Origin of the sequence: Pseudolabrys taiwanensis (assembly GCF_003367395.1) — a bacterium.
Taxonomy (GTDB): Bacteria; Pseudomonadota; Alphaproteobacteria; order Rhizobiales; family Xanthobacteraceae; genus Pseudolabrys; species Pseudolabrys taiwanensis.
Genome location: NZ_CP031417.1, coordinates 5,130,442 through 5,244,001, shown reverse-complemented (window position 1 = coordinate 5,244,001; position 113,560 = coordinate 5,130,442). Strand labels below are relative to the sequence as shown.

The 113,560-nt window shown below is 64.9% G+C and carries 108 protein-coding genes and 1 tRNA gene (2 of these 109 running past the window's edge); 46 read left to right on the top strand and 63 right to left on the bottom strand.

The window, feature by feature from the left end:
- From mutL to DW352_RS24930, 10 genes are all read right to left on the bottom strand, one after another.
- Positions 1-1,204, bottom strand: partial view of a DNA mismatch repair endonuclease MutL gene (mutL, locus tag DW352_RS24975; RefSeq protein ID WP_115693871.1) — the 5' portion only. The gene continues 599 nt to the left of window position 1, outside the view; 1,204 of the gene's 1,803 nt are visible here — the first part of the coding sequence; the start codon lies at positions 1,202-1,204; its stop codon lies off the left edge, out of view.
- 230 nt (positions 1,205-1,434) lie between these two features.
- Positions 1,435-1,851: an alternative ribosome rescue aminoacyl-tRNA hydrolase ArfB gene (arfB, locus tag DW352_RS24970; protein ID WP_115693870.1), complete on the bottom strand. Its 417-nt coding sequence runs from the start codon at positions 1,849-1,851 to the stop codon at positions 1,435-1,437.
- 111 nt (positions 1,852-1,962) lie between these two features.
- Positions 1,963-2,256 (bottom strand): DUF1330 domain-containing protein, encoded by a 294-nt coding sequence (locus tag DW352_RS24965; RefSeq protein WP_115693869.1) that lies wholly within the window; start codon positions 2,254-2,256, stop codon positions 1,963-1,965.
- A 4-nt stretch (positions 2,257-2,260) separates the two neighbouring features.
- The gene (locus tag DW352_RS24960; protein ID WP_115693868.1) at positions 2,261-3,571 is read right to left on the bottom strand and encodes a glucose-6-phosphate isomerase; all 1,311 of its coding nucleotides are present in this window, start codon (positions 3,569-3,571) and stop codon (positions 2,261-2,263) included.
- Between the two features lie 140 nt (positions 3,572-3,711).
- Positions 3,712-5,043 (bottom strand): M16 family metallopeptidase, encoded by a 1,332-nt coding sequence (locus tag DW352_RS24955; protein WP_115693867.1) that lies wholly within the window; start codon positions 5,041-5,043, stop codon positions 3,712-3,714.
- Complete coding sequence (locus DW352_RS24950; protein ID WP_245434242.1) at positions 5,040-6,416, bottom strand: M16 family metallopeptidase; 1,377 nt, start codon at positions 6,414-6,416, stop codon at positions 5,040-5,042. Before DW352_RS24950 ends, DW352_RS24955 begins: the two co-directional genes overlap by 4 nt.
- A 103-nt stretch (positions 6,417-6,519) precedes the next feature.
- A complete protein-coding gene (locus DW352_RS24945) occupies positions 6,520-7,233 on the bottom strand; it encodes a hypothetical protein (RefSeq protein WP_115693865.1) in 714 nt (237 codons plus the stop codon).
- Between the two features lie 71 nt (positions 7,234-7,304).
- The gene (gene lspA / locus DW352_RS24940) at positions 7,305-7,823 is read right to left on the bottom strand and encodes a signal peptidase II (RefSeq protein WP_425374673.1); all 519 of its coding nucleotides are present in this window, start codon (positions 7,821-7,823) and stop codon (positions 7,305-7,307) included.
- A gap of 196 nt (positions 7,824-8,019) precedes the next feature.
- The gene (gene ileS, locus DW352_RS24935) at positions 8,020-11,070 is read right to left on the bottom strand and encodes an isoleucine--tRNA ligase (protein WP_115693864.1); all 3,051 of its coding nucleotides are present in this window, start codon (positions 11,068-11,070) and stop codon (positions 8,020-8,022) included.
- Between the two features lie 86 nt (positions 11,071-11,156).
- The gene (locus DW352_RS24930) at positions 11,157-12,149 is read right to left on the bottom strand and encodes a bifunctional riboflavin kinase/FAD synthetase (protein WP_115693863.1); all 993 of its coding nucleotides are present in this window, start codon (positions 12,147-12,149) and stop codon (positions 11,157-11,159) included.
- A 178-nt stretch (positions 12,150-12,327) separates the two neighbouring features.
- On the opposite strand from DW352_RS24930, the gene DW352_RS24925 reads away from it, so the two are divergent.
- Positions 12,328-12,729, top strand: coding sequence for a response regulator (locus DW352_RS24925; RefSeq protein WP_115693862.1), 402 nt, complete (start codon positions 12,328-12,330; stop codon positions 12,727-12,729).
- A gap of 72 nt (positions 12,730-12,801) precedes the next feature.
- On the opposite strand, the gene DW352_RS24920 is transcribed toward DW352_RS24925, so the two are convergent.
- Positions 12,802-13,665: a TIGR01459 family HAD-type hydrolase gene (locus tag DW352_RS24920; RefSeq protein ID WP_115693861.1), complete on the bottom strand. Its 864-nt coding sequence runs from the start codon at positions 13,663-13,665 to the stop codon at positions 12,802-12,804.
- Positions 13,666-13,836: 171 nt separating this feature from the next.
- Complete coding sequence (locus tag DW352_RS24915) at positions 13,837-15,174, bottom strand: EAL domain-containing protein (protein WP_115693860.1); 1,338 nt, start codon at positions 15,172-15,174, stop codon at positions 13,837-13,839.
- Between the two features lie 163 nt (positions 15,175-15,337).
- On the opposite strand from DW352_RS24915, the gene DW352_RS24910 reads away from it, so the two are divergent.
- Positions 15,338-16,861, top strand: coding sequence for a glycosyltransferase family 39 protein (locus DW352_RS24910; protein ID WP_162827188.1), 1,524 nt, complete (start codon positions 15,338-15,340; stop codon positions 16,859-16,861).
- A gap of 107 nt (positions 16,862-16,968) precedes the next feature.
- Here DW352_RS24910 and aptA read toward each other — a convergent pair whose 3' ends face one another.
- Positions 16,969-18,297, bottom strand: a complete 1,329-nt coding sequence (aptA, locus tag DW352_RS24905; RefSeq protein WP_115693858.1) for an omega-aminotransferase AptA — start codon at positions 18,295-18,297, stop codon at positions 16,969-16,971.
- A gap of 236 nt (positions 18,298-18,533) precedes the next feature.
- Between aptA and hisS the strand changes: the two genes are divergently transcribed.
- Positions 18,534-20,024 (top strand): histidine--tRNA ligase, encoded by a 1,491-nt coding sequence (hisS, locus tag DW352_RS24900; protein WP_115693857.1) that lies wholly within the window; start codon positions 18,534-18,536, stop codon positions 20,022-20,024.
- A 173-nt stretch (positions 20,025-20,197) separates the two neighbouring features.
- Entirely contained in the window at positions 20,198-20,377 is a 180-nt protein-coding gene (locus tag DW352_RS24895) for a hypothetical protein (RefSeq protein WP_115693856.1), read from the top strand.
- A gap of 3 nt (positions 20,378-20,380) precedes the next feature.
- Here DW352_RS24895 and DW352_RS24890 read toward each other — a convergent pair whose 3' ends face one another.
- The gene (locus DW352_RS24890; protein ID WP_115693855.1) at positions 20,381-20,845 is read right to left on the bottom strand and encodes a nuclear transport factor 2 family protein; all 465 of its coding nucleotides are present in this window, start codon (positions 20,843-20,845) and stop codon (positions 20,381-20,383) included.
- Positions 20,846-21,115: 270 nt separating this feature from the next.
- Here DW352_RS24890 and DW352_RS24885 point away from each other — a divergent pair, with 270 nt between their 5' ends.
- Positions 21,116-22,270: an ATP phosphoribosyltransferase regulatory subunit gene (locus DW352_RS24885; RefSeq protein ID WP_115693854.1), complete on the top strand. Its 1,155-nt coding sequence runs from the start codon at positions 21,116-21,118 to the stop codon at positions 22,268-22,270.
- On the top strand, positions 22,267-23,247 hold the full coding sequence (gene hisG / locus DW352_RS24880) for an ATP phosphoribosyltransferase (protein ID WP_115693853.1): 981 nt from the start codon (positions 22,267-22,269) through the stop codon (positions 23,245-23,247). The genes DW352_RS24885 and hisG overlap by 4 nt, the downstream gene beginning before the upstream one ends.
- Here the strand turns inward: hisG and DW352_RS24875 are convergent.
- Complete coding sequence (locus tag DW352_RS24875; protein WP_115693852.1) at positions 23,244-24,347, bottom strand: citrate synthase/methylcitrate synthase; 1,104 nt, start codon at positions 24,345-24,347, stop codon at positions 23,244-23,246. The genes hisG and DW352_RS24875 overlap by 4 nt on opposite strands.
- 87 nt (positions 24,348-24,434) lie before the next feature.
- On the opposite strand from DW352_RS24875, the gene DW352_RS24870 reads away from it, so the two are divergent.
- A complete protein-coding gene (locus DW352_RS24870; RefSeq protein WP_115694595.1) occupies positions 24,435-25,619 on the top strand; it encodes a citrate/2-methylcitrate synthase in 1,185 nt (394 codons plus the stop codon).
- A 9-nt stretch (positions 25,620-25,628) separates the two neighbouring features.
- On the opposite strand, the gene DW352_RS24865 is transcribed toward DW352_RS24870, so the two are convergent.
- Positions 25,629-26,102, bottom strand: coding sequence for a GtrA family protein (locus DW352_RS24865; RefSeq protein ID WP_115693851.1), 474 nt, complete (start codon positions 26,100-26,102; stop codon positions 25,629-25,631).
- A gap of 110 nt (positions 26,103-26,212) precedes the next feature.
- Between DW352_RS24865 and DW352_RS24860 the strand changes: the two genes are divergently transcribed.
- Genes DW352_RS24860 through DW352_RS24850 form a run of 3 tightly spaced genes read left to right on the top strand, consistent with a single transcriptional unit; the run spans position 26,213 to position 28,943 of the window.
- A complete protein-coding gene (locus tag DW352_RS24860; RefSeq protein ID WP_115693850.1) occupies positions 26,213-27,256 on the top strand; it encodes a glycosyltransferase family 2 protein in 1,044 nt (347 codons plus the stop codon).
- A gap of 46 nt (positions 27,257-27,302) precedes the next feature.
- The gene (locus DW352_RS24855; protein ID WP_115694594.1) at positions 27,303-28,121 is read left to right on the top strand and encodes a ChbG/HpnK family deacetylase; all 819 of its coding nucleotides are present in this window, start codon (positions 27,303-27,305) and stop codon (positions 28,119-28,121) included.
- Positions 28,122-28,157: 36 nt separating this feature from the next.
- Positions 28,158-28,943, top strand: a complete 786-nt coding sequence (locus DW352_RS24850) for a DUF2076 domain-containing protein (RefSeq protein ID WP_115693849.1) — start codon at positions 28,158-28,160, stop codon at positions 28,941-28,943.
- Positions 28,944-29,114: 171 nt separating this feature from the next.
- Here the strand turns inward: DW352_RS24850 and DW352_RS24845 are convergent, their stop codons facing one another.
- Positions 29,115-29,906 carry a L,D-transpeptidase gene (locus tag DW352_RS24845; RefSeq protein ID WP_115693848.1) on the bottom strand — a complete coding sequence of 264 codons (792 nt, stop codon included), beginning with the start codon at positions 29,904-29,906 and terminating at the stop codon, positions 29,115-29,117.
- 174 nt (positions 29,907-30,080) lie between these two features.
- On the opposite strand from DW352_RS24845, the gene DW352_RS24840 reads away from it, so the two are divergent.
- Entirely contained in the window at positions 30,081-30,632 is a 552-nt protein-coding gene (locus DW352_RS24840) for a protein phosphatase CheZ (protein ID WP_115693847.1), read from the top strand.
- On the opposite strand, the gene DW352_RS24835 is transcribed toward DW352_RS24840, so the two are convergent.
- A complete protein-coding gene (locus tag DW352_RS24835; RefSeq protein ID WP_115693846.1) occupies positions 30,629-31,819 on the bottom strand; it encodes an MFS transporter in 1,191 nt (396 codons plus the stop codon). The two genes, DW352_RS24840 and DW352_RS24835, sit on opposite strands and share 4 nt — an antisense overlap.
- A gap of 210 nt (positions 31,820-32,029) precedes the next feature.
- The gene (locus DW352_RS24830; protein WP_245434241.1) at positions 32,030-32,593 is read right to left on the bottom strand and encodes a hypothetical protein; all 564 of its coding nucleotides are present in this window, start codon (positions 32,591-32,593) and stop codon (positions 32,030-32,032) included.
- Between the two features lie 253 nt (positions 32,594-32,846).
- Here DW352_RS24830 and groES point away from each other — a divergent pair, with 253 nt between their 5' ends.
- The 3 genes from groES to DW352_RS24815 all read left to right on the top strand — a co-directional run bounded on the left by groES (position 32,847) and on the right by DW352_RS24815 (position 36,152).
- Positions 32,847-33,143, top strand: coding sequence for a co-chaperone GroES (gene groES / locus DW352_RS24825; protein WP_115693845.1), 297 nt, complete (start codon positions 32,847-32,849; stop codon positions 33,141-33,143).
- A 142-nt stretch (positions 33,144-33,285) separates the two neighbouring features.
- Positions 33,286-34,929, top strand: coding sequence for a chaperonin GroEL (gene groL, locus DW352_RS24820; RefSeq protein WP_115693844.1), 1,644 nt, complete (start codon positions 33,286-33,288; stop codon positions 34,927-34,929).
- Between the two features lie 218 nt (positions 34,930-35,147).
- Positions 35,148-36,152: a cation diffusion facilitator family transporter gene (locus DW352_RS24815; RefSeq protein ID WP_115693843.1), complete on the top strand. Its 1,005-nt coding sequence runs from the start codon at positions 35,148-35,150 to the stop codon at positions 36,150-36,152.
- Here the strand turns inward: DW352_RS24815 and DW352_RS24810 are convergent.
- From DW352_RS24810 to DW352_RS24790, 5 genes are all read right to left on the bottom strand, one after another.
- Positions 36,109-36,561 (bottom strand): META domain-containing protein, encoded by a 453-nt coding sequence (locus DW352_RS24810; protein ID WP_162827187.1) that lies wholly within the window; start codon positions 36,559-36,561, stop codon positions 36,109-36,111. The two genes, DW352_RS24815 and DW352_RS24810, sit on opposite strands and share 44 nt — an antisense overlap.
- A 232-nt stretch (positions 36,562-36,793) precedes the next feature.
- Positions 36,794-38,119, bottom strand: a complete 1,326-nt coding sequence (locus DW352_RS24805) for an amidase (protein ID WP_115693841.1) — start codon at positions 38,117-38,119, stop codon at positions 36,794-36,796.
- A gap of 58 nt (positions 38,120-38,177) precedes the next feature.
- Positions 38,178-39,926, bottom strand: a complete 1,749-nt coding sequence (locus DW352_RS24800) for a TRAP transporter large permease (RefSeq protein WP_115693840.1) — start codon at positions 39,924-39,926, stop codon at positions 38,178-38,180.
- Positions 39,923-40,591 carry a TRAP transporter small permease subunit gene (locus DW352_RS24795; protein ID WP_115693839.1) on the bottom strand — a complete coding sequence of 223 codons (669 nt, stop codon included), beginning with the start codon at positions 40,589-40,591 and terminating at the stop codon, positions 39,923-39,925. Before DW352_RS24795 ends, DW352_RS24800 begins: the two co-directional genes overlap by 4 nt.
- A gap of 162 nt (positions 40,592-40,753) precedes the next feature.
- A complete protein-coding gene (locus tag DW352_RS24790) occupies positions 40,754-41,893 on the bottom strand; it encodes a TRAP transporter substrate-binding protein (RefSeq protein WP_115693838.1) in 1,140 nt (379 codons plus the stop codon).
- 318 nt (positions 41,894-42,211) lie between these two features.
- On the opposite strand from DW352_RS24790, the gene DW352_RS24785 reads away from it, so the two are divergent.
- The gene (locus DW352_RS24785; RefSeq protein WP_115693837.1) at positions 42,212-43,957 is read left to right on the top strand and encodes an ABC transporter ATP-binding protein/permease; all 1,746 of its coding nucleotides are present in this window, start codon (positions 42,212-42,214) and stop codon (positions 43,955-43,957) included.
- A 163-nt stretch (positions 43,958-44,120) separates the two neighbouring features.
- On the opposite strand, the gene DW352_RS24780 is transcribed toward DW352_RS24785, so the two are convergent.
- The 5 genes from DW352_RS24780 to DW352_RS27005 all read right to left on the bottom strand — a co-directional run bounded on the left by DW352_RS24780 (position 44,121) and on the right by DW352_RS27005 (position 48,412).
- The gene (locus DW352_RS24780; protein ID WP_115693836.1) at positions 44,121-45,047 is read right to left on the bottom strand and encodes a TorF family putative porin; all 927 of its coding nucleotides are present in this window, start codon (positions 45,045-45,047) and stop codon (positions 44,121-44,123) included.
- A gap of 365 nt (positions 45,048-45,412) precedes the next feature.
- On the bottom strand, positions 45,413-46,486 hold the full coding sequence (locus tag DW352_RS24775) for a Rossmann-fold NAD(P)-binding domain-containing protein (RefSeq protein WP_115693835.1): 1,074 nt from the start codon (positions 46,484-46,486) through the stop codon (positions 45,413-45,415).
- A 246-nt stretch (positions 46,487-46,732) separates the two neighbouring features.
- On the bottom strand, positions 46,733-46,936 hold the full coding sequence (locus DW352_RS24770) for a hypothetical protein (protein ID WP_162827186.1): 204 nt from the start codon (positions 46,934-46,936) through the stop codon (positions 46,733-46,735).
- Positions 46,937-47,078: 142 nt separating this feature from the next.
- Complete coding sequence (corA, locus tag DW352_RS24765) at positions 47,079-48,050, bottom strand: magnesium/cobalt transporter CorA (protein ID WP_115694593.1); 972 nt, start codon at positions 48,048-48,050, stop codon at positions 47,079-47,081.
- A 188-nt stretch (positions 48,051-48,238) separates the two neighbouring features.
- Positions 48,239-48,412 (bottom strand): hypothetical protein, encoded by a 174-nt coding sequence (locus tag DW352_RS27005; protein ID WP_162827185.1) that lies wholly within the window; start codon positions 48,410-48,412, stop codon positions 48,239-48,241.
- Between the two features lie 378 nt (positions 48,413-48,790).
- Between DW352_RS27005 and DW352_RS24760 the strand changes: the two genes are divergently transcribed.
- Complete coding sequence (locus tag DW352_RS24760) at positions 48,791-49,459, top strand: L,D-transpeptidase (protein WP_115693833.1); 669 nt, start codon at positions 48,791-48,793, stop codon at positions 49,457-49,459.
- 100 nt (positions 49,460-49,559) lie between these two features.
- Here DW352_RS24760 and DW352_RS24755 read toward each other — a convergent pair whose 3' ends face one another.
- Entirely contained in the window at positions 49,560-50,465 is a 906-nt protein-coding gene (locus DW352_RS24755) for a LysR family transcriptional regulator (RefSeq protein WP_210209889.1), read from the bottom strand.
- Between the two features lie 185 nt (positions 50,466-50,650).
- Here DW352_RS24755 and DW352_RS24750 point away from each other — a divergent pair, with 185 nt between their 5' ends.
- From DW352_RS24750 to DW352_RS24740, 3 genes are read left to right on the top strand one after another with little or no spacing between them, the layout of a single operon-like run.
- Positions 50,651-51,529, top strand: a complete 879-nt coding sequence (locus DW352_RS24750; RefSeq protein WP_115693831.1) for a polysaccharide deacetylase family protein — start codon at positions 50,651-50,653, stop codon at positions 51,527-51,529.
- A 51-nt stretch (positions 51,530-51,580) separates the two neighbouring features.
- Positions 51,581-52,609: a Bug family tripartite tricarboxylate transporter substrate binding protein gene (locus DW352_RS24745; RefSeq protein WP_115693830.1), complete on the top strand. Its 1,029-nt coding sequence runs from the start codon at positions 51,581-51,583 to the stop codon at positions 52,607-52,609.
- Between the two features lie 46 nt (positions 52,610-52,655).
- Positions 52,656-53,435: an SDR family NAD(P)-dependent oxidoreductase gene (locus DW352_RS24740; protein ID WP_115693829.1), complete on the top strand. Its 780-nt coding sequence runs from the start codon at positions 52,656-52,658 to the stop codon at positions 53,433-53,435.
- Positions 53,436-53,483: 48 nt separating this feature from the next.
- On the opposite strand, the gene DW352_RS24735 is transcribed toward DW352_RS24740, so the two are convergent.
- From DW352_RS24735 to DW352_RS24725, 3 genes are all read right to left on the bottom strand, one after another.
- Positions 53,484-54,404, bottom strand: a complete 921-nt coding sequence (locus tag DW352_RS24735) for a metallophosphoesterase (RefSeq protein ID WP_115693828.1) — start codon at positions 54,402-54,404, stop codon at positions 53,484-53,486.
- A gap of 47 nt (positions 54,405-54,451) precedes the next feature.
- A complete protein-coding gene (locus tag DW352_RS24730; RefSeq protein ID WP_162827183.1) occupies positions 54,452-55,222 on the bottom strand; it encodes an extensin-like domain-containing protein in 771 nt (256 codons plus the stop codon).
- A gap of 117 nt (positions 55,223-55,339) precedes the next feature.
- Positions 55,340-56,026 (bottom strand): TIGR02466 family protein, encoded by a 687-nt coding sequence (locus DW352_RS24725; RefSeq protein WP_115693826.1) that lies wholly within the window; start codon positions 56,024-56,026, stop codon positions 55,340-55,342.
- A 178-nt stretch (positions 56,027-56,204) separates the two neighbouring features.
- Here DW352_RS24725 and DW352_RS24720 point away from each other — a divergent pair, with 178 nt between their 5' ends.
- Positions 56,205-57,797 carry a cache domain-containing sensor histidine kinase gene (locus DW352_RS24720; RefSeq protein WP_115693825.1) on the top strand — a complete coding sequence of 531 codons (1,593 nt, stop codon included), beginning with the start codon at positions 56,205-56,207 and terminating at the stop codon, positions 57,795-57,797.
- On the opposite strand, the gene DW352_RS24715 is transcribed toward DW352_RS24720, so the two are convergent.
- Entirely contained in the window at positions 57,790-58,494 is a 705-nt protein-coding gene (locus DW352_RS24715) for a response regulator (protein ID WP_115693824.1), read from the bottom strand. The two genes, DW352_RS24720 and DW352_RS24715, sit on opposite strands and share 8 nt — an antisense overlap.
- 147 nt (positions 58,495-58,641) lie before the next feature.
- Here DW352_RS24715 and DW352_RS24710 point away from each other — a divergent pair, with 147 nt between their 5' ends.
- From DW352_RS24710 to DW352_RS24695, 4 genes are all read left to right on the top strand, one after another.
- Positions 58,642-60,279, top strand: a complete 1,638-nt coding sequence (locus DW352_RS24710; protein WP_115693823.1) for a 3-(methylthio)propionyl-CoA ligase — start codon at positions 58,642-58,644, stop codon at positions 60,277-60,279.
- A gap of 348 nt (positions 60,280-60,627) precedes the next feature.
- Complete coding sequence (locus DW352_RS24705; RefSeq protein ID WP_245434240.1) at positions 60,628-61,065, top strand: FKBP-type peptidyl-prolyl cis-trans isomerase; 438 nt, start codon at positions 60,628-60,630, stop codon at positions 61,063-61,065.
- Between the two features lie 7 nt (positions 61,066-61,072).
- Positions 61,073-61,975: an ROK family protein gene (locus DW352_RS24700; RefSeq protein ID WP_115693821.1), complete on the top strand. Its 903-nt coding sequence runs from the start codon at positions 61,073-61,075 to the stop codon at positions 61,973-61,975.
- Positions 61,976-62,192: 217 nt separating this feature from the next.
- Complete coding sequence (locus tag DW352_RS24695; RefSeq protein WP_115693820.1) at positions 62,193-62,522, top strand: MmcQ/YjbR family DNA-binding protein; 330 nt, start codon at positions 62,193-62,195, stop codon at positions 62,520-62,522.
- A gap of 1 nt (position 62,523) precedes the next feature.
- Here the strand turns inward: DW352_RS24695 and DW352_RS24690 are convergent, their stop codons facing one another.
- Positions 62,524-63,447, bottom strand: coding sequence for a crotonase/enoyl-CoA hydratase family protein (locus DW352_RS24690; RefSeq protein ID WP_162827182.1), 924 nt, complete (start codon positions 63,445-63,447; stop codon positions 62,524-62,526).
- 466 nt (positions 63,448-63,913) lie between these two features.
- Here DW352_RS24690 and DW352_RS24685 point away from each other — a divergent pair, with 466 nt between their 5' ends.
- The 4 genes from DW352_RS24685 to DW352_RS24670 are packed head-to-tail and all read left to right on the top strand — an operon-like array spanning position 63,914 to position 69,544.
- On the top strand, positions 63,914-66,247 hold the full coding sequence (locus tag DW352_RS24685) for a putative bifunctional diguanylate cyclase/phosphodiesterase (RefSeq protein ID WP_162827181.1): 2,334 nt from the start codon (positions 63,914-63,916) through the stop codon (positions 66,245-66,247).
- A gap of 56 nt (positions 66,248-66,303) precedes the next feature.
- Entirely contained in the window at positions 66,304-67,563 is a 1,260-nt protein-coding gene (locus DW352_RS24680) for a DUF898 family protein (protein ID WP_115693817.1), read from the top strand.
- Positions 67,563-68,690 (top strand): M48 family metallopeptidase, encoded by a 1,128-nt coding sequence (locus DW352_RS24675; RefSeq protein WP_115693816.1) that lies wholly within the window; start codon positions 67,563-67,565, stop codon positions 68,688-68,690. Before DW352_RS24680 ends, DW352_RS24675 begins: the two co-directional genes overlap by 1 nt.
- A gap of 5 nt (positions 68,691-68,695) precedes the next feature.
- A complete protein-coding gene (locus tag DW352_RS24670) occupies positions 68,696-69,544 on the top strand; it encodes a DUF1499 domain-containing protein (RefSeq protein ID WP_115693815.1) in 849 nt (282 codons plus the stop codon).
- A 17-nt stretch (positions 69,545-69,561) separates the two neighbouring features.
- Here the strand turns inward: DW352_RS24670 and DW352_RS24665 are convergent, their stop codons facing one another.
- The 4 genes from DW352_RS24665 to DW352_RS24650 form a co-directional block, all read right to left on the bottom strand.
- Positions 69,562-70,476 (bottom strand): MBL fold metallo-hydrolase, encoded by a 915-nt coding sequence (locus tag DW352_RS24665; protein ID WP_115693814.1) that lies wholly within the window; start codon positions 70,474-70,476, stop codon positions 69,562-69,564.
- A gap of 201 nt (positions 70,477-70,677) precedes the next feature.
- Positions 70,678-71,013: a cupredoxin domain-containing protein gene (locus DW352_RS24660; RefSeq protein ID WP_162827180.1), complete on the bottom strand. Its 336-nt coding sequence runs from the start codon at positions 71,011-71,013 to the stop codon at positions 70,678-70,680.
- Between the two features lie 221 nt (positions 71,014-71,234).
- A complete protein-coding gene (gene araD, locus DW352_RS24655) occupies positions 71,235-72,962 on the bottom strand; it encodes an L-arabinonate dehydratase (protein WP_115693812.1) in 1,728 nt (575 codons plus the stop codon).
- A 146-nt stretch (positions 72,963-73,108) separates the two neighbouring features.
- Positions 73,109-74,086 (bottom strand): Bug family tripartite tricarboxylate transporter substrate binding protein, encoded by a 978-nt coding sequence (locus DW352_RS24650; protein WP_115693811.1) that lies wholly within the window; start codon positions 74,084-74,086, stop codon positions 73,109-73,111.
- 201 nt (positions 74,087-74,287) lie between these two features.
- Here DW352_RS24650 and DW352_RS24645 point away from each other — a divergent pair, with 201 nt between their 5' ends.
- Positions 74,288-75,208, top strand: coding sequence for an SPFH domain-containing protein (locus DW352_RS24645; protein ID WP_115693810.1), 921 nt, complete (start codon positions 74,288-74,290; stop codon positions 75,206-75,208).
- Entirely contained in the window at positions 75,205-75,663 is a 459-nt protein-coding gene (locus tag DW352_RS24640; protein WP_115693809.1) for an NfeD family protein, read from the top strand. Before DW352_RS24645 ends, DW352_RS24640 begins: the two co-directional genes overlap by 4 nt.
- Positions 75,664-75,721: 58 nt before the next feature.
- Here DW352_RS24640 and DW352_RS24635 read toward each other — a convergent pair.
- Positions 75,722-75,798 (bottom strand) — tRNA-Pro (locus DW352_RS24635).
- Between the two features lie 59 nt (positions 75,799-75,857).
- On the opposite strand from DW352_RS24635, the gene DW352_RS24630 reads away from it, so the two are divergent.
- Genes DW352_RS24630 through DW352_RS24620 form a run of 3 tightly spaced genes read left to right on the top strand, consistent with a single transcriptional unit; the run spans position 75,858 to position 78,728 of the window.
- Positions 75,858-76,832, top strand: coding sequence for an L-threonylcarbamoyladenylate synthase (locus DW352_RS24630; protein WP_115693808.1), 975 nt, complete (start codon positions 75,858-75,860; stop codon positions 76,830-76,832).
- Positions 76,833-76,863: 31 nt separating this feature from the next.
- Positions 76,864-78,288: an FAD-binding oxidoreductase gene (locus DW352_RS24625; RefSeq protein WP_115693807.1), complete on the top strand. Its 1,425-nt coding sequence runs from the start codon at positions 76,864-76,866 to the stop codon at positions 78,286-78,288.
- Entirely contained in the window at positions 78,285-78,728 is a 444-nt protein-coding gene (locus tag DW352_RS24620; protein WP_115693806.1) for a GNAT family acetyltransferase, read from the top strand. The genes DW352_RS24625 and DW352_RS24620 overlap by 4 nt, the downstream gene beginning before the upstream one ends.
- Before the next feature lie 3 nt (positions 78,729-78,731).
- On the opposite strand, the gene DW352_RS24615 is transcribed toward DW352_RS24620, so the two are convergent.
- The gene (locus DW352_RS24615) at positions 78,732-79,457 is read right to left on the bottom strand and encodes an SOS response-associated peptidase (RefSeq protein WP_245434239.1); all 726 of its coding nucleotides are present in this window, start codon (positions 79,455-79,457) and stop codon (positions 78,732-78,734) included.
- 186 nt (positions 79,458-79,643) lie between these two features.
- Here DW352_RS24615 and DW352_RS24610 point away from each other — a divergent pair, with 186 nt between their 5' ends.
- The 4 genes from DW352_RS24610 (at position 79,644) to DW352_RS24595 (ending at position 81,347) form a co-directional block, all read left to right on the top strand.
- Positions 79,644-80,075, top strand: coding sequence for a hypothetical protein (locus tag DW352_RS24610; protein ID WP_245434238.1), 432 nt, complete (start codon positions 79,644-79,646; stop codon positions 80,073-80,075).
- A gap of 1 nt (position 80,076) precedes the next feature.
- A complete protein-coding gene (locus tag DW352_RS24605) occupies positions 80,077-80,520 on the top strand; it encodes an NUDIX hydrolase (protein WP_115693804.1) in 444 nt (147 codons plus the stop codon).
- A 70-nt stretch (positions 80,521-80,590) separates the two neighbouring features.
- Positions 80,591-80,962 (top strand): TIGR02301 family protein, encoded by a 372-nt coding sequence (locus DW352_RS24600; RefSeq protein WP_115693803.1) that lies wholly within the window; start codon positions 80,591-80,593, stop codon positions 80,960-80,962.
- 118 nt (positions 80,963-81,080) lie between these two features.
- Entirely contained in the window at positions 81,081-81,347 is a 267-nt protein-coding gene (locus tag DW352_RS24595; protein ID WP_115693802.1) for a hypothetical protein, read from the top strand.
- A gap of 9 nt (positions 81,348-81,356) precedes the next feature.
- On the opposite strand, the gene DW352_RS24590 is transcribed toward DW352_RS24595, so the two are convergent.
- Complete coding sequence (locus tag DW352_RS24590) at positions 81,357-81,971, bottom strand: response regulator transcription factor (protein WP_162827178.1); 615 nt, start codon at positions 81,969-81,971, stop codon at positions 81,357-81,359.
- A 323-nt stretch (positions 81,972-82,294) separates the two neighbouring features.
- Positions 82,295-83,629, bottom strand: coding sequence for a dihydroorotase (locus tag DW352_RS24585; RefSeq protein ID WP_115693800.1), 1,335 nt, complete (start codon positions 83,627-83,629; stop codon positions 82,295-82,297).
- 100 nt (positions 83,630-83,729) lie between these two features.
- On the opposite strand from DW352_RS24585, the gene ygfZ reads away from it, so the two are divergent.
- The 6 genes from ygfZ (at position 83,730) to DW352_RS24555 (ending at position 89,653) form a co-directional block, all read left to right on the top strand.
- Positions 83,730-84,620, top strand: coding sequence for a CAF17-like 4Fe-4S cluster assembly/insertion protein YgfZ (gene ygfZ / locus DW352_RS24580; protein WP_115693799.1), 891 nt, complete (start codon positions 83,730-83,732; stop codon positions 84,618-84,620).
- On the top strand, positions 84,590-85,225 hold the full coding sequence (locus tag DW352_RS24575; protein WP_115693798.1) for a DNA-3-methyladenine glycosylase I: 636 nt from the start codon (positions 84,590-84,592) through the stop codon (positions 85,223-85,225). Before ygfZ ends, DW352_RS24575 begins: the two co-directional genes overlap by 31 nt.
- Complete coding sequence (locus DW352_RS24570) at positions 85,222-85,860, top strand: YfbR-like 5'-deoxynucleotidase (RefSeq protein WP_115693797.1); 639 nt, start codon at positions 85,222-85,224, stop codon at positions 85,858-85,860. The genes DW352_RS24575 and DW352_RS24570 overlap by 4 nt, the downstream gene beginning before the upstream one ends.
- Positions 85,861-85,903: 43 nt before the next feature.
- Positions 85,904-86,410, top strand: a complete 507-nt coding sequence (locus tag DW352_RS24565; protein ID WP_115693796.1) for a tyrosine phosphatase family protein — start codon at positions 85,904-85,906, stop codon at positions 86,408-86,410.
- 94 nt (positions 86,411-86,504) lie between these two features.
- A complete protein-coding gene (locus tag DW352_RS24560; RefSeq protein WP_115693795.1) occupies positions 86,505-89,174 on the top strand; it encodes a DUF2339 domain-containing protein in 2,670 nt (889 codons plus the stop codon).
- On the top strand, positions 89,171-89,653 hold the full coding sequence (locus DW352_RS24555; RefSeq protein ID WP_115693794.1) for a PaaI family thioesterase: 483 nt from the start codon (positions 89,171-89,173) through the stop codon (positions 89,651-89,653). Before DW352_RS24560 ends, DW352_RS24555 begins: the two co-directional genes overlap by 4 nt.
- Before the next feature lie 14 nt (positions 89,654-89,667).
- Here the strand turns inward: DW352_RS24555 and DW352_RS24550 are convergent, their stop codons facing one another.
- From DW352_RS24550 to DW352_RS24530, 5 genes are all read right to left on the bottom strand, one after another.
- Positions 89,668-90,831: a hypothetical protein gene (locus tag DW352_RS24550; RefSeq protein WP_115693793.1), complete on the bottom strand. Its 1,164-nt coding sequence runs from the start codon at positions 90,829-90,831 to the stop codon at positions 89,668-89,670.
- 144 nt (positions 90,832-90,975) lie between these two features.
- Entirely contained in the window at positions 90,976-91,449 is a 474-nt protein-coding gene (locus DW352_RS24545) for a hypothetical protein (RefSeq protein WP_162827177.1), read from the bottom strand.
- Positions 91,450-91,545: 96 nt separating this feature from the next.
- The gene (acuI, locus tag DW352_RS24540; protein WP_115693791.1) at positions 91,546-92,532 is read right to left on the bottom strand and encodes an acrylyl-CoA reductase (NADPH); all 987 of its coding nucleotides are present in this window, start codon (positions 92,530-92,532) and stop codon (positions 91,546-91,548) included.
- A 94-nt stretch (positions 92,533-92,626) separates the two neighbouring features.
- A complete protein-coding gene (locus tag DW352_RS24535) occupies positions 92,627-93,877 on the bottom strand; it encodes an MFS transporter (RefSeq protein WP_115693790.1) in 1,251 nt (416 codons plus the stop codon).
- 151 nt (positions 93,878-94,028) lie between these two features.
- Positions 94,029-95,369, bottom strand: a complete 1,341-nt coding sequence (locus DW352_RS24530; RefSeq protein ID WP_115693789.1) for a cell wall hydrolase — start codon at positions 95,367-95,369, stop codon at positions 94,029-94,031.
- A 208-nt stretch (positions 95,370-95,577) separates the two neighbouring features.
- On the opposite strand from DW352_RS24530, the gene DW352_RS27525 reads away from it, so the two are divergent.
- Positions 95,578-96,930, top strand: coding sequence for a PAS-domain containing protein (locus DW352_RS27525; RefSeq protein WP_115693788.1), 1,353 nt, complete (start codon positions 95,578-95,580; stop codon positions 96,928-96,930).
- A 112-nt stretch (positions 96,931-97,042) separates the two neighbouring features.
- Positions 97,043-97,609 carry a DUF305 domain-containing protein gene (locus DW352_RS24520; protein WP_115693787.1) on the top strand — a complete coding sequence of 189 codons (567 nt, stop codon included), beginning with the start codon at positions 97,043-97,045 and terminating at the stop codon, positions 97,607-97,609.
- A 65-nt stretch (positions 97,610-97,674) separates the two neighbouring features.
- Here the strand turns inward: DW352_RS24520 and ppdK are convergent, their stop codons facing one another.
- The 14 genes from ppdK to DW352_RS24445 all read right to left on the bottom strand — a co-directional run bounded on the left by ppdK (position 97,675) and on the right by DW352_RS24445 (position 112,098).
- Positions 97,675-100,479: a pyruvate, phosphate dikinase gene (gene ppdK / locus DW352_RS24515; protein WP_245434237.1), complete on the bottom strand. Its 2,805-nt coding sequence runs from the start codon at positions 100,477-100,479 to the stop codon at positions 97,675-97,677.
- Between the two features lie 82 nt (positions 100,480-100,561).
- Complete coding sequence (locus tag DW352_RS24510) at positions 100,562-100,705, bottom strand: DUF3096 domain-containing protein (RefSeq protein WP_115693785.1); 144 nt, start codon at positions 100,703-100,705, stop codon at positions 100,562-100,564.
- Positions 100,706-100,781: 76 nt separating this feature from the next.
- The gene (locus DW352_RS24505) at positions 100,782-101,402 is read right to left on the bottom strand and encodes a ParB-like protein (RefSeq protein WP_115693784.1); all 621 of its coding nucleotides are present in this window, start codon (positions 101,400-101,402) and stop codon (positions 100,782-100,784) included.
- Between the two features lie 2 nt (positions 101,403-101,404).
- Positions 101,405-101,872, bottom strand: coding sequence for an MgtC/SapB family protein (locus tag DW352_RS24500; protein WP_115693783.1), 468 nt, complete (start codon positions 101,870-101,872; stop codon positions 101,405-101,407).
- Positions 101,873-101,917: 45 nt separating this feature from the next.
- Entirely contained in the window at positions 101,918-104,071 is a 2,154-nt protein-coding gene (glyS, locus tag DW352_RS24495) for a glycine--tRNA ligase subunit beta (protein ID WP_115693782.1), read from the bottom strand.
- 71 nt (positions 104,072-104,142) lie between these two features.
- On the bottom strand, positions 104,143-106,128 hold the full coding sequence (locus DW352_RS24490; RefSeq protein WP_115693781.1) for a DUF2207 domain-containing protein: 1,986 nt from the start codon (positions 106,126-106,128) through the stop codon (positions 104,143-104,145).
- Positions 106,128-106,691: a LemA family protein gene (locus tag DW352_RS24485; RefSeq protein ID WP_115693780.1), complete on the bottom strand. Its 564-nt coding sequence runs from the start codon at positions 106,689-106,691 to the stop codon at positions 106,128-106,130. Before DW352_RS24485 ends, DW352_RS24490 begins: the two co-directional genes overlap by 1 nt.
- Before the next feature lie 36 nt (positions 106,692-106,727).
- Positions 106,728-107,177, bottom strand: coding sequence for an endonuclease domain-containing protein (locus DW352_RS24480; RefSeq protein ID WP_115693779.1), 450 nt, complete (start codon positions 107,175-107,177; stop codon positions 106,728-106,730).
- Between the two features lie 88 nt (positions 107,178-107,265).
- Positions 107,266-108,225: a glycine--tRNA ligase subunit alpha gene (locus DW352_RS24475; protein WP_115693778.1), complete on the bottom strand. Its 960-nt coding sequence runs from the start codon at positions 108,223-108,225 to the stop codon at positions 107,266-107,268.
- A 331-nt stretch (positions 108,226-108,556) separates the two neighbouring features.
- A complete protein-coding gene (locus DW352_RS24470) occupies positions 108,557-108,757 on the bottom strand; it encodes a hypothetical protein (protein ID WP_115693777.1) in 201 nt (66 codons plus the stop codon).
- A gap of 73 nt (positions 108,758-108,830) precedes the next feature.
- The gene (locus tag DW352_RS24465) at positions 108,831-109,712 is read right to left on the bottom strand and encodes a S49 family peptidase (RefSeq protein WP_115693776.1); all 882 of its coding nucleotides are present in this window, start codon (positions 109,710-109,712) and stop codon (positions 108,831-108,833) included.
- Positions 109,713-110,112: 400 nt separating this feature from the next.
- Positions 110,113-110,889, bottom strand: coding sequence for a tRNA1(Val) (adenine(37)-N6)-methyltransferase (locus DW352_RS24455; protein ID WP_115693774.1), 777 nt, complete (start codon positions 110,887-110,889; stop codon positions 110,113-110,115).
- Positions 110,879-111,109: a putative signal transducing protein gene (locus DW352_RS24450; protein WP_115694591.1), complete on the bottom strand. Its 231-nt coding sequence runs from the start codon at positions 111,107-111,109 to the stop codon at positions 110,879-110,881. The genes DW352_RS24455 and DW352_RS24450 overlap by 11 nt, the downstream gene beginning before the upstream one ends.
- Positions 111,109-112,098, bottom strand: a complete 990-nt coding sequence (locus tag DW352_RS24445; protein WP_115693773.1) for a glycosyltransferase family 2 protein — start codon at positions 112,096-112,098, stop codon at positions 111,109-111,111. Before DW352_RS24445 ends, DW352_RS24450 begins: the two co-directional genes overlap by 1 nt.
- Positions 112,099-112,214: 116 nt before the next feature.
- Between DW352_RS24445 and DW352_RS24440 the strand changes: the two genes are divergently transcribed.
- Positions 112,215-113,225, top strand: a complete 1,011-nt coding sequence (locus DW352_RS24440) for a polyprenyl synthetase family protein (protein WP_115693772.1) — start codon at positions 112,215-112,217, stop codon at positions 113,223-113,225.
- Positions 113,226-113,297: 72 nt separating this feature from the next.
- On the opposite strand, the gene DW352_RS24435 is transcribed toward DW352_RS24440, so the two are convergent.
- Positions 113,298-113,560 carry the 3' portion of a hypothetical protein gene (locus DW352_RS24435; protein ID WP_115693771.1) on the bottom strand. Its footprint extends 34 nt past the window's final position, so 263 of the gene's 297 nt are visible here — the last part of the coding sequence; the start codon falls outside the window, past its right edge; its stop codon occupies positions 113,298-113,300.

Genomic DNA, 113,560 nt, shown 5'->3' with positions numbered 1-113,560 from the left:
GCTCGAACTTGGCGACCGCCGTATCGGCAGACGGCGTGCCGACATCGAACGCAGCCTGTGCGACTTCGGCGAAGCCGAGCGCGGTGGCGCTGCGCCCCTGCACCATCGGCAGAGGCCGCGCCGGCGAACGCCGCCAGTCATAACCGCGTGACGGCGCCACGGCGGGACGGAACGTGGCGATGGTCGCACCGCCGCCGGTCGAGGCCGCGCGCTGGCCTTCGCGCGCCAATGCGTCCTTCAGCGCACGCACGATGAGGCCGCGCACCAGATTGCCGTCGCGAAAACGCACCTCGGTCTTGGCCGGATGCACGTTGACGTCGACCTCGCGCGCGTCGATCTCGACGAACAACGCCAGCAGCGGATAACGGTCGCGCGGCAGGTAATCGGCATAGGCGGCGCGCACCGCGCCGACCAGCACCTTGTCGCGCACCGGACGGCCGTTGACGAACAGATACTGGCCGAGCGAGTTGGCCCGCGACAATGTTGGCAGGCCGGCGAAGCCGGTGAGCCGCACGCCTTCGCGTTCGGCGGCGACAGCGATGGCATTGCCGCGGAAGTCCTGGCCGAGCACGTCGCCCAGCCGCGCCAACGGCTCTTGTTCCGGCGCCTGCCCCCAGGTCACCGGCGCGCGCTCCTCGCCGGCGAGCGTGAAGGCGACGTCGGGCCGGCTCATGGCCAGACGCCGCACGACCTCGCGCACCGCTTCCGCTTCGCTGCGGTCGGTCTTGAGGAATTTCAAACGCGCGGGCGTCGCGTAGAACAGGTCGCGCACTTCGATCGTCGTGCCCTGGGTCAAGGCCGCCGGCTTGATCTCCGACTTGTGGCCGGCGTCGACCGTGAGCGTCCACGCGTGCGGCTCGCTGCCGTGGCGCGTGGTGATGCTCAGCCGGGACACCGAGCCGATCGACGGCAAGGCTTCGCCACGGAAGCCCAAGGTGTGGATCGCCATGAGGTCGTCGCCATCGAGCTTGGACGTGGCGTGGCGCTCGACGGAGAGATCGAGATCGGTGCGCGTCATGCCGGCGCCGTCGTCGGTGACGCGGATCAGCCGCCGGCCGCCACCGTCGGTAAGCACGTCGATGCGCTTGGCGCCGGCGTCGAGCGCGTTCTCGACCAGTTCCTTGACGACGCTCGCCGGTCGCTCGACCACCTCGCCGGCGGCGATGCGGTTGACGACGGCTTCGGACAGTTGGCGGACGGGCATTAAAAAACAGGGCCTGATTCGAAGTTCTCCGGGACTCTACCGGCCGAACCGGGCCGCCGCGAGGCGGGGGTGGCCGCTGTGCCCGTTATCCTTTTCTTGTCGTCCCCGCGCAGGCGGGGACCCATAGCCCCTGCCCTATCGTGATGCTGCAGCGTATGGGTCCCGGGCCTCGCGGAGCCTGTCATCGGGCCGCGCTTCGCGCGGACCCGTTGGCTCGCCCGGGACGACAGTCAATCCCACCCGCCCTTGCGCATGGCCTTGACCTCGCTGCGGCGCTTTTTGCCCTCGACCCGCTTTTTCTTTTCGGACTTCGGCACCTTGGTCTCGCGGCGTACCGTCGGCCTGACCGCCGCCTGACGGATCATCTCGAACAGCCGCTCGCGCGCTTCGGCGCGATTGCGCGACTGGTCGCGGTGCTCCTGCGCCACGATGACGATGACGCCATCCTTGGTCAGCTTCGAGCCGGCGAGCTTCATCAGGCGGATGGCGACGTCATTCGGCAGCGACCGCGAACGTCGCGCATCGAAACGCAATTGCACCGCCGACGACACCTTGTTGACGTTCTGCCCGCCCGGGCCCGAGGCGCGAACGAACGACTCCTCAAGTTCGGAATCGTCGATGGAAATGGTGTCGGTGACGCGGTGCATGGTACGGCGAATGTACCTGTCATCGCCGGAATTGTCGCGGCGATCTCGCTGAGGGACGCGGCCTGCCCTCCTACGGGATGGCCGGGGCAAGCCCGGCCGTGACAAGGAAAGTCACACCCCTTCCACGAACACCAACGTCCGCTCCAGCGCTCCGGCGTTGCGGATATTCAGCGCCTGAGCATATTCGGGCGAGGCGTACCATTCTCGCGCCCGCGCCATGTCGGGAAACTCGACGACGATGAGCCGCCGGTCCGGATCGCGTGTGCCTTCGACGCATTCGGCGTCGCCGCCGCGCACGATATAACGGCCGCCATACTTTTCGATCGAGGCGGACGCCAAGGGGCGATAGCGCTCGATCAAGTCCTGATCGAGGAACTTCACGTCCGAGATGACGTAGGCCGACATGGGCTCAGCCCATCAGATACTTCTTGGCCAGAACCTTGCCTTCTTCGACCGCCGGCTGATCGAAGGCATCGATGCCCATCAGGTGCGCGGCGATGATGGTCTCAAGCATGAAGTGCATCATCAATTCGCCGAGCGATGCTTCGTCGAGCTTGGCGAGCGTAAAGGTCCGCACCGGGCAACCGTTCTTCGCCAACGTTTCCGCCGTGGCGCGGCCCTCCGCCCACACGAGATCGCCGATGGTCTTGCCGGCAAAGCCTGGCTCGCCGGCCAGCTTGGCAAGCTCGGCGTCCATACGCGGGCCCTGCCCTGCGCCGTTCACCAATACGACGTTGAACAGCTTGTCGCGCGGCCCACCGATGAAAAGCTGCACCTGGCTGTGCTGATCGACCGGACCGAGCGCGGCGAGCGGCGTCGTGCCTTTGCCCTGCTTGCCGAGGCTCTCGGCCCAGAGCTGCACGTACCAGTGCGTCAGCCGCTCGAGCCGGTCGGTATAAGCCATCAGCACGCTGATCGCCTTGCCCTTGCTCTCCGCGAGCGAAACGGCAAGCGCGGCGCCGACCGCGGCCGGCACGTCCGCCGGCTTTGCCTTGTTCAACACGGGCGACAACGCCGCCGATGCGCCGGCACGGATCGCGCCGATGTCGAGCCCGATCGCCGCCGCCGGTAGCAGCCCGACATTGGTGAGCGCCGAGTAACGCCCACCGACCTGCGGATCATGATCGAGAAACGCGACCTGATGCTTGGACAAGAGATCGCGCAGGCCGTTGCGCTTGCCATCCTTCACCGGCTCGCTGATGCCGAGGAAGCCGGCACGCGGATCGAGGCCCGCGTGCTTGACGGCGGACAAGGCGGCAATGGTCTGCATCAACGTCTCGGCAGTACCGCCGGACTTCGAGATCGCGACAAAGCGCGTGCTGGCGAGCGGCAGCTTGCCGAGCATGCTCTCGTAAGAATGTGCATCGAGATTGTCGATGAAGTGCAATCGCGGCGGCGCACGCAGCACGCCCACGCCCGGGACGGCATAGCCGGCAAGCTGCGCCAAGGTCTGGCCGCCGAGCGAGGAGCCGCCGGTCCCGAGAATGACGATGTCGCTCGCGCCGTCGGCGAGCTTGCCCGCCGCCTCCTTGATTTGCGCGAGATCGTCTTTCTTTTCCGGCAGCCGCAGAAGCGGCAATGTGCCCTCGCTGTAATGCTGCCGCAGACGGTCGAGCGCGCCTTCCGCGCGCGCCAGTGCCGCGGCGAGCGCGGCGTCGTCGATGCCCTGCGCGCCCACGTTCTTGGCGAGTGCACTGTCGATGGATTGGTTGATTGTCATGAACGAACCTTACGAGCCGACATCGGTCGCGCGAGCGGGACGAACCCTAATCACTAAAGGTTATGATTGTCACAAAACGCTCACGCCCCGGATACCAAATGCCCCGCTTTCGCGGGGCATGACGGTAAACAACGCTCACCCTACTCCGGGGTTCCGGTCGATGTGAGACCTTTCGGCCGGCCGGCCACGGTCACGAGCATGCCCCCGCCATACAGACGCTTCGCCACCCGCTTGGCATCCTCGATCGTGACCGCGTCGATCATGGCGCCGCGGCGCTCGATGTAATCGATGCCCAGCTTGTCGAGCTGGATCTGCGTCAGCTGCGCGGCGATCTTGCCCGAAGTGTCCAGCGACAGCGCGTAAGAGCCCTTCAGGAACGACTTCGCGGCCGCCAGTTCGTCCGCCGTCGGGCCTTCCTCGGCCATGCGCTTGGTTTCTTTCTCGATGATATCCAGCGCGTCGGCCGTGCGGTCCGCGCGCGTGGCCGTGCCACCCAGGATGACGGCCGCGCGCTTGAACCACACCAGGCTGTCGGAAACGCCGTAAGCAAGGCCACGCTTCTCGCGCACTTCGCGATACAGCCGCGAGGAGAAGCTGCCACCGCCGAGAATATGATTGACGATATAGCCCGCCATGAAGTCGGGATCGTTACGCTCGATGCCCGTTCCGCCGAAGGTGACCACCGCCTGGGGCACATCGAGATTGATGACGATGCGACGTCCGAGCCCACGCGGCGTCGCTTCCGGCACCGGCTTGAGGTCGTTCTTGGCCGGCAGGCCGCCGAAGGCGCGGTCGATCAGTTCGCCGGCGGCTTTGGCGTCGATATCGCCGACGATGGAGATCGTCAGCTCGTTGCGCGCGAAGGCGCGCTTCACGTAATCGCGCAGATCGTCGGCGGTGATGCGCGGCACGGTCTCGAGCGAACCCTTGGTTTCGCGGCCGTAAGGGTGATTGGGAAAGGCCGCGCTCCACCAGGCGCGGCTCGCGAGATCGTTCGGGTTCGTCGTCTCGCGGCGCAAGCCTGCCAGTTCCTGACCGCGCACGCGCTCGAGCGCGTCGGCGTCGAAGCGGGGCTTGGTCAGCGCCAGCCGCAACAGATCGAAGGCTTCGTCGCGGTGCTCGTTGAGCGTCCGCACAGAACCGAAGAAGTAATCGCGGCCGACGCGGAAGCTCATCTCGATCGCGCGCTGCTCGAGACGCTCGTGATACGCCTTGCTGTCGAGATCGCCCGCGCCTTCGTCCAGCATGTCGGCGACGAGATTGGCCGTGCCGGACTTCTCCGGCGTGTCCTGACTCGAGCCGCCGTGGAACGCATAGTTGAGCGCGACCAGCGGCGTCGCCTGTTCGCGCACCAGCCAGGCCTCGATGCCGCCCGGGCTGACGATCTTCTCGATCTTCATCGCCGAGGCGGCGGGAGCGCCGCCGACGAAGGCGACCAATGCGAGCGCGAGCGGAGCGATGAAACGGATCATGAGCGGCGCTCCGGCTGCGGGCTGGTGTCTTTGATCAGATAGCCGGTGACCGAGCGGCGCTTGTCGAGCCACTTGCGGGCGGCGTCCTGCACCTCTTGCGCCGAAACCGCGCGAATGCGCTCCGACCAGCCTTGGACGTCCTTGACGGTGCCGCCGGTCGTCAGCGCGCTGCCATACCAGCGCGCCATGGTCGCCTGATTGTCCTGCGCGTAGACGGCATCGGCGATGAGCCGCGTCTTCACGCGATCGAGTTCTTCGGCGGTCACGCCCTTGTCGATCACATCGGCGATCACCGCATCGATCGCACTCTCGAGCTGCGGCAATGTCACGCCCTCGCGCGGCGCGCCGTAAACGCCGAACTTCGACATGTCGAAGGCGGAGGAGTCATACCAGGCGCCGGCCGACACGGCGACGGACTTGTCCACGACCAGTGCGCGGTAGAGCCGGCTGTTGGAGCCACCGCCGAGAATGCTCGAGAGCACTTCGAGCGCCGGCGATTCGCCCGGCTTGGCCGTATGGAAGGAAGGCACCAGATAATCGCGCTGCAGCGTCGGCATCTCGACGCGCGGATCGGCGAGCGTGAGCGAGCGCACCGCGGCCGGCGGCGGCTCCTGCGGACGATTGCGCGGCGGAATGGCGCTGCGCGGCCCGACCTTGCCGTAAGTGTCTTCGGCCAGCTTCTTGGCCTCGGCCGGATCGACGTCGCCGGCGATCACCACTACGGCATTGTTCGGCCCATAGAAGCGCCGATAAAAACCGATGGCGTCGTCGCGGGTGAGCCCTTCCATTTCATGACGCCAGCCGATCACCGGCTTGCCATAAGGATGGTTGAGAAACAGCGCGGCCTCGATCTGCTCGGACAAGCGCGCGCGCGGATTGTTCTCCATGCGCTGGTTGCGCTCTTCGAGAATGACGTCGCGCTCCGGCAGCACCACCGCGTCGGTGAGCTGCAAACCGGTCATGCGATCGGCCTCGAACTCCATCACGGTCTTGAGCTGATCGCTCGGCACGCGCTGGAAGTAACCGGTGTAATCGTTGGAGGTGAAGGCGTTCTCCTGGCCGCCGATGCGGGCGACAACCTGAGAGAACTTGCCTGCCGGATTCTTGGCCGTGCCCTTGAACATCAAATGTTCGAGGAAGTGCGCGAGACCGGATTTGCCCGGCGTCTCGTCGGCGGCGCCGACCTTGTACCAGATCATGTGCGTCACGACCGGCGCGCGATGATCGGGGATGACGACCAGTTCGAGCCCGTTCGAAAGCGTGTAGTCGGCGACTTTGGGACCGCCGCTTTCGGCGGCGACGGCCGACGTGGCGAATGCGGCGCAGCCAAGCAAGGACAACGCCCGCACGACGAATTTTCGATTGAGTGGCACTGTTGGGACCTTTACGGCACTTGCGATGCGCGCCCCGCACCCGGCCATTCGCCGCACGACAGGCGAGCGACAGTCGGCGTGACCCACGAAGCCCGGCCGGCCGTTAGCGGGTCGGCTCGGAGTGAGTCGCGTAGTAATCGGTCGCCTTCGGTCCGGCGGCTTTGCCGGCGCCATAGGGCTGATCCGGCGATGGTGTCTGATAGCCCGGCGGCGGTTCGGTCAGCGAATTGCGCGTCGGCTCGCCGGTGAAGCGCACCGCCTTGTTGTCCTTGTCGGCGCCGAACATGCTGTTCCAGATACCGCCTTTGTAGCCGAGCTCGCTCGGCGACAATTGATTCTGGAAGTCGCCCTGCGCCGAACGATAGCTGTCGTAGCCACTGCCACTGCCGCTGGACCGGCTCCTGCCCGCCGCCGAACGGCCGGGCGTCAACTGATCCGCACGCAGCGGGTTCTGCTCCCGCTCACGCTCGTCACTGACGTTGCGGTTACGCTCGAGGCGCGCCGCTTCCTTGCGGCGCTCGACGTCGGGATCCTTCGGCCAGGCCGGGTTGGCGGTAACCGCGTCGGCCCGCTCGGGCGGCGGCAGGTCGCGTCCGGGCGGAATCACCAGCGGGGCGCGTTCCTGATAATTGATCGCCTCGCCGTCGCGCTTGAGGCCGAGGCCTTCCATCAGCCCGCGGAGGACCTTCTGGTCGATCGACGGCTCGTTGTCTTCGGCGCGGGCCGGCGCGGCGGTCAGGGCCACGGCGAGCGCAAAAGCGCAGGCGGCGGTCGCGGTCGCTTTCGTCAGCGGGCGTGTCGGGCGCATCGAGTTCATTCCGATCCTGGCCTAGAACAAGCTGAAATCCTTGAGGATTTCGGCGGACTACAACGGACTATTGCGGCGGATCAGGGCGCTTTTACGGCGCGGTCCCCTCGCAGGGATTCATACAGCAGCCCGATCACCCCGGCAACGATGGCGGCGTCGGCGAGGTTAAAAACGTACCAGTTAAACCGCCAGGTGCCGGCCGAAACGTGGAAAAACACGAAATCGAAGACCCAGCCATAGGCCAGGCGGTCGATGGCGTTGCCGATCGCCCCGCCGATGATGAGCCCGAGCGAGGCCGCGGTCAGCCGGTCGGTCACCCGGGCGAGCCAGACCCAGAGGGCGATCACGGCCGCGATCTTGAGGCCGAGCAAGGTCCATTGGCCGAGCGAACTGTCCGTCTGGAACAGGCCGTAGCTGATGCCGGTGTTGCGCACGAAGACAAAGTCGAAGAAAGGGCCGAGACGGATCGGAGTCCGGTTCGGTAGGTCGTAGACGAACATCAGATACAGCTTGGTGGCCTGATCGAGCACGCAGGCGGCGACCGCGATGGCAAGGCCGAAGCGGGTCATCGGGCCGGAGAGGTAGGAAGCGCGCGGCATCAGTTCACTCACCTCTTTGGTCGCGGCGATCACCTCTCCCGCGGTCATTGCCGGGCTTGACCCGGCAATCCATGTGGCAATGCCGGAGAGAAAGCGTCGGCACTGCCCTCACAGGCTGGAGACCATCATGGATGCCCGGGTCGAGCCCGGGCATGACGCGAAGCGGATGGCTATCGCCCCCATCAACTACGACACCCTACTCCGCCGCCTTGCGCATGGCGTCCCATTCGCGCAGCGCCTGAGCGTCGCGCGGCGAAACGTCCGGGTATTCCGGATCGGCGCCGATGGTGGTCAGGATCTTCCACGAACGCGCGCATTTAGTGCCTTCGGCGAGATTGGGCACCACCGCCACGCCGGACACGTCCGGCGCGCGGAAAGCGCCGTCAGGACCTTCGTCGCGCACGAGCGTCAGCGCCGAGGTAATGCACACCTCCGCCATGTCGACATCGGCGACGGCCTCGAACAATTCCTCGTTCGACACATGCACGATCGGATGCGCCTCCAGGGACGAACCGATGCGCTTTTGTGCGCGCTCGATCTCCAGCGCGCCGGTGATGACGCGGCGAACCGTGCGGACCTTGCGCCACTTCTCAGCGAGCTTGTCGTCGCGCCAGGCGGCCAGGACCTTCGGAAAATCTTCGAGATGCACCGACTTGGCGTCCGCACCATAACGCGACAGCCACGCCTCTTCCGCCGTGAAGCACAGCATCGGCGCGAGCCAGGTCACGGTGCAGCGGAACAGATAGTCGATGACCGTCAGGCTCGCCTTACGCGTCGTCGACGAATAAGGATCGCAATACAGCGCATCCTTGCGGATGTCGAAATAGAAGGCCGACAGATCCGAGGTCATGAAGGCCGACAAAGCGGCGAAAATCTTCTTGTAGTCGAAATCGGCGTAAGCCTGCCGCACCACTGCATCGAGCTCGACCAGACGATGGAGCATCAAGCGCTCGAGCTCGGGCATCTTCTCGGCGCTGACGCGCTCATCGTCCTTGAAATGCGCGAGCGAGCCCAGCATCCAGCGGATGGTGTTGCGCAGCTTGCGATAAGTGTCCGCCGTGGTCTTGAGGATCTCCGGCCCGATGCGCAGGTCGTCGGCATAGTCCGAGGCGCAAACCCACATGCGCAAAATGTCGGCGCCGGACTGCTTGATGACGTCCTGCGGCGCCACGACGTTGCCGAGCGACTTCGACATCTTGCGCCCGTTCTCGTCGAGCACGAAGCCGTGCGTCAGCACGACGTCGAAAGGCGCGCGGCCGCGCGTGCCGCAGCTCTCCAGCAGCGACGAGTGGAACCAGCCGCGATGCTGATCCGAGCCTTCCAGATACATCACGGTGTCATCGCCGCCATCGACCTTGCGCTTGATGCCGGCGAGCTGGGGGAAATGCAGCGCATCGTCGAGCACGAAGGCATGCGTCGAGCCTGAGTCGAACCAGACGTCGAGAATGTCGTCGACCTTCTTCCAGCCTTCGGCCGCTCGCTTGCCCAGGAAGCGCTCGGCGGCACCTTCCTTGTACCAGGCATCGGCGCCTTCGGCCTCGAAGGCTTCGACGATACGCACGTTCACGTCCGGATCTTGCAGGATATCGACCGAGCCGTCCGGCCTCTCCTTGATGAAGACCGCGATCGGCACGCCCCAGGCCCGCTGGCGCGAGATCACCCAGTCCGGGCGGCTCTCGATCATGCCGTTGATGCGGTTCTCGCCGGCAGCGGGCACCCAGCGCGTTTCGGCGATGGCGTCGAGCGCGCGTTCCCGCAAGGTGCGCTGATCGTTCCGCGCAATGCCCGGCGACGATGCCGCGCCGATGGACAGCGAAAACTGCTTGTCCATGGCGATGAACCACTGCGGCGTGTTGCGGAAGATGACCGGCTTCTTCGAGCGCCACGAGTGCGGATACTGATGCTTGAGGCGGCCGCGCGCGATGATCATGCCGGCTTCGATGAGCGCCTTGATCACCGCTTCGTTGGCGTCGCCCTTCTCGCCCTTGTCGTTGATGACACGCTTGCCGGTGAAGCCCGGCGCGGCATCGGTGAGCGCGCCATTCTCATCGACGGTATAGGGGATCGACGAATTGATGCCGCGGGCCTCGAGATTGGCGCGGTTGGCGATCCAGACGTCGAAGTCTTCACGACCGTGGCCGGGCGCGGTGTGCACAAAGCCGGTACCGGTGTCGTCGGTGACGTGATCGCCGGCGAGCAGCGGCACGGTGAAGTCGTAACCCTTGCCGGCGAAGGGATGCTTCAAAGTCAGTTCAGCGAGTACCTCGGCCGGGACATCGGCAACCTTGTCGTAGGCAGCGACGCGCGCCTGCTTAAACACCTCGCCCGCAAGATTTTCCGACAGGATGAACAGGTCGCCGAACTTCGCCCAATTGTCCGGTGCGGCATCGGTGACCTTGTAGAGGCCGTAAGCGATCTTCGGCGAGAACGAAACCGCGCGATTTCCTGGCAGCGTCCACGGCGTGGTGGTCCAGATGACGACCGATGCATGCGAGAGGTGCTCAGTCAGCGTCAGCCGGTCCGTGTGGGTGCCGGCATTGCGCGCAAGGACATCAGCGTCCTTGACCGGAAACTTCACCCACACCGTATCGCTGGTGTAATCCTCGTACTCGATCTCGGCTTCGGCCAGCGCGGTCTTCTCGACCACCGACCACATCACCGGCTTCGAGCCACGATAGAGCGTGCCGTTGGTCGCGAACTTCATCAGTTCGCGCGCGATCTGCGCCTCGGCCGGGAAGCTCATCGTTGTGTAAGGGTGCTGCCAATCGCCCTCGACGCCAAGACGCTTGAACTCGTCGCGCTGTACGTTGAGCCACTTCTCGGCATAGGCGCGGCATTCCTGACGGAATGCGACCATTGCCTCCGGATTGGAGAAGTTCGGCTTGCCCTTGTTCTTGGAGCGGTAGTTCTCTTCCTCGATCTTCCACTCGATCGGCAGACCGTGGCAGTCCCAACCGGGCACGTAGTTGGAGTCGTAGCCGAGCATCTGCTGGCTGCGCGTCACCACGTCCTTGAGGATTTTGTTCAGCGCGTGACCGATATGAATGTTGCCGTTGGCGTAAGGCGGCCCGTCGTGCAGGACGAACTTCTCGCGTCCCTTCGCGTTCTCGCGAAGCTGCTTGTACAGATCGGTGTCCTGCCAGCGCTTGAGGAGTTCGGGCTCCTTCTGCGGCAGGCCCGCGCGCATCGGAAAATCCGTCTGCGGCAGGAACAGGGTCTCGGAATAATCGCGCTCTGGTTTCGACATGGGACGGGCTTGTAGCAGGGTGATTTATGAGGCGAAAGGCCGGGGCTCTTTGCTGTCGCCCCGGGCGAGCGCGCGACAACGCAGGGTCAAATCATGCCCAGAATCGGAAACGCCCCGCCCGATCGCGCCAGCGCGTCTTTGGCGCGGGCCGCATCGTCGTCCATCTGGCGCTTGAGCGCGTCGATGGACGCGAACTTCTGCTCGGACCTGATCCAGCCGATGAAGGCGACGTCGACCCGCTTACCGTAGAGGTCGCCCGAGAAGTCGAACAGGAACACCTCCAGCAAGGGAGCCCCATTATCAAACATGGGACGCCGGCCGAAGCTGGCGACGCCGTCATAACGCGTGCCGTCGACGTCCATGCGCACGGCGTAAATGCCGTGCTTGAGGCCGCAGGCCGGATCGAGCCGGATATTGGCGGTGGGGAAACCGAGATCGCGGCCGCGCTTTTCGCCGTGGATCACCTCGCCGGCGATGAACCAGGGCGCGCCCAGAAGCTCGGCGGCCTCCACCACCTTGCCGTCGGTCAGCGCCGTCCGCACCGCGCCGGACGAGACCGGCCGCCCCTCGTCCTCGAGCGGCGGCACGATGTCCACGTCGAAGCCGAGCGTCGCCCCCTGGCCAGCGAGATAGGCCGGCGAGCCGGCGCGCTTGTGGCCGAAATGGAAGTCGAAACCGATGGCGGCGCCGCCGACACCCAGGCTCTCGACCAGGATTCGCTCGATGAAGTCCTGCGCCGACGTGGCAGCGAGCGCCGCATCGAAACGCATGATCACCGCGCCATCGAGCCCCGTGGTCGCCAGCAGCCGCAGCTTGTCGCGCTCGCTCGACAGGAGAAACAGTCCATCCTGCGGCCGGAAGAACTGACGCGGATGCGGCGTGAAGGTCAGGGCCGCCGCCTTGCGCCCGAGCGCGCGGGCGCGCGTGAGCGCCGCGCCGATCACCGCGCGATGGCCGCGGTGCACGCCGTCGAAATTGCCGATGGCCACGACCGCGCCGGCAAGCGCTCCGGCGTCGACGCCCTCGGCGCCGCCGTGCACGACGTGGAAAGCGTTTGGAGAGCGAGGGGGCTGCTTCATCAGAACTGGAACATCTTGCGGCGCGTGTTCAAAGCTTTCCCCACTATTTCGTCAAGCGGCCTGATCATGGGCAAGACGGTTAGCGTGAGGTTAACAAAGTTTCAAATTAACGGAGTATTCAGCGCCCGTTGTTACCGTCCGGCACCCTTTTGAGAGGACCCGCGCGCGGGCCGTTGCCATGGCTGTAGATCTGTCAATGCCGGTCCTGGTCGTGGACGACTACAACACCATGGTGCGGATCATCTGTAACCTGCTGCGGCAGTTGGGCTTCCAGAACATCGACGATGCCAGCGACGGCGCCTCGGCGCTGGAGAAGATGCGGGCGCGCAAATACGGCCTGGTGATCTCGGACTGGAACATGGAGCCGATGACCGGTTACGCGCTGCTCAAGGAAGTGCGCGCCGATCCGGCCCTGGCGGCGACGCCGTTCATCATGGTGACGGCCGAGTCGAAGACCGAGAACGTGATCGCGGCCAAGAAGGCCGGCGTGTCGAATTACATCGTCAAGCCGTTCAACGCCCAGACCCTGCGCAGCAAGATCGAAGCCGTGTTCCCGGATCTGCAGGTTCCGGCGGCTTGAGTTCACCTGGATTTTGAGCGCTGTCGTCCCCAATTCCGGGCCAGCGCGCTCGCCCGCCCGGGACGACCGAAATCACCACGCCAATTCGCGCATGACCGCTTTCGGCATGTCGCCGGCGGCGGCGAACACGGTCTTGAGGGCGCTCGTGTCGGGCTTGTCGCGGCCACCCACTTCCTCGGCATGGATGCCCGAGGTGACGAACAGGAAATCGATGCCGGCCGTGCGCGCGCCCTTCAGGTCCGTGCGCACGGAATCGCCGATCGCCAGCACGCGCTCAGGCGCCACCGTGCGGCCGGCCGCCTCCGCCGCCTTGGCAAGCGCCAAGTCGTAGATCGGCCGATACGGCTTGCCAGCGTAGAGCACCTCGCCGCCCATCGTCGCGTAGAGGTCGGCGATCGCGCCGGCGCAATAGACCAGCGTGTCGCCGCGCTCGACCACCACGTCCGGATTGCCGCAGATCATGAACGTCTTGCGCTTGAGCATCAGCTCGAGCCGCGCGCGGTAGTCGTCCGGCGTCTCTTTCTCATCGTCCACGAGCCCGGAACAGACGACATAATCCGCGCTTTCGAGCGGCGCGAAATGCACGTCGAGCCCGGTGAAGATCGACGCATCGCGTTCGGGACCGAGATGAAACACCGTCTGTCCCCGTCGCTGCACGATGACGCTGCGCGTGACGTCGCCGGAGGACACCACGGCATCGTAAGCCTCGCGCGGCACGTGCAGGCTGTCGAGCTGCCGCGCCACCACCTCGTTCGGCCGCGGCGCATTGGTCACCAGCACGACGGCCGCGCCACGCGCGCGCACACGCATCAGCGCGTCGCAGGCATTCGGAAAGGCAACGACGCCGTTATGCAGAACGCCCCAGATGTCGGAGAGAACGGCGTCGTAGTCAGGCGCCAGCGGAGCGAGATGCGGAAGCAAAGGCGGCAAGGTCATGACACGTCGCTTGGTTTTGCCGTTGGACCGGCAAGGACTTTCAATTCCCTCCCCCTGAAAGGGGGAGGGTCAGGGAGGGGGTCATTACATGGAATCGATGTTGCAGGGAATTGACCCCACCCGCCCGCTTGCAGCGGGCGACCTCCCCCTTTCAGGGGGCGGTAAGACAAGTCAGCTTGCCGCGGCGAACGCCGTGCCGGCCTGGGCGCCCGAGCCTTGCAGCGCCTCCGCCCGCACCGGGCGCGGCGCCGAGAACAGGAAGCCCTGGCCGAAGCGCACATCGTAGTCGAGCAGATCGACCACCATGTTCTCGCCTTCGATGCGCTCGGCGACCAGATCTATGCCGTAGCGCGCCAGCAGATCGGCGAGATCTTCCGGGTGAATGTCGGTCTGCAGGCCGCCGCTTTTTCCGACCAGGAGCTTCGCCGGCACCTTGAGGTGGCGGAAGCCGCGCTCGGACAGCTCCTTCGGCTCCAGCCGCAGGTCGGTGACGTTGTCCATCGAGAAGCGGAAGCCGAGTTCGGCCAGCGCCGCCAGACTTTCCTGTTCGATTGCGCCAAAGGCGCGATACGCGCGCTGGGTGAACTCGAACACCAGGGCCGGCGCCAGCGCGCGGTTGGCCTCCATGAAATCGAGGAACTGTTTGAAGTAGTTGGCGTCGGCCAAGGTGGTGGGGCTGACATTGCAGAACAGGCCGACGTCGCGGCTCTTGAGCTGCAACCGCCGCGTCACCTGCACGCAGCGGAAAGCCAACAAATTATCGATCTTCGGCATCAGGCCGGTGAGTTCGGCGATCTCGATGAAGTCGGCGGCGGGCAGGATGTCGCCATCGGTCGTCCGCAGTCGCGACATTGCTTCGTAGTAGCGCACCTTACGCTGGGGCAATGTCACGATCGGCTGCAGATAAAGATCGATTCGGTTCTCTTTCACCGCGTAGGCGACGGCTTCCGCCATCGCTTCGCGGGTCATCCCGCCGAACAAGCGCGGAACATCGACCGCCTCGTTCTCTTGCAGCGCGAGCGGCGCTTCCGGAGCCGTATCGACCGGCATGACCGGTTCGGGCTGCGAGGACACCAGCACGGGCCGCACCGGCAGCACGCCCTGCTCCTGCAACAACTCCTCGTGCGTCGCGACCGTGTCGGCAAGCTGGCGCATCAAGCCGCCGAGCTCGTTGATCTCGGCTTCGATCGGGTCGACGGCACCACGCGCGCGATTCACCGTCTCCGTCACATTGGTCTCGATGGCGTTGAGCCGGCGCGACAATTCCGCGACCTGGCGCGCAAGATCCGCCGTGCCGCGCGACAGATCGCCGATCTGACTGCCGAGCTCGCCGCGATCGCGCAGGCGGTTGCTGATGGTGTTATAGAGAGCGAGGCCGATCAAGAAGGCCAGCGCCACGATCGCCGACGTCGGCGCATCGACCTGGAAGGCAAGATAGAGGACCCCGCCGACCGAGGCGGCGATCGCTATCATGCAGATCGCGATGAAGATGGCGCTGAAACGACGCATGCCGTTGATCCTACCGGCCCTTTTTCCGCCGAAGGGCCCCTTCCCACAGTAATTTGATTCGCGCGAGCCGATTGTAATGTTCCCGACCTGGCGGGTCTGCGCAATAACGAACACCTGATATGGTAAGGGCCGGAAGCCGTTTATTCGCAGGAACTTGAGACTCTTGGAACCCCGCCGCTTTCCCCTCATCGCCTGGGCCGCCGCCGCGCCGGGCCAAGCCCTGGCCGCCATCCTGGCCGTGCACGCGCTGGTTTGGACCGTTCTGCCGACCCTCCTCTACCCCAACCTGCCGCTCGATCTGATCGAAGCGCTGCTCTATGGCCGCGAATGGCAGCTGGGGTATGACAAGCTGCCGCCCTTGCCGTGGTGGCTGGTGGAGATCGCCTACCGGATCGCCGGCCACGATTACGCTTATTACCTGCTGGCCCAACTCGCCGTGGTGTCGGCATTGGCGCTCATCTTCGTGATGGCGCGGCCGCTCACCGGCCCGCTCGGCGCCCTGGTCGCGGTGCTGATCGTCGACGGATTACATTACCTCAACTACACGTCGGCCAAGTTCAATCACGACGTCATCCAGCTGCCATTCTGGGCGCTTGCCGGTTATGCCTTTCATCGCGGCCTCCGGGTCGGACGGATGCGGGATTGGATTCTGCTCGGCCTCGCCGTCGGCCTATCGCTGTGGGCGAAATATTTCGTCGTCGTGCTCGCCGCGCCGCTGGCTTTGTTCGTCCTGGTCGACGCGCAGGCGCGACAGAGCCTGAAGACGCCCGGCCCTTACGTCGCAATGGCCGTCGCGGTCTTGGTGATGGCGCCGCATCTCGTCTGGCTGGTCCGCAACGACTTCTTGCCGTTTGGCTATGCCGAGCACCGCGCCGTATTATCGCGCGGCTGGTACGACCATCTGTGGCATCCGCTGCAGTTCGCCGTCAGCCAGCTCTTTTTTCTGATTCCGTCCCTGCTGATCGCAGCGCCGCTGTTTATTCCACGGCGCAAGCCCGGTGAACCACCCGTCGCTTCGCTCGCCGACGCGTTCGACCGGCGGATCGTCACCTGGCTCGCTTTCGGGCCGCTCGTCACCGTGTTGGCGATGTCCGCGGTGAGCGGCCGCGGCACCGTGGCGATGTGGGGTTATCCGCTGTTCCTGTTCTCCGGCGTATGGCTGGTGCTCGTGGCGGGGCGCGCGCTCGAACAGATGCGGCTCGCGCGCATCGGCATCACATGGGCCATTATCTTCACCGCTCTCGCGGCCGCCTTCGTCGTCAACTACGACGTATTGCCGCGCTTCGACCACCGTTACCGTGCAGTGTTCTTCCCCGGCGACGCCCTGGCGCGCGAGATCACCGACCGTTACCGGGCCGTGACCGGCCGCAAGCTCGCTTATGTGGTCGGCACGATGTGGGACGGCGGCAATGTCGCGCATTACTCGCCCGACCATCCACGCGTCCTGATCGACGGCAAGCCGGAGCGCGCGCCGTGGATCAATCTCAACGACCTGCGCACGCGCGGCGGTGTGGTGGTGTGGACGACCGGCGACCTCAAGGTGATCCCGATCGAATACCGCAACATCGCCGGCGAGGCGTCGGTGCAGCCGTCGTTCCTGCTGAAGGACCGGCGCGGCGATTCCAGCGTCAATGTCGGCTGGGCAATCCTGCTGCCGCAGCCGGCTTATGCGCAGATACGACCTTAACTTACTTGTCGTCCCCGCGAAGGCGGAGACCCATACGCCGTGCGCTAGCGATAAGCTGCGGCGTATGGGTCCCGGGCCTCGCTAACGCTCGCGCGGGACGACAACTGCTACGCCACCGCCTTGATCACCTTGGCGAGCTTGCCGAACATCTCGTCGATCTGCGCCTCGCTGACGATCAGCGGCGGCGACAGCGCCAAGGTGTCGCCGACGGCGCGGATGGTCATGTCCTGCTCGTGGAAGGCGCGGTCCATGGCTTCAAAGCCGCGCTTGCCGACACCATCCGGCTTGCTGGCGAGATCGATGCCAACCGTGAGGCCGATGGTGCGGATGTCGAGCACGTTGGGCAGGCCCTTGAGCGCCATGGCAGCTTCGCTCCATTTCGGCTCCAGCGCACGGGCGCGTTCGAAGAGCTTTTCCTCGCGATAGAGATCGAGCGTGGCGAGCCCGGCCGCGCAGGCGAGAGGATGCGCCGAATAAGTATAGCCGTGAAACAGCTCGACCACATGCTCGGGACCCTGCATGAAGGCGTCGTAGATGCCCTTGCGCGCCAGGACGCCGCCCATCGGCACGCTGCCGGACGTGATGCCTTTGGCGAAAGTGATGAGGTCGGGCACGACGCCGTACCGTTCGGCGGCGAAGGCATAGCCGAGGCGACCGAAACCGGTGATGACCTCGTCGAAGATCAGCAGGATGCCGTATTTGTCGCAAATGGCGCGCAGCTTTTGCAGATAGCCCTTCGGCGCGGCCAGCACGCCGGTCGAGCCGGCCATCGGCTCGACGATGACGGCGGCGATGGTCGACGCGTCGTGCAGCGCGACGATGCGCTCCAACTCGTCCGCGAGATGCGCGCCCCACTCCGGCTCACCGACGCTGAACGCCTGCTCGGCGCGGTTATAGGTATGAGAGAGATGATGGACGCCGGCCAACAGCGCGCCGAAATGCTTGCGGTTGTTGACGATGCCGCCGACGGCGATGCCGCCGAATCCGACGCCGTGATAGCCCCGCTCGCGGCCGATCATGCGCACGCGCGAAGCGTTGCCGCGCACGTTGTGATAAGCGAGCGCGATCTTGAGCGCGGTGTCGACCGCCTCCGAGCCCGAATTGCAGAAGAAGACGTGATCGAGATCGCCTGGCGCCAGCGCGGCGATGCGGCTCGCCAGTTCAAAGGCCTGCGGGTGCGAGAACTGGAAGGCCGGCGCGTAGTCGAGCTGACCGGCCTGGGCCTGGATCGCCTTCACGATCGGATCGCGGTTATGGCCGGCATTGGTGCACCAAAGGCCCGCCGCGCCATCGAGCAGCTTGCGGCCGTCCGGCGTGAAGTAGTGCATGTCCTTGGCGCCGGAGACGAAGCGCGGCCGCGCCTTGAAGGCCCGGTTGGCCGTGAACGGCATCCAATAGGGTTCGAGATCGTTGGGAACGGTGGCGACTTGAGCCATGAGAGACCTCACAAAATGCCTGAGCCTATCTCGGCCTCATGGTGAGGAGCGCCGAAGGCGCGTCTCGAACCATGGGGCCGCCCTCATCCTTCGAGACGCGGGCTTCCGGCTCCTCAGGATGAGGGCGGGACTAGGCTGCGCAACGGCTTAGCCGCTTTCGCCAATAATGACAAAGCGACAAACGGCTGCTACCACGCCGTTGACAATCAACATCCCTACACATTGTGCACGCGACTATGGCGAAACCCCACAAGCTCAAAGCCCGCCTGCCGCATGGCCTCGCCGACCGCGGCCCGGCCGAAATCGCCGCGACGCGTACGATGGTCGAGACCATCCGCACGACGTTCGAGCGCTTCGGCTTCGAGCCGGTGGAGACCCCGGCGATCGAATACACCGATGCGCTCGGCAAGTTCCTGCCGGACCTCGACCGGCCGAACGAAGGCGTGTTCTCGTTCAAGGACGACGACGAGCAGTGGCTGTCGCTGCGCTACGACCTGACCGCGCCGCTCGCGCGCTACGTCGCGCAGAACTATCAGTTCCTGGCGCTGCCCTACCGCAGCTATCGCTTCGGCTGGGTGTTCCGCAACGAGAAGCCGGGCCCGGGCCGTTTCCGCCAGTTCATGCAATTCGACGCCGACACGGTCGGCGCCGCGACCATGGCCGCCGACGCCGAGATGTGCATGCTCGCCTCCGACACCATCGAGGCGCTCGGCATTCCGCGCGGCGATTACGTGGTGAAGGTATCCAACCGCAAGGTGCTCGACGGCATCCTCGAAGCCATCGAGCTCGGCGGCGACGCCAATGCCGGCCGCCGTCTCACCGTGCTGCGCGCCATCGACAAGCTCGACCGCCTCGGCCTCGACGGCGTGCGCGATCTGCTCGGTCCCGGCCGCAAGGACGAGAGCGGCGACGTCACCAAGGGCGCGGGCCTCGACGAGAAGGCCTGCGACACCGTGCTCGGTTTTCTGCGCGTCGAAACGCACAACGTGCCGCAGATGCTCGACCAGATGGAAGCGCTGGTGTCCGGCTCCAATGCCGGCCTCGACGGTGTGAACGAGTTGCGTTCGATCGGCGAACTGGTGAGCGCAGCCGGCTATGACGACGGTCGCATCCGCATCGACCCGTCGGTGGTGCGCGGTCTCGAATATTACACCGGTCCGGTCTACGAGGTGGAGCTCACCTTCGAGATCAAGGACGAGAAGGGCCGGCCGATGCGCTTCGGCTCGGTCGGCGGCGGCGGCCGTTACGACGGTCTCGTCTCGCGCTTCCGCGGCGAGCCTGTGCCGGCTACCGGCTTTTCCATCGGCGTCTCGCGCCTGCAGGCCGCCCTCACCGCGCTCGGCAAGATTTCGTCGAAGCCGGACGCCGGGCCCGTGGTCGTCACCGTGTTCGACCGCGACCGCGTCGCCGACTATCAGCGCATGGTGTCGCAGTTGCGCGGCGCCGGCATCCGCGCCGAACTCTATCTCGGCAACCCGAAGAACTTCGGCAACCAACTCAAATATGCCGACAAGCGGGGCTCGCCTTGTGCCGTCATTCAAGGCGGCGATGAAAAAATGCGCGGCGAGGTGCAGATCAAGGATCTTATCCTCGGCGCCGAGATCGCCGGGCTGTCCAAAGAACGCGACGACTATCTCAAGAAGCAGGCCGAAGCGCAGTTCGCCGTCGCCGAGGACAAGCTTGTCGACGCGGTGCGGCAGGTGCTGGCTCGCCACGGACTTTCGTAAACCGTGCCATCAAACCGTCGTCGCAACGACACACGGCGTTAACGCCAAGCGGCTCTAACGGCGCACGCGCACGACGTTCGTCACCACGAATGCCGGTGTCGCATGCGTGGAACCGGGACGACCGTCCGCGCATTTCTTGTGCAATCCAGAACAAGAATGCGTCGAGGTGCGTGATGGCCGAACGTTGGTGCTACCCGGTTGCTCAGGCCATGCAACGGCACACCGGTTGCCGCTATGTGAAGCCGAAGGTCGCTCCGTCGACGGTGCCCGAGGAGGCGCCGCCCGCCGAACAGGCGGCGCCGGGCAAAAGCGCCCCACCCGCCGAAATCGTGCCTGAGCCTCAGCCGCTGTAATCCTCAGAGCGCGACAATGTCGTTCCCGAGCAGGGAGGGCGTGTCGTGGACCGGCGAGGTGTGGCCGAGCACCTGCTCCACCGCGTCGAAGCTGTCAATGAAGGTAAAATTCTCCGCCACCTTGTCGTCTGCGAAGCGCATGAAGTGCGCGACCCGGTAGCTGATGGTACGGCCGTCCGCCGTACCCCGCGCCGAGAGGCGGTTCAGCGAAGCGACGCGATCGCCATCGACCAGCAACAACTCAGTGGTGAACCTGAATACGCGCAGCACGGTCGGCACTGTCCGGCCGAGCAGATCGATCACCGCGGCTTTGCCGCGGCGGGTGCCGCAGAACGGCAGCAGGTCGACGGGGCCGCTGATGGTCCAAAGCACGTCGTCCCTCAGGAACGGTGCCACCCTGACCATGTCGCGCACGGCGTAGACCTTGAAAAAGGTCTCGGCGACCTCTCGCGATACGGCGTAGCCCATGGGCTGCCTCCCCACTTACCGCAGTAGACCCAAGTTGCATTGAAATTTTATTACGCTCAAGAGGACACGGCAGCTGATTACCGATCACGGGCATCGGTTCGCCGCGGCCGCCGGCAAAAATTTATTAACGACGGCAGGTATTTGGCTCAGAAAGCCGTTAAGGCCGCGCGGCGAACGGCGTCGAATCCTTAAGGCGCCCGTGCTAAAGGGCGGCGGGAAGTGGACGCCCAAAAGGGCGGCGATCAGACGAGTCTGCAGTTGGGACGTGCGATGGATGGGAGCGTAGGAGTACCGGGATCGGGACCGGAAACGCGGGCGGAGGCGCTGGTCGCCTCCTACGAGCGTGCCGGCTATGCCAGGGTCACGCCTGCCATCCTGCAGCCGGCGGAGCCCTTCCTCGACCTTTCGGGCGAGGACATCCGCAAGCGCATGTACCTGACGACCGCGCCAGGCGGCGCCGAATTCTGTCTGCGCCCCGACCTCACCATTCCGGTGTCGCGCGATTACCTCGCCTCGCCGGCTGCCGGTCAGCCCGCCGCGTTCTGCTATCTCGGCCCGGTCTTCCGACATCGCGCCGACGATCCTGCCGAGTTTCTTCAGGCCGGCATCGAAAGCTTCGGGCGGGCCGACACCGCCGCGGCGGACGCCGAGATGCTCTCGCTCGGATTGGAAGCGACCGCGCATTACGGCCTCGCGGCGCCTTCGATCCAGATCGGCGACGTCGCCCTCTTCGCCGCACTGATCGCGGCGCTCGATTTGCCGGCGGCCTGGAAGCGGCGGCTGGTGAAGGACTTCAACCGCAAGACCAACCTGGCGCAGGACCTCGAGCGCCTCATGCTCGGCGGCAACAATGCGCGGCCGGAATATCAGGGCGTGCTCGCCGCGCTTGCCGGTTCCGACCCGAAAGGCGCGCACGCGCTCGTCACCGATCTGCTGTCGATCGCCGGCATCAGTGCCGTCGGCGGCCGCTCGGTGGCCGAAATCGCCGACCGCTTTCTCGAACAATCGGCCCTCGGCGCATCGACCAAGCTGCCGCGCGACGTGCGCTCGCTGATCGAGCGCTTCCTCGCCATCGGCGGCGATCCGGATGAAGCGGCCGTCGAGTTGCGCGCACTCGCCGCCGAAGCCGGCATGCTGGGCGAACTGTCGCCGGCACTCGACCTGTTCGAGAGCCGCACCGGCTTTCTTGCAGCGCGCGGCATCGACCTCAAGCGCGTGCAGCTCTCGACGTCGTTCGGGCGCGGCTTCGACTATTACACCGGCTTCGTGTTCGAGCTGACCGATCCTGCGCGCACCGGCGATCCGCTGGTCGCCGGCGGCCGCTACGACGGCCTGCTGACGCGCCTCGGCGCCCCCTCGCCGATCCCCGCCGTCGGTTTCGCAGTTTGGATCGAACGCCTCGCCGTCTATGGAGGCGTCCAATGAGCGCGCCGCTCATCATCGCCGTGCCGGCCAAGGGCCGGCTGCAGGAAAACGCCGAAGCCTTCTTCGCGCGCTCCGGCCTCAATCTCGTCAAGCCGCGCGGCGCCCGCGATTATCGCGGCGCGGTCGCCGGTCTCGACGGCGTCGAAGTCGCCTATCTGTCCGCGTCCGAAATCACCGCACAGCTCGGCGCCGGCGCCGTGCATCTCGGCGTCACCGGCGAAGACCTCGTGCGCGAGCAGATGCCCGACGCCGACGAGCGTGTGGTGCTGATCGAGGGGCTCGGCTTCGGCTTCGCCAATGTCGTCGTCGCCGTACCGCAGGCCTGGATCGACGTGCGCACCATGGCCGACATCGACGACGTTGCCACCGCGTTCCGTCATCACCACGGCCGCAAGATGCGGGTGGCGACGAAGTACATCAACCTCACGCGCGACTTCTTCTCGACGCATGGCGTCATCGACTATCGTATCGTCGAGAGCGCCGGTGCGACCGAAGGCGCGCCGGCCGCCGGCACCGCCGAACTGATCGTCGACATCACGACGACCGGCACGACGCTCGCGGCCAATGCGCTCAAGATCGTCGACGACGGCGTGATCCTGCGCTCGCAGGCCAATCTGGTCGCCGCGCGCAAGGCGGAATGGACCAGCGAGCAGCGCGACCTCGCCCGCGTCATCCTCGACCGCATCACGGCGCAAGCGCGCGCCAAAGCCTTCCGTGAAGTGCGCGCGCGCTTTGCCGCCTGCGACGGCAAATTGGTCGAAGAGGCCAAGCAGAAGTACGGCGTCGAGACGCCGTTCGGCGGCCCGACGTCGTCGGGCATGCTGACGCTGCACTGCCCGCCCGCGCAGGTCTACGCGCTGACGAGCTTCATGCGCGAGCGCGGCGCCGAAGCGGTGTCGGTCGCCGAGCTCGGTTACGTGTTCTCCAAGGACAATCCGCTTTACGCCAAGCTCGAGAGCAAGCTGCCGGCTGCCTAAGCGGCCAGCGGTTGCTTCGGGCTCGGCCCGACATAGCGCGATTGCGGCCGGATCATGCGGCCGCTCTGTTCCTGCTCCAGGATGTGCGCGGTCCAGCCGGCGACGCGGCCGACGGCGAACACATTGGTGAAGGTCGTGCGCGGCAGTCCGAGCGCCTCCAGCACCAGCGCGGTGTAGAACTCCACGTTCGTTTCGAGCTTGCGGTTTGCCTTGTGCACCGCCAGCGCTTCCAGCGCCACCGCCTCCACCTTCTCGGCGAAGCGGATGCGTCCGCCCTCGCGCAGATCCGACGCTACCCGCTTGAGCACGTCGGCGCGCGGATCCCGCACGCGGTAGACGCGGTGGCCGAAGCCCATCAACCGTTCGCCGTCGGCCAGCGCATCGTCGAGCCAGGGCCGAATGTTCGCTTCGCTGCCGATCGCATCCAGCATATCGAGCACCGGCCCCGGCGCACCGCCATGCAACGGCCCCTTCAACGCGCACAACGCGCCGACCACAGCGGACAACAGACCGGCGCGCGTCGAAGCGATCACACGCGCGGTGAAGGTCGACGCATTGAGACCATGATCGGCCACGGTGACGAGATAGGCTTCCAAGGCACGGGCATGCGCTTTGGAAACCGATGTACCGCGGATCATGCGCAGGAAATCCTCCGCATGCCCAAGCTTCGCGTCGGGGGCGATGGGCGTCTCGCCGCGCCGGCGTCGCACGATGGCGGCGGTGAACACCGCGGTCGCGGCGACCGCGAGCAAATGATGCGGCGTCGGGCTAGCGTCGGGGAGCCTCGACAATAACAGGCGCAACTCTTCGACTTCGGACAATGCGGCGACCGGCTGGATTTTGCCGAGCGTTGCGAAAGCCTCCACCCGCGCTTTGCCGAGCGCGACGCGGATGTCCTGTTCGGTGCAGGCATGGTCGACGAAACCGTCCCATAGCAGCGCCAGCATCGCCTCGACGCTGTAGCCCGCGACTTCTTCCAGATCGAAGCCGCGCACGATCAACCGGCCGGCGGCGCCATCGACATGGCTCAGGACGGTTTCGGCGGCGATGACGTTGTCCAGACCGGATTGGGTTCTGACTTCGGCGTTGGTTTGCGACATGGCGATACCTCGATGAATGACCTCGCTGCGAAGATTGTGGTAATCTCATAAATCGTCAATATTGATTGATATAATCAATCTATGGCCATGACACGGAACCTCATCGACGCCGCCAGCGCGGCATCCCGGCTCGGCATCACGCGCGCGACTTTGTACGCCTATGTCAGCCGCCATCTCGTGCAGACGCACGCCGATCCGGACGACCCGCGCCGCCGGCTCTACAGCGCCGACGACATCGCGCGGCTCGCCAAGGCGAAAGCACGCGGACGCAAGCCCGCCGTCATCGCCGCGACGACGCTCGATTGGGGATTGCCGGCGCTCGACTCGCGCATCGCGCTGATCGACGGCGGCAAACTGTATTACCGCGGCCAGGACGCGGCCAAGCTCGCGCACGACCAGAGCCTCGAGGCGGTCGCGCGCTTGCTGTGGGACTGCGGCGACACCGATCCTTTCGCCGCGCCGGCGCCGCGCCCGTCGGCGAGCTGGCCCATCGTCGGCAAACAAATGCGCGACGCTTTGCCGACCGAGCGTTGCACGGCGCTGCTGCCCTTGGCCGGGATCGGCACCACCGTGACATGGCGGCATGCGGCGCAAAGTTTGTGGACGGATGCCGCCGGTCTCCTTCGCGCGATGGCCGCCGCGGCGACCGCGACCGAGCCAAGCACGCTGCCGATCCACCGGCATCTGGCGCAGGCGTGGCGCGCCGGCCCACGCAAGGCGGAATTGATCCGCGCCGCGCTGGTGCTGTGCGCCGATCACGAACTCAATGCCTCGGCCTTCGCCGCACGCGTGATCGCATCGACCGGCGCGTCCTTGAGCGCGTGCCTGTCGGGCGGTCTCGGCGCCCTGTCGGGTCCCTTGCACGGCGGCACGACGAGCCTCGTTGAAATGCTGTTCGACGAAGTCGATCGCGTCGGCGACGCAACGCGCGTGGTGCGTGAGCGGCTGCGGCGCGGCGATCAGCTGCCCGGCTTCGGCCACCCGCTCTATCCGGACGGCGATCCGCGCAGCCGCGCGCTGCTGCGCCTGTTGCCCGCCGACAAGACCCGCAACGCATTGATCGACGCCATTGGCGCCATCGGTGGACACACGCCGAATGTCGATTTCGCGCTAGTGTCGCTGCGGCGCGCGGCGCAACTGCCCTACGGGGCCGCGCTCGCGCTCTTCACGGTCGGGCGCACGGCCGGCTGGATCGCACATGCGCTGGAGCAACAAGCGAGCGGCGCGATCATTCGCCCGCGCGCCCGCTACACCGGGCCCGCCCCGACCTAACGCGCGTCGTTACGATTGTCCGCGATCGGCCTTGGGCTTCTCGGTGCGGAACACCAGGAAATGCGACAGGGAGAAGTTGACCACGAAGCTCACCGCGATCGCGACCACTTTCGCCGCCCAGGCGGGGATATGGGCGAGTTCCACCAAACACCAGACCGTCGCCGTGTTGGCCAGGAAGCCGGCGAATTGCGACGCGGCAAAGCCGAGGTACTGGCTGAAGCCCAGTTTGCGCCCGGATTCGGCGGCAAAGGTGATGGTGGAATTCATCACGTAGGAGCCGGTCACCGCCACAATCCAAGCCAGCGTATTGGCGACGATGATCGGCAACCCCAGATAGTAGTAGGCGAACGAGAATATGGCGAAATCGATCGCCGAATTGATGAGGCCGACAAAGGCAAAGCTGATCGCCTTGAGCACGATGGCGCGCTCGTGCCAAGCCTCGGTCAATCGGTCGCGGATGTTTCGTAGGGACTTGAAGGTCATTATTTCCCGCTTAGCATGGTGCGGCGCATCCTGGTAGGGCGGGGCGCGACATCAACCCGGCGGTACGGTATAGGTCGCGCGAAGGCGACAGCACAGCAGGTTTCACGACGATGACGGCCCAAACCACACGATCCAGCACGCGGACGGCGCAGACGCGCGCCACCCAGGGGCTGTCCATCGTCGTGCCGGTGTTCAACGAGTCCAAGGGACTGCCCTCCCTGCACGAGCGCATCTCCGAGGTGGCGCGTTTTCTGCACGCCAAGCGCGGCCTCGCCGTCGAGATCGTCTATGTGGACGACGGCAGCCGCGACGACACCTACCTGGTGGCGCAGGCGCTGCCGGCCACCGCGGCGGACGTTCAGGTCGTCTCGCTGTCACGCAATTTCGGCAAGGAAGCGGCTCTGCTCGCCGGCCTCGACCATGCCCGCCTGGGCGCCGTCATGTTCATGGACGGCGACGGCCAGCATCCGCCGAGCCTGATCGAAACCTTGGTGTCCCGCTGGCTCGATGATGGCTACGACGTCGTCTATACCGCCAAGGCGCACCGCGAGAGCGAGCCCAAGCTGCGCACGCTCGGCGTGAAGTTCTTCTACGACCTGATCAACTGGGGCCAGCGTCAGAAAATTCCGGAAGACGCCGGCGACTTCCGCCTGCTGTCGGCGCGCGCGGCCGCGGCACTGCGCCAGATGCCGGAGCGCAACCGTTTCTTCAAAGGCCTGTCGAGTTGGATCGGCTTCCGGCAGGTGCGCGTCGATTACGAACCGGCGCGGCGCGAGCACGGCAAGACGACCTGGAACGTCTGGACGCTGATCGGCCTGTCGATCGAGGGCCTGACCTCGTTCACGGTGGCGCCGCTCCGCCTCGCAAGCCTGCTCGGCGCGCTGTTCGCGGCGACCGCGCTTCTTTTCGGCATCTGGATCATGCTCGAGACGATCCTGTTCGGCAAAGACGTGCCCGGCTATCCCTCGCTGGTCGTCAGCATCATGATCATCGGCGGCGTGCAGCTTCTGATGATCGGCATCCTGGGCGAATACATCGGCAAGATGCTGTCCGAGATCAAAGCGCGGCCGGTCTATTTCGTCGCCGAACACAGCGTCAAGCACGCCGACGAGACCGAGACGGATAAGCCGTCGGCCTTGCACGTGGCGGAATAACGTGACCGCGACCCGCCGGATCTGGCTCTGCGCCGACGATTACGGCATGGCGCCCGGCGTCAACGACGCCATCCGCCAGCTCATCCTCAACGGCCGGCTCAACGCCACGTCGGTGATGATGCCGGCGGCATATATCGGCGCCGACGAAGTCGATGCGCTGGAAATGCTCAACGCCGGCACGACCCGCGCCGCCATCGGCCTGCACGTCACCCTCACCGCGCCGTTCAAGCCGATGAGCAACGGCTTTGCGCCGCTGCGCGGCGGCGCCTTCCCGCCGATCAACGACATGATGCGGCTCGCCATGACACGGCGGCTCGACATCGAGCTGCTGACGATCGAGATCGCCACGCAACTACAGGCGTTCCTGTCCGCCTTCGGCCATATGCCCGATTTCGTCGATGGCCATCAGCACGTGCATCTGCTGCCGCAGGTGCGCAACGCCTTCCTCAGGGTGGTGAGCGAGATCGCACCCAACGCCTGGGTGCGGCAATGCGGCCGCGTCCGTGCCGGCCGCGCGCTGCACGATCCGAAATCGCTGGTCCTCGACGTGCTGAGCCTCGGCTTCAAATCGCAGGCCGCGCGCCACGGGCTGACCACCAATCCGGCTTTCGCCGGCGCCTATGCCTTTACCCCCAAGGCGCGCTTCTCGCGCATTTTCCCGCGCTTCCTCAGAGGCCTGCCGGATGGCGGCCTGATCATGTGTCATCCAGGCTTCGTCGATTCGGCCTTACAAAGCCTCGATCCGGTGACGACGTTGCGCGAGCACGAATTCGCCTTTTTCAATTCGGATGCTTTCCTGCACGTGCTCGCGGAATCGGGCGTCACCTTGGCGCAGCCCTCTGGCGAAGCGAGGGGCGCCGCCTAGATACCGGTTCGTGCCAGCGCGCATTGGGAGGAAGCAATGACCCCGCAAGAACGCCAACTGGTCGACGATCTTTTCGATCGCCTCGCCAAGCTCGAGACCGCGCCGCGCGATCCCGACGCCGAGCATTCGATCATCGAAGGACTCCGGCGCGCGCCGAACGCGGTCTACGCGCTGGTGCAGACCGTTTTGGTGCAGGACGAGGCACTCAAGCGCGCCGATGCGCGCATCCGCGAGCTCTCCGGCGAAAGCGAGCAACCGCAGCAGGGAGCCGGCTTCCTCGATAGCATGCGCGAGGCTTTTCTCGGCCGCGCGCGCGGTTCGGTCCCCAGCGTCCCGCTCGGCCGCGATGCCGGACCCGGACCGGATCAGCGGTGGAATCAAGGCGGCACGTACCAGAGCCAGCCCGCGCCGGGCTACAACGCACAGCCGGGCTATGGCGCACAGCCCGGCGTCGGCGCGCAGCCGGGATACGGAGCGCAGCCAGGTGGCGGCGGCGGTTCGTTCCTCGGCACGGCGGCGGCTTCGGCCGCGGGCGTGATCGCCGGCAGCATGCTGCTCAATTCAATCTCATCGATGTTCGGCCACCATGGCGGACAGGCCTTCGCCTCGACGCCCTCGGATACCTCGCCGTGGGGCGGCAACGCCGCGAACAGCGATCTCGCGCGCGACGCCGGCTTAAACGATGTCGGCAGCCGCGGCGGCTCGTCCGATCAGCAGACCGCGGGTCTGTTCGGCGGCAATCCCGACAACGACGACTATGGCGACGATGCCAGCGGCGATGATTTCGGTGGTGGCGACTTCGGCGGCGACGATTCGGCGTGACGGTCATTGCGCGCAGTCGATATTCGTCCCGTCATCCTGAGATGCTCGCGCGCAGCGCGAGCCTCGAAAGATAGACGGCCGACGCGACAGCCTGCGTAACGAACAACCGCGTCCTTCGAGGCTCGCGACGCTCGCACCTCCGGATGACGGCTCATTAGCGCCGCAAGTGAATTACATCACCACCACTTTGGCGCCGACCTTCACGCGCTCATAAAGATCGATGACGTCCGAGTTGCGCATGCGGATGCAGCCCGACGACACGTTGTGACCGATGGTCCAGGGCTCGTTGGAGCCGTGGATGCGGTAAAGCGTCGAGCCGAGATACATCGCGCGCGCGCCGAGCGGATTGTTCGGTCCGCCGGCCATGCGATGCGGCAGGTAAGGCTGACGCTCCAGCATCTCCTTCGGCGGCACCCAATCCGGCCACTCTTTCTTCGCCGAGACCGCGTGCACGCCGGCCCAGGTGAAACCGGGACGGCCGACACCGACGCCGTAACGCAGCGCGCGCCCGCCGGGCTGCACGAGATAGAGGAAGTGGTTCGGCGTATCGATGACGACCGTGCCGGGCGCTTCCTTACCGTTGTAAGCAACTTCCTGCCGCATGAACTGCGGATCCATCTGGAAGCCGGGACGTTGCGGCTCGAGGACCTGCTCGTTCGGATCCGCGTTGGCGTAGACCTGCCGGTCCGGCGGCGCCGCATAAGTTTGCTGCGGATATTGTGGCGGCGCCGCGTACTGCGGAGCCGCATATTGCGGTGGCGCAGCGTATTGCGGCGGCGGGATGGAGCCGCGCGGGCGATCACCGAACACATATTCGATGAAGCCGCCGCCGAGATCGCCGCGCACCTGCGGTGGCTGCGAGACCACCACCATGCGCGGCTGCGGCTGCGCGTAATACTGTTGTGCCGAGGCGTTGCTGGCGATCAGCAAGGCGGTCGAAGCGAGGAGGAACGCACGTGACATGGCGACGATACAAAGCCCAAACCGCAACCGAATGGTAAACTGCGCATGCACCATGATGATCAGGCTTTATTTTGGGTAAAAGCCGCATCGACATGGTAAACGCATCGTGTCGCTGTGGCGCAACGCCGCGTTAATGGCCGTTGAGCTAGGTTGCGCCTCTGAAGGGGCACTCGCGTGCAGCGCAAGACTTTCCGCATCGAGCAGATGATGACGTCGAACGAGCGACGCCGCGCGACCGCGGCGCCGGCGCACGATCTCGTCGCTTTGCACGACCTCGTCACCCGCCAGAAGCAAGATCTCGCCGCCCTCATTCACGACGGCAAGCAGCGCCGCATGACGCTGGCTGCCGGAGAGCTCGGCGCCGCGGTCGAGTCGATGGAAAAGGCGACGCACGACATCCTGAAATCGGCGGAAGGCATCGATGCGCAAGCACGGAAGCTGAGCACAACGAGCGACGACAACGTGCAGGCACTCTCGCGCAGCATTCAGAGCCAAGTCGCGGAGATCTACGAGGCCTGCAATTTCCAGGATCTCGCCGGCCAACGGATCGGCAAGGTGATCGAGCTGCTGAGCATGATGGAAATCCGCCTCGCCGCCATGTTGTCCCCCGAGGATGCCGCGACGTCCGCCGCGACAGAGTCGGAGGATCGCCTCCTCAACGGCCCCAAGCTCGACGGTGCAAGCGGCCATATCAGCCAGCGCGAGATCGATCAGTTGTTCGGCTAAGCCGGACGCTTGATCACGGCGAAGCAGCCAAGACCGATCGCAACGAAGACGTCGGCGAGCGCCAGCGCCGCGCCATCCGATACGCGCTCGACGACAAAAGCCATCACCAGTGGCGCCACCGCCTGCATCATCAAGAACGGCTTGGCGATGCGCCCGACCAGCAGGCCGTAGCCGGCCGCGCCGAACAGCGAGAGTGGCACCGCGCCGCGCGCGATGGTGACGAGTCCGTTGGCGCCGCCGAACATCAAGGCGAACGCCGCCGCCACCGGCACCGACATGCCGAGCAGCGCCAGCATCACGAAGGCGCAGAGCAACGCCGTGAGCGCGCCGCGCACGACCCATAACGGATGCACGTCGCGTCCGAACACAAACTCGATGATCCGCGCACCGACCTGCGCGGGGCCGAACAGCGCGCCGATCATCACCACGGTGCCGGCGTCGATGCCGCTGCGGCCGAAGATCGCGAGAAGATGCGCGGACAGGCCGGACGGCACGAAGGCATAGGCGCCGAACGCCGCGGCCACCAAGGTGAACGCAAGTCCGTGCGCCGGCAGCACCTGCGCCGTGGCGCGCGATTCGCCGTCTTTCGGCGGCTTGGCCTCGTAACGGCTGCGCGGCAGCACAAAGGCGTGGAGCGGTGCGGCGATACAGGCGAGCAGTGCGGCGTAGACGAGATACGTGCCTTGCCAGTGAACGCGCTCGATCAAGACATGCGTTGTGGGCCAGCTCACAGTGGAGGCAAAGCCGCCGGCGAGCGTGATAGCGGTGATTGGCTGGCGCGCGGCTGCGCCGAAGATGCGGCCGAGCGTCGCGAAGGCGGCATCGTAAAGGCTGGCCGCGAGGGCCACACCGAGCAGCATCCACACCGCGTAATAAGCGACGGGGTGCGTGACGTAGGCGATCAGCACGAGTCCGAGCGCGCCGACGAGCGAACCGAGCGACATGGTCATGTGGCCACCGAGGCGGTCGATCGAGCGCCCGACGTAAGGCGCCATCATACCGGCGGTGAGCAGCCCGACCGAAAACCCGCCCATGGTGAAGGACATCGACCAGGACCGCTCGGCCGCGATCAAAGGCACGATCAGAACGGGCGTGTAGAAGATGCAGCCCCAGGCCAGGATCTGCGTGACGCCGAGCACCGGCACCGCGCGCCAAGGGCCGGAGATGAAGTCGCGCAGTCCAATCACAATGGCCCCACGGTCTCCGTCATGCGCGGGCTCAGCCCACGCATCCATGATGAGCGGCCACGAAGGATTAGCTCACAGGGGCCTGCTTTTCCGGATTCTCATCATGGATTGCAACAGAATGCGGGTCTACCCGCGTTCTGGCCGATAGCTTGTTGCAAGTCGGGCAAAGCCGACTTGCAAGGGATGCACCCGGCAATGGACCGGACGAGGTCAGGTCTTAGGCTTCGGCGCCGGCTTTCTGGCGGCCGGCCGGCGCGGCTTGGCCGGTTTCTGGCCTTCGGCGCCGCAGCGGACATACACCATCGTGCCGTAACGACCCTGCACTTCCGGATCCATCCAACGCAGGATCAAGACGCGGCCGTCGAATTGAACGACTTCGCGGTCCTGCTGGCTGCCCGGCGGGTCTTCGGCGGGCCCGACGTAGGTCTTGCCGCCCGGCGCGCCTTTGAGCCGCAGCTCGGTCGGGGTCGATTGGTCGGCAAGGTGCATCATGACGCCGCCGGTCGGTCCCATGGTGATGACGTAAGGCTGACGGCATCCGCCAGCGGCGGCCGCCTCGGTGCGCGCCCGGTCTTCGTCGCGGTGGTAGGCGGCGAGGCCCCAGCGCCCGACGATGTCCTGCGACGGGAAGGCCGGCGGCAGGGTCGGCGTGACCGGCGGCGGAGGCGGCTCGGTCGGCGGTGTCGTCGTCGACAAGCTCGAACATCCCGCCAAAACCACGGCCAAAGCAGCAATGGCCAGCAATGACGACGGACGGGTCTTGAAACGGCTCATCGGGACTCCTTGGGAATGGAGGGGAACATTGCGTGGCATCGGCGGCAAGCGCAAGCGCGCTTTGTGGTAGCCGCAAACGAACGGACGGGCTGTGTCGTTCCGGTCGCGGTTGCAGCCGCCCAGCTTGACTCCCTGCCCGTTACCAAATATCTCCCGGGCAGCCTTCTGGCACTCTGGGTAAGCGAGTGCTAACGGCTTAAGAAATCGAGACTTTCCGGTACACGAGACGCGCATCAGCGCCGACGAGGAAGCCATGGCCAAAACCAAATTCCGTCCCCTGCACGATCGCGTGGTCGTGCGCCGTATCTCCGCCGAAGAGAAGACCAAGGGCGGCATCATCATTCCGGATACCGCCAAAGAGAAGCCGCAGGAAGGCGAAGTCGTCGCCGTCGGCCCCGGCGGCCGCGACGAGAGCGGCAAGCTCACCCCGCTCGACGTGAAGGCCGGCGACCGCGTGCTGTTCGGCAAGTGGTCCGGCACCGAAGTGAAGATCGACGGTGAAGAGCTCCTGATCATGAAGGAGTCCGACATCATGGGCGTGGTCGGCTAACGCCTTTCCTCGTCCCGAGAGGCGCCCGTCGGGCGCGTCTCGACGGACGGGGGCAAGAAGTCTTCGGCCTCATCCTTCGAGACGCCGCCTTCGGCGGCTCCTCAGGATGAGGATCAACCTCAAATCCATTGGAGTAGTTCAAATGGCTGCCAAGGACGTCAAATTTTCCGGCGACGCGCGCGACCGCATGCTGCGCGGCGTCGACATTCTCGCCAACGCGGTGAAGGTCACGCTGGGCCCGAAGGGCCGCAACGTCGTCATCGACAAGAGCTTCGGCGCGCCGCGCATCACCAAGGACGGCGTCACCGTCGCCAAGGAGATCGAGCTCGAGGACAAGTTCGAGAACATGGGCGCGCAGATGGTGCGTGAGGTCGCGTCCAAGACCAACGACATCGCCGGCGACGGCACCACCACCGCCACCGTGCTCGCCCAGGCCATCGTGCGCGAAGGCGCCAAGTCGGTCGCGGCCGGCATGAACCCGATGGACCTCAAGCGCGGCATCGACATCGCGACCGCCGCGGTGATCAAGGACATCGAAAAGCGCGCCAAGAAGGTCTCCTCGTCGGCTGAAGTCGCGCAGGTCGGCACCGTGTCGGCCAACGGCGACACCCAAATCGGCAAGATGATCGCCCAGGCGATGCAGAAGGTCGGCAACGAGGGCGTGATCACGGTCGAGGAAGCCAAGGCGATGGAGACCGAGGTCGACATCGTGGAAGGCATGCAGTTCGACCGCGGCTACATCTCCCCCTACTTCGTCACCAACGCCGAGAAGATGCTGGCCGAGCTCGAGGACGCCTACATCCTCCTGCACGAAAAGAAGCTCTCGGGCCTGCAGTCGATGCTGCCGGTGCTCGAGGCCGTCGTTCAGTCGGGCAAGCCGCTGATCATCATCGCCGAGGACGTCGAGGGCGAAGCCATCGCGACGCTCGTCGTCAACAAGCTGCGCGGCGGCCTCAAGGTCGCGGCCGTCAAGGCGCCTGGCTTCGGCGATCGCCGTAAGGCCATGCTCGAGGACCTCGCAATCCTCACCGGCGGTCAGCTGATCTCGGAAGATCTCGGCATCAAGCTCGAGAACGTGACGCTGCAGATGCTCGGCCGCGCCAAGAAGGTCGTGATCGAGAAGGAAAAGACCACGATCGTCAACGGCGCCGGCAAGAAGGCCGACATCGAAGCGCGCGTGCAGCAGATCAAGGCGCAGATCGAGGAGACCACCTCGGACTACGACCGTGAGAAGCTGCAGGAGCGTCTCGCCAAGCTCGCGGGCGGCGTGGCCGTTATCAAGGTCGGCGGCGCCACCGAAGTCGAGGTGAAGGAGAAGAAGGACCGCGTCGAGGACGCGCTGAACGCCACCCGCGCTGCGGTGGAAGAAGGCATCGTCCCCGGCGGCGGCACCGCCCTGCTCCGCGCCAAGAAGGCGGTCGGCAAGCTCTCGAACGACAACTCGGACGTTCAGGCCGGCATCAACATCGTGCTCAAGGCGCTGGAAGCCCCGATCCGTCAGATCGCGGAAAACGCCGGCGTCGAAGGCTCGATCGTGGTCGGCAAGATCCTCGAGAACAAGGACGAGACGTTCGGCTTCGACGCGCAGAACGAAGAGTACGTCGACATGGTCGCCAAGGGCATCATCGACCCGGCCAAGGTCGTGCGCACGGCGCTGCAGGATGCGAGCTCGGTCGCGAGCCTCCTGATCACCACCGAAGCGATGGTCGCCGAGCTGCCGAAGGAAGCGGCTCCGGCCATGCCCGCCGGCGGCGGCATGGGTGGCATGGGCGGCATGGGCTTCTAAGAGAAGCCCATCTCTAGGAGTGATCGAAGTCGGGCAAGCCCGACTTCGATTGGCTTCTAAGAGAACCCCATCTCTAGGAGTGATCGAAGTCGGGCAAGCCCGACTTCGATTGGCTTCTAAGCAAAGCCCGTCTCCAGAAACGACGAAAAGGCCGCCGCGAGGCGGCCTTTTTGCTGCGCGCGACAGAAACCGGAACCCGCTCTGCGCGTTGGTTGCCCATGGCCGCTAAGCACTCAAAGACCGTCGTTTACGCGGCGTTCGCCGGCAATCTGCTGGTCACCCTCACCAAGTTCGTCGCTGCGTGGTGGACCGGCTCCTCGGCGATGCTGAGCGAAGCCATCCACTCGGTGGTCGACACCGGCAATCAACTGCTGCTGCTCTACGGCCTGCACCGCGCCGATCTGCCGCCGGACGAGCAGCACCCGCTCGGCTACGGCCGCGAGCTCTACTTCTGGAGCTTCGTCGTCGCGCTCATCATCTTCACCGCGGGCGCGGGCGTCGCCTTCTACGAAGGCGTGCAGCACATCGCCAATCCGCACAAAATCGTCGATCCGCACGTCAGCTATATCGTCCTCGGGCTATCGGCGCTGTTCGAAGGCGCCACATGGTGGATCGCGCTCCGCCAGTTCAGCAAGATGAAGGGCGATGTCGGCTATTTCGAAGCCGTCCGCCGCAGCAAGGACCCGCCGACCTTCATCGTCCTGTTCGAGGACAGCGCGGCCCTGATCGGCCTCGCCATCGCCTTCATCGGCACCTTCGCGGCGCAGACCTTCGACATGCCGGTTCTCGACGGCGTTGCGTCGATCGGCATCAGCATTCTGCTCGGCGGCATCGCACTGGTGCTGGCGCGCGAAAGCAAAGGGCTGCTGATCGGCGAGCCGGCCAGCCGCCGCGTAAGCGAGGCCGTCTACGCGATTGCCCGCGGCGCGCCCGGCGTCGAGCGCGTACGCATCATCTTTACCGTGCATCTTGCACCGGACCAGATCGTCGTGGCGCTCGCGCTCGAATTCAACGATGCGCTGACGACGCCCGAAATCGAGACGACCATCGACACGCTCGAGCGGCGCATTCACGAGGCGCAGCCGGACGTGGTCGCGGTCTTCGTCCGGCCGCAGCCGGTCGAGCCGCAAATGCCGTCCGTCGGCCGCTTCCTCCGCCGCCGAAAGATTCTCGGCGATCTCAGTGGCTTGAAGCGTGGAAGCGAAGCGCCGCCGGACCGCTAAGAACGACGGTGTCGCCCTTGCCTTGCCACTCGGTGACTTGCGTCAGCGCCGTCAGCAGATCCTGATCCGCCTGCATACGCTCAGGCGTGCATTGGCCCGGCCCTATCATGCTTGGCAATTCTTCCGGCAGCGGCGCGGCCTCGATCTTGATCGCGCCACCGGTGATTTCGATGCGGCCCGGCACGGTCTTGCACCACAGATCGATGACCGCGTTGCCATTCTGCTCAACGGTCAACATCGGAAAGCGCTTCGACGGCCCCATCCGCTTCGCATCCAGAATGAGCTCCCGCTCGAAAGGAAACTCGTCGGCCGCATGTGCGCAAAACGGCAGGAGAACAGTCAGCGCAACGGCACAACAAACCGCTCGCCATAGAGCCGGACTGCCATGGAACAGGCGATAAGTTTTCATGGTGGTCTCCGGAAACCGGGCGCGGCCGCGACCGTTCGAACGGTGCACATGCAAGCTGACGCCAGTTCAGTCAAGCCGCATTTCACGCAGGTCTGAGCACCATCGCCGACCGAACAGCGGACAGCGCGGCTGCATGGCACTGCCGTAGTCTATCGTGGCCACACGTCGGGAGACGAACATGCCGAGGAGCGAACGTCCTCGGCATGTTCCAGAACGGCGTGGCGGCGAGAGCCTAATCGCTGATCGCCCCGATCAGCGCATTCGCGGTGCGCAGCAGACGCTCGTCGCGTCCCGGTGCGCCGATGAGCTGCGCGCCGATCGGCAGGTCTTCGTCGTTCATGAGCAGCGGAAGGTTGAGCGCCGGAAAGCCGACCAGGGTCCATAGCGAACAGAACACCGGATCGCCGGTTGCGTCCTGTCCAAGCGGTGCGACGCCCGGTGCCGATAGTGTGATGATCGCATCGGCGAGTTGCTCGAAAATGCCCCAAAGGCCTTCCGCGTAATGCTCGGCATCGCGCAGCGCCGCAAGATATTGCACGGCGGTGACCGAACGCCCTTCCGCGATCAAGGCGGCGAACTTCTCGCTCACCGGGCCTTCGTCGGCGAAAGATCCAAGATTGTGCGCCATGTCGGCCGCCATGATGACGCGCTGCGCTTCCCACGCGCCGGCGAAGCCGTCCGGCAGGTCGGCTTCTTCGGCGCCGACGGCGCCGGCCAGCTCTTCAATCGCCTCCTGCGCCTCGGTATCGGCCTTGTCCCACATCGGCGTGCGCACGAAGGCGTAGCGCGGCGGCACCTGCGGCTCCTCCGCCGCCGCCGCGCGGAAAGCAGGCGCGGCATAGGCCCGGCTGTCGGGATCGGCGGCATCGTGGCCGGCGAGCACGTCGAGGATCAAAGCAAGGTCCTCAACCGAGCGGCCGAAGGCGCCGACGTGATCAAGCTTTCCCGACAATGTCAGCGCGCCGGCGCGCGAGATGAGGCCGTGCGTCGGCTTGATGCCGAACACGCCGCAGAAAGCGGCGGGACGGATCACCGAGCCGTTGGTCTGGGATCCGATGGCGAGCGGCACCATGCCGGCCGCGACCGCCGCGGCCGAGCCCGACGAGGAGCCGCCGGGTGTGCGCGTCAAATCGCGTGGATTGCGCGTCTTGCCGGGATGGAAGTAAGCAAACTCTGTCGTCACCGTCTTGCCGAGGATCACAGCGCCCGCTTCGCGCAACTTGGCGACGATGGTCGAGTCGGCTTCCGGACGGCGGCCGGCCATGACCGGCGAGCCGCATTCGGTCGGGTAATCGGCCGTATCGAAGATGTCCTTGATGCCCACCGGTACGCCGTGCAGCGGGCCGAGCCGACCGCCGTCGGCCTTGTGACGGTCGAGCGCCCGCGCTTGCGCCAACGCATGGTCCGCGTCGACGTGGACAAAGGCTTGAATGTCGGGCTCGGTGGCCGCGATGCGGTCGAGGCATGCGCGGGTCAGGTCTTCCGCCGAGATGGCACCACGCGCAATGTCGGCGGCGGCCTCGGCGGCCGTGAGTTCGATCAGATCGGATGAGGACAAGGGACTGGTTTCCAGGTGAGAAGTCGCGGCGATGATAGCACCATCGCCGCGCCTTTAATCAACCGCCGCCGTAGAGATAGGCCGGCAGCCAAAGAGTCATACCTGGCCAGAGATACATGATGACCATGCAGACGATCACGATCAGCATATAGGGCATCATGCCGGCGAAGATCTGGTTCAACGTCACATGCTTGGGCGCCACACCCTTGAGATAGAACGCCGACATGGCGACCGGCGGCGACAGGAACGCCGCCTGCAAGTTGACGAAGACCAACGTGCCCCAAAGTATCGGGTCGATGTTGAAGTGCTTGAGCAGCGGCAGGAAGATCGGCACGAAGATCACGATGATCTCGGTCCATTCCAGCGGCCAGCCGAGAACGAAGATGATGGCCTGTGACAGGATCATGAACTGCACCGGCGACAGGTTCAGCGACAGGACCCAGTGCTCGACCAGCGCCTGGCCGCCGAGAATGGCGAAGACGCCGGAGAACAATGCCGAGCCGACGAACAGCCAGCACACCATCGCCGTCGTCTTGGCGGTGAGGAACACCGCCTCCTTGGTCCGCTTCCAGTCCAGCGTTCGCGCCTGAAAGGCGAGCAGGAAGGCGCCCGCCGCGCCGACCGCGGCCGACTCCGTCGCCGTCGTGATGCCGAACAGGATCACCGCCAGCACGACGACGGTGAGGATGCCGAGCGGCATGATCGACGACGACAGGAGCTTGATCACCTCCAACCGATCGGCGTTCAGCCGCGCGTAGTAGCGCACCTGCCACACGGCGCAGAGCAAGGCGATGCCGGCAAACCACCAGTAGAAGCTGCTTCCCGGTCCCTGATCGACGGGCGCAGAAGGCGCCGCCGCAGGCGCAGAGCCGAGCTGCTCGAGGCCCTCCGGCGCGGCTTCCACCGCCACCTGCGGATGGATGACCACGTACCACCACACGAGATAGAGCGTGCCCGCCGTCAGGATGAAGGGCACCAGCGACGCGGCGAAGTTCTTGACGAGCGCGCCGTAGGTAACCGGCCCTTTGTCGGTCCGGAGCGTCTTGGCCCGCGCCGGCGCACCCAGCGCCTTCAACAGCCCGACGAACATGTTCTCGCCATACGCGGACTGGAATTTGCGCATCCAGTCCGGCACCGGAACCGTCGTCTGCTCCGGCGGCAAGGGCGGCGCGATCTTCGGATTCAGCATCGCCCAGCCGACGATGTAGACGAGATAGAGCAGCGACAGGAAAAAGCCGGGGAACATCGCCGCCGCGTAGAGCTTGACCACCGACTGCCCGGCGACCGCCGCGTAGACGATGATCATCACCGATGGCGGAATGAGGATGCCGAGCGTGCCGCCCGCCGTGATGACGCCGGAGGCGAGCTTCACATCGTAGCCGGCGCGCAGCATCGGATTGAAGGCGATGACGCCCATCAGCACCACCACCGCGCCGACCAGGCCCGAGGCAATGCCCCAGAAGGTGCACACGATGAGCGTCGCCACCGCGAGCGAAGCCGGCACGTTCCGGAAGGCGAGCTGGATCGAATAGAACATCTTGTCGACCAGCGCGCCGCGCTCCATCACGTAGCCCATCAAGACGAAGAGCGGGATGGATATGAGCACGTCGTTGGTCATCGCACCGTAGGTGCGCTGAACCATCAATTCGAACACCTTGTTGTCGGCGAACAGGTGCGTCGGGTCGTAGAAAGCGATGAAGCCGAAGACGATGCCGAGCCCCATCAGGGTGAAGGCCGTCGGGAAGCCGAGCATGATGACGACGACGATGAGCCCCAGCATCAGGAGCCCGAGTGCTGGATCGCTCATTTGTTCAGGTCTCCACCCATGCCCCGCTGGCGGGCGACCTCGTCGATCTCCTGCGCCCTCTCGATCGCGGTCTTGCGCGATTCCTCGTCGACATATTCGCTGTTGGCGAGCTGTTCGCCGACCACATCCATCTCGGCGACGTCGTGCAGGCGGCTCGGCCATTCGCCCGTCTTCAAGCAGACGATCGCGCGCACGATCTCGGCGACGCCTTGCAGCATGACCAGCGCGCCGGCGATCGGAATGACCGTCTTGAAATGATAGACTGGTGGTCCGTTAGCGGTAACGTTCGAGTGCTCGGCGATGCGCCAGGAGTCCGCGGCATAATCGGCGCCGGCATAGATGAGCGCGGCAATGCCGGGAATGAAGAACACGACGTAGAGCACGAGATCGAAGGCGGCCTGCGTCCGCGGCCGCATCGAGGAGTAGAGAAAGTCGCCCCGCACATGCGCGTTCTGCGCCAAGGTGTAGGCGCCCGCCAGCATGAACAACGTGCCGTACAGCATGTTGGTGAGATCGAAGATCCATGCCGTCGGCATGTTCATGATGTAACGCTTGAACACCTCGATACAGACCGCGAGCATCAAGATGATGATCAGCCACGCCGCCGCCTTGCCGACCCACGTGCTGATGCCGTCGATCGCGTGTAGGAATCGCTGCGCTTGCATTGCGTCCTGCCGTTCCGGCCTTCAACGCAGCGCATTCGCGCGCAGCCGGTGAAGGCTACCCCCAGGTCCCGGACCGCGAGCCTGCGCCCTGCGTCCGGCTGCGTTTCAAGCAAAACACCATTCGGTTTGCGGCCGAATGGTGCTTGCTGCTTGTTATTGCCGTTAAATCTTCTTCGCCGCGCCGTTGGCGCCGAAGTAGTGGTCGAACGCCATGCGGCGGTTGACGACCGTGTCCTGCTCCCAGCGCGCCGCCCGTTCGGCGAAGGCGAGCTGCGACTGCAGGATCTTCTTGAACAGCGGATTCTCGGCCGCCTTCTTCTTGGCGACGTCGTCGTAGATCTCGATCTGCTGCTTGAGGATCGCATCCGGCGTCTTGTAGAACTTCACGCCGTTCTTCTGCTGCAGTTCGACATAATCCTGCGAATAGCGATCGATGGCCTTCCAGGACATGTCGGCGCTCGCCGCATCGACCGCGTTGGCGATGATCGCCCGCATCTTCTCCGGCAGCGCGTTGTACTTGTCCTTGTTGAACATGATCTCGAACTGCTCGGCGTTCTGGTGGAAGCTCTGCAGCATGCAGACCTTCGAAACGTCGGCGAAGCCGAGTGCCTTGTCCGACGAGGCGTTGTTGAACTCCGCCGCGTCGAGCAGGCCGCGGTCCATCGCCGAGACGATCTCGCCTCCGGGCAATGCGTTCACCGCCGCGCCCATGCCGGTGAACACGTCGATGGAAATGCCGACGGTGCGATACTTGAGGCCCTTCATGTCGTCGGCTTTGGCGATCGGCTTCTTGAACCAGCCGAGCGGCTGCGTCGGCATCGGCCCATAGGGGAACGACACGACGTTGGCGCCAATCGACGAATAGAGCTCGCTCAACAGCTCTTTGCCGCCGCCGTATTTGTGCCAGGACAGCAGCATGTTCGCGTCCATGCCAAAGGCCGGCCCCGAGCCCCACAGGGCGAGCGCGGTCTGCTTGCCGTAGTGATAGACGAGCACGCCGTGGCCACCGTCGAGCACGCCTTTCGACACGCCGTCGAGCAGGCCGAAGGCCGGCACGACCGCGCCGGCGGGCAGCACCTCGATCTTGAGATCGCCGCCGGTCATGTCGTTGACCTTCTTGGCGTAGTCGAGCGCGAATTCGTGGAAGATGTCCTTCGACGGCCAGGTGCTCTGCCAGCGCATGCTGATCGGACCCTGCGCCTTGACGACCGCCGGCCCCGCCACCGTGGCTACGCCCGCGACCGCGGCGCCGCCGAGAAACCGGCGACGAGTCGCACGTGTAGTGTTCCCTACCTTGGTCATTGATTGCCCTCCCTTGGGACTTTGATTTCGGCGTCTTTTGGTTTTGTTATGGAGTTTTAAGCACTAACACCGACGCCTTGAACGTTAGTCTGTATTTATTTTTAAGACGCGGCAAGCCCGAATCTAGCGCTATCCGTGTATCCCTGTCCGTGCCCGGCTGCGATAACGCGTCAGACTAGCCGCATGTGCGATGCCGAAATTGTGTGAGACCGCGAAAGAAGCGCCGGTCCGGATCGGACGCAGACGCCATCGTCGTGACAAAGTATCGCGGCCGTTGGACGACTAACCGGCCGTGTTGCGCGGCAGCAGGAGAGACCCGTGAGACGCATGATTTCGACCCTTGCCACCGTCTGGCGGATCGCCAGTCCCTACTTTTCGTCGGAGGATCGCTGGCCCGCCCGCCTGCTGCTCGCGGCGATCATCGCCATCGAGCTGGGCATCGTCGCGATCAACGTCCTGCTCAACCAATGGAACGCGCGCTTTTACAACGCGCTGCAGGACCGCAATTGGGATTCCTTCGTCTACGAGCTCGGCTATTTCTGCGTTCTGGCGACCATCTTCATCATCGTCGCCGTCTACCAGCTCTACTTGAACCAGTGGCTGCAGATCCGCTGGCGGCGCTGGATGACGCGCACCTATCTCGACCATTGGCTCGCCGGGTCCAACCATTACCGGATGCAGTTGCTCGGCGACGCCGCCGATAACCCCGATCAACGCATCGCCGAGGACATCCGCCTGTTCATCGACGGCGGCATCCTGCCACTCGGTCTCGGCCTGTTGAACTCAGTGGTGACGCTCGGCTCTTTCGGCGTGATCCTATGGAATTTATCGGCGACCGCGCCGTTACATCTGTTCGGTGTCGCCTGGAATATTCCCGGCTACCTGTTCTGGGCGGCTCTGCTCTACGCCATTCTCGGCACGGCGCTCACCCATTGGATCGGCCGTCCGCTGGTCGCGCTGAACTATCAGCAACAGCGCTACGAAGCCGACTTCCGTTTCAACCTCGTGCGCGTACGCGAGAATTCCGAACAGATCGCGCTGCTCGAGGGCGAGCCGGCCGAGCGCGACCAACTGCTGGGACGCTTCGGTCAATTGGTCGACAACTGGATGGCGATCATGAAGCGCACCAAGCGGCTGACCTTCCTCACCGCCGGTTACGGCCAGGTGGCCTCCGTCTTTCCGATCATCGTCATCAGCCCTGCTTATTTCGCCGGCGCGGTGCAGCTGGGCGGCCTGACGCAGACCGCCTCCGCCTTCAGCAGCGTGCAAGGCGCACTGTCGTTCTTCGTCGACGCCTATCGGCGCCTCGCCGAATGGGGCGCGGTGATCGAGCGCTTGAACGGCTTCGACCAGTCGGTGGCCGCCGCGCGCGCGGTGGCGAAGACGCCGCCGGTGATCGCGGTCAAGCCCGACGACGGCGGCGTGGTGGCCTTCGAAGACCTGACGGTCAAGCTGCCGAGCGGCGTGCCGCTGGTGAACGCGCATGACATCTCCATCAAGCAAGGCGAGCGCGTTCTGGTGAGCGGGCCGTCGGGCGCCGGCAAATCGACGCTATTCCGCGCCCTGGCCGGCGTCTGGCCATTCGGGCAAGGCCGCATCCACGTGCCCAAGAACGCCAAGGTGATGATCCTGCCGCAGCGGCCCTACTTCCCGATCGCGCCGCTCGCGCAGGCCGTTGCCTATCCCGCGGAGCCGGGCCAGTTCGACGCGGAGAAAGTCGCGGCGGCCATCGCCGCTGTCGGCTTACCGGCACTCGCCGAGCGAATCGACGAGGAAGCGCATTGGAATCGCATGCTGTCGCTCGGCGAGCAGCAGCGACTCGGCATCGCGCGCGCGCTGCTATATGTGCCGGACTATCTCTTTCTCGACGAAGCCACCGCATCGCTCGACGAGCCCTCGGAGGCCGCGGTCTATCGCATCCTCACGGAACGGTTGCCGCAGACGACCATCGTGTCGATCGGCCATCGCAGCACGCTGGTCGCCTTCCACCAGCGGCGGCTGGGCTTCACACGTGACGGCAGCCAATTCGCGTTGCGCGACGAGAGTCTCACGCCAGCCGAGTAAGCCGCCACCGCAGCGGGCCGGCCAGCCGCATGGCCGGCGCCAATCCCGAGCGGCAGGTCGCCAGCGATACGACGCCGGCGGCCATTGGCGCCGCACCAATGCAAAGGGCGGCGGCTGTTTCCAGCCGCCGCCCTAAACTTAGCGTCTCAATCGCGCAGTCGCTTTACTTCAGAGCGCCGAGCGTGAGGTCAGCCGAGAGCTTGGCGATGAAGGTCGCACCGCACCAGCGCGACTCGAGAGCGCCGCCAGCACCGGTCGGCGAAGCACCCGGATCGCCGGTGAGCAGGGCGCAGTCGCTGCGCGACAAGTTCGTGTCCGAGTAACGCAGGTCGACGGTGAAGACCTTCCAGGTGAAGCCGACGCCGACGTTCCAGGTCGTGTAGCTCGGCAGCTTCGTCGCCGCGACCGGCGCGAAACCATCGACGCTCAGCACGTCCGTGGTCCCGAGCTCCTGACGGCCAACTTCGCCCGAGAGGTAGGCGCCGATGCCGTTCGGGAACCAAGTGCCCGGCGCGGTGAACTTCGCCGTGCCCGAATAGTAGGTGCCCCACGCGCCGGTGCCGAGGTAGCTCGGCGTGTAGTTGATGTTGCCGCCGAGAGCGATGAGGTCGTTAACGGTCCAGGTGGCCTTGCCGTAGACTTCGTAGAAGCTCGCGTTCTTGAAGGCCGGCGTGATGGCGCCGTTCTGGATGTAGGTGCTGTCGCCGCCGGGATAGTAGTAGTACCAGAAGCCGATATCGAAGGCGACCGGACCGACAGTCGGGCGGATACCGCCATAGAAGTCGACTTCGGCGGAAGCCTTGTTCGGGAATTTGATGCTCTCGGCCGACATGCCGGCGTACAGCTGCAGCGTATCGGTGATGTTGTAGCGCGGCTCGAAGTACGCAGCGACCGACGGCCGATGGGCCGACTGCGTGTAACCGCGCCACATGTAATCATTCATGATCGCGGAGCCGAAGGCGATGTCCCACGGGCTCGGCGCCGCGACGACCGGCGCCTTGACGGCCTTCACCGCCATATCCGCCGCAAGGGCGGGCGCGGCAGCAGAGACTGCGCATGCCGCAACAACCGACAAAACTAGCTTTTTCATTTCCACCTGCCCCTTTTTGGTTCGATCGACTTCCAGCCGACTTACTCCGCCCGCTCCCCCCGACGTACAGAACCGTCTCTAACGATCCGGCTGCGATCGACCCGTACGCCACAGGACGTGCATTACCACGAAATTTACACATCTACGGCTGCAATGCGGCAAGCTGAAAACATCAGCAGTTGCTGACTTTTTAGGCGTTTACGGCGGTTGTCGACATGAAGAGCCACGACTGTGGCGTCTTTGTCACATTTGAACGATGCAAGGCTGTGAGAAAAATTGTTTGAGTTCAAACGAATAAGCATAAAGCCGCGCCGTTGCCGGCGCGGCTTTTGATTGAGTGAGGCCGAGTCGGTCTGTGCGGACGGTCAGGCCGCCGCCTTCTTCCGATTCGCCTCCAGCCGGGAATCGACCAATGCGACCTGTGCGTCGATCGCCGGATGGCTGAGGCCCTTCTGCTTGGCAATAAGCTGCACCAGCTTGTCCGCCCGCTCGATATTCGGCGCGCCATTCTGCAGCGCACGCGCCGCCGACGCCGGCCGGGTCAGCGACTGCGCGGCAGCCGCATACTTCTCGAACGGCACGAGGTCGTTCGCGTCGGCGCCCAGCTTCACGCAGAGGTCGAACACGAAGTTATAGACCGAACGCGACTCCTCGATGTTGGAGTGCACGGCCTCCTGGGCGGTCCGCATGCCGTCCTTGGTGATGCAGCGGTAATTGCCGGCGAGTAGCATCGCCCACTTCGCGAGCGGCACCCAGATCGAGTCGTACGCCTTGAGCTTCACCGGCAGCTCGATCTTGCCTTCCGGCGTATCGAAGCGCGCCGCGTCTACGTCCTTCTCGAGGTCGCGGATGATCTGCGTGTCCTTCTCGTCCTCGAAGCGGGCGCATTTGAAGTTGGTCGGCAGCGTAACCAGCAGCTCGTTCGCCTTGCCGTCTGGCGGGCGGATCGCCTGCGGATCCGGGCTGTTGAGCGTGATCTTCTTCGGATCGACCGAATCCCAGACGCGCGGATCGGTATAGGCCGCTTCCAGCGCCTTGTAGTCGAGGCCGGGGATACGCTTGATATACGGCAGCGGCGGCATGTTCATGATCGACATGCAGGGCACGCGCGATTTGCCGACGGCGTCGAGCAACTGGCGCACGCCTTCGGAGCGATATTGCGGCTCCTGCATGCACAGACCGACGAGATCGTAGTCGGCCGGATTGAGGCCCGTCGCCGGACCGGCGGTCACTTCACCCGGCAACTTGCGCGATTCGAGCAGCACCGGCTCTTTGCGGCCGCGCACCGGCAGAGTCACCTTGAAGCCTTCGGCGTTGATGAGGTCCGCTTCCGCGGGCAAGCAGACCAGATGAATCTTGTGTCCACCGAATAAAAGTTTGGATGCAAGCAGCGAACCGTAAGATGCTCCCATCAGAAGAATTTTTTTCGGTGCCGGCATGGCTGTGTCGCTCCGTGTCACTGCTTTGAAAAATAAGGCGAGCGCGTTGCTTAAAACGGCCTCCCGCGCGAGGCAATGCTAGGCGGACCGGGGCACCGATGCAATTGCGCGCAGCAAGCAACATGCTGTTATCGCAACGCAAAAGCGACATGAATCCATAGAAGGGATTGATCGAAGCGCGCGGCAAACCGCCTCGGTCGCGCCGGCAAACGCCATGCCGCTCGACGGACGTCTATGCCGCTCCCCCTATCCCGCGCCTTGCCGGTCGCCCGGGCGCGGCCGGTTGAGATCGGCATGGCGCCCGGCGAATTGGAGCTTATGCGTTTCGCCGCAAGGACAAGAGAAGAGTATCGGCTGCTGCCGCGGTGCGGCGACGTCATCGAACGACAGGCTGGTAATCACCGCAATGTTGGTGATCGGACAGGTGACGATGATCCGCTGCTTCTTCATGAACAAAGAATGCAACGGCAGGCGCAAAGGTTCCGCGCCTCAGGGAGCGTCATCTTCTGCAAACTGGCGCAGTTTCGACGAAAAACGATGGCTTGAAAGCAGCGCGGGGCGCGCGGCATTCGTTGCACCGCGCAACCGATGCCTAAAGCCACTTACGCCATTTAAAATAAAGATACGGCAGGATCGCCGCTAAGATCATCATACCGATCGCGATCGGATAGCCGAAGTGCCATTGAAGCTCGGGCATGGACTTGAAGTTCATGCCGTAGATCGACGCGACCAGCGTCGGCGGCATGAACACCACCGCGGCGACCGAGAAGATCTTGATGATGTTGTTCTGCTGCAGATTGACGACGCCGAGCATGGCATCGAGCAGGAACGTCACCTTGGCGCTGAGATAAGTGGCATGGTCGGAAAGCGAGACCACGTCACGCTGCATCGACTGCAACTGCGTGCGCGCATCCTTCGGCCACTTCATTCCCTCAGCTTCGTTGGCGAGAAACGACAAGACGCGACCAACGGACACCAGGCTTTCGCGCACCTTCGAGGTGAGATCGCCCTTGCGGCCGAGCGCCTTGAGGATGTCGTTGTAAGTGCCGCGCCCGCCCTGTTCCTCCGGCTCGAAGATCGCGTGCGAGATTTGGTCGACGTCCGCGCCGATGCGCTCCAGAATATCGGCGGAGCGGTCGACCACCGCATCCAGCAGATCGGACAATACCGTGTCACCGGAAACCTTTGGCGGGCAAGCGCGCGCCAGCCGGTGTTCGACCAGCGCAAAAGGACGCGGGTCGTCGTAGCGCACCGTCGCCAGCCTGTGCCCCGCCAGAATGAAGGTGACTGCCGTGGTCTTCGGCGACGCGGTCTCCGACTGGCACATCAGCGTGGCCGTCATATAACGCGCGCCGTTCTCGACGTAGAGGCGGCTCGAAACCTCGATTTCCTGCATCTCTTCGCGCGTCGGTACCGCGATGCCGAGCAATTGCTCGACCAGCTTGTCCTCTTGGACGGTCGGGGAGATCAGATCAATCCACACGGCCGCCTCCGGCGGCGGCGTACCGGGTTCGAGCGAGACACGTTCGAGCGTCGGGCCGCGCGGGACATAGACCGAGAGCATCATTCACCCGATGATGCGGCGACGCGCATAGGCATCGCCGGAGAGCTTTTGCTCTCTTGGCCCGATCCCGCGCCAGCGTGCAAGCGAAATGACGCGCGCACGGCGACAATGACCGCGCATCGGGCGGCCTGTCATCGTTGAGACGCTATGGGGTTGTGCTGGCGACCGGCACGCGCCGGCCCGTTGCGCTATTCGCTGTCGGACGCGAAGCGCTTGCTGCTCGCCGGCCGGCGTTGGTCCGGCTGGCAGCGCACCGCGGCGGCGACCGCCGAGATGCCGATCTTGCCGTAGCGAGAATCAAGCTCGTTGGGCGATCTAGGCGATCCGGGAGCGGAGCTCTGCTCCTTATTGTCTTCGTCCATTGCTTCCTCCGTCTGGCTTTTTTCGGCCATGTCAGCCGTTGGTCTAATATGGCCAGCAAGTGGGGCAGAAATGCATGGCAATTTTAGTCTTATCGTGACCGATGCGGCGCGCCAGTGGCGGGCCGTGACGACCCCATAATACAGCGCCCGTTATGGTAAACTCTCCGTTAACGTCTTGTGGGCACTATTGATTTCCGGGGTTCGAAGGCCTTGTGGCGCGCGTTCGGTCGAATTGCGTCTTTCCTGCAACAGAAAGCGGGAAGCTGTTGTGGGAAGCACTAGAAAACATGGCTTTCCCGCGTTCGATTCGGTTAATTCCAGCAGTTACAAATTCTGTTCGGGCGCTATTGGGGCGACCGGGGAAAAGGATCAGAAATAATGGCAACACGGGGGTTGTCGGTCGTTCTCTTGGGAATCGGCCTGGTTCTGGGCGGCTGCATGCAGTCCACCGTCGAACCGGCTTCGGAAGCTAATCTGACGGTTCGGGACAAGAAGCTCTTGGCGGCGGCGCCGTACGAGAAGGTCAACATTCCGGAGCCGTATAAGCGGCACATCGTCACGTATCACCGCAAGGAAACGCCCGGGACGATCGTGGTCGATTCCGACGCGCGCTACCTTTATTACGTGCTCGATGGCGGCAAGGCGATCCGCTACGGCGTGACCGTCGGCGAAGAAGCGCTGGCCTGGTCCGGCGTTGCCAAGATCGGACGCAAGGCGGAATGGCCGACCTGGACGCCGACTGCGGACATCAAGAAGCGTATGGATGTGCCGAACTTCGTCTCCGGCGGCCCGCAGAACCCCATGGGCGCCCGCGCGCTGTATCTCTACGCCAACGGCAAGGACACCCTGTACCGTATTCATGGCACCAACCAGCCTGAATACATCGGTCAGGCGATCTCCTCGGGCTGCATCCGCATGACCAACGAGGACGTCATCGACCTCTACAACCGCGCCAAGGACGGCTCGGTGGTGGTGGTGCTGGCGCCCGGCCAGGGCGATGCGCCGTTCAATCCGCGCGTCGCTTCGACCAGCTCGTTGTTCCGCTAATCAGCCCGCGCGAACGGGATGACGAAAACGGCGCCTTCGGGCGCCGTTTTTTTTGTTCGCGGGCCGGTCGCACCGGACGGGCGCCCCAACCTCTTTTGCCTCAAAGACGGCTCGCGGTGTCGGCAATCGTGCGCCGCAGCCACTGGTGGCCGGCATCGGTGTGGCTACGGTCGTGCCAGAACGCGGCATAACGCATGCGCGGCAGCCGCAGCGGCGGCTCCAGCACCTTTATCGGCAACTGCGGAGTTAAGGCCGCCACGAGCCGACGCGGTAAGGTGGCGATGAAATCCGAGCTCGCGACGATGTGCGGGATGATCAGATAATTCTGCACCGATAGGCCGACCCGTAACTTGCCGCCGCGCGCGGCGACGGCCTCGTCGATGGCCTGAGCCGTGGTCGTGCGGCCGATCACCTGAGGACGCGCGTGGGGCAGCGTGAAGAACTGCGCGAGCGACAATGCGCTGCCGATGACCGGATGATCGCTGCGGACAATGCACACCAGACTGTCCTGAAACAGCGCCCGCGATCGCAACGACCCCACGGCATTGCGCACCCAGGCAATGCGCATGTCGATCTCGCCCGCCTCAAGCCAGTCCAACATGCGGTTCTGGTTCGGCGCACGAATCTCAATCCGAATGCCCGGCGCCTCCGTGCCGATGCGGGACATGAGCGCCGGCAACAGAACGAATTCGGCATATTCGGTCGCGGTGAGGACAAACGTCCGGGTCGAGGTGCGCGGATCGAATTTCTCCGGCGGCGCCACGACCGCGTCGAGCTCGTGCAGAATCGCGCGGATGCGCGGCTCGACGGCGACGGCGCGCTCGGTCGGCGCCATACCGCCGCGTGAGCGCAGCAGCAGCGGATCCTGGAACACATTGCGCAAACGGCCGAGTGCATGGCTCATCGCCGGCTGACTGAGATTCAGCCGCGCCGCGGCACGCGAGACACTGCGCTCGCTCATCAGCGCGCAAAACGCCCGCAGCAGCTCGATATCTATATTATTCATCACATCAATTCTGAATATATATCCGTGTTTATAGAGTAAAACGCCACACAAGCGTAAGCAAGATTGCAGATCGCGAAGCCTGCGCGGGGGCGACATCGTCGCTGCGGAGCACCGTCGGTGTCGCTCGGCATGACCGCTTCTGTGCCCCGACCTTCTTCGCGGGAAAAGGAAACGGGAGGACATCCATGGGCTACATCGGCACGCATAGCGGCGGCGAGGAAATCGCACTTCCGGCGGATTTTCGCTGGCCCGGCGGACGCCGTCTCGCCGTGTTCTTCCGCTGCGCTTTCGAGGGCTGGTCGGACGGCCATTGGCCGGGCATCGGACCGATGGGCAATCCGCTCAAGCCTGGCTTCCTCGATCTGAACGCGCTCGGGTTCGCCGAGTACGGCCATCGCCGCGGCATCTTCCGCGCGATGGAGACCTTGGCAGCCTTCAATGTGAAGGCGACCATCATGCTGTCGGGCGTAATGGCCGAGCGTCATCCGGAGATCGTCAGGCAGTTGTCAGATCAGGGTCATGACCTTGTCGCGCATTCGTATGCGATGGACGTCATCCCAGTCTATCTCAGCGAGGAGGACGAACGCGCCAATATCCGCCGCACCGTCGACCTGATCGTGAAGGCGACCGGCGGCAAGCGTCCGACCGGGTGGATCAGCCCGCGAGGTACGCCCAGCCAGCGCACCGCGAAGATGCTGACCGAGGAAAGCTTCGAATGGCACGGGGACTCGCTGAATGACGACCTTCCCTATCTCGTCAAATACGATACGGGCACCATCGTCGCCTTCTCCAGCAACATGGAGTGCAACGACCTGCCGCTCTACATGCGCTATGGCAATCCGCCGAAGGTGATGCTGGAGATATTCCAAGATTGGCTCGCCTATGTGCGCAAGCACGAGCAAGGCCCGGCGCGGCTCGATCCGACCATTCATTCGCATGTGTTTGGACGCCCGCTCGGCATGTCCGTCTTCCGCGAGATGCTGGAGATCGCCACTGCTGCCGACGATATCTGGGTCGGCACACGCTCTGAAGCGGTCAAATACATTCTCGGACAGGTCCGCTAAGCGCGGGCACAGCCAGCTTATAGAAAATAACAAATTCAGGGAGGTACACGCATGCGAAATGGTCGAACGATGACGGCTGCCTGCAACGCCACGCGCAGCACGACGCCGCGAATGGCGCTCGCCGTGGCTCTCGGACTTATCGCCTACACGACAACGGTCACGGCGGGACGCGCCGAAACCTATCCTTCGCGACCGATAACGCTGGTCATCCCCTATCCGCCCGGCGGCAATGTCGACGTCAGCGCGCGCATCCTGCAGCGTTCGATCGGCGATACGCTCGGTCAACCGCTCATCGTCGAGAATAGGCCGGGCGGCGCTGGACTCATCGCCGGCAACTTCGTGCTGCGCGCGAAGCCGGATGGATACACGTTATTCGTCGCATCCAACGGCCCCATCCTGCTCGGCCCGCTGATCACCAAGGACGCGCCGTATCGCTGGCAAGATTCGTTCATTCCGATTAGCTCGATTTCGCAGGCTCCCACACTGCTGCTGGTGCGCAAGGATTTTCCCGCGAAAACGGTTTCCGACTTCGTCGAATACGCGCGGAAAAATCCGGAAGCGATCAAGGTCGGCTACGGCGGCGTCGGTAGCATCAACAACATGGTCAGCGAGTTGATGCAGCAGGTGACCGGCGTCAAATGGCTCGGCGTCAACTACCGCGGCAATGCGCCGCTGATGACCGATCTGATCGGCGATCACGTCGACGCCGCCTTCATTCAGCCCGTCGACGCGCTGCCGCACGTCGAAAGCGGCGCTGTGCGCGTGCTCGCCGTCATCGCCGGCAAGCGCATGGAAAAGTTGCCATCCGTTCCGACAATGGCCGAAGCCGGCTATCCCAACGTAACCGGTCTCACCTTCAACGGATTGTATGCCCCGAAAGGAACGCCGCAGCAGGTCATCGACAAACTCAGCGCCGTCATGCGCCAGGCGCTGCGCAAGCCCGAAGCGGTGGCGGCCTTCGAGAAGCTCGGCTCCGAAGCCTATCCCAGCACACCGACCGAGTTCACGAAGTTCATGACGGAGCAGACGGCCGTCTGGAGCGAGGTGGTGAAGAAGAGCCACATCCAGGTCGACAACTAAGCGCCACGACGTCACTGCGGAATCAATTCAAAAGGACCAAGGACCGATGGATCTGGATATCGCCGGCCGAACCGCCATCGTCTGCGGATCGAGCCAAGGGCTCGGCTTGGCTTGCGCCAGAGCACTGGCAGCCGAAGGCGTGAACGTCGTCCTCAACGGACGCGACAAGGCGAAGCTCGACAAGGCCGCTGAGACCCTCGTCGCCCTGGCGCGCGGCACCGTCACCGCGGTCGTTGCCGACCTCGCCACCGGTGATGGCCGCCAACGCCTGCTGGCGGCAGCGCCGGTCTGCGACATCCTGATCAACAACAATGGCGGCCCGAAGCCGGCCTATTTCGGCGAGATCGATCACGACGCCTGGATACAGGTGATCGAGGCCAATATGATCGCGCCTATGATGCTGACGCGAAGCGTTCTTCCCGGCATGAAGGAGCGACGCTTCGGCCGCATCATCAACGTGACGTCGGCGATGGTGACCACCCCGCGGCCGCATATGGCGCCATCGGCCGGTGCGCGCTCGGGGCTCACAGGTGCGATGAAGGCGCTGGCGCTCGAAGTCGCCCGCTTCAACATCACCATCAACAACCTTCTGCCTGAGCGATTCGATACCGACCGGCAGCATCAGATGGCAAAGGCCGCGATGACGCGCGAGAGCATTTCCTACGAGGAGGCGCGCGCTCGCCAGGTGCAATCCATCGCCGCCAAACGTTTGGGCGATCCACGTGAGTTCGGCGCGACCTGCGCGTTTCTGTGCAGCACATTGGCGGGGTTCATGTCCGGACAGAACATCCATCTCGATGGCGGTTCATACCCCGCGCTCGTGTGAGCGCGGACGCCAGCTCGAGCAGCCCCTCGGCGCGCATGCGGGATAAGGTCACCCCAGCGTGATATGCAGGATCTCCGGCGGCACGCCGAGACGCAGCGGCACTTGGCTGCAGCCGAGCCCACCCGAGACGATAAGATGTCGGTTGCGCTCGACGATATGGCCGTAGGCGAAGCGCGCGCCATAGGCCGATGGCGTCCATAGCGGCGGCACGAGAGGCAGCCGGATCTGGCCGCCATGGGTGTGTCCGGCAATCGTCAGGGACACACGCTCCGGCACCTGCACGAAGATGTCCGGTTCGTGCACGAGCAGGAGAACCGGATCGTCGGTGGTGACCTTCTTGAGCGTGCCGGGCAAATCGTCGACGCCGCGAAAGCGGCTCGGCCCCAGCCAGTGCGCGAGTTGATCGCCAAGTCCGGCGAGCCAGAAGCGGCGGCCGGGATCACCCAGTAGGACGGCATCGTTCTCCATCAACGGCACGTGCACGCGGTTGAGTGCCTCGCGCACGCCTTTGACGCCGTGCCACCAGTCGTGATTGCCGAGGATGGAATAGACGCCGAACGGCGCGCGCAGGCGGCCGAGCTCTTCCGACCAGGCCTCGTTCGGCACCACTTCGGTGACGAACCGGTGCGTGGCGAAGTAATCGCCCATCAGCACGATGAGATCGCTCTGAAGCGCGTTGGCGGCGTCGACCACCTGCCGCACGCGCTGAAGACCCATATTGGGGCCGCCCGCGTGCAGGTCGGCGATGACGCTGATGGTAAGTCGCTGACCGGCGCGCCAGCCCGGCGGCGTGAGGCGATACGGCGTGATCACCAGATCGTTGGCGGCCTCCAGCGCGGCATAGGCGCCGGTGCCTGGAAAGACCAGCGCTCCAACGCCGGCGACGCCCAGCCCGGCCTTGAGCAGGCCGCGCCGACTCACACCCGGAGCGGCATGCGGGGCGAAAGCTGCGGGATCACCGATGCTCATGCGGGATTTGGTACCGGGAATGGGTGAAGGGAGCGTGGACAGGACATTCACAAACCACGCGTTCGGTGCGGCCGATTGTCCAGGTTGGACGGCCGCGGCGGCGGTAGAGGAACAGCTTCGGCACTCACACTGACCACCGTCGGCTTTGGCGGCGCCGGCTCGTTCACGGCCCACTGGCAAATTCGATAGCCGTTGCGGCGCTCGAGCAGATCGAGGTGGATGTGCTCCTCGTGATAGCTGTCCGAGCCCGGGCCGAGCACCGTGGTGAAACGCGCGCAGGCGCTGTCGCGCAGCGACGTGCGCAGCTCCTTCGACGCGTGCACATCAGTCAGCGCGATGAAGCGACCATCGGCCAAAGTGAGTCCGCGAACATCGACGGCATTCGCCTTGCCGTGCTCGCTGAGCTTGCCGCCGGTCTGCCGGTTGCGGCCGCGGCAGGAGAAATCGTCGTAGGTCTCGACCGCCGACAGCGCGGCCCCGAGTGTCGCCGCCCGGGGCGCCGCGTCGTCGCGCACCCAGAGCGCAAGCTGCTCGGCCATCGGACAGCGCAAATAAGGCGCAGGTTTGAGCGTGACGCGCTTGTCCTCGCCGAGCAGGATAGCGTCGAGACGCACGACGTCCCCGCCGCCGCAGGCGCCGGGGCCAATGAGGCGCGGCATCGGAACTGCCGTCGCGATCTTGGCGAGACGCTCGTCGCAGGCCGAGGGGCCCGCAGTGACATCGGAAGTGTTGAAATCGGGTCCGGCGGCCTCGCGGAACGAATGCGGCGCGCCCGGTACGGGCGGGGTTACAGCCGGCCGCTCGCGCGGCAACGGCACGTCCTGCGCCCCCGCCACGCCACAGCCGAACCCCATCAGCAGAGAGATTGCCCGTAAAACTCGCATTGCCGCGCCACTCGGCGCAACAATTACGGCATTTATACGGGTCCTCGGACGCTAGAGCAGGCTAAGCTGCGCGGTGTGCTGCTCGATCTTGCCACGGATCATAATGTTGAAGGCGACGACGATCCGCTCGTCCGCCTCTTCCGCGGCGCCCTGCTCGACCCCATGCGGCAGATGCGCCGGCCACATCACCATGCGCCCCTTCTCCGCCGGGAACGAGAAGACGTCGGCGTTGAGCTCGTTCTTCTGCGTATAGGTCGGCTCGAGCCCCTTCGAGAGCAGCCGGGGCGAGACGAACAGCGTCTGGCCGCAGCGCTTGGGGGTGGCGATGTAGATAATGCCGCTGAGCAGACAGTTGGGGTGGATGTGCAGGTGGTGCCGCCGGTTCGGATTGGCGATATTGGCCCACATGTTGCTGATGTAGTGGGAGTCTCGCTTGACCGCCAAGGCGTCGAGGATCTGCCCCGACTCCCGCATGATGACGTCGACCAGTTCCTTCATCTCCGGCAAGGTCTGGATATCGTCAGGCGACATATAGGCGAGCACCGCGCCTTCCGGCGAAGAATGACCGACGCCCGAGTTCTTGAGATCACGCAATTTCGTCTCGACGCGATCGCACAAGCTGATATCCGACACCTTGCCCATGAACAGAGGCGTCGGAAACAGCATGAACATCTGCTTATCGGTCAGCGCGACGGGCGCCGCGGCTGTCGGGTTAACGCGATACGGCCTATCGAGCATGGGGCATTCCACCGGCGGGTTTCGGCCGCAACGTGGACCATGCAATGCTATTGACCAACCCCCGGAAATGGTTACGTGAGCGGAGGGGACGGTCCCTCATCCCCAGAATTGGTGATCCCCTCGCGGTTAGGCGAGCAACTTAGATTGCGGGGACACGACTGCCGGCTTCCAAAGAACGATGACCCCACGCAAAGCGCGCATTTTGTCCGGCCGCCTGTCGAACGCCTCGAGCGCGATCATTTGCGGCACGTTCTCGCTTTTCGTTCTGCTGCTGTGCGTCGCGGCGGGCCTCCATTTCAAGTCGCTCATCCAGCAAGAATTTTATCGTCAGACGGAAACCGTCGCGCAGGTTCTCCTCGCTGACTTCGAAGACGACGTGGCCGCCGCAGACGCGATCCTGTCGCGCGTTGCGGCCGACATCCCGAAAGACGCCGTGTCGCCCGAGCACGAACAGCAACTCCATCGGCTGCTCTCCGGCTACACGCCACAACCCTCAATGATCGGGCCGGCAATTCTCGACCGCAACGGCACGCTGATTGCCAGCGCCACCACCGACGCGGTGCCGGCGATGTCGCTGAAGGATCGGAACGCGTTCCGCATCCACGCGGACTCACCGAACGAGGACATCCTCTATATCGGCACGCCGATGCGCAGCGCGATGGTCGATGAATGGATCATCCAATTCTCACGACCGCTGCGGGACGAGACCGGAGCATTCTACGGAGTCGTGATCCTCTCCTATCGCCTGTCCCACTTCGTGCGGCTCTACGAGAAGCTCAAGCTCAGCGACCGGGGCTTCGCCGCGCTCGCGGGCAAAGACGGGGTCGTGCGCGTCCGCACGTTCAACGGCACCATCGGCCTTGGCGACGAGGTCCCGCGCGTTGCCGTCGCCTATCGCCGTGTCCTCGCCGGCGAGAACGTTGGCACCTTCTATGCGCGCACCGGGCCGGACGATGTCCTGCGCATCGGCACCTTCGTCGCCTCGCAGATGACGCCGTTCTACGTCACCGTCGCCTATGACAATGACTATCTGCGCGCCCGATATATAGGTTTCCTATACGCCCTTGGCCTCTGCTGGCTCGTGCTGACCGCCGGCATCGTAGCGGCCACATACTTCATTCGGCGGCTGGAGACGGTGAAGCGGCAGGCGCAGCTCGAAATCGTCAACTCCGCCGTGGCCGAGCGGCAGAACATCTCGGCCGACATGCACGACAGCATCGGCGCCAGCCTCGCCGCGCTGCTGGCTTCGCTCTCGACCGGCCACATCCAAGCCGCCGATGTCAGGCGCAAAGTCGGCGAGGTTCTGATGGAGCTGCGCTTCCTCGTCGACAGCTCCGAGCCCGTCGACGGCGACGTCGGCCTGCTCCTCGGCAACGTACGGCACCGCATGGGCAGCGGCATCGAGCTGGCGGGGATCGCGTTCGACTGGCAGATCGGCGACTTGCCGCCGATCGAAGGGCTGACCCCACGCGACACGCTGGCGGTCAAGCTCGTCCTGATGGAAGCCTTCAGCAACGTGCTGCATCACTCCAAAGCCACGGTCGCCAAGCTGGCCGCACACTACAACGCCAGCACGTCAGCGATCGTCATTTGCGTCAGCGACAATGGCCGTGGCTTCGACGAGACGACCACGGCGGCGGGCCGCGGCCTGTCGAACATGCGCAAACGCGTTGCTACGATCTCGACGGGGGCCACCATTGAAATCAACTCAAGCCCCGGGCGAGGTACGACGATCCGTCTGACTCTCGACGCGCCCCGATCGGCTAGTTGATGAGGCTGCGGCGACGCGCCTCGTAGACCGCTTCCGTCTTCGAATGCACCTCGAGCTTGCGATAGATGCTCTTGAGGTGGCTGTGGACCGTCGCGGTGCCGATGCCGCAGATCTTCGACGTTTCGGCGTAGGAGAACCCCTTAGCGATGAGTTGCAGTATTTCCTGCTCGCGCGGCGTCAAGGCGGTGTCGGACGCCATCTCCGGTCGCGCGCCCGGACCATCTGCCTGCAACCGGTTGAGCAGCTTGCGGGCGATCAGGGGCGACAGCGGCGAGCCGCCGTCGCGAAGCGCGCGGATGTCGCGCTTGAGTTCGTCGAGCGCCAGGCCTTTGAGCAGGTAGCCATCGGCGCCGGCCTCAAGCGCGGCGGTGACGGTCTTCTCATCGCCGAAGGTGGTTACGACCAGTACACTGCAGGTCGGGCAGACGGCCTTGATGCCGCGAATGACCTCGATGCCGGACACGTCCGGTAACCCGATGTCCGCCAGCACGATGTCGGGTGCCAAATGCGGCATGGCCGCGATCGCCGGCAGTCCCTCGCCGAATTCGGCGACGACGGCATACTGCGGATCGGCCGACAGGACCGACACCAGCATTTTCCGCACCGCAATATCGTCCTCGACGATCGCGATGCGGATCGGATCTCTCTGTGCGCTGACGGCCACCGGCCCTTCCTCGGAAAACATCGTCGTGGGCATTGCGATACTCACTCTACCACGTTCGCCAGCATTGCGAGGTGCCCAGCCCCGCGGCTAACTTATGCCTGACCGGCGAGGGGCGCCGGCCCAAAAATACATGCCGCCGCGGCTCAAAAACGCGGCCCGGAAACGCAGAGAGGAACCGCCATGCTCGGCCTGATGCAAGGTTGGCCGCTGTTGTGCCAACGCGTCGTCGATCACGCCGCCACATTCCACGGCGGCCGCAAGGTCATCACCCGCTCGGTCGAGGGACCGATCGTTGAGACGACTTATGCGGAAATCCGCACCCGCGCGTTGAAGGTCGCGCAGCGGCTGGAGAAGGACGGCATCAAGCTCGGCGACCGCGTCGCGACGCTCGCCTGGAACACCTGGCGGCACCTCGAATCCTGGTACGGCATCATGGGGATCGGCGCGATCTATCACACGGTCAATCCGCGCCTGTTCCCGGAACAGATCGTCTGGATCGTCAACCATGCGGAAGACCGCATGATGTTCGTCGATCTCACCTTCGTGCCGCTCGTCGAGAAGATCGCGGACAAGCTGACGAGCATCGAGCGCTATGTGATCCTCACCGACGGCGCGCATATGCCGCAGACGTCGCTCCGGAACGCGATCGCCTACGAGGACTGGATCGCCGAGGTCGACGGCGATTTCGCCTGGAAGGAGTTCGACGAGAACACCGCCGCCGGCATGTGCTACACCTCCGGCACCACCGGCCATCCGAAGGGCGTACTCTATTCGCACCGCTCCAACGTGTTGCATTCGATGATCGCGGCGATGCCCGACGCCATGGCGGCGTCGAGCCGCGACGTGATCCTGCCCGTGGTGCCGATGTTCCACGCCAACTGCTGGGGCCTCGCATTGACCGCACCGATGGTCGGCGCGAGCTTGGTGATGCCCGGGCCGAAGATGGACGGCGCCTCGATCTACGAATTGCTCGAAACCTACAAGGTCACCTTCACCGCCGCCGTTCCGACCATCTGGCTGATGCTGCTGCAGGACCTGGAGAAGACCGGCCAGAAACTGCCGCATCTCGATCGCGTGGTGATCGGCGGCTCGGCCTGCCCGCGCGCCATGACCAAGACATTCCAGGACGTCTATGGCGTACGGGTGATCCATGCCTGGGGCATGACCGAGATGAGCCCGCTCGGCTCGCTCTGCACCTTGAAGCCGGAATACGCGCAGCTGACCGGCGACGCCAGGCTCGATATCGAGATGAAACAGGGCCACGCGCCGTTCGGCGTCGAGATGAAGATCACCGACGACAACGACAAGGACCTCCCCTGGGACGGCAAGACGTTCGGCCGGCTCAAGGTGCGCGGGCCGGCGGTCGCCAAGAGCTATTACAAAGGCGAAGGCAACGAGGCCTTCGACGAAGAAGGCTGGTTCGACACCGGTGACGTCGCCACCATGGATGAGTACGGCTACATGCAGATCACCGACCGCTCCAAGGACGTGATCAAGTCCGGCGGCGAATGGATCTCGTCGATCGACCTCGAAAACCTCGCGGTCGGCCATCCCAAAGTGGCGGAAGCCGCCGTTATCGGCGTGACGCATCCCAAATGGGACGAACGCCCGCTGCTTGTCATCGTGCTGAAGAAAGGCGAGACCGCGACCAAGGAGGACATCCTCGGCTTCATGAAGGGCAAATGCGCCAAGTGGTGGATGCCGGACGACGTGGCCTTCGTCGACGAAATCCCGCACACCGCGACGGGCAAGATCCTGAAGACGCGGCTGCGGACGCAGTTCAAGGATTACGTGCTGCCGATGCAGGCGGCGGAATGAGGAAGCCTCTGGTTCATCGGCGAGAAATTCGTCAGGCACGAGCAGCCCGTGGGGCGGATTAGCGAAGCGTAATCCGCTCTTCATCAAAACACGGCTGGTAACGCCTTCAGCTAACCCGCACCACGAAGCTGGGCAGCGCACGTGCCCCGTCCTGAGGTGGCCGCGAAACGGCCCTCGAAGGGCGACGGCCGGGGCCGTTCATCCTTCGAGGCTCGCCGCGCTCGCACCTCAGGAGGACGGGGGGAGGTTCATGACGCCGTCGGCGCGAGCGGCAAGTTCATTGCGCCCCCCGCGACAAACCCATCCTCGGGGTGTATGAGGCTCGCCTCACCTCGATAAGGAGACGCCATGCGCGCCACACTTGCGGCTCTGGCCCTGATCACCGGGCTTGCCGTTGTACCAGCCTCCACCATCCCCGTCCTTGCGCAAGGTAAGACCATGACCACCGCCTCCGGCCTGCAGATCACCGACACCCAGACCGGCACCGGCGCCTCGCCGCAACGCGGCCAGACCGCGGTCGTGCACTATACCGGCTGGCTCTACACGAATGGCGCCAAGGGCAAGAAGTTCGACTCGTCGGTCGACCGCAACGAGCCGTTCGAGTTTCCGGTCGGCATGGGCCGCGTCATCAAAGGCTGGGACGAAGGGGTCGCCACCATGAAGGTCGGCGGCAAACGCACACTGATCATCCCGCCGGAACTCGGCTATGGCGCGCGCGGCGCCGGCGGCGTCATCCCGCCGAACGCAACGCTCATCTTCGACGTCGAACTGCTGGCGGTGAAGTAACGCCACGATGCGCATCGGCATCGATCTCGGCGGTACCAAGATCGAAATCATCGCGCTCGACGAGTCGGGCGCGACGCTGGCGCGCGAACGCGTGGCAACGCCGTCCGGCGACTACGAGGGCACGATCGGTGCCATCGCCGACCTCGTGCTCGCGGTCGAAGGCAAGCTCGGCCGGCGAGGCACGGTCGGCGTCGCCACGCCGGGCGCCTTATCCAGCAAGACCGGCGTGTTGAAGAATTCCAACAGTGTCGTCCTCATCGGCAAGCCGATCGATCGCGACATCAGCGCCCGCATCGGACGGCCGATCCGCATTGAAAACGACGCCAACTGCTTCGCGCTGTCGGAGGCTGTCGATGGCGCGGCCGCCGGCGCGGCAAGCGTATTCGGCGTCATCCTCGGCACCGGCGTCGGCGGCGGACTGGTCGTGAACGGCCAGGTGCTGACCGGACGCAACAACATCGCCGGCGAATGGGGCCACAATCCCCTGCCCTGGCCCAAGGCGTCGGAATTGCCGGGACACCTCTGCTACTGCGGCAAACACGGCTGCATCGAGACGTTTCTCTGCGGCGCGGGTCTCGCGCGCGAATACGCGCTGCATACTGAGGCTTCCCTGCCCGCGCACGACGTCGCTGCCGCAGCGGCGGCCGGCGACGACAAAGCGCGCGCGGCCGTCAACGTCTATCGGGAGCGACTGGCGCGCGGCCTGGCATCGATTGTCAACATCATCGATCCGGAGGTGATCGTGCTCGGCGGCGGCCTGTCGAATATCGACGGCCTTTATGACGGGCTCGGCAACTTGATCGCGCACTACGCCTTTTCCGACGCCATCGACACCAAAATCGTGCGGGCCGTGCACGGCGACTCGAGCGGGGTGCGCGGCGCGGCATGGCTGTGGCCGGATGGCGCGTGACGGAACCACTGCGCGTGGCGGACGTTTTTCCGATGTCCGCGCCGGATGACAACCGGTCGCAACGGGGATTTTGACGGACGCAGCTGATTTTGCCGGTTTCTGGCTGCGGCAGCAACGCATCGGTACGCGTTCGACGTCTAACCTGTTTTCGGCGCGGACGCTTTCCATCTCCCATAATCGCCGGTCTGATGGCCGCTGCTGCGGAGGACGGGAGCGTATGGCAACCGCCAAGGATCTGCGCCGGCTGGCGCTCGCGCTCGAGGGTACGCAGGAAGCGCCACACTTCGATAGCGCCGCGTTCAAGGTCGCGCGCATCTACGTGACGCTCGCTGCCGACGGCAAAACCGCCAACTTCAAGTTCACACCCGACGAACAGCAGATGAAATGCACAGTCGCGCCTGACGCCTTCGCGCCGGTGCCGAATGCCTGGGGCCAACAGGGCTGGACCACCGCCACACTCGCGAACTTGAAGGCGGACGAACTGAAGCCGGCGCTCACGACCGCATGGTCGCACGCGACCGCGTCGAAGAAACAGCGGAAGAAGTGAGCTACTCGGCCGCTTGCAGTGGCGTCTGCAAGCGATCCTGCGCCGAGATCAGGCGCCCCATCACTTTCAGATCGCGCTCGCTGAGCCGCAGGCAGGCATCGGCCCAGATGCCGACGACGGCGTCGAGCTCGGCCAAAGACAGCGGATTGACCACACGACCCGCCTGATAAACGCCGCGCACGCCGGCATAGCGGCGGTTGGTGCGCTGCATGTAGTCCTGGGCGGCGGCGATGCCCTGTCCCGGCTCGGCGACGATGTGCACGAGTCCGAACTCCTTCATCTCGTCGGCGGTGAAGGTGCGACCGCTGAGCATCATCTCTTCGGCCAAAGCCGCGCTTGTCCGCCGCGACACCAAACTGTAGGCGCCCATGCCGGGGAACAGGCCGAACAAAGCTTCGGGAAAGCCGAACTTCGCGTCGCGCTCGGCAATGATCACGTCGAACGACAGCAGCGACTCCAGGCCGCCGCCGAGCGCATCGCCCTGCGCGACGCCCAGCGTGATGATCGGAAGGTCGAGCGCGGTGTGAAAGCCGTGCAGGACGCGCACGCACGATTTGCCATACTCGACCAGTGCCTGCCGATCCTGCGCGCGCACACAGGCCGCGAACAGATTTAGGTCGCCACCGAGGCTGAAAACACCGCGCGTCCGCGAACCGGCGACCAAGTAGCGCAATTGATCGGGCTTGTCGGAGAACCGGGCGAAGACGCCGCGCTGCAGCGCGTGGATGTCGTCGAGCAGATCGAGATTGTAACTCGGCCGTCCGCGCGCGCGCATGAAAGCCCACAACGCGCCGTTCGGCTCGTCGAAGGTGACTTCAAGCTGCTTCAGATCGAAGAGGCGGTTGGCGTCGGTGGCCTTGCCGAGATCGACCAGTTTGAGGTCGACGCCGGACTTGTAGCTGGGCGTGGGCGCGGAGGAACTCACCCCAGCACCATCCCGGACCGCAGAACCGGCATTCGATACCGCAAAGGTCGACATGCACCGCACCGCTTAACTACATTTTTACCTTATCAAATCGTTAACACATTCACAATCAGACGTTGGTCGGCCTATGTACCCGGGCCGCGTGTAGTTCGGAACCCAAGGCCTAATTCCCAAACGATTTCAAAGCCAATAACGCGTTGAAACTGTATTAACCATGGTCACGAGAAGTTGCTGAGCAATTGCAGCAAGTCCCGCTCTTCAAAAGAGCCGTGAACGTGCAGGAATCCGGCGAAATTGGTTCCCACATGCGGAAAATGCGGCCAGCGATGTAAAGTTTAGCATTCGCCTTAGCCAATCATTCGCCATTTGCGCATCGACTGCCGCGGGAAGCCCGGCTGTTTGGATACTATTGAAGGTGGGCCGGTAGGATTGGCTCTCAGTGAGACAGCCCTGTCGGTTCCCTTTGATGCTGGTCACGAAGCTGCTTCAGACGCGCAGGACAGACGCCGAGCTTCCAGGGGAAGTTCGGGCGGCGCTGGTGGAGTCTTTGTTCGCGCCGATTTCGTCGCTGACGATCGGCGCGGTCAACTGCTCGATCATCGGCATGGCTGTTGCGCTGAGCGTCAACAACCGCGCCATCATGGCCTGCTCGGCCGCGATCTTCGCGGTCGGCATGCTGCGGGTCGCCTCGGCCTTCTTCTACCGCCGTTACAAGAAGGCGGCCGAGCAGCCCACCATCATCAAGCGGTGGGAGCACATTTACGAAGCTGGCGCGTGGGGCTTCTCCGGCCTGCTCGGCTTCTTGTGCTGGCTCACGCTCATGCAGACCACGAACGCCGCGCTGCAGATGGCGGTCATCACGACCGCGACCGGCTATGCCGCCGCGATCGCGGGCCGCAACGCCGGCCGCCCCTTCATCGCCGTCGGCCAGTTCACCTTAGTCATGCTGCCGATGGTGATCGCGCTGCTGCTCTATCCGGCGTGGATACACAAGGTCCTCGGCTTCGTCGGGCTGCTGTTCATCTACGGCATGATCGACATCACCCTTTCGATCCGCGACATCGTCATCCAGGCGCTGACCATCACGCGCAAGGAAGCCGCGCTCGCCGCTCGCTTTGAGGAGCAGGCCCGGCGCTTCGACATCGCGCTCAACAACATGTCGCACGGCCTGTGCATGCTCGACGAACAGGACCGGCTGCAGGTTTGGAACGAGCGTTTCCTCGAATTGCTGAATTTGCAGAGCGCGCCGATCCGCGTCGGCATGCGCATCTCGCAGCTCGTGCGCCATTCCATGCGCGCCGGCAATCACAAGGCCAAGCGCGCGAAGGACGTGGTAAGCGATCTTCTGGCGACGCTGAAGAACGACGGCTTCGATCAACTGCAGATGATCGGGGCCGGCGACCGCACCCTCGCGGTGTCGCGGCGGTCGATGGCGCGCGGCGGCTACGTCATCATTCTCGAAGATGTCACCGAACGCGAACGCGCGCAGGAGCGCATTACTCATCTCGCGAAATTTGACGTGTTGACCGGGCTTGCCAACCGCACCCAGTTCCACGAGCGCATCAACGCTCTGCTCGCCTCGGTGCATGACCGCGACAACCATCTCGCCATCCATCTGATCGACCTCGACCGCTTCAAGACGATCAACGACACGCTCGGCCATCCCCTCGGCGACAAGCTGCTGAAGGCGGTGGCGGGGCGCCTGAGCACCGTCATCGGACCGGGCGACATGATCACGCGCTTTGGCGGCGACGAATTCATCGTGCTGCAAACCAAGACCGAGCGGCCGCAGGACGCCAAATGGCTGGCGAGGCGCCTGGTACAGAAGCTCAGCGATCCGTTCGAGATCGACGGCCACCGCATCGATATCGGCGCCTCGGTCGGCATCGCGATGGCGCCGATTGACGGCGCGAACGCCGACGAACTGCTCAAGAAGGCCGACATGGCCCTCTATGCGGCCAAGACCGGCGGTGGCGGCGATCACCGGTTCTTCGCACTGGAAATGGAGGAAGCGGCGCAGGCGCGGCGCGCGCTGGAACTCGATTTGCGCGAAGCGCTGACGAAAGAGCAGTTCACGCTGCACTTCCAGCCGCTGGTCGACCTGCGTACCGGGCGCGTCACGACCTGCGAGGCGCTCGTGCGCTGGCATCATCCGATCCGGGGCAACGTGCCGCCATCGGTCTTCATTCCGGTCGCCGAGGAAACGGGGCTCATCATCGCGCTCGGCGAATGGGTCCTCAACCGCGCCTGCGTCGAAGCGGCGCGATGGCCGAAGAACGTCAAGGTCGCGGTCAACCTCTCGCCGGTGCAGTTCCGCGAACGCGGCTTGGCGCTGCAGGTCGTGGCCGCGCTGGCCAAATCCAGCCTCCCGGCGCAGCGCCTGGAGCTCGAGGTCACCGAACGGCTCCTGCTCGAGGACAATGAAGGCACGCTTGCGGCCATGGAGCAGCTCAAGAATCTCGGCGTCAGTATTTCGCTCGACGATTTCGGCACCGGCTATTCGTCGCTGAACTACCTGCGCAAGTACCCCTTCCATAAGATCAAGATCGACCAGTCCTTCACCCGCCATCTCGGCACCGAGAGCGACACGCATGCCATCGTCGCGGCCGTCGCGAGCTTGGGCGCCGGCCTCGACAAGATCGTGGTCGCCGAAGGCATCGAGACCGAAGAGCAGATGAAGCTCGTCGCCTCGCTCGGCTGCAACGAAGGCCAGGGCTATCTGTTCGGCCGGCCGATGAGCGGCGAGGACATGCGCGCCCACCTGGAGGCGGCGAACACCGGCAAGGCCCTCGTCGCCTGAGCGTATCGTGACCGCGGAGATTGCCCGCGCGCCGCGTTCCCTCTATCCCTTCGCCCATGACCGTCGAGGCAAGCGAAACCGCAGGCACGGCCGGCGTGCGGTTTCTGGGCGCGCGCAAGGCCTATTGGCGGCTGCTCGTGCGCGGCGGCGTGCTGCTAATGGTCACCCTCGGCATCTACCGGTTCTGGCTGAACACCGACGTGCGCCGCTTCCTGTGGGCCAATACGGAAATCGCCGGCGAAAGCCTCGAATATAACGGCACCCCGGTCGAACTGCTGATCGGCTTTCTCGCGGCCGTGGCAATCCTGATCCCGGTCTATGCCGGCTTCTTTCTCGCTGCACTCGATATCGGCACGCTCGGCGAGATGTCCGGCATCGTTGGCGTCGCGCTGTTGGGGCTGGCCGGGCAATACGCCATCTATCGCGCGCGCAGCTACCGGCTGACGCGCACCGTGTTTCGCGGCCTGCGCTTTCACCAAACCGGATCGGCGGGCGTCTATGCCGTGCGCGCCTTTCTGTGGTGGGCGCTCACGGCCCTGAGCATCGGCCTCGCCTATCCGTTTCAGGTCGCGAGCCTCGAGCGCTTCAAGATGCGCCATACGTTTTATGGCGATCTTCCCGGCCGTTTCGCGGGCGCCGGCTGGCGCCTGTTCCTGCGCGGTCTGCCGCTATGGCTGTTGCTGATGGCGCCGCTCGCGCTCGCGATCGGTGCCTTCATCGAAGTGGTGGACTGGGTGGCGTTGGCCGATGCGCTCAGCGCCGAAAGCGACGATGTGATGGCACACATCGCCCGCAGCAATCCGGAGTTGCCGAACGCCATCGTATTCGCGATTTTGATGGTACTCACTTCGATCGCGCTCGCGCTGCTGTTGTTCCCGGCCTATCGGGCGATCATGCTGCGCTGGTGGCTGTCGGGCCTGCGGTTCGGTGGCATCGAATTGAGCTCCCACTTGAAGATGCGGCGCGTCTACGGCGCCTATCTTCGTTTTCTGGGACTCGCCCTGGCCTTCAGCGTGGTGCTGGCCCTCGGCAGCCTACCGGCGCTGTGGGTCGTCGGTGTGCTCACCGCCGGTGAGGATGCCTCGATCGCGGCCGAAGCGGGTGCCGCGCTGGTGCTGATCGGCGGCTACGTGACAGCCGCGCTCGGCTATTCGACGCTCTATCGGGCCACCGTCGGCTACGCGCTCTGGCAGTTGAGCATGGAATCGCTGCAATTAGTGGGCCTTGCGGCGCTGGACCATGTCACGGCGCAGGGGCAACCGAGTTCGGCCCTGGGCGAGGGCCTTGCGGACACGTTACGTGTGAGCGGTTACTGATGACGATGACCGATCTGCCCGCTCCGACTTCCGGCCCCGGCGTCTTTTTCGACGGCCGCACCAGCGCGCGCCAGAACGTGAGGGTGACGCTCGGCTCGTCCGGCTTGCAGATGACGGACAGCACGGGCCACGTGCTGGCGGACTGGCCCTATGACGAGATCGACGAGTTGAACGCGCCGGACAATGTATTGCGCCTCGGCCGTCGCCACGATCCCGTCCTGGCGCGGCTCGAAGTGTTCGACGCGAACTTTGCACATGCGATCGACGTGCGCGCGGAATATGTCGATCGCACCGGTGCGATTCACCGGCGGCAGCGCTTGCACGTGATCGGCTGGACCGTCCTCGCCACGCTGGCGCTGGTGGCGGTCTCCTATTGGGGCATTCCGGCGATCGCCGACCGGATCGCGCCGGCGGTGCCGGTCGCGGTCGAACGCCGCCTGGGCGAAGCCGTCAACATGCAGGTGCGCAATCAGCTCGACACGCGCAATGCCGGCGCGGGCTTCGACTGCGGCAACAACGCGAACGAGCAAGCCGGCCGGGCCGCGCTCGACAAGATGATCAAGCGGCTCGAGAGCTCGGCCAATCTGGGCCTGCCGTTGCGCGCGAGCGTGATACGGCGGCCGGAAGCCAATGCGATCGCGCTGCCGGGGGGCCAGATCTATGTCTTCCAGGGGCTGATCGAGAAGGCCGACAATCCGGACGAAGTTGCCGGCGTGATCGGCCATGAGATCGGCCATGTCGCGCATCGCGACAACACCAAGGGCATGCTGCAGGGTGCCGGCCTGTCGTTCCTGTTCGGCATGCTGCTCGGCGACTTTGTCGGCGGCGGCGCCGTGGTGTACGCGGCGAAGACGGTGCTGCAATCTTCGTATTCGCGCGAAGCGGAGACGGCCGCCGACGGCTACGGCGCCGAACTGATGAAGAAGGTGCATGGCGACCCGCGCGCGCTGGCTACGATGCTGGCCAAGATCGGCGGCGCCACCGAGCCGGGTATGAAAATCCTGCTCGATCACCCCGAGACTAAAGCGCGCATCGCCGCGATCAGCCGTATCGTCCCCGATGGGCCGCCGATACCCTTCCTGAGCGCCCCCGAATGGGCGGCGCTCAAGCGCATTTGTGCAGGATAATACCGATGGCCCGACGACCACGCTTTGGCGACGAACCGATGTCGCAGCTTGCCGTGTGGTGCGCGCGGCTGGCTTGGTTCGCGCTGGCCGTCGCGGCGCTGTCGGTCATCATCGTCCGCTCGGGCTTGCTCGAGATCGTTCCCTCGCTGGCGACCTTCGGCGCGGCATTGGTCTTCGCGGTCATGTCGATCTTGCTCGGCCTGGCCTCTTTCGTCGTCATCTGGCGCGACGGCTCGTCGGGACTGGGACGCGCCCTTACCGGCATTTTCGTCAGCCTGCTGCTGCTGGCTTATCCGGCCTATATCGGCAGCCGCGCGCTCAAGCTGCCGGCGATCGACGACATCTCAACCGACACCGCGACCCCACCCCGTTTCGACGTGCTGGCGCGCCTGCGCCCACGCGGCTCGAATGACTATCCGCAACGCAATGCCGAGCTGCAACGCAAGGCCTATCCGGAGATCGTGCCGCTGATGGCCGATGCCGATCCCAAGCAGGTCTACGACATCACGCTCGGCCTCGTGAACAAGCACAAGTGGCTGGTGGTGGATGCGCGTCCCCCGGCGCCCCGGCGCGACGGCACGATCGAGCTGGTGGCGCGCTCGCTGATCATGGGCTTCCGCGACGACGTATCGATCCGCATCAGGCCGGCGGGCGAAGGCGCACGCGTCGACATCCGATCAGCCTCCCGCTACGGGCTGCACGATTTCGGCGCGAACGCGCAGCGTATCCGCGGCCTGCTCGAAGAGATCGACGACGCGGTGAGCAATGCGCCGGAGCCGCGGCAAACGCAGCCGCCGCAACAGCCGCGCCGCAATCAGCCCGGCAAACCAGCGCCGGCGAATAAGCGGTCGTAAGAAGGCATCCGAACCTTCTACGCGGCCAATCGATACACCCCGTCAATCGATGGCTCGCCCTCGGTCTCGACGAGACCGCGCGTCACCAGATCTTCCATGTGCGCGAGCACCGACATGCCGGCGGCACCGGTCAGACGTGGATCGATGCCGATATAGATCGCGCGCACGATCGTCGGAATGTCGGTCGGCCCCTTGCCGAGGCGATAGAGGATCGAGTCCTCCCGCGCCTTGCGGTGCAGGATGTAATAATTGACGAAGCGCTTGGCTTCCGGAATGGCCGGCCCGTGGCCCGGGAAGTAGGTTTCTTCCCCGCGCTGCGCGAGCTTGTTGAGCGAGGCCATGTAATCGCTCATGGCGCCGTCAGGCGGCGCGACGATCGACGTCGCCCAACCCATCACGTGATCGCCGGCGAACAGCACGTTCTTTTCCTTCCAGGCGAAGGCCATGTGATTGGCAGTGTGCCCCGGCGTGAACACGCCTTCGATGGTCCAGCCATCGCCGGATACAACGTCACCATCCTTGAGTTGAACGTCCGGACGGAAGTCGCGATCGCCGCTCGAGTCGAGCGGGTTGTTCTCGCCGATGTGCAACGCGCGCGCGGGCCGGTGCGGCCCCTCGGCATACACTGTGGCACCGGTCGCATGCTTGACGGCGGGCGTCGCCGGAGAATGATCGCGATGCGTATGCGTGACGAAGATATGCGTCACCGTCTCGCCGCGCACGGCGTCGAGCAGCGCGCCGATATGCGCGGGATCGTCGGGGCCCGGATCGACAATGGCGACGTTGCCCTTGCCGATGATGTAGCTGAGCGTGCCCTTGAACGTGAACGGCCCGGGATTGTTCGCCATCACACGGCGCACGCCCGGCATCGGCTCGTCCACGATATCCGGGGCGAGTTCGAGTTTCTTGTTGAAGGGAATGTCGTCACTCATACAGAAAGCCCATGTCCTGCATCCACATTCGATCACGCCATACGTGCTTGAGCGCGATTGTGCAACGGTATCGTGGTGCGAAACGGAGGTCAGCTGCAAGAGGCGCGCATGGCAGCCCGCACCGTCAGGTTCCTTTTGCGTCATTTGTAGGCAAGATCGGCGCTTAACCCGCCGCACGCAATATTCTAATCGAGCAATATCTTAGTCGAGAATGAGCACGCCTTGAGGCGAACCGTGCATCACGTCGACGAAGGTGTAGCGACCGCGTGGCAAGGCCGCGACGTCGATCGTCACACTGGTGTTCGGCGAGACGATGCGGTCGACACGCAACCCTGCGCTCGCGAATTCGATGGGGTTGGCGTCGAGATTGGTCACCTTCAGCGTGAACGGCGCATCGGCCGTCGCCCGCAACTGCGTCGGCGCGAACTGGCGGCTCTGCACGACGATGCCGAGCGCCTGCTGCGCAGGCGCCACGGCCGGGAACAGCATGGTCCCCAACAGCGCGATTGTCGGCAGGATGGCTTGCCTCAGGCGCATGACCCGCACTCCGCTTTCGACGCGCCGATAGAACCGAAGCGGCAAGGCGAGATCATGGCCGGCGAGTGTCCGTTTCCGAAGTTCACTTTGCTTTGCAGTTGGCTCTGAAGCGAACTTCGGAAACGGGACACCAGTACCCTATTTGATCTTGTGTGGCTTTGGTTCCGAAGTCCGCATCTCTAACTCGCGGCGAGAATGATGCGGACTTCAGAACCGCCGCACTAGTGAATCTCCGGCTCGGCGATCGGCGCCGTGCCCTCCAGGAAATCGAAATCGCAGCCCTCGTCGGCCTGGCCGATGTGCATGGAGTAGATGGCGCCATAGCCGCGCGGGTAGCGCGGCGCCGGCTGCTGCCACGCCGCCCTGCGGCGCGCCAGCTCCTCGTCGCTGACATGCAGATGGATGCGGCGCGCCTCGACATCGACCTCGATCTCGTCGCCGGTCTGCACGAAAGCGAGCGGCCCGCCGACATAGCTCTCCGGCGCGACGTGAAGAATGCAGGCGCCGTAGCTGGTGCCGCTCATGCGGGCGTCGGAGATGCGCACCATGTCGCGCACCCCCTGCTTCACCAGCTTCTTCGGAATCGGCAGCATGCCCCATTCCGGCATGCCGGGGCCGCCCTTCGGGCCGCTGTTCTTCAAGACGAGAATGTGGTCGGCCGTGACGTCTAGATCGTCGCGCTCCACCTCGCGCGCCATCTCGTTGTAGTCCTCGAAGGCGATCACCTTGCCGCGGTGCTTCAACAGCCGCTTCTCGGCCGCCGACGGCTTCATGACGCAGCCACGCGGGGCGAGATTGCCGGTGAGCACGGCGGTCGCGCCCTCGCGCGACACCGGATCGCTCAGCGGATGGATGACGTCCGGCTTGTAGACCTGCGCGCCGGCGATGTTCTCGCCGATCGTCTTGCCGGTGACGGTCAGGCATGTGAGGTCGAGCGTCTCTTTCAGCTCGTTCATCAGCGCACGCAGGCCGCCGGCATAATAGAAGTCTTCCATCAGATAGCCGCCCGAGGGCCGCACATTGGCGAGCACCGGGATCTCGCGCGAGATCTCGTCGAAGCGCTTCATGTCGAATGGCAGGCCGAGTCGCCGCGCCATGGCGACGACGTGGATGATGGCATTGGTCGAACCGCCCATCGCCATGTGCACGCGGATGGCATTGTCGAAAGCGGCCGGCGTCATGATCTTCTGCGGGGTGAGATCTTCCCACACCATGTCGACGATGCGGCGGCCGGAGGCCGAACACATGCGCGGATGCGCGCTGTCGGCGGCGGGTATCGACGAGGCGCCCGGCAGCGACAGGCCGACGGCTTCGGCGATCGCCATCATAGTGGCGGCGGTGCCCATCACCATGCAGGTGCCGAAGGACCGCGCAATGCCGCCTTCGAGCTCGGCCCAGTCGTCCTCGCTGATGCGGCCGGCGCGCTTCTCGTCCCAATATTTCCAGGCGTCCGAGCCCGAACCCATCTCCTGCCCGCGCCAGTTGCCGTTGAGCTGCGGCCCCGCCGGCACATAGATCGCCGGAATACCCATCGAGATCGCGCCCATGATCAGCGCCGGCGTGGACTTGTCGCAGCCACCTAACAGCACGGCGCCATCGATCGGATGGCTGCGCAACAGCTCCTCGGCCTCCATCGCCAGGAGATTGCGATAGAGCATAGTCGAGGGCTTCACGAAGGGCTCGGACAACGACATCGCCGGCAGTTCGACCGGGAAGCCGCCCGCCTGCAGCACGCCGCGTTTCACATCCTCGGCGCGGGCGCGCAGATGCGTGTGGCAGAAGTTGATGTCGCTCCAGGTATTGATGATGCCGATGACCGGCTTGCCGGTCCAATCCTCGGCATTGAAGCCGCCCTGGCGCAGCCGGGCACGGTGGCCGAACGAGCGTAGATCGCTGGCGCCAAGCCAACGATGGCTGCGCAAATCCTCCGGACGTCTCTTGTTGTTCATGTCGAAGTGTATTCCCGTAGTCAGTTCGTCCCCGCGTGCGCAAGTCGGCTACGACCGACTTGCGGCGGGGACCCGGCGAGACGATTCAATTTGATAGGACCTGCTGGATTCCCGCTTCCGCGGGAATGAGCGTTGGTTGGGGCCGATCACTCGACCGACAGGTTGGCGGCGTGAACCACCTTCTCCCATTTGGCCGTTTCGGACGCAATTACTTTGCCGAACTCTTCGGGCGAGCCGGCGAGCGGCAGGCCGCCCAAATCGGCAAGCTTCTTCAGGATGGCCGGGTCCTTCAGCCCTTCGTTCACCTGCTTGTTGATGACGGCGATGACCTCCTTCGGCGTGTCCTTCGGCGCGCCGAGACCGAAGAAGGCGCTGGCCTCATAGCCCGGCACGGTGTCGCCGACGGTCGGCACGTCCGGCAGTTCCGGCGAACGCACCGCCGTCGTGACGGCGAGCGCGCGCAGCTTGCCCGCCTTGATGTGACCGATCGAAGCCGGGAGATTGTCGAAGGTGACCTGCACCTGACCCGCGAGCAGGTCCGTGAGCATCGGCGCCGAGCCTTTGTAGGGCACGTGCGTCATCTGCAGCCCGGTCATCATCTTGAACAGTTCGCCCGACAGATGAATCGACGTGCCGTTGCCGGACGAAGCGATGTTCACCTTGCCGGGATTGGCTTTCACATAGGCGATGAACTCCGCGACCGTCTTCGCCGGTATGGACGGATGCACCTCCATCACATTCGGCACGCGGATGAAGCCGGCGACCGGCGCAATGTCGCGGATGAAATTGAAGTTGAGCTTCTTGTACAGCGAGGCGTTCACCGCATTCGCCGGATTGACCAGGATCAGCGTGTAACCGTCCGGCGCCGCCCGCACCACCGCTTCTGTGCCAAGATTATTGCCGGCGCCGGCGCGGTTCTCGATGACGAATTGCTGCCCGAGCTTCTCCGACAGATAAGCGCCGAAGATGCGCGCCACGATGTCGGTCGCGCCGCCCGGCGGATAACCGACGATGATGCGCACCGGACGGCTCGGGTAGTCGGCGGCGCCGGCCGAGGCGGCCGCGCAGGTCAGGCATAAGCAGGAAAAGAATAGACGAGCGAAAACGGTCGCGATCCGTGACATCGGCGTTATTCCTCCAGGAAGCGGCCGGCTGCTCCCGGCCTGATCGTTGTTTGGTTGTAAAAGTACGCGGCTACGCCCGGTCCGCACAAGAGGGACGTCACAAACAGGTGCCAGAAAGCCCGGCGGGATCGCCGCGCCGGGACGCGAGCTTGGCGTCCATCCGGGGCAAGACTAACATGCCCGCAACACCGGGGGCCTTATATGGAAGCGCTTACGTTTCTGATCGCATTAGTCGTCCTGACGATCGCCGTCATTGCCGCGGGGGTGAAAACCGTGCCGCAGGGCTTTCAGTGGACGGTCGAGCGATTTGGCCGTTATCGGACGACGCTCCTGCCGGGCCTCAATCTGATCGTGCCGTTCATCGACCAGGTCGGCCACAAGATGAACGTGCAGGAAACCGTGCTCGACGTTCCGAGCCAGTCGGTCATCACCAAGGACAACGCCTCCGTCACCGTCGATGGCATCGTCTTCTATCAGGTGCTCACGGCGGCGAAGGCCGCCTATGAGGTGCAGAACCTGCACGCGGCGATCACCAATCTCACCATGACGAACATCCGCACCGCCATCGGCGCGCTCGATCTCGACGAGACGCTTTCCAAGCGTGACGAGATCAACGATCGCCTGCTGCACGTGCTCGATGCCGCGACGCAGCCCTGGGGCACGAAGATCACGCGCGTCGAGCTCAAGGACATCCGGCCGCCGGACAATGTGGTGGCGTCGATGTCGATGCAGCTCACCGCCGAGCGCGAAAAGCGTGCCTCGATATTGCAGGCCGAAGGCGTCAAGCAGGCGGCGATCCTGCGCGCCGAGGGCGAGAAGCAGTCGCAGATCCTGGCCGCCGAAGGTCGCTTGGCCGCCGCCAACCGCGACGCGGAAGCGCGCGAGCGTCTCGCCGCCGCCGAGGCGGAGGCGACCAAGGCCGTCTCCAATGCCGTGCAGAACGGCAACGTGCAGGCGCTCAATTATTTCGTCGCGCAGAAATACGTCGATGCGCTCAACCAGATCGGCCATTCGCCGAACGTGAAGCTGATGCTCATGCCGATGGAGATGACGAGCGTCGTCAGCGCGGTCGCCGGCATCGCCGAACTGACCAAGAACGCGACCACCGCGGATAAATCATGAGCTTCCCGATCGCGTTCACGCCTTGGGCCTGGGCCATCGCCGCCGTGGTGGTCGGCTTTCTGGAGCTGCACGTCCCGGGGGCATATCTGATCTGGATCGCCTGCGCGGCGGCGATCACGGCGGCGGTGACCTTCGCGGTCGACCTGTCTTACGCGGGCCAGTTGCTGACCTTCGTCATCGCCTGCGCGCTGTCCTGCGGCGGCGGCTACTTTATCTACCGGCGGGCGATGGCGCGCCGCCACGCCGAGCCGCCGCTCAACCGCCGCGACCTCGATCTGGTCGGCGCGGTGGGAACCGCGGCGGAGGCGTTCACCGGCGGCCACGGGCGGGCGCGGATCGGCGACAGCGTCTGGCTGGCCGAGGCGAAGAGCGACATACCGGCCGGCGCGCCGCTGGTGGTGAAGGCGGTTCGGGGCACGGTGCTAGTGGTCGAGGGGGCCGCGACCCGGCGATAGCGGGACGCCCCACGTAAGGGCCGGCCGATCGGGACTGAAGGGGAAATCGGCCTAAAAATGGTCGGAGTGGCAGGATTTGAACCTGCGACCCCCACGTCCCGAACGTGGTGCGCTACCAGACTGCGCTACACTCCGACTGGTGGCGGGTCTTATAACCCCCGGGCCTCTAAACGCAAGTGCGAGAACACAGATCGATGACTGCCGAGCTGGGAACGCGGGTCCTCAAGGCCGACCGAGACGGAATCGCGGCCGCCGCCCGCTGCCTGCAGGCCGGGGGGCTGGTCGCCTTCCCGACCGAGACCGTCTATGGGCTCGGCGCCGACGCCGCCAATGGCGAGGCCGTGGCCCGGCTCTACGCCGCCAAGGGCCGGCCGGCCTTCAACCCGCTGATCGCCCATGTCGCCGACGTTGCCGCCGCCCGGCGGCTTGCGGTGTTCGACGCCGCGGCGGAGGCCCTGGCGGCCGCCTTCTGGCCCGGACCGGTGACCCTAGTCCTGCCGAAGCGGCCGGATTGCCCGGTCTCCGATCTGGCCCTCGCCGGCCTCGACAGCGTCGCCCTGCGGGTGCCCGACCATCCGGTGGCGCATGCCCTGCTCACGGCCTTCGCCGGCCCGGTGGTGGCGCCCTCGGCCAACCGCTCCGGCCACGTCTCGCCGACCACCGCCGCGCATGTGCTGAGCGACCTGCGCGGGCGCATCGACCTGGTCATCGACGGCGGCGCCTCCGGCGTCGGCGTCGAATCCACCATCGTCTCCTGCCTCGGCGAGCCGACGTTGTTGCGGCCGGGTGGCCTGCCCCGCGCCGAGATCGAGCGCGTGCTCGGACGGCCGCTGGCGGCGGCCGCCGTACCGACCGACGACGAGGCGCCGGTCGCTCCGGGCATGTTGAGTTCGCACTACGCGCCGAAAGCGCGGCTGCGTTTGAATGCCGATGGCGTCGAGGCCGGGGAAGTATTGCTTGCCTTCGGCCCGCCGCTCGCTCACGCCGGAGCCATGCTCAATCTCTCGCCTGGCGGCGACCTGATCGAGGCGGCCGCCAATCTGTTCTCGCATCTGCGCGCGCTCGATGCTTCCGGGGCGAGGAACATCGCGGTAATGACAATCCCACACGACGGCTTAGGCGAAGCGATCAACGACCGCCTCGCCCGCGCCGCCGCACCGCGGCCATGATCGCGACCGCGCACGTACAGGGAATGCCGGGATGAACGAACAATTGCGCCGCGCGCCCGCGGCCGGGCTGATGCAACGCTTCGCCGCGATCGTCGGCGATCGCTATGCGGTGACCGATCAAGCGACGCTCGCGCCGCATCTGATCGAGGGCCGTGGGCTCTATCATGGCCACACTTCTATGATGCTGCGGCCGGGCTCGGTCGCGGAAGTGCAGGCGATCTTGAAACTCGCCAACGAAACGAGGACCGCGGTGGTGCCGCAAGGCGGCAACACCGGCCTCGTCGGCGGACAGATTCCGCTCGAGGGGGAGATCATTTTATCGCTGACGCGCCTCGACAAGATCCGCGCGGTGGATCCCGACTCCAACGCGATGACCTGCGAAAGCGGCGTCGTGCTGCAGAAGGCGCAGGAAGCGGCCGCCAGCGTCGATCGCCTGTTTCCGCTCTCGCTCGGCGCCGAGGGAAGCTGCACCATCGGCGGCAATCTTTCGACCAATGCCGGCGGCACCGGCGCGCTCGCTTACGGCGTCGCGCGCGATCTCATGCTTGGCGTCGAGGTAGTGTTGGCCGACGGCCGGCTGATGAATCTTCTGTCGAAGCTGAAGAAGAACAACACCGGTTACGACTTGCGCCATCTCTTCGTCGGCGCGGAAGGCACGCTCGGCATCATCACCGCCGCGACGTTGAAGATGTTTCCGCGTCCGCGCGCGGTGGAAACTGCGTTCATCGGCCTTTCCTCGCCAGCAGCCGCCGTGAAGCTTTTGAATCTTGCGCAGGCGCGCGCCGGCGGTACGGTGACGAGCTTCGAACTGATCGTGCGCGGCGTGCTCGACTTCGCCATCAAACACGGGCCCGGCGTCCGCGATCCGCTCGGCATGCGCCATCCGTGGTACGTGCTGATGGAGATCTCGTCGCAGAACGCGGAAGGTCTGCGCGACAGCGTCGAGCAATTGCTGGAAGCGGCGGCGGAAGAAGACCTGATCGAAGACGCGACGCTCGCTGCGAGCCTCGATCAAACCAAGGCGTTCTGGCATCTGCGCCACATGCTGCCGGAGGTGCAGAAGCCGGAGGGCGGCTCGATCAAGCACGACGTGTCGGTGCCGGTCGCCGCCGTGCCCGCATTTCTGGAAGATGCGATGACGGCGGTCAAAGAATTCATCCCCGGCTGCCGGCCGGTGCCTTTCGGTCATCTCGGCGACGGCAACATGCATTTCAACGTCAGCCAGCCGGTCGGCGCCGACAAGGATGCCTATCTCGCGCGTTGGGCGGAGATGAACGCTGTCGTCGACAAGATCGTGCTCAAATACGACGGCTCGATCTCGGCCGAGCACGGCATCGGCATGCTCAAGCGCGCGTCGCTGCCGAAGGTGAAGGATCCGGTCGCGATCGAGCTGATGCGCGGCGTCAAGCAGATGCTCGATCCGAACGGCATCCTCAATCCGGGCAAGGTGCTGTGAGCAAGCCGGCGTTGTCTTTCGCCGACGCGACCGATGACGACGTCGACGCGATCGTGGCGCTGTGGACGCGCTGCGGCCTGACGCGTCCCTGGAACGATCCGCATGCCGATATCGCGCTGGCGCGGCGCGGCCCGAACGCGGCGGTTCTCGTCGCGCGCGACGGACAGGATATCGTCGCATCCGTCATGGTCGGTCACGACGGCCATCGCGGCTGGTTCTATTACCTGTCGGTCGATCCGGCGCACCAAGGCTGCGGTTTCGGCCGCGCCATTACCCACGCTGCCGAGCAGTGGCTCGCCGCGCGCGGCGTTCAGAAGGCGATGTTGCTGGTGCGCGCGGACAATACGGCCGTGCACGATTTCTATCGCGCGCTCGGCTATACCGACCAGCCGCGCACCGTCTTTGCCAAATGGCTCGACGGACGTGACCCGACGCCGTAGTCGCTAGAACAACATCCCCTGCCCGTCGTCGCCCTGCGTGGGCTTGGCGCGCGGTGCGCGCGCCTTCGCGGGAGCCGCCACGGCCGGCGCGTCGGTGGGCTTGAACAGCTCGAGCAGTTTGGGATTGTCGTTGGCGGTGCGGTTGACCGCCACCGACACCGGATAGGCTTCGAGCAGATCGTCGGATGCGGGGGCGATGAGCACGCTCGCGGTCTCATCGTCGACATGCATGGTGTCGAGCCACAGATCGAACGCCTCGGGCGGCACGATGACCGGCATCCGGTCGTGGATCGGTTCGAGCGTCTGGTTCGGCTTGGTGGTGACGATCAATGCCGTCTCCATCTCCTCCCCGTTCGGCCCCATCCAGTTTTCCCACAGGCCGGCGAAGGCAAGCGGCTTGCCCGATTTCGCCCGCACGTAGAAAGGCTGCTTCGGGCCGGAGCCGCGCGCCTGCCATTCGTAGAAACCATCGGCCGGAATGAGGCAGCGGCGGTACTTCATGGCGGAACGGAACGCCGGCTTGTCGCGGACGGACTCGCCGCGCGCGTTCACGAGCACCGAGAAGGCGTTCGGGTCCTTGACCCAGGACGGCACCAGGCCCCAGCGCACCAGGACGAAATGCCGCTTGCCATCCACAAGCCGCACGATCGGAATCGGCTGCGTCGGTGCGATATTGAACCGGGCCGGAAAATCGGGATGCTCTTCGTAACCGAAGAGGGCCCGGAGCACTTCCGGCGCAGATGTGAGAGTATACCGTCCACACATTCCGGTTGAACCCGGGCTTGAATACACTTTGACCGGCCAAGCCGATACTGCCCGCGCCGGAGGCGGGCGACATCCATGCCATATCAGGATTGCAACGCCCCGACGCAACCGGAGGAGACGACATGCACCGATTCTTCGGTGCGGCGGCTCGTGGAGGCCAACATCAATCCGGCGACGGGGCTCGCGACCGACTACCTCAATCATTTTTACGAAGCCATCATGCTGCTCGAGCTCCTGCCGAGCTGCCCCGATTGCCGCGACGATATCCTGGCGTGGCGCCCCATGAGCTACCGCGAGCATTTCGCCGCGTCGGCGTTCAGCGACCGCGCGCTGGCCATCGCGGCCTACGAAACCGTTGACGCCGCCCTGCGCACCCGGCTGGAGGAACTGGCCACCGATATGGGCGCCCTGGTCGCGGAGATTCACACCGTGCTGCAGGCTAATCCGGCGCCTGGCGCCAGCGACCAACTTGCCGTCTACACCGCCGCGCAACTCCGGCCGCTCGCCGCGCAGGCGGCGGCGCTCATCAATGGCAGCACCGAGGCGCCGCAGGCGGTGATCGACGGGCTGATGAACACCTGACATGACCGACGAACGCCTCTACCCGCAGCGCCCGTTCCTGGCGGTAAGCGCCGCAATCATCCGCGATGGCAAAGTCCTGGTGGTACGCCGCGCCCGCAAACCGGCGCTCGCGATCTACACGCTGCCGGGCGGCGTGGTCGAAACCGGTGAGACACTGGCCGAGGCCGTCACACGCGAAATACGCGAAGAGACGGCGCTGGCGATCGAACCGGTCGCCCTGGCCGGCCATCGCGAAGTCATCGTCCGCGATCCGGACGGACGCGCGCAACGCCATTTCGTCGTCCTCTCCTTCGCGGCGCGCTGGCTTGCCGGCGAGCCCGTGCTCAACGACGAACTCGACGATGCGCGCTGGCTCGCACCCGCGGACCTTGCCAGCCTCGAGACCACCGAAGGGCTTGCGGAAATCGTCGCCGCGGCGGTCATCCTTGCCGGCAAGACGGACTGAGGCCGCCGCCTTGCAGACGCCACAGGACCGGCGCATATCTTCGGCCACCAGCGGGGGTTCAAAAGGCTTCGTGACTCGGCTTCTCACCATCGGCGCCGTTCTCCTCTGCCTCGCGGGGACCGCACGGGCGCAGGAAGCCACCGCGCCTTTCGATGCCGACCTGCAACGGCTGGCCGAGATCCTCGGCGCGCTGCACTACCTGCGTGGGGTGTGCGGCGCCAACGAGGGCCAAAAATGGCGAAACGAGATGCAGGCTCTCATCGACGCCGAAGCGCCCAGCGGCGAGCGCCGGCGCAAGATCGTGGCGAGTTTCAATCGCGGCTACCGGGGTTTTCAACAGACCTATCGGACCTGCACCCCCGCCGCCGATCTCGCCATTCGCCGCTATCTCGATGAAGGCGCTCGAATCTCTCGCGAGATCACGGCGCGTTACGCCAATTGAACCGCCGGTGTTAACCCTTTCTTTATCCGGCGCTGTGGCTCAGTCCTTCGCGTGCTAACGTTCGAATCGTTGGGACGGCGTCCACAAATGGACTGCCGGGTACGAAGGCCGAATTGCAATGACGACGACGAGCGGGACGATGCACGAGCGTGAGCCTGTGCCGGAGCACGAGCAGAAGCGCGTGGCGCTGGGCTACCTTCACGAGGCATGGGCGGAAGCCAAGCTCGACGGCATCGACGGCGACTGCCTGGCGCAGGCCTGCCTGTTCGCCGCTCTCGCCGAATTCGTCGGCACCTATGGCGAAGAGGCTGCCGCGACCTTCGCCGAAGGATTGGGCGCCCGCATCCGCAACGGCGAGTTCTCGCTCGACCAGGCCCGGCAATAGCCGCCAGCGTCAGGCGGTCGCGCTGCCGGCCAAGTGGACGCAATAATAGCGTTCGAGCACACCGTCGATGTCGGCCGGATAGAACGGCTTCTTGAGAAAGTCGACCACGCCTTCCTTGTAGGCGCGCTCGGCCAGCGCATGGTCCACCGTCGACGTCATCATCACCACGGCCACGTCCGGGTTCTCGCGTCTGATCTCCGACAACGTCTCGAGGCCATTGAAGCCGGGCATGTTGTAGTCGAGAAAGACCAGACCGAACTTGCCGTTCTTGAGCGCATCGAGCGCCGTGGCGCCCTCGGCCGCCTCATGAACATCCAGCGCGAACAGGCTGGCTGACAGGATTTTGCGCACAATACGACGCATCGTACTCGAATCGTCGACGATCAGCACACGTGTCGGCACCTTGGTGCGAATACAGATTTCGGCGAGACGCCGCGCATCGGCCACGGTTTTCGGCTTCGCCAGCATGCCGTTGATGCCTTTGATGCGCGTCGCGCCGCGCGCCGCGGTGACGAAAACCACAGGCGCAGGCTGCGCGAGCCGTGCCGTCTTCACGACTGCCGTCTTCACCGGATCCGACAGCGCGCTGTCGAGCACGCAAATATCGATTTGGCGCGCGGCCAAAGTCGCAGCCGCAGTGTCCGGATCTTGTCCGAAAAAATCGACCGGCACAGAGGCGAAACCGGCGCCCTGACGCCATAATTCCAAATCAGAGGGCTCCGCCGCTATAACAAGCATGCGGAGCGAAACGAGGTCGCCACCCATATAGTCCTGCCCCCCAGCGTCCCAGCCGATGCCCCACGGACGCAACACGCCAGTTCGCGTGATCGTCCGACGAAGCGCGTTTCAGTGTCGGGAAACATTCGGCGGGTGGCCGCGCGAGAAAATTTCGTTCCTCGACGGCGGCGGCAAGTTGCCACAAACAAGTGGGGACGCCAACTATTCCGTCAGTTCGCGAGCGTCTCGAGAAAACGCACGCGTTCGCCGCGGCTTGGTGCGGTCACGTCACCTTCCCACATCACTTGGTGACCGCGCACGAAGGTACCGATCGGCCAGCCGGTAACGCTGACGCCATCGTACGGCGTCCAGCCGGCGTGCGAGGCAATCCACTTGTTGGTGATGGTTTCGCGCCGCTTCATATCGACCACGGTCACATCGGCGTCGTAACCGGCGGCAATCCGGCCCTTGTTGGCGATACCGAAAATACGCGCGGGACCGGCGCTGGTGAGATCGACAAACCGCTGCAATGTCAGGCGACCGGCATTGACGTGATCGAGCATCAGCGGCACCAAAGTCTGCACGCCCGGCATGCCGGAATGCGTCTTGGGATAAGGGTGCGACTTTTCCTCGACCGTGTGCGGGGAATGATCGGAACCGAGACTGTCGATCACGCCTTGCTGCAAACCGTGCCATAGGCCCGCCTGATGAACCGCATCGCGTATCGGTGGATTGAGCTGGGCGCGCGTACCGAGCCGCTCATAGCAGTCGGGCGCGAACAAGCTCAGATGCGCGGGCGTCGCTTCGGCCGTGGCGACGTCCTTATGCGCGGCAAGGAATTCGGCTTCGTCCTTGCTGGTCACATGCAGCACGTGCACGCGCTTGCCGGTCTCGCGCGCCAGCGTGATCAGCCGCTGCGTGCACATCAGTGCGGCAGTCGCGTCGCGCCAGATCGGATGTGAGCGCGGATCGTTCTCGACACGCAAGTCCATGCGCTCACGCAGACGATACTCGTCTTCTGAGTGGAAGGCAGCGCGTCGGTGGATCGCGTTGAGCACGGCGCGCACGCCGTCGTCGTCCTCGATCAAGAGCGACCCGGTGGACGAGCCCATGAACACCTTGACGCCGCACACGCCCGGAAGCCGCTCGAGTTCGGCGAGATCTTTAGTGTTCTCGCGCGTCGCACCGACATAAAAGGCGAAGTCGCAATGCATGCGGTGATGCGCGCGCGTGACCTTGTCGGCGACCGCGGCGGCATCGGTTGTCGTCGGATCGGTGTTCGGCATTTCGAACACGGCAGTAACGCCGCCGAGCACGGCGCCGCGCGAGCCCGATTCCAGATCCTCCTTATGGGTTAGACCCGGCTCGCGGAAATGCACGTGGGTATCCATGACGCCGGGCAGGACATGCAGGCCGCCGCAGTCGACGGTCTCGCGGGCCGAGGCGCGCGACAGATCGCCGAGCGCCGCAATCTTGCCGCCGCGGATGCCGACATCGCGGACACCCTCGCCGTCCTGATTGACCACGGTGCCGCCCTTGAGGATCAGATCGTAGGTATCTGCCATTTTGGAGCCCGGAACTTGAGGTTTTCCCGACAGCGCTTACGTTTCGGCGCAAGTTCTGGCAAGAGATTTGGGTCCCTCGAGGGGTAGGTCTTTAGAAACGATGCAGACAGCGCTCCTTCCCGACCGCGGCGTGGTCAAAGTTGTCGGCGACGCCGCCCGGACGTTCCTGAACGGGCTCCTCACCAACGACATCGACAAGGTTGCACCCGGGAACCCGCGCTTCGCCGCGCTACTGACGCCGCAGGGCAAAATCATCGTCGATTTCATCGTGACCGAAGCACCGGCCGAGGACGGCGGCGGCTTCTTCTTGGACGTACCCAAGGCCCTGGCGCCCGAGCTGGTGACCAAGCTCAACTTCTACAAGCTGCGGGCCAAGGTGATCGCCGAAGACCTGTCGGCGGTGCTCGGCGTCATGGCGGTCTGGGACGGCCAGGGCGACACCGAGTACGGCCTCTGCTATCCCGACCCGCGCCTGCCGGCGCTGGGCACCCGCATCATGCTGCCGCCGCATCTCGCGGCCGAAGCCGCCGCCGATCTCGGCGCGACGCTCGTCGATGCCGAGGCTTACGACGCCCATCGCATCGCGCTCGGCATCCCGCGCGGCGGCCACGATTTCATCTATGGCGACACCTTTCCGCACGAAGCGGACATGGACCAGCTTCATGGTGTCGACTTCCACAAAGGCTGTTATGTCGGACAGGAAGTCGTGTCGCGCGTCGAGCATCGCGCCACGGCGCGCAGCCGCGTGGTGCCGGTCGCCTATGACGAATTCTCGCCGGTTCCCGGCCTGCCGGTGATGGCCGGCGAGAAACAGATCGGCCAACTCGGTTCGATGGCGAAAGGGCGCGGCCTCGCACTGTTGCGGCTTGACCGCATCGAGGATGCGCTGAAGTCTGGCACGCCGCTGACCGCCGGCGGCATTGCAATCCGCGCGCTGAAGCCGGAATGGGGGACGTTTACATGGCCGGGCGAAGCGAAAGCCACGGAGTGATCACCAAGCCAATCGTCAGCGACAATCTCGTCCGCTGCGCCTGGCCCGGCCAGGACCCGCTCTATGTCGCCTATCACGACGAAGAATGGGGCGTGCCGGAATACGACGATCGCGCGCTGTACGAGAAGCTGATGCTCGACGGCTTTCAGGCCGGCCTCTCCTGGATCACCATTCTGCGCAAGCGCCACAACTTCCGCAAAGCCTTCGATGGTTTCGAACCTGAAAAGATCGCGCGCTATAAGCCGGCCAAGGTCGAAAAGCTGATGCACGACGCCGGCATCGTGCGCAACCGCGCCAAGATCGAAGGCGCAATTCTGTCCGCGCGCTCTTATCTCGACATCATGGAGAAGGGTCCCAGCTTCTCGGCGCTGCTGTGGGATTTCGTCGACGGCAAGCCGAAGGAGAACCGCTTCGCGACGTCCAAACAGATTCCGGCGGAGACCGACATCTCGCGCAAGATGTCGAAAGAGCTGATCGGCCGCGGCTTCAAGTTCGTCGGCCCAACCATCGTCTATGCGTTCATGCAGGCCGTCGGCATGGTCAACGATCATCTCGTGACCTGCCATCGCCACGCGGCCTGCGCCAAGCTCGCCAAGAAGCGATGACGAACGCGCCCGCCAAAACGCCTGCTGCCAAGGCCGCCGCTGTCAAAAGCGCGCGCGTCTGGCAGCGCATGCTGTCGGGGCGCCGGCTCGATCTGCTCGACCCCTCGCCACTCGACGTCGAGCTCGACGACATCGCACACGGTTTGGCACGCGTCGCGCGCTGGAACGGCCAGACCAAAGGCGCGCATATCTTTTCGGTGGCGCAGCATTCGCTGCTGGTCGAAGCGCTGGCGCGGGCCAAGACGCCGCGCCTCGACGTCAAAGGCCGGCTTGCCGTCCTGCTGCACGACGCGCCGGAGTATGTCGTCGGCGACATGATCTCGCCGTTCAAGGTCGTCATCGGCGACAGCTACAAAGCCGTCGAGAAGCGTTTGCTCGCCGCCATTCATCTGCGTTTCGGCCTGCAGGCGAAATTGCCGGAGACGCTGACCAAGCTGATCAAGGACGCGGACCGCCAGGCGGCCTACCTCGAAGCGACGCGGCTCGCCGGTTTTGCCGACGAGGAAGCGCGCAAATTCTTCGGCGCACCGCCGAAGTTCTCCGCGGCGCTGGAGCGGGATTATCTGACGCCCTGGTCGGCGAGCACCGCCAAGAACAATTTCATCGAGCGTTTCGAGAAGCTGTTGCGCGCGTGACCCGCGTCACAGATATGACTCAAGGGCGAGCTAGATCGACGCCATGATCCACGTCTGCTCTCTCGCACGCCTGCACGCGACGGTCGCCGAAACCAAGGCCCGTCACGTCGTCACGCTGCTGCGCCTGGTCGAGCGCGTCGAGCGGCCGGCCGTCATCGCGCCGGAAAATCATCTGATCCTCGCCGTCGACGACATCGTCGCGGAAGCCGAGGGGTACGCCGCGCCGGGCAAAGAGCACGTGCGGCGGCTGATCGATTTCGTCGGCACCTGGGACCGCGGCGCGCCGATGGTGGTCCATTGCTTCGCCGGCATCAGCCGCTCCACCGCCGGCGCTTTCGTCGCTGCCTGTGCGCTCAATCCCGGCCGCGACGAGTTGCAGATCGCGCAGGCGATCCGGCGCGCGTCGCACACCGCGCAGCCGAACGCGCGCATCGTCGCCATCGCCGACGACATGCTCGGGCGCAACGGCCGTATGATCCGCGCGGTCGAACACATCGGCCCGGGACAAGCGGCGATCGAAGGCGTGCCGTTCAAGCTCGACATCGTCTAACGAACGTTTCCCACATCGCGCACCGCGCGGCCTATCGCGCGAAGCCCAAGCCAAATACCATGCGCCCTGCGTCAAAAGTCCGGGGGCGGATGACATGGAAATCGTGCTGCTGGTGCTGCTGGTCTTGGCCTTTCCGGTCATTGCCATTGTCGCACTCGTGATGACGCTCAATGCGCGCGAGGAAGTCCGCGCCCTGCAGCGCCGCGTTGCCGCGCTCGAAGCAGCCGGACCGGCTGCCGCCGCACCGGCGACCGCGACACCGGTCGAACCCGTCGTCGTCGCGGAGCCGGCGCCAGCCATCGAAGAGGTAAGGCCGGAGCCGCCGGCCGCCCCGCAGCCCGCGCCTGCGCCACCCGTCGTTGCGCCCGCACGCGCCACGGCCACGCTGGAAGAGAGATTCGGCACGCAGTGGGTGGTGTGGGTCGGCGGCATTGCGCTTGCGCTTGGTGGTATCTTTCTCGTGCGCTATTCGATCGAGGAAGGTCTGCTCGGCCCTGGCGTGCGCATCTTCCTCGCGGCGCTGTTCGCGGCCGCCTTGATCGCGGCCGGCGAATGGACACGGCGCCACGAAGCGGCCCGCAACATCAGCGCCATCCCGTCCCGGCATATCCCGAGCATCTTGACCGCGGCCGGCACCGTTGCGGCTTACGCCACCGTCTACGCCGCCTTCGCGCTTTACAACTTTCTGTCGCCGGCCGCCGCCTTCATCCTGCTCGGCATCGTCGCGCTGGCAACGCTCGCCGCAGCGCTGCTGCATGGGCCCGCCCTTGCCGGATTGGGGCTTGCCGGCGCATTTCTCACGCCGGCCTTGGTGGCCTCCGACGAACCGAGCTACTGGGCGCTCTATCTTTACCTGACCGTCGTCACTGCCGCGGCATTCGCGCTCGCGCGGATGCGGCTGTGGCGATGGCTCGCTATCACCGCAGTCGTGCTCGGATTTCTCTGGACGCTGGTTGGCATCGATTATCCCGAGGTCGAAGCGCTCGGCGCGCATCTGTTCTTCGCCGTCGCCGGCTTCGCCCTCGCCGCCGTATTGATTGTGTCCGGCCTCTCTCTTGGCCCCGCCGCCGCAACCGATGAAATCGATCCAATCTCGTCCGGCGCCATCGGCGCTTATCTGCTCGCCGCGGCGCTACTCGTGCTCGGCAGCTCGCACGCGCCGAGCGCGCTCGTCGTATTCACGCTGCTTACCGCGACGACGATCGCCATCACCTGGCGCGCGCCGGCCGCACTCTATGCCCTACCGGGTGCCGCCATCGTGACGATCGTCGTGATGCTGCACTGGGCGGCGCCGGCGCTCTTGGAATCGCTGGTGTTGCCGGGCGGGGTGACCGCCGGCGCGGTTCCTGAACCGGCAACCGGCTCGGGCCGGCATCTCGCGCTCGGCGCCCTCTTCGCGATCATGTTCGGCGCATCCGGCTTCGCCGCGCAGGACCGCAGCAAAAGCACGCGCGCCGCGCTGTTCTGGAGCGTCAGCGCGGTGATCACGCCGATCGCGATTCTGATCGCGCTCTATTTGCGCATCGCCGAATTCGACCGCTCGATCCCCTTCGCGGGGGGAGCACTGCTGCTCGCCGCGTTGTTCGGCTACGCCACCGATCTCTTGAGCAAGCGCGCGCCGCGTGCGGGTCTTGTCGCTTCGGAAGCCGTGTTCGCGGCCGGCGCGGTCGCGTCACTCGCTTTGACGCTGACATTCGCGCTCGACAAAGGCTGGCTCACCGTTGGCCTGGCGCTCATGGTGCCCGGCATCGCCTGGATTTCACGCGAACGGCCGCTGCCGGCCTTGCGCTATCTCGCCGCGGCGGTGATCGTGCTCGTATTGCTGCGCATTGCCTACGAGCCGCGCATCGTCGGCGACGACATCGGCACCACGCCTCTATTCAACTGGCTGCTCTATGGTTACGGTGTGCCGGCAGCCTCGTTTTGGACCGCGGGCTATCTGCTGCGCCAGCGCGCCGACGACATTCCCGCGCGCATGGCGGATTCCGCGGCGATCCTTTTCACGGTGCTGCTCGCCTTCCTCGAAATTCGCCATTACATGAACAACGGTGACGTCTTCCACGACTCCACCGCGTTGGCGGAAGTGGCGCTGCAGATCTGCACCGGTCTCGCCATGGCCATCGGCCTCGAGCGCCTGCGCGGCCGCACCGACAACATCGTGCACAATGTCGGCGCGCTCATCATCGTGGCGCTCACCTTCGCGGCAATCGTGTTGGGGCCCGGACTGTTCCTCAATCCGATGATGACCGACATGCCGGTCGGCAGCGGCGTGTTCTTCAACCTGATCCTGCTCGCCTACGGCATTCCGGCGATCCTCGCCGCCGTCCTGGCGCTGATGGCGCGCACGACACGGCCGATCGCCTATCGCGCCGTCGCGGCGGCAACCGCCGTCGCGCTGTCGATCGGCTATCTCAGCCTCGAAGTACGCGCACTTTATCACGGCCCCGAGCTCTGGCGCGGCGTGACGACCGACCTCGAGCAGTACACCTACTCCGCGGTGTGGCTCATCTTCGGCGTCGTGCTGCTGATCGCCGGCCTGCTCATGCGCTCACAACCGGCGCGGCTCGCCTCCGCCGCGGTGATCGCGCTCACCGTCGCCAAGGTCTTTCTGGCCGATATGGCCGATCTCACCGGCATCTTCCGAGCGCTCTCCTTTATCGGACTTGGTGTGGTACTGGTCGCCATCGGCTGGCTCTATCAACGGCTTCTGTTTCCGGCGCGCGCGACGGCGCCGCCGGACACCACACCACAGGCACCTGCATGAGCAATCGCGACTATCGGTACGGCGTCGTTTCCGAGGACGTGCTGAAATCCTACGACGGTCTCAGCTTCCTCAAGGGCATCGTCGAAGGCACGCTGCCACAACCGCCGATCGGCGAGACACTCGGCTTCCATTTGATCGAGGTGGCGCACGGCCGCGCCGTGTTCGAAGGCTTGCCGGCGCTGCGACACTACAATCCGATCGGCTCGGTGCATGGCGGCTTCGCTGCGACGCTGCTCGATTCCGCGCTCGGCTGCGCCATCTTCTCGACCATCAGCAAGGGTGACACCTGGACCACCCTGGAACTGAAGTTCAATCTGGTACGGCCGCTGACCAAGGATACCGGGCCGGTGCGCGCCGAGGGCCGCCTCGTCCATCGCGGACGCACCGTTGCCACGTCGGAGGGCGACGTGCGTGACGCGGGCGGCAAGCTCTTCGCCCACGCCACCACCACCTGCATGATTTTCCCGGCGAAAAGCTGACTAAGAGGCGGCGGCTAACGGCCGCCCTCGGCGTGTTCGCCATCCGCGTTCACAGCGGCGTGGATGAATTTTCCGATCAGTTCGGAGCCGCGCTTGTTGAAGTGGACGACATCGATATAGATGTCGTCCTTGCCTTCGAAGAGGTGCGTGGCGTCGAGAACTTTGTCGCCGGCATGCCGAAAGATGTAGGCGTAGCCTCTCTTGTAGACGGCGTCATCCGCGAGAAACGACTTGAGATGCTCGCTCGCCGCCGTGCTGGCGGCTTTGGTCGGCGCCGCTTCGAGGAGCGCCACCGGCTGAATGACGAAGATGCATTTGATCTTGTAGGCTTCGCAGATCGTCTGCGTGTAGTCGCGCATCTTCACATAATAGGCGGCTGCCGCGTCGACGCCGGCCGGATCGATCGTGTCGCGCGCAACGCGCGCCGAGTTGATGAAACCGGTCTTGAGCGCAAGCAGCTGCAGGATCCGGCTCTGCTCGACCACCTTGTCACGAAAAAAGCGCGGTAAGTTCTGGATGCGGTCCTGAACGCCGGCAGTCCAATAGAAATCGTCCTCCGGCGCGCCGCCGAGGCGGACGGAATTGAACTCGTTGAAGCCGTCGAGGAACACGACATAGGTCGGATGCAGCTCGACCACCTCGTGCAAGAGGCGGATCAGCATGTTCGAATGCCGCGCGCCGGACTCAGCGAGGTTGAGGCTCGCAAACGCGGTGTCGTTGCCGAACGCGTAGCTGTCGATCGTCGTCAGATAATTGGCGGCCTGATTGTTCTCCATCGCCGAGCCGCCCATCAGAACGACCGACTTCGGATATGCGGCGAACAGCTTGCGCGCGCAGTCCTTGTCGAGCTTCTTGCTGGCGAAACCGAAGCGCGGGTCCCAGTTCAGACCGGCCCGCACGGCAATACATTCGCCGCCCTGGCGGGCCGTGAAATGCGGCAGGTCCCGGCGTAGCTCTTCGCTGGTGTAAACGGCCGGATTGCGCGGTTCGACAGCCTGATCGGACGGCTGCGCCGCGCCGAAATCCGACAGCCGCCGAAAAGCATATTCGGCGCCCACAGCCAGGACCGCCAGCAAAACAATAGACAGCATGGCCGCCACGATCTTGACGGCCGGACGGTAGGCCCTCGGTTCGCGGCCGTGCGTCGGCCGGACCTCGTCTGAACGATCGGCAGCCATGACGGATGCTGTGTCACCAACCTGGCGAGACGCGCACTTGCACAATATGATTGAGAGACAAAGCCGCTACACGTCAAGCACGAAGACGGCCCTGGTGGCTGTCCTCAGGCCGCGAACCGCGGAAAAGCGACGTGGGAGGGTCTCTTACCGCTCGGCGGTGACCGACGGACGCAGGCCCAACGGCTCGTGGCTGCTGCTGCTGTTGTTATTGGCGGTACGTGCAACGGCCGGACGGCCGTGGTGGCGCGTGAACTCGCAATAGGCGAAGCCCAAGCCCGAGATCGCACCACGGAAGCTGTTGGCGTCGAGGCGCGTCAGCGTGAAGCACGGCTCGAGCGGCATGCCGCGCAGCGAGGCGCAAACCGACTCGCCCTTCACGCGCAGGGTGTTCGGCGGCAGGTGCGCATAACGCATCTCACCGCGGCCCTGAAACTGGATGGAGCCGACGACCGAGCCGTCGGCGAGCACACGGCCGGTGCCGCGCGTGCCTTCGAAGCAGGTGTAGTTGAACATCTTGCCGATCACGAAGCGGCGCGCATCTTCCGCGCTCATATCTTCGCCGGCCAGGGCCGGAGCGGCAGCCAGAACGCCTAGCAGCAACGCAACCCCACGCAACATCCGCTCACTCCACCTGACGCACACCGGTTACCGACGGCGATTGCAAATAAGTCTAGCGCATTATGATCGGCGTTTGTCGCCAAATCCTGAACGCGTTTACCCTATTTTGACCACGATCCGGCCTCTCACCTCGCCTTTGACGATGGCAGCGGCCGCATCGGACAGATCGGAAAGGCCGATTTCCCGGGTCATCGTGGCCAGTTTTTGGCGGTCGAGGCCGGTTTCCAGCCTTTTCCAAGCTTCCTTCCGCCGTTCCAGCGGACACATCACCGAGTCGATGCCGTAAAGACACACCCCGCGCAAAATGAAGGGCGCGACCGATCCCGGCAGGTCCATGCCGCCGGCTAATCCACAAGCCGCTACCGCGCCGCCATAGCGCGTCATCGACAGAAGGTTGGCCAGCATCGTCGAGCCGACCGAATCAATGCCGCCCGCCCAGCGCTCTTTCGCCAGGGGCTTCACCGGACCGCTGAGATCGGCCCGCGGCACGATCTCCGTGGCGCCGAGCTCCTTGAGGTAATCGGCCTCCTGCGGCCGTCCGGTGACCGCATGCACCGTGAAACCGCGCTTGGCGAGGATCGCCATGGCGACGGAACCGACGCCACCCGCGGCGCCCGTGACGGCGACAGGGCCTCTATCCGGCGTCAGTCCGTGCTTCTCAAGCGCCATCACCGCAAGCATGGCCGTGTAGCCGGCCGTACCGATGGCCATGGCCTCGCGCGCGTTCATCGTCGCCGGCAACGGCACCAGCCAGTCGCCTTTGACCCGCGCCTTCTCGGCGTAGGCGCCGAGATGGGTCTCGCCGAGCCCCCAACCATTGAGGATGACCTTGTCGTCGGCCTTCCAGGCGGGATGGTTCGACGTCTCGACCGTCCCCGCGAAATCGATGCCGGCAATCATCGGGAAGCGGCGCACCACCGGCGCCTTGCCGGTGATGGCGAGACCGTCTTTGTAATTCAGCGTGGAGTATTCGACACGGACGGTAACATCGCCGTCCATCAGATTCGCTTCGTCGAAGGTGGTCAGCGCCGCCTTGGTCGCGCCGTCCGCCTTGTCGATGACCATCGCCTTGAATGTCGTCACGTCGCGCTCCCGTCCCGGTCTCGTTGAGGAAGGGTTTTAAAGACGTGGCAGCGTTGGACAAGCCCGGCGCGCACGGTTCGCGCCTGCGGAACGCTTACGCGGGCGCCATCGCGGCACGGTCGACCGGCTTTTCGATGATCGGCAGGTTGATCAGCGCCGACAACACGCCGAACAGCACCGACAGCCACCACACCGCATTGTAGGAACCGGTGTGCTCGAAGGCGATGCCGCCGAGCCAGACGCCGAGGAAGCCGCCGACCTGGTGGCTGAAGAAGGCGAAGCCGAACAGCATCGCCAGCCAGCGTGTGCCGAACATTACCGCGACCAGCGCCGAGGTCGGCGGCACGGTCGAGAGCCACAACAAGCCGGTGACGGCGCCGAAGACCAACGTCGCCGCTGGGCTTGCCGGCAACAGAATGAAGACTGCCGTCGACAGCGCGCGGCCGAGATAAATGAGCGACAGCAAATAACGCTTCGGCATGCGTCCGCTGAGCACGCCCGCGCTCATCGAGCCGACGATGTTGAACAGACCGATGACCGCCAGCGTCCAGCCGCCGACCTCGACCGACAGGCCGCGGTCGATCAGATAAGCCGGCAGATGCACGGTGATGAACGCAAGCTGAAAACCGCAGGTGAAGAAACCGAGCACGAGTAACACGTAGCTGCGGTGACCGAAGGCTTCGCCCAACGCCTGCCGCAGCGATTGCTTTGCGGCAGGCGCCACGCTGGCGCTAGCGCCGCCGCGTCCCGTCGCCAACGCTAACGAGAGCGGCAGAATGAGCAGCGTCGCGCCGGCGAAGATCAGCAGCGCGCTCTGCCAACCGAACTTGTCCATCAAGGCGACGCCGAGGGGCGAATAGAGGAACTGACCGAACGAGCCGGCAGCGGTGCCGCAGCCGAAACCAAGCGACCGCCATTCATCGGGCAACAGCTTGCCGAAGGCGCCGATCACGATCGTGAAGGAGCAGCCCGACAGGCCAAAGCCGATCAGCACACCGGCGGTGAGATCGAGCATGCCCGGCGTCGTGCTCTGCGCCATCAAGGCAAGGCCAAGCGCGTAGGCGATCGCGCCGCCCGCCAGCACGCGCACCGTGCCGTACCGATCGGCGATGCCGCCGGCGAAAGGCTGTCCCACGCCCCACAGCAGATTTTGAATGGCGAGCGCGAGCGCGAAGACATCGCGGCCCCAGCCATTGGCTTGCGACATCGGTGTCAGGAAAAATCCGAGCGCCGAGCGCGGGCCGAACGCCAGCAGCGAAATGATACAGCCGCAAACGATGATCACCATCGGCGTGCGCCAGCCGATCGCCGAGGCCGATTTGCCGGCTGCGTCCTGTACCGCCATAAGTCACCCCGCTCCGAAGGTCCCGTCCGACCGAGACGGATCGATATGCCGCCACAGCGCGGCCAGAAAGTACAAAATAAGGGGGCACCCGCGGCGCCCCAAACAAATATTACAAATGAAAGTCATTCAGGGCGCAAATGAGCGCGCGCCGTCACAGCTTCTTGACTTCCTCGGCGGTCGCCTTGGCATCGCCCCAGGTCGGCTCGTCGGAGCCATCGCCCCAGGCACGCGGACGATAGAAGGTATGCACACCGAGCTTATAGAGCTTCTTCATCTCGTTCACCCAGCTCGGATGTACCCAGTAGGCATGGTAGTGCGTGGACTTGGCCACCTCCGGCATCCACAGCTTGCCGTCCAGCATGTCGCGGGCGATGCGCTTGGCGCGCTCCCACGCCTCGGGCTCGGTGACGATGTCGGGAATGCCGTCGCAGGCGAAGGTGAACTGACAGGCATTGTGCCGGTGGGCATTCTGATAGACGACGTCGCACACCGTCTTCGGATAGAACGGTGAGAACACGCGGTTAAGCACGACTTGCGCCACCGCAATCTGACCGCGCACGGGCTCGCCGCGCGCTTCGAAGTAGACGGCGTTGGCGAGGCATTTTTCGGCCTTGGCGCGTGAGGCACCGGCCAACGCAAGACGCTCCGCCGGCGAATAAGGCCGCTGCGCGGGACCCGTCACCTCGCCTTTGACGACAGTGCTCTCGCCCGCGCTATGGTCGCCATCCTTCGACGGCGTCAGAGCCGATTGCTTGATATCGCGATCGACGGTGCGCGCCGCCATCACCACCGGCGCTTCGCCGGGCGCCCACGGCGCGATCTCGGCGCCGCCATCGGCCATCGGATCGACGCCGAAGAACAGACGCGACGCGCCTTTGGCCGCGCCCGCAGGGGCCACTGGCGTCAGATTGGCCGGCGGCAAATCCGTGTAAGGCAGGTCGATGTCGGGCGCCGTCGGCCCTTCGTCGGGCGTGGCGGCAAACTCGTAGCGGGAATACGGATCGAACCGGGAGTCGTTCGGGTCCTTCTTGAGCCCCGCCTCCGGCACCGTATCCGGCACCGGGTCGATCGCCAGCAGCGGCGGAAGCGGTGGCATTGGCGCGCGCGGACGCGACAGGAACGAGTCGCGCTTGGCCTTGCGGTTGGCGTGCGGGAAACGCAGCGGCGCGGTGCCGTCGCCGAGCTGTTGCGCGCCGATCGAACCGGTGATGTCGCCGGGGTCGAAGTTCGCCAAGGCGTAGATCGGCGGATGCGGAATCCCCGTCCCTACCGGACGCGGCAGACTGAACATGGCCGCGTGAATGGTGCCGAACGGCGAGGCGATCAGATGCTCGCGCGCGCGCTCCGCCACACCCGGCTGATGTGCGATCAACGCGCCAAGATCCTGAAAGGCGATCGTGCGGGGGAACAGCGTGAAGACCAGCGCGGTCAGCCCGACCGAAGCGAGCTTCCGCCGCAGACGATTCTGCGTTTGTCTTTCACGCCCGACCACGCGACACCGCAACGTTCTACACGAACACGTCCGCCCACATCGGGAGGATGCAACCAAATTCGTTATGACCTAATTAACCTTGCGAAGCCGCTAAGAGCGAGCGCGCTCATAAACTAGGCCAATAAAACCTCCCCATTTATTCATTAACTATATTGCAAGCAGTGGCCGTCAAATATTTCAGGCAGTTTTCCCGTTTGCGCGGCCCCGCATGATCGCGTCTCTATTGTCATCCAGTGCCGCGGGCCCCGTCGTGTTCCTCGCCGTCATTGGGCTCGCCGCGCTGGCCGCGGTCGCCGTCGTGCATCGGCGCTACGCCGTGCAGAACCGCCGGCTGCTGAACGCGATCGACAATATGTCGCAAGGCTTGAACATGTTCGATGCGCAGGGGCGCATCTCATTGGTCAACCGTCGCTACATCGACATGTACAAGCTCTCGCCCGACATCGTGAAGCCCGGCTGTACGCTGCGCCAATTGATCGAACACCGTAAAGCGACCGGGCTGTTCTCGGGCGATGTGGACTCCTACGTGCAGCGCATCCTCGACAGCATGAAGCATGGCGAGAGCGCACCGCATTACGTCCAGGCGAGCGACGGCCGCATCGTTCATGTCAAGAACGAACCGCTGCCGGGCGGTGGCTGGGTTTCCACACACGAGGATGTCACCGAGCAGCGCCGCGCCGAACAAGAGCGCGCTGCCATCCGCGACCAGGAGCAACGCCGCGCCATCGTCGAGAGCGCGATCTCTTCCTTCCGGCCCACGGTCGAGCAACTGCTGTCGCGCGTCGGCGACAGCGCCACCGCCATGCGCGCAACCGCCGGCACCCTGCTCGGCTTCTCCGATCAGACATCGCAGCGCGCCGATAGCGCAGTTCACGCCTTCAATGAAGCCTCGACCAACGTGCAGACTGCGGCCATCGCCGCCGACGAGCTGTCGCGCTCGATCGCCGAGATCAGCCGCCAGCTTTCCCGCACCAACAACATCGTCGATCTTGCCACGCAGGAAGCGCGGGCAACGGACCAGGAAATCGCCAGCCTCGCCGACGGCGCGCAAAAGATCGGCGACGTGGTCAAGCTCATCCGCAGCATCGCCGGACAGACCAACCTGCTGGCGCTCAATGCCACCATCGAAGCGGCGCGGGCCGGCGAAGCCGGCAAGGGCTTTGCCGTGGTCGCGGCGGAGGTGAAGTCGCTCGCGGTGCAGACCGCCAAAGCGACCGAAGAGATCGCCAATCACATCCTGGCAGTGCAGACCTCGACCTCGGGCGCGGTGGAAGCGATCCGCCAGATCGCCGCGCGCATGCACGAGATCAACGAGTACACGGCGGCCGTCGCCGCCTCGGTCGAGCAGCAGAACGCGGCGACCGGCGAAATCTCGCACAACGTCACGAGCGCCGCGCAAGGCACCGGCCACGTGGTCGACGTGCTGAGCGAGGTCTCCAACGCAGCGACCGAAACGCGCTCATCGGCCGAAGTCATGCGCGACGCCTCGCAGACGGTGGAAACCGCCGTCGCCAATCTGCGGGTCGAAGTGGAAGACTTCCTCGCCAAGGTGGCGGTGTAGCGGCGGCAGCCCCACCCGCGAAGCCCTCCGTCGCAGAGCTTCATACCCGAGATCGTCGCCCCGCCCGGAACTCCTGGCTTGCCGGTTACGTTGGCGTGGAGAGGAGGTCTCCATGCATTACAACCGTTTCGCAGCGATGATCGCCACGTCGACCGTTCTGATGTTCGGGATGATGTATCTCAATACATATGCGGTCGATCACATCGCGTTCAGTCAGACGCGAACATGGATGGCGCTCATGATGGGCGCCGCCATGGCGGTGATCATGATCGGCTTCATGTGGGACATGTATGAGAACAAGCGGGTGAACGCCGCCATCGCCGTCGGCAGCATCATCGTGTTCGCTCTCGCCCTAGGACTGGTCCGGAGCCAGCAGACGGTGAGTGACGTCGCGTACATGAAGGCCATGATCCCCCATCATTCGATCGCCATCATGACGAGCGAGCGCGCCCACATCCGCGACCCCGAAGTGCGCAAGCTGGCCGACGGCATTATCGACGCGCAGGTGCGCGAGATCGCGCAAATGAAAAAGCTGATCGCGCGCCTGGAAGCACAGCCCGTGGCCGCGGACGCGCCGGACCTACCCTCCTATCGCGCGAAGGGCGCGCCTCCGCCTCCGCCGGAGACGGACCAGAGCACGGGCATCGATACGCTGAAGGTGCCGCGCATCAATTATTGACGGCGGCGCATGTGCACGGTGGGCCCGGCGGCGACGCCGCCTTGGCCCACGTTATACACCACAACCTACGCCTGGCTCGCGGCGCCCTTGCCGAGCGCTGCCTGCGCCGCGGCAAGGCGCGCGATCGGCACGCGGAACGGCGAGCACGAGACGTAGTCGAGCTTGGCCTCGTGGCAGAAGGCGACCGACGCGGGATCGCCGCCGTGTTCGCCACAGATGCCGACCTTCAGCTTCGAACGAACCTTGCGGCCGCGCTCGACGCCGATCTTCACCAACTCGCCGACACCCTGCTGGTCGATCGACACGAAGGGATCGGACGGCAGGATGCCGCGCGCGGTGTAGATGCCGAGGAAGCTCGCCGCATCGTCGCGCGAGATGCCGAAGGTCGTCTGCGTCAGATCGTTGGTGCCGAAGGAGAAGAACTCAGCGGACTCGGCAATCTCCCCGGCCATCAGCGAAGCGCGCGGCAATTCGATCATGGTGCCGACCTGGTAGTTCACCTTGGCGCCGGTTTCGTTTTTCACGGCCTGCGCCATGGCATCGATGCGCGCCTTGACCAGATCGAGCTCGGCCTTGGTCGCGATCAGCGGCACCATCACTTCCGGCACCACCGGCTTGCCGGTGCGCTTGGCGGCTTCGACCGCCGCCTCGAAGATCGCGCGCGCCTGCATCTCCGCGATTTCCGGATAGGCAATGGCGATACGGCAGCCGCGGAAGCCGAGCATCGGATTGAACTCGGCCAGCTCCTTAGCGCGGTGCTCGAGCTTCTTCGGATCGGCGCCCATGGCCTTGGCCACTTCGGCGATTTCCTCCTCGCCATGCGGCAGGAACTCGTGCAGCGGCGGATCGAGCAGACGGATCGTCACCGGGCGTCCGGCCATGATCTCGAACAGCTGAACGAAGTCCTCGCGCTGCATTGGCAGGATCTTCGCGAGCGCGGCGCGGCGCACCTGCTCGTCGTCGGCGAGGATCATTTCGCGCACCGCCTGGATGCGGTCCGCCTCGAAGAACATGTGCTCGGTGCGGCAGAGGCCGATGCCTTCGGCGCCGAAACGCACGGCTGCCTTGGCGTCGGTCGGCGTGTCGGCATTGGCGCGGACGCCGAGCTTGCGCACCTTGTCGGCCCAGCCGATCAAGGTGGCGAACTCGCCGGACAGCTGCGGCTCGATCATGTCGACCTTGCCGGCCAGCACCTGGCCGGTCGAACCGTCGACGGTGATGAAGTCGCCCTTCTTGAACACCTGGCCGCCGGCGGTCAGCGTGCCCGCCGCGTAATCGACGCGGATCTGGCCGGCGCCGGAGACGCAAGGCTTGCCCATGCCGCGCGCGACCACGGCGGCGTGCGAAGTCATGCCGCCGCGGGTCGTCAGAATGCCTTCGGCGGCGTGCATGCCGTGGATGTCCTCGGGCGAGGTCTCGACACGTACCAGCACGACCTTCTTGCCGTTATCCTTGAGCGCAGCCGCTTCGTCCGACGAGAAGATGATCTCGCCGGTGGCGGCGCCGGGCGATGCCGGCAGGCCGGTGGCGATCACCTTGCGGTGCGCTTTCGGATCGATGGTCGGGTGCAGAAGCTGATCGAGCGCCAACGGCTCGACGCGCAGCACCGCCTCGTTCTTGGTGATGAGACCCTCGTTGGCGAGCTCGACGGCAATGCGCAATGCGGCGCGCGCGGTGCGCTTGCCATTACGCGTCTGCAGCATCCACAGCTTGCCCTGCTCGACCGTGAACTCAAGGTCCTGCATGTCGCGGTAGTGCTTCTCGAGCTTGTTGTAGATGCGCGTCAGCTCGGCATAGGCATCAGGCAGCGCCTTCTCCATCGACGGCTTGTCGGAGCCGGCTTCCTTGCGCGCGGCCTCGCTGATTTCCTGCGGCGTGCGGATGCCGGCGACGACGTCCTCGCCCTGCGCGTTGATCAGGAATTCGCCGTAGAGCTTCTTTTCGCCGGTCGACGGATTGCGCGTGAAGGCGACGCCCGTGGCCGACGTCTCGCCCATGTTGCCGAACACCATGGCCTGCACGTTCACGGCGGTGCCCCAGCTCTCGGGGATGTTGTGGAGCTTGCGATAGGTGATCGCGCGCTGGTTCATCCAGGATGAGAACACCGCGCCGATGGCGCCCCAGAGCTGCTCGCTCGGGTCCTGCGGGAAGTCCTTGCCCAGTTCGTCGCGCACGCGCTTCTTGTAGCGCACGACGAGCTCCGCCCAATCGTCGGCGGTGAGATCGGTGTCGAGCGTGTAGCCTTGACGCTCCTTGTGGTGATCGAGCAGTTCTTCGAAGTGCTCGTGGCCGACGCCGAGCACGACGTCGGAATACATGGTGATGAAGCGGCGGTAGCTGTCATAGGCGAAACGGCGGTCGCCCGATTTCTGCGCCAACGCTTCCACGGTCTCGTCGTTGAGGCCGAGGTTGAGCACGGTATCCATCATGCCCGGCATCGAGGCTCTCGCGCCCGACCGCACCGAGACGAGCAGCGGGTTGTTCTTGTCGCCGAACACCTTGCCGGTGATCTTGCCGACCTGCGCCAGCGCCTTCTCGACCTGGGCGGCGAGCTCCTTGGGGTACTGCTGCTTATTGGCGTAGTAGTAGGTGCAGACGTCGGTGGTGATGGTGAAGCCCGGCGGGACTGGAAGGCCGAGATTGGCCATTTCGGCGAGGCCGGCGCCCTTGCCGCCCAACAGATTACGCTGATTGGGCTTGCCCTCGGCTTTACCGCCGCCGAACGAATAGACCCATTTGCCCTTCGGCGCGCTGGCCGCTTTGACGGCCGGCTTTGCCGCCTTGGCCTTCGCCGGCTTCTTCACGGCCGCCTGACGGACAGCCGGCTTCTTCGCCTTGGCGGCGACACGCAGGGATTTTTTCTTCGCCATGGGTCTTCGATGTCTCGGGTGAGGCAGATGGGGCTTTAAAAGCATCCCGGGCGCAGGCGGCGCAAGCCCCCGGGAACCGGCGTCAGCGGATAATTCCCAGGCCGATAATGCCAATCACAATCAGGTAGAGCGCGACGATGTAGTTCAGGAGCCGCGGCATCAGGAGAATGAGGATCCCGGCAATGAGCGCCACGACGGGCTGCAGATGCGAAACGCCAATAACCATGGGGTGCTTCCTTTGGTGACATGAACAAACGGACAACGCCGCGACAGGTTCCGTGGGCCTGCCAGATTCGCAAGGTTCAAGCCACGGGACCACACCAGCCGGGCAAATAATGGGCGTCCTGGCTCTTGGCGAACTTCATCGCCGTTTCAAGCGCGGTGGAAAAGTCGCGCTGTATCATCTTGACCGGCATGCGACGCCGCAAGAAATCCGCCCACAAGAACTCGCTGAACGGCGTCGTGTCCTTGGCGTAACCCCCCAGCCGCCGCAATTCGCCGGCCAGGCTGCGGAACGGATCGTCCTTCAGCTTCTCGATCGACTTCGGAATCTTCGCGAAGTCGCGCCGCCGGCCCTCCTGATCGTAAGGATGCACCCAAGCGCGATGGTCGAGCACGATCCAGAAATCTTCCGGATCGAGCGCGCTCAGATCGGCGACGATGGTCACCAGCACCTTTTTCACGCCCTCCTTGTGCAAGGCCAGCGAAAGATGGTGATGGTCGATGACGTAATGACGTTGCTTCGGCCCCAGGATGACCGGGATCATGTGGTCGCCGAGAAAATTGCCGATCTTCGTTGCGCCGCGCTTGCGCAGAAGGTTGCGCTTCTCGTCGACCTCCCGCATGCCGACCGTGATCTGGGTCGGCCGCAGGTCGAGGATGGGGACAGGTGTCAGGATAGGATCGCGCGCGAAGTTGCTCATCGTCAGCTCCTGCTCGTCGGCGGAGGCGGCCGCATGTCATCGTCGGCCGGCATGAAGCGCCGTCGCACCGCTTTTTCGAAGTCGCCGCCCCACATGAGAACGACGATCGTCAGCGCGAGACCCGGCACAATGAGCCGCCAGTCGGTCAGCGCGCAGGCTATGCCGAGGCAGGCAGTGAGCCAAGTGCTCGCCGCGGTCGTCAGACCATGCACCCGTTCGGCGACATTGCCACGGATGATGACACCTGCACCGAGAAAGCCGATGCCGGTGAGAATGCCTTGCACCGCGCGTGTGGCATCGCCGTCGCCGCCGACATCATCGGCCGCCATCACGGCGATGGCCGAACCGAGCGCGACCACCGCCAGCGTGCGCACGCCCGTCGCCTTGCCGTGAAAATTCCGGTTGAGACCGACCGCCGCGCCGCAGATCGCGGCCGCCAGCAGGCGAAGGGTGATCTCTAGAGCCGACATGACCCGAGCCCTACAGCATGCACCGCAAGGCCATGGCGCAATGCCCTAGCCTTCGATGCGGGAGAAATCCGCCACGGCGCGCGTCGCTTCGCGGATCTCGTTGAGCAGCTTGAGACGGTTCTCACGCACGGCCTTGTCGTCCGCGTTCACCTTGACCTTGTCGAAGAAGGCGTCGACGGCCGGGCGAAGCTTGGCTAGCACGCTCATGGCGGCGGCGAAGTCTTCCTTGGCGACGGCAGCGTTGGCTTCCGCCTTGGCGGCGGCGATGGCCGACGCCAGCGCTTTTTCCTCGGGCTCGACCAGCAAGGCCGCATCCGGTGCGCCGCTGTAGCTGCGCTTGTCCTTCTTCTCCTCGATGCCGAGGATGTTCGACGCACGCTTGACGCCAGCGAGCAGGTTCTTGCCGTCGTCGGTGTCGAGGAATTTGCCGAGCGCCTCGACGCGGCGGACGATCATCAACAGATCGTCCTGGCCCTCGAGCGCGAACACCGCATCAACGAGATCGTGCCGCGCGCCGTGCTCGCGCAGTTGGACTTTCAGGCGGTCGGCGAAGAAAGAGAGAAGATCGCCACTTGCTCCGTCATGCCCGCGCTTGTCGCGGGCATCCACGTCTTTCTTACTTTCGCTCAAGGCGTGGATGGCCGGGACAAGCCCGGCCATGACGCCGAAATGCGTGGCCGCGATCTCCAGCAGGCGCAGCCGCAACGCATTGTCGAGCACGATGCGGATGACCCCCAGCGCCGCCCTACGCAGCGCATAAGGGTCCTTGCTCCCCGTCGGCTTTTCATCAATGGCCCAGAAGCCGACGAGCGTGTCGATCTTGTCGGCGAGCGCCACCGCGACCGACACCGGATCGGCCGGCACCAGATCGTCCGGGCCCTTCGGCTTGTAGTGATCCTCGCAGGCGTGCGCGACGGCTTCGTCTTCGTTCTGCGCCTCGGCGTAATAGCGGCCCATCAGGCCCTGAAGCTCGGGGAATTCGCCGACCACTTCGGTGAGCAAATCCGCCTTACACAACTGCGCCGCGCGCTCGGCCTTGGCGACATCGGCGCCGACCAGCGGCGCAAGCTGCCCGGCCAGCGCGACGATGCGGTCAATACGCTCCGCTTGCGTGCCCAGCTTCTCGTGGAACACGATCTGCGAGAACTTCGGCAGCCGCTCTTCCAGCCGCGTCTTGAGATCGGTCTCGTAGAAGAACTTGGCATCCGACAGCCGCGCGCGGATGACGCGCTCGTTGCCGGCGACAATGGCCGCGCCGTGGTCGGTCGCCTCGATATTGGCGATCAGGATGAACTTGTTGACGAGCTTGGCCGTCTGCGGATCGCGCAGCACGAAGCATTTCTGGTTGGCGCGGATGGTGGCGCGGATCACTTCGTCCGGGATCGCCAGGAAGGCTTGGTCGAACGAGCCCATCAGCACCACCGGCCATTCGACGAGGCCGGACACTTCCGCCAGCAGCCCTTCGTCCTCGACCAGTTCATAACCTTGGGCGAAGGCGAGGTTCTTGGCGTCGGCGAGAATGATGTCGGCGCGGCGCTGCGGATCGAGCACCACCTTGGCGGCGTGCAGCTTCTCGACGTAGTCGTCGAAGCGTTTCACCGTGAAGGCGCCGGGCGCCATGAAGCGGTGGCCGCGCGTCTCATTGCCGACCGCGACGCCGTCCACATCGAAACGCACGATCTCCGGGTCTTCCGTCTCCGGCCCGAAGGTCGCGATGATCGAATGCAGCGGCCGCACCCAGTTGAGCGCGCCGGGCTTGGCCGACGCCGCGCCCCAGCGCATCGACTTCGGCCAGGGGAACGCGCGTACCACCTCCGGCACGATCTCGGCGATCACGTCGATCGCCGGCCGACCCTTCTTCTCGGTGACGGCGATGTAGAAGTCGCCCTTCTTGTCGGCCTGGACCTTGGCCTGATCGATCGAGGCGAGCCCCACCGCGCGCAGGAAGCCGGCGATCGCCTGCTCGGGCGCGCCAACCTTGGGGCCCTTGCGCTCTTCCTTGAGGTCCGGCTGCTGCACCGGCACGCCGTGCACGGTCAGCGCCAGCCGCCGCGGCGTCGCGAAGGCCTTGGCGCCCTCGTAGACGAGGCCGGCCGCCACCAGCCGGTCGGTGACCATTTTGCGCAGGTCGTCGGCCGCGCGCGCCTGCATGCGCGCTGGGATTTCTTCGGAGAACAGTTCGAGCAGAAGGTCGGGCATTGGCGGTCAATTCAAAGGGAGGGTGCGCGGCGCCTGCCTAGCAAGTGCGGCCGCTGATGTCACCCGGCGGCTCACCACCCGCCGCCGCCACCACCGCCACCCCCGCCTCCCGAACCACCGCCCCCGGAGGAAAAGCCGGACGAGGAGGACGAAACCGGCACGGCGCTCGACAGCGCGCTCGAGGCACTCGCCACGGTCGAGGCGACGGCGCTGCCGAAATTGGCGCTGGACCACGAACCGCTGGTCCACACCGGCTGATAGTGCCGCATCGGGTCGGCGTCCTCGGGATGCGCCCGCTTGAGCGCCGCCGCGAAGGCGTTCGACCATGGCTTCTCGACGTCGAGCGCGACCGCATAGGGCAGCAGCGCCTCAAAACGCTCGGCGGTGATCTCCGGCGCCTGCAGGTTGAGCCGATCGGATTCGGCCGTCTGCAGATACAACTTGAAGCCGGCGAGCTGGTCCATGATCGGCCGGCCGAGCGCGGTCGGCGCGCGCATGAGGTAGACGAACAAGCCGTTGAGCGCGGCAAAGCCGCCGACGAGCAGGAACGGCAGCGGGTGCCCCTCGATGAAGTACAGCGCCTCGGGCAGCAGGCTGACCAAACCGTTGGGCAGGAAGTTCTGCACGACGGTGTAGGCAATGGCGCCGAAGATGCCGAGCACGATCAACGTCAGCGCCGCGCGCACCGCGGTGGCGAAGCTGTTTACGCCGGTCACCGTCATGATGATCGGCACGAGGAAAATGCCGAGCCAGAAGCCGGCGAAGGCGGAGAAGACGATAATCAGGATGTCTTCGTCCTGCAGGCCGCCGAATGCGATGACGCCGACGATGACCGCGATCGTCATCAGGAGACCGAACATCACGTAGCCGACATTGCGCCGGAAGAAGCGGTTCTTGTTCTCCGACTCGATGCTGGCGTCGAAGATGGCGCCGGTGGCGGCAATGCTGGTGCCATTGTCGCTGCCGATCTCCACCGTGCCACGCCGATCGATGAGCCAGGACTCGATCGCGCGCTCGCCCGCCGGCAAAGCCGCCACGCCGCCTTCCGGTTCGCGGTCGGTGCGCTTGAGGATCAGCTTGCCGCCCTTGTTGTCGAAGCGGATGAGCCCCTTCACCGCTAACGACAGTGCCGCCGCCGTGAAGGCGCGCCATTTCTCGCGGCCGAAGCCCCAGTTCTCGATGTAGTTGGCGAGCGCCGGCGAGATATCCTTGGGCGGATAGAACAGCGGGATGATGGTGCCGCGCTTGGGATCGCGGCCGACCGCGGTCCATGCGGCGACGTAGTAGCCGAACACGAGCAGGAAGCCGAGGCCGCCGAGGATCCAGGCGCGGTTGTCGACCAGCGCGTACCAGAACTCATCGGACTGCGTCGGCGGCGCGACCGCGCCCTCCGGCAGCGCCGCGACGACCGTGAGCCCCTCGCCGGCGCGCAACGGCCGCGTCGTCGAAACGGCGAGAGTGCCGTCCGCATCAATCGCGCCGCGCCAGTCGGTGCCGCGCGCGCCGCGCGGACCGGTGAAGGCCGTCCAGCGCGTCGGGCGCATGTGATCGGCGAGTTCGAGGCGATAGCTCGCGGCCGTGATCGGGAAAGTCCAGAAATTGCCGGTGACGTTCCAGTTCAATTCCGGCTTGCCGTCGAACCATCGTACCTGACGCGCGGTGCGATAGCGGATCACATAGGTGTAGTCGCCGGCCTGCAGCAGCGTGTTCTTGTCGCCGGCGTAGATGCGCAGGACATTGTTGCCCTTGTGCTCGGTGAAATGCGGCTCCGGTTTGCCGTCGCGCGTCACGTCAAGCAGCGTGAACGAGACCTCCCGCCGTTTGCCCTGCGCATCGGTGAAGGTGAGCGGAAAATCGCGGAAGATGCCGCGCCTGATGCTCGCGCCTTCCGCGCGCACGCGGATGCGCTCGGTGACGGTGAGCTCGCCATCCTTGGCGACCACGACCGTCGAGTCGAATGCATGAATAATTTCGGCCGCGAAACCTGGACTGAAGCTGCCGAGCCACAGCGTCAGCGCAGCCACCGCGACCCGCGCGAATTGTCCGAGCCGTGTCATCACGAACCGAGCGCAACCTGCGGCACGGCGCGCTCCGCCTCGCTCGACAGCTCAAAGAACGGCCGCTCACGGAAGCCGAACAGACCGGCCATCACGTTCGACGGGAACGACTGCACCAGCACATTCTGGTTCCGCGCCGCGCCGTTGTAATAGCGCCGCGCCATCTGCAATTCGTTCTCGAGCGTGCTGAGCTGCTGTTGCAGCTCGAGGAAGTTGCGGCTGGCCTTGAGGTCCGGATAGCTCTCGGCGAGCGCCATCAGGCGGCCCAGCGCGACCGTAAGCGCGCCTTCGACTTGCGCGCGTTGCGCGACATCCTCGCGCGGCAGGCTGCCCGCCTGGCCGCGCAGTTTGCTGATGTCTTCGAGCAGGCCGCGCTCGTGCGCGGCATAGCCCTTCACGACCTCGACGAGGTTCGGCACCAGCTCGGCGCGGCGCTTGAGCTGCACGTCTATGCCGCTCCAGGCTTCGTTCGCCATCTGCCGCGTCGACACGAGGCGGTTGAAAACGACGATCGCCGCGACGGCAACGGCGGCCACGACGATGAGGATGATCCAGGTGGTCATGATGGTTGGTCGCGTCCCCGAAGGCAAAGGTTCAAGTTATTTCCGCGCCCGCTTCTCCCCTCCCCTTTGTGGGGAGGGGTCGGGGGTGGGGGTCGCTGTGATTGCGCTCATAGTTTCCGTCAGGACGCAGTCGATGTTCGAAAGCACATCGTTGTTCCAGAAGCGAAGCACGCGATAGCCCTCGGCCTCTAAGCGCCCGCTCCGCGACACATCTTCCGCTGTTTGAACCGCATGCTGGCCGCCATCAACTTCGATGACGAGTTTGCATCTGTGACAAGCGAAGTCAGCGATATAGGCGCCTATTTGAACCTGCCGGCGAAAATGCGAGCCGGACATCGGCAGGCGATGACGGACATGCCACCAAAGCTTGCGCTCTGCCTCGGTCGGCGCCTTTCGCATCCGACGAGCAAATGCACGTTGTGGCGGAGCCAACTCACGGTCGGTGCGCGCCCAAACCCGCTCGCCAGGTTCATCTGCAGGGATCATACGCGACCACCCCCACCCCTAACCCCTCCCCACAAGGGGGAGGGGAACAGGCCCTCAAGCCGGGTGAAGCGTACAGTATCGCGCGACTTTAACCAGCCCCGCCGGCTTCCGTCGCGAGCCACGCGGCGCCGCAGGCTTTGGCCAGTTCGCGCACGCGCAGGATATAGCTCTGGCGCTCGGTCACGGAGATGACGCCGCGCGCGTCGAGCAAATTGAAGACGTGCGATGCCTTGATGCACTGGTCGTAGGCAGGCAGCGCCATCGTGTGCTTGGTCTTGTCGTCACCGGTCCAACCGGCGGCGAGATACTTCTGGCAGGCCGCTTCCGCCATCTTGAACTGCTCGAATAGCATTGCCGTGTCGGCGACTTCGAAGTTGTGCTTGGAATATTCGCGCTCGGCCTGCAGGAAGACGTCACCGTAGGTGACCTTCTTGTCGTCGGTACGGCCGTTGAAGTTGAGATCGTAGACGCGGTCGACGCCCTGCACATACATCGCGAGGCGCTCGAGACCGTAAGTCAGCTCGCCCGCGACCGGCGCGCATTCGAAGCCCGCGACCTGCTGGAAGTAAGTGAACTGCGACACTTCCATGCCGTCGCACCAGCATTCCCAGCCGAGGCCCCAGGCGCCCAAGGTCGGGCTTTCCCAGTCGTCCTCGACGAAGCGGATGTCGTGCACGGCCTGATCGATGCCGATGGCCTTCAACGAGCCGAGATAGAGCTCCTGCAGGTCCGGTGGCGACGGCTTCAGGATCACCTGGAACTGGTAATAGTGCTGCAACCGGTTCGGGTTCTCGCCATAGCGGCCGTCCTTCGGACGGCGCGAGGGCTGTACATAAGCGGCATTCCACGGCTTCGGTCCAAGCGCCCGCAGCGTGGTCGCCGGGTGGAACGTGCCCGCCCCCACTTCCATGTCGTACGGCTGCAGGATGACGCAGCCCCAATCCGCCCAATACCGCTGCAGCGCCAGGATCAGGCCCTGGAACGACCGCGTGGGGTCGAGGTTGTCGGAACGCGCCGGGCGGCTGGCGAGAAGAGTGGCTTCGGCCATCGTGTCGATACGGGATGTTCGAGGACGGGAAAAATCGCGCGGGACCCTATCGGCGGCCCCTGAGGGGGTCAAGCGACGCCGATCAGAGCGGCCAACAGGCACGGAAAGCGCAAATACCGACAATTGCAGCAATCGGGTTCATGCCGTTTTGAACCCGAGTTGCTAGCTATATGACTAAGGTGAGGCGCGGCAGCGACGTGGGAGCTTCCATGACGACGTTTCAGGTCATCGGCGTGATCTTCATGGTCCTCTTCGTCGGACCGATGGTCACCGGCAGCGGCCGCACCTGAGCGGGAACGAAGGCGCCCGCTTCACCGCTCACGCGACATTCTTAGAGACGGTACTCGCCGGTCTGCGGATCGCGGCGCAAAGTCGGCCGCCGCTCCTGGTCGCGGATCTTGGCGGTGGCGCGACGCGCCTCGAGCTCTTCGTTCACGCGCCGCACTTCCTTGACCACCCAGTGCACGACCATGGCACCGCCGAGGGCGGCCAAGCTCCACTTCACCAGCGGCGTGAATACAAACGGCGGCATCGCAAGGTTCCTCTCCAGCACAAGCCGTCGAAAACGTGAGATTCAATCAAGGCGTTTTCGCGACTGACGACCCCTACAAACCGTAACGCGACCAAACGGCGCGGGTTTCCAGCGCCGAAATGACATCGTCGGCAAAGGTGCTTTCCGCCGCGGCAAACTTGGCCAGTCCGACACCCGACAACTTGCGCCCCAGCAGACTGCGCTCGGCCTCGATCAACGGCGTGCGGACTTTCTCGCCATAGCGCGCGCGTAACGTCGTCCGCAGATCGCCGACGCGGTCGGCGAGGCCGAAATCGATTGCCGCCTGCGCGGTCCAGAACTCGCCGGAGAACAGCGTCTGATCGTCGCCCTTGAGCTTCGAGCCGCGGCGCTCCTTCACCAGCGCGATGAAATGCTCATGGATATCTTTCTGCACCGCCTTGATACGCGCAACGTCGTCAGGCTTCTCCGGCAGGAACGGGTCGAGCATCACCTTGCGATCGCCCGAGGTATAGAGCCGCCGCTCGATGCCAACCTTCTCCATCAGTTCAACGAAGCCGAACGAACCGCCGACCACGCCGATCGAGCCGACGATGGAGAAGGGATCGCAGATGATCTCGTCGCCGGCGCAGGCCAACATGTAACCGCCGGACGCGCCGACATCCTCGATGAAGGCCAGCACGGGAATCTTCTTATCGGCCGCGAGATCGCGGATACGGCGGAAGATGAGATGCGACTGCGCCGGCGAGCCGCCGGGCGAATTGATGATCAGCGCCACGGCCCGCGCATTGCGCACGTCGAAGGCACGCTCCAGCACGCGAGCGACGTTGGCGAGCATGAGACCCGGCCGCAGCGGTGTGGTGACGCCGATAACGCCGGACAGACGTACCACCGGCACCACCGGAATGTCGGCGCGGAAGCGCGACGGCACCAGCGGTCCCAAAAAATCGAGCAGGCGTGAAAAAAAGTTTGGCATCCAATTCCCGCTCAATGCGTTGCAGTCGAAAGCAAGTAGGCACCGACCCTGTCGATGTCAAAGGCACGCCATCGGTAACGGCGCAAGGCGAAGGACTGCGACGATGGTCACTGCGAAGTGACGCAAACGTGAGAGCAGATTCCCACATTTTGCCACGCATTACCTATGGAATGCTTTTTGCAGCGAAACAACCGCCGCGCGAAGCGGCGGCACGCGAGAGACCAGTCGATGGACCCGAAGATCACTCTTTTGATCGTGCTAATCGCCAGCGTTATTGGCCTTTCTTACCTGACGGAGGAGAACCTCGGTCGGTTGAGACGCCAGCTCGGCCAGCGTCGCTGGCGAGGATTTGTGCCGCTGCGGCGCAGAGTTTAGGCAGTCGAGGCGCATAAATTCCGCCTTAAAAACGAGCAGGGCCGAGAGCTTCGCCACCGCGCAGTATGTTCTCCGCCGCCACCGTTGGACGTCCATCGCTGCCGTTGAGGACGAGCCCGGCATGATTCTGGTGTCCAGCGCTCTCGCCCTTCACCGCCCGAACCAACACCCTGATCGCCGCCGCGCCCGGACGCGGATAGACCGGCAGCACCGACACCGCGCCGAACACCGGCGCCAGGACTTCGAGCACCCCGGGCAAGCCCTCCGCGCGCCAGATCAGCGTCAGTCGCCCCTCAGGCTTCAGCAGCCGCGCTGCGCTTTCCACCCAGCGGCCGAGCAGGTCCGGATCCGCAACATGCGCGAGCCGGCGTCGCGGGTCCGGCGAGACATTTTGTCGCCGCGGGTCGTTGAAGGGCGGGTTCATCAGCACGCAATCGACGCTCTCGGCGGCGAGCCCGGCAGCGGTCAAGCCCGGGGCGTCCGCGACGTCGGCGGCAACCGCGTTCACCCGCTCCGCAAGGCCGTTCAGCGCGGCATTCTGTCCGGCGAGCGCGGCCAGCACCGGGTCGATCTCGACCAACGTCGCCTGTAACCCTGCGATCCGCCGCGCCAGGGCAAGGCCGGCGCCGCCGACACCGGCGCCGAAGTCGACCGCGTGCTGACCCGCCTGCGCATCCGTAAAGGCGGCGAGCAGGATGGCATCGTGTCCGACGCGATGACCGCGTAAGGGTTGCCGCAGCCGCAGCCGGCCGCCGAGCACAGCGTCTTCGCTCGTTTCCAAGGTCACGCGTTCAGCGCTCATCGCCGCGCAATTCGTGGCCGAGCCCGGCTTCCTGCAAGAGCCGCCGCGCCTGCGCTTCCAATTCGTCGGGCACCAGGATGCGGCGCGGCAGCACACCGAGCGAGCCTTCGAGCACGCTCATGTTCTGATCGAGCACCAGATGATGGATGTTGGCGGCCTTCAGCAGCGCCTCGATCGCGGTGACCAGCACGGCATCGTTGGTGCGCACGATCTCACGCATCAGTTGCGCCGCCATTCATCGCCGGGCCCGCGCAGCGCGAGGAAAGCCAAAAGCTTCATCTCGCGGCGCCCGCGCGTCACGGTGTCGAGCACCAGGCCGACGGCGAATGACAGAAACGCCACCAGCATCAGGCCGGTCGACAGAATAGCGGTCGGCAAACGCGGCACCATGCCGGTTTCGACGAAGGTGATGACGATCGGCACCGCCAGCGCCACCGATACGATCGCCAGCGCGAACCCGACGGCGCTGAAAAACGGCAGCGGCCGCTCGGCCCGATAAAGCTGCAGGATCGTCCACAAGATGCGGAAGCCATCGCGCCACGTGTTGAGCTTGGAGCTCGAGCCTTCCAGTCTTGCGTAGTAAGGCGTGTCGATCTCGGCCACGGCCAGACCAAGCTCGAGCGCGTGAATGGTCAGCTCCGTCTCGATCTCGAAGCCGCCGGACAGCACCGGAAAGGACTTCACGAAACGCCGGGAAAACACCCGATAGCCCGACAGCATGTCGTTGAAGCTCGGGCCGAAAACCGAGGCGACGAAGCGCGTGAGCAGACGGTTGCCGGTCTCGTGGCCCGCGCGGTAGGCGGCCTTTTCGCGATGGACGCGGCTACCGACCACCATGTCGAGGCGCTCATCGACGAGGCGCGCGATCATCTTGCGTACGCTCGGCGCATCGTATGTCGCATCGCCGTCCACCAGTACGTAGATATCGGCCTCCACGTCGGTGAACATCCGGCGCACCACAAAACCCTTGCCCTGACGGGTCTCGCGATAGACCTCGGCGCCGGCCGCGCGCGCGGCTGCGACCGTATTGTCCGTGGAATTATTGTCGTAAACGAAGACCGTGGCCTCGGGCAGCGCGGCGCGGAAATCCCCGACCACCTTGGCGACGGCCACCTCCTCGTTGTAGCAAGGGACCAGCACGGCGATCTTATAGCCCGCAAGGCGGGCCGAACCGTCGGCCGTCGCGGAGGTTGTAGATTCTGTCGCCACCCGGAGCCCCTCTTGCCGTAACCGGCGCTTCAACTCGCAGTGACCGCAATGTAACGCACTTGCCGCGTTAACACAGCGTTTCTATGCTCGCGCCCGCTTGAACCTGGAGATCTGCATTGGCCGTCGTCGTTCCTTTCGAGAGTCCGCGTCCCGCTGGGCTCAACCGCCTCGTCGACCTCGTGGCTGCGGACATGGAACGCGTCAATGCGACCATTCTCGCCCGGACCGGCTCAGAGGTAACGATGATCCCGGAGGTGGCGAACCACCTCATCGCGTCGGGCGGCAAGCGGCTACGGCCGATGCTGACGCTGGCGATGGCCAAGCTCGCCGGCTATTCCGGCGACGGCCACATCAAGCTCGCCGCCGCCGTCGAATTCATGCACACCGCGACGCTGCTGCACGACGACGTCGTCGACGAAAGCGACATGCGCCGCGGCAAGCTCGCGGCCCGCATGGTGTGGGGTAACGAGGCGAGCGTGCTGGTCGGCGATTTCCTGCTCGGCCAGGCATTCAAGATGATGGTCGAGGTCGGCAATCTGCACGCGCTCGACATTCTTTCCTCGGCGGCGGCTGTCATCGCCGAAGGCGAAGTGATGCAGCTCGGCACCGCCAACAACACGGCCACCAACGAAGACGAATACCTCGCCGTGATCCGCGCCAAGACGGCGGAGCTGTTCGCCGCCGCCTGCGAGGTCGGCCCCGCGCTCGCCAACAAGGAGAAGGCCGAACAGGCCGCCTGCCGCTCGTTCGGGATGAACCTTGGCATCGCCTTCCAGCTCGTCGACGACGCGCTCGACTACGGCGGCAAGTCCGCCAAGCTCGGCAAGAACGTCGGTGACGATTTCCGCGAAGGCAAGATCACGCTGCCGGTCGTGCTGTCGTTCCGGCGCGGCACCGAAAGCGAACGCGCCTTCTGGAATCGCACACTGGTCGAGGGCAAGGTCGAGGACGGCGATCTCGACGCCGCGATGGCGATGATGGCCAAGCATCACGCGATCGAGGACACGCTCGGTCGCGCGCGCCATTACGGCGCCATCGCCAAGGACGCGCTGGCGCTCGCGCCCGATTCACCGATCAAGCAGGCGCTCGAAGAAGCCGTCGATTTCTCGATCGCGCGCGCGCACTGAGTTTCTTGTACGACACGCCGTAGCGCAAGCGCGCCGATGGCGCGGCTTAGCCGGCCCTACAGGACACGGCGCTTAGCGCGAGAATTCGCCCGAGTAGCCGGTGGCCGGATCGCGCATGAGCTGGAAGCGGATGTTCGGGTCCGGATCCTGACCGATATAGCGGCCGTACTGATACACCGGCGGCGCGCAACCGTTCGGCTGCGGGCCGTGATTGCCGGGCAGGAGAAAATCCCACGAGAACTGATAGGGCCCGTCGACACAGGCGGCCGCGCGCGGCGGTGTCTTGGCCTTGCGCGGCTTGGCAACGGCCGCATTGGCGGCGACGACGCCCAAGG

Coding starts and splice junctions, on each gene's coding strand:
- arfB (WP_115693870.1), bottom strand. CDS start 1,851: ATGCACCGCGTCACCGACACCATTTCCATCGACGATTCCGAACTTGAG.
- DW352_RS24965 (WP_115693869.1), bottom strand. CDS start 2,256: ATGTCGGCCTACGTCATCTCGGACGTGAAGTTCCTCGATCAGGACTTG.
- DW352_RS24960 (WP_115693868.1), bottom strand. CDS start 3,571: ATGACAATCAACCAATCCATCGACAGTGCACTCGCCAAGAACGTGGGC.
- DW352_RS24955 (WP_115693867.1), bottom strand. CDS start 5,043: ATGATCCGTTTCATCGCTCCGCTCGCGCTCGCATTGGTCGCCTTCGTC.
- DW352_RS24945 (WP_115693865.1), bottom strand. CDS start 7,233: ATGAACTCGATGCGCCCGACACGCCCGCTGACGAAAGCGACCGCGACC.
- lspA (WP_425374673.1), bottom strand. CDS start 7,823: ATGCCGCGCGCTTCCTACCTCTCCGGCCCGATGACCCGCTTCGGCCTT.
- ileS (WP_115693864.1), bottom strand. CDS start 11,070: ATGTCGAAACCAGAGCGCGATTATTCCGAGACCCTGTTCCTGCCGCAG.
- DW352_RS24930 (WP_115693863.1), bottom strand. CDS start 12,149: ATGAAGCAGCCCCCTCGCTCTCCAAACGCTTTCCACGTCGTGCACGGC.
- DW352_RS24925 (WP_115693862.1), top strand. CDS start 12,328: ATGGCTGTAGATCTGTCAATGCCGGTCCTGGTCGTGGACGACTACAAC.
- DW352_RS24920 (WP_115693861.1), bottom strand. CDS start 13,665: ATGACCTTGCCGCCTTTGCTTCCGCATCTCGCTCCGCTGGCGCCTGAC.
- DW352_RS24915 (WP_115693860.1), bottom strand. CDS start 15,174: ATGCGTCGTTTCAGCGCCATCTTCATCGCGATCTGCATGATAGCGATC.
- aptA (WP_115693858.1), bottom strand. CDS start 18,297: ATGGCTCAAGTCGCCACCGTTCCCAACGATCTCGAACCCTATTGGATG.
- hisS (WP_115693857.1), top strand. CDS start 18,534: ATGGCGAAACCCCACAAGCTCAAAGCCCGCCTGCCGCATGGCCTCGCC.
- DW352_RS24895 (WP_115693856.1), top strand. CDS start 20,198: ATGGCCGAACGTTGGTGCTACCCGGTTGCTCAGGCCATGCAACGGCAC.
- DW352_RS24890 (WP_115693855.1), bottom strand. CDS start 20,845: ATGGGCTACGCCGTATCGCGAGAGGTCGCCGAGACCTTTTTCAAGGTC.
- DW352_RS24885 (WP_115693854.1), top strand. CDS start 21,116: ATGGATGGGAGCGTAGGAGTACCGGGATCGGGACCGGAAACGCGGGCG.
- hisG (WP_115693853.1), top strand. CDS start 22,267: ATGAGCGCGCCGCTCATCATCGCCGTGCCGGCCAAGGGCCGGCTGCAG.
- DW352_RS24875 (WP_115693852.1), bottom strand. CDS start 24,347: ATGTCGCAAACCAACGCCGAAGTCAGAACCCAATCCGGTCTGGACAAC.
- DW352_RS24870 (WP_115694595.1), top strand. CDS start 24,435: ATGACACGGAACCTCATCGACGCCGCCAGCGCGGCATCCCGGCTCGGC.
- DW352_RS24865 (WP_115693851.1), bottom strand. CDS start 26,102: ATGACCTTCAAGTCCCTACGAAACATCCGCGACCGATTGACCGAGGCT.
- DW352_RS24860 (WP_115693850.1), top strand. CDS start 26,213: ATGACGGCCCAAACCACACGATCCAGCACGCGGACGGCGCAGACGCGC.
- DW352_RS24855 (WP_115694594.1), top strand. CDS start 27,303: ATGGCGCCCGGCGTCAACGACGCCATCCGCCAGCTCATCCTCAACGGC.
- DW352_RS24850 (WP_115693849.1), top strand. CDS start 28,158: ATGACCCCGCAAGAACGCCAACTGGTCGACGATCTTTTCGATCGCCTC.
- DW352_RS24845 (WP_115693848.1), bottom strand. CDS start 29,906: ATGTCACGTGCGTTCCTCCTCGCTTCGACCGCCTTGCTGATCGCCAGC.
- DW352_RS24830 (WP_245434241.1), bottom strand. CDS start 32,593: ATGAGCCGTTTCAAGACCCGTCCGTCGTCATTGCTGGCCATTGCTGCT.
- groES (WP_115693845.1), top strand. CDS start 32,847: ATGGCCAAAACCAAATTCCGTCCCCTGCACGATCGCGTGGTCGTGCGC.
- groL (WP_115693844.1), top strand. CDS start 33,286: ATGGCTGCCAAGGACGTCAAATTTTCCGGCGACGCGCGCGACCGCATG.
- DW352_RS24815 (WP_115693843.1), top strand. CDS start 35,148: ATGGCCGCTAAGCACTCAAAGACCGTCGTTTACGCGGCGTTCGCCGGC.
- DW352_RS24810 (WP_162827187.1), bottom strand. CDS start 36,561: ATGAAAACTTATCGCCTGTTCCATGGCAGTCCGGCTCTATGGCGAGCG.
- DW352_RS24800 (WP_115693840.1), bottom strand. CDS start 39,926: ATGAGCGATCCAGCACTCGGGCTCCTGATGCTGGGGCTCATCGTCGTC.
- DW352_RS24795 (WP_115693839.1), bottom strand. CDS start 40,591: ATGCAAGCGCAGCGATTCCTACACGCGATCGACGGCATCAGCACGTGG.
- DW352_RS24790 (WP_115693838.1), bottom strand. CDS start 41,893: ATGACCAAGGTAGGGAACACTACACGTGCGACTCGTCGCCGGTTTCTC.
- DW352_RS24780 (WP_115693836.1), bottom strand. CDS start 45,047: ATGAAAAAGCTAGTTTTGTCGGTTGTTGCGGCATGCGCAGTCTCTGCT.
- DW352_RS24775 (WP_115693835.1), bottom strand. CDS start 46,486: ATGCCGGCACCGAAAAAAATTCTTCTGATGGGAGCATCTTACGGTTCG.
- DW352_RS24770 (WP_162827186.1), bottom strand. CDS start 46,936: ATGAAGAAGCAGCGGATCATCGTCACCTGTCCGATCACCAACATTGCG.
- corA (WP_115694593.1), bottom strand. CDS start 48,050: ATGCTCTCGGTCTATGTCCCGCGCGGCCCGACGCTCGAACGTGTCTCG.
- DW352_RS27005 (WP_162827185.1), bottom strand. CDS start 48,412: ATGGACGAAGACAATAAGGAGCAGAGCTCCGCTCCCGGATCGCCTAGA.
- DW352_RS24760 (WP_115693833.1), top strand. CDS start 48,791: ATGGCAACACGGGGGTTGTCGGTCGTTCTCTTGGGAATCGGCCTGGTT.
- DW352_RS24755 (WP_210209889.1), bottom strand. CDS start 50,465: ATGAATAATATAGATATCGAGCTGCTGCGGGCGTTTTGCGCGCTGATG.
- DW352_RS24750 (WP_115693831.1), top strand. CDS start 50,651: ATGGGCTACATCGGCACGCATAGCGGCGGCGAGGAAATCGCACTTCCG.
- DW352_RS24745 (WP_115693830.1), top strand. CDS start 51,581: ATGCGAAATGGTCGAACGATGACGGCTGCCTGCAACGCCACGCGCAGC.
- DW352_RS24740 (WP_115693829.1), top strand. CDS start 52,656: ATGGATCTGGATATCGCCGGCCGAACCGCCATCGTCTGCGGATCGAGC.
- DW352_RS24735 (WP_115693828.1), bottom strand. CDS start 54,404: ATGAGCATCGGTGATCCCGCAGCTTTCGCCCCGCATGCCGCTCCGGGT.
- DW352_RS24725 (WP_115693826.1), bottom strand. CDS start 56,026: ATGCTCGATAGGCCGTATCGCGTTAACCCGACAGCCGCGGCGCCCGTC.
- DW352_RS24720 (WP_115693825.1), top strand. CDS start 56,205: ATGACCCCACGCAAAGCGCGCATTTTGTCCGGCCGCCTGTCGAACGCC.
- DW352_RS24715 (WP_115693824.1), bottom strand. CDS start 58,494: ATGCCCACGACGATGTTTTCCGAGGAAGGGCCGGTGGCCGTCAGCGCA.
- DW352_RS24710 (WP_115693823.1), top strand. CDS start 58,642: ATGCTCGGCCTGATGCAAGGTTGGCCGCTGTTGTGCCAACGCGTCGTC.
- DW352_RS24705 (WP_245434240.1), top strand. CDS start 60,628: ATGCGCGCCACACTTGCGGCTCTGGCCCTGATCACCGGGCTTGCCGTT.
- DW352_RS24700 (WP_115693821.1), top strand. CDS start 61,073: ATGCGCATCGGCATCGATCTCGGCGGTACCAAGATCGAAATCATCGCG.
- DW352_RS24695 (WP_115693820.1), top strand. CDS start 62,193: ATGGCAACCGCCAAGGATCTGCGCCGGCTGGCGCTCGCGCTCGAGGGT.
- DW352_RS24685 (WP_162827181.1), top strand. CDS start 63,914: ATGCTGGTCACGAAGCTGCTTCAGACGCGCAGGACAGACGCCGAGCTT.
- DW352_RS24680 (WP_115693817.1), top strand. CDS start 66,304: ATGACCGTCGAGGCAAGCGAAACCGCAGGCACGGCCGGCGTGCGGTTT.
- DW352_RS24675 (WP_115693816.1), top strand. CDS start 67,563: ATGACGATGACCGATCTGCCCGCTCCGACTTCCGGCCCCGGCGTCTTT.
- DW352_RS24670 (WP_115693815.1), top strand. CDS start 68,696: ATGGCCCGACGACCACGCTTTGGCGACGAACCGATGTCGCAGCTTGCC.
- DW352_RS24665 (WP_115693814.1), bottom strand. CDS start 70,476: ATGAGTGACGACATTCCCTTCAACAAGAAACTCGAACTCGCCCCGGAT.
- DW352_RS24660 (WP_162827180.1), bottom strand. CDS start 71,013: ATGCGCCTGAGGCAAGCCATCCTGCCGACAATCGCGCTGTTGGGGACC.
- araD (WP_115693812.1), bottom strand. CDS start 72,962: ATGAACAACAAGAGACGTCCGGAGGATTTGCGCAGCCATCGTTGGCTT.
- DW352_RS24650 (WP_115693811.1), bottom strand. CDS start 74,086: ATGTCACGGATCGCGACCGTTTTCGCTCGTCTATTCTTTTCCTGCTTA.
- DW352_RS24645 (WP_115693810.1), top strand. CDS start 74,288: ATGGAAGCGCTTACGTTTCTGATCGCATTAGTCGTCCTGACGATCGCC.
- DW352_RS24640 (WP_115693809.1), top strand. CDS start 75,205: ATGAGCTTCCCGATCGCGTTCACGCCTTGGGCCTGGGCCATCGCCGCC.
- DW352_RS24630 (WP_115693808.1), top strand. CDS start 75,858: ATGACTGCCGAGCTGGGAACGCGGGTCCTCAAGGCCGACCGAGACGGA.
- DW352_RS24625 (WP_115693807.1), top strand. CDS start 76,864: ATGAACGAACAATTGCGCCGCGCGCCCGCGGCCGGGCTGATGCAACGC.
- DW352_RS24605 (WP_115693804.1), top strand. CDS start 80,077: ATGACCGACGAACGCCTCTACCCGCAGCGCCCGTTCCTGGCGGTAAGC.
- DW352_RS24595 (WP_115693802.1), top strand. CDS start 81,081: ATGACGACGACGAGCGGGACGATGCACGAGCGTGAGCCTGTGCCGGAG.
- DW352_RS24585 (WP_115693800.1), bottom strand. CDS start 83,629: ATGGCAGATACCTACGATCTGATCCTCAAGGGCGGCACCGTGGTCAAT.
- ygfZ (WP_115693799.1), top strand. CDS start 83,730: ATGCAGACAGCGCTCCTTCCCGACCGCGGCGTGGTCAAAGTTGTCGGC.
- DW352_RS24575 (WP_115693798.1), top strand. CDS start 84,590: ATGGCCGGGCGAAGCGAAAGCCACGGAGTGATCACCAAGCCAATCGTC.
- DW352_RS24570 (WP_115693797.1), top strand. CDS start 85,222: ATGACGAACGCGCCCGCCAAAACGCCTGCTGCCAAGGCCGCCGCTGTC.
- DW352_RS24565 (WP_115693796.1), top strand. CDS start 85,904: ATGATCCACGTCTGCTCTCTCGCACGCCTGCACGCGACGGTCGCCGAA.
- DW352_RS24560 (WP_115693795.1), top strand. CDS start 86,505: ATGGAAATCGTGCTGCTGGTGCTGCTGGTCTTGGCCTTTCCGGTCATT.
- DW352_RS24555 (WP_115693794.1), top strand. CDS start 89,171: ATGAGCAATCGCGACTATCGGTACGGCGTCGTTTCCGAGGACGTGCTG.
- DW352_RS24550 (WP_115693793.1), bottom strand. CDS start 90,831: ATGGCTGCCGATCGTTCAGACGAGGTCCGGCCGACGCACGGCCGCGAA.
- DW352_RS24545 (WP_162827177.1), bottom strand. CDS start 91,449: ATGTTGCGTGGGGTTGCGTTGCTGCTAGGCGTTCTGGCTGCCGCTCCG.
- DW352_RS24535 (WP_115693790.1), bottom strand. CDS start 93,877: ATGGCGGTACAGGACGCAGCCGGCAAATCGGCCTCGGCGATCGGCTGG.
- DW352_RS27525 (WP_115693788.1), top strand. CDS start 95,578: ATGATCGCGTCTCTATTGTCATCCAGTGCCGCGGGCCCCGTCGTGTTC.
- DW352_RS24520 (WP_115693787.1), top strand. CDS start 97,043: ATGCATTACAACCGTTTCGCAGCGATGATCGCCACGTCGACCGTTCTG.
- ppdK (WP_245434237.1), bottom strand. CDS start 100,479: ATGGCGAAGAAAAAATCCCTGCGTGTCGCCGCCAAGGCGAAGAAGCCG.
- DW352_RS24510 (WP_115693785.1), bottom strand. CDS start 100,705: ATGGTTATTGGCGTTTCGCATCTGCAGCCCGTCGTGGCGCTCATTGCC.
- DW352_RS24505 (WP_115693784.1), bottom strand. CDS start 101,402: ATGAGCAACTTCGCGCGCGATCCTATCCTGACACCTGTCCCCATCCTC.
- DW352_RS24500 (WP_115693783.1), bottom strand. CDS start 101,872: ATGTCGGCTCTAGAGATCACCCTTCGCCTGCTGGCGGCCGCGATCTGC.
- glyS (WP_115693782.1), bottom strand. CDS start 104,071: ATGCCCGACCTTCTGCTCGAACTGTTCTCCGAAGAAATCCCAGCGCGC.
- DW352_RS24490 (WP_115693781.1), bottom strand. CDS start 106,128: ATGACACGGCTCGGACAATTCGCGCGGGTCGCGGTGGCTGCGCTGACG.
- DW352_RS24485 (WP_115693780.1), bottom strand. CDS start 106,691: ATGACCACCTGGATCATCCTCATCGTCGTGGCCGCCGTTGCCGTCGCG.
- DW352_RS24480 (WP_115693779.1), bottom strand. CDS start 107,177: ATGATCCCTGCAGATGAACCTGGCGAGCGGGTTTGGGCGCGCACCGAC.
- DW352_RS24475 (WP_115693778.1), bottom strand. CDS start 108,225: ATGGCCGAAGCCACTCTTCTCGCCAGCCGCCCGGCGCGTTCCGACAAC.
- DW352_RS24470 (WP_115693777.1), bottom strand. CDS start 108,757: ATGCCGCCGTTTGTATTCACGCCGCTGGTGAAGTGGAGCTTGGCCGCC.
- DW352_RS24465 (WP_115693776.1), bottom strand. CDS start 109,712: ATGCCAAACTTTTTTTCACGCCTGCTCGATTTTTTGGGACCGCTGGTG.
- DW352_RS24455 (WP_115693774.1), bottom strand. CDS start 110,889: ATGAGCGCTGAACGCGTGACCTTGGAAACGAGCGAAGACGCTGTGCTC.
- DW352_RS24450 (WP_115694591.1), bottom strand. CDS start 111,109: ATGCGTGAGATCGTGCGCACCAACGATGCCGTGCTGGTCACCGCGATC.